This is a genomic window from Lysinibacillus cavernae, from assembly GCF_009724685.1.
GTDB classification, from domain to species: Bacteria; Bacillota; Bacilli; order Bacillales_A; family Planococcaceae; genus Lysinibacillus; species Lysinibacillus cavernae.
In genome coordinates, this window is the sequence record NZ_WMEF01000008.1 from 115,344 (window position 1) to 214,707 (window position 99,364).

96 protein-coding genes and 1 riboswitch (1 of these 97 running past the window's edge) are annotated in these 99,364 nt (G+C 38.9%); of the genes, 63 read left to right on the plus strand and 33 right to left on the minus strand.

Going from position 1 to position 99,364, the window contains the following annotated elements; all coding sequences use genetic code 11:
* The 4 genes from GJU32_RS15805 to menE form a co-directional block, all read left to right on the plus strand.
* On the plus strand, positions 1 to 2,732 hold the 3' portion of the coding sequence (locus GJU32_RS15805; RefSeq protein WP_155592920.1) for a dynamin family protein. It extends 880 nt beyond the left edge of the window; only the last 2,732 of its 3,612 coding nucleotides appear in the window; its start codon lies beyond the left edge, outside the window; its stop codon occupies positions 2,730 to 2,732.
* Positions 2,733 to 2,742: 10 nt separating this feature from the next.
* Positions 2,743 to 3,552, plus strand: a complete 810-nt coding sequence (locus tag GJU32_RS15810; RefSeq protein WP_155592921.1) for a sulfurtransferase — start codon at positions 2,743 to 2,745, stop codon at positions 3,550 to 3,552.
* Between the two features lie 1,350 nt (positions 3,553 to 4,902).
* Positions 4,903 to 6,474, plus strand: coding sequence for an acyl-CoA dehydrogenase family protein (locus GJU32_RS15815; RefSeq protein ID WP_155592922.1), 1,572 nt, complete (start codon positions 4,903 to 4,905; stop codon positions 6,472 to 6,474).
* A 34-nt stretch (positions 6,475 to 6,508) separates the two neighbouring features.
* The gene (gene menE / locus GJU32_RS15820; protein ID WP_155592923.1) at positions 6,509 to 8,008 is read left to right on the plus strand and encodes an o-succinylbenzoate--CoA ligase; all 1,500 of its coding nucleotides are present in this window, start codon (positions 6,509 to 6,511) and stop codon (positions 8,006 to 8,008) included.
* Positions 8,009 to 8,039: 31 nt separating this feature from the next.
* Here menE and GJU32_RS15825 read toward each other — a convergent pair whose 3' ends face one another.
* Positions 8,040 to 8,651, minus strand: coding sequence for a TetR/AcrR family transcriptional regulator (locus tag GJU32_RS15825; protein WP_155592924.1), 612 nt, complete (start codon positions 8,649 to 8,651; stop codon positions 8,040 to 8,042).
* Between the two features lie 189 nt (positions 8,652 to 8,840).
* Here GJU32_RS15825 and GJU32_RS15830 point away from each other — a divergent pair, with 189 nt between their 5' ends.
* The 3 genes from GJU32_RS15830 (at position 8,841) to GJU32_RS15840 (ending at position 13,275) form a co-directional block, all read left to right on the plus strand.
* The gene (locus GJU32_RS15830) at positions 8,841 to 9,671 is read left to right on the plus strand and encodes an MBL fold metallo-hydrolase (protein ID WP_155592925.1); all 831 of its coding nucleotides are present in this window, start codon (positions 8,841 to 8,843) and stop codon (positions 9,669 to 9,671) included.
* Positions 9,672 to 10,079: 408 nt separating this feature from the next.
* Positions 10,080 to 11,282: an NAD(P)-dependent malic enzyme gene (locus GJU32_RS15835; RefSeq protein WP_155592926.1), complete on the plus strand. Its 1,203-nt coding sequence runs from the start codon at positions 10,080 to 10,082 to the stop codon at positions 11,280 to 11,282.
* Positions 11,283 to 11,526: 244 nt separating this feature from the next.
* Positions 11,527 to 13,275, plus strand: coding sequence for a methyl-accepting chemotaxis protein (locus GJU32_RS15840; protein WP_155592927.1), 1,749 nt, complete (start codon positions 11,527 to 11,529; stop codon positions 13,273 to 13,275).
* A gap of 41 nt (positions 13,276 to 13,316) precedes the next feature.
* Here GJU32_RS15840 and GJU32_RS15845 read toward each other — a convergent pair whose 3' ends face one another.
* The 3 genes from GJU32_RS15845 to gdhA all read right to left on the minus strand — a co-directional run bounded on the left by GJU32_RS15845 (position 13,317) and on the right by gdhA (position 16,392).
* A complete protein-coding gene (locus GJU32_RS15845; RefSeq protein ID WP_155592928.1) occupies positions 13,317 to 13,970 on the minus strand; it encodes a Yip1 family protein in 654 nt (217 codons plus the stop codon).
* Positions 13,971 to 14,117: 147 nt separating this feature from the next.
* The gene (locus GJU32_RS15850; protein ID WP_155592929.1) at positions 14,118 to 14,804 is read right to left on the minus strand and encodes a phosphoribosylaminoimidazolesuccinocarboxamide synthase; all 687 of its coding nucleotides are present in this window, start codon (positions 14,802 to 14,804) and stop codon (positions 14,118 to 14,120) included.
* Positions 14,805 to 15,018: 214 nt separating this feature from the next.
* Positions 15,019 to 16,392: an NADP-specific glutamate dehydrogenase gene (gene gdhA, locus GJU32_RS15855; protein WP_155592930.1), complete on the minus strand. Its 1,374-nt coding sequence runs from the start codon at positions 16,390 to 16,392 to the stop codon at positions 15,019 to 15,021.
* A gap of 175 nt (positions 16,393 to 16,567) precedes the next feature.
* On the opposite strand from gdhA, the gene GJU32_RS15860 reads away from it, so the two are divergent.
* Positions 16,568 to 17,041, plus strand: a complete 474-nt coding sequence (locus tag GJU32_RS15860; RefSeq protein WP_155592931.1) for a YaiI/YqxD family protein — start codon at positions 16,568 to 16,570, stop codon at positions 17,039 to 17,041.
* The gene (locus GJU32_RS15865; RefSeq protein WP_155592932.1) at positions 17,031 to 18,368 is read left to right on the plus strand and encodes a D-serine ammonia-lyase; all 1,338 of its coding nucleotides are present in this window, start codon (positions 17,031 to 17,033) and stop codon (positions 18,366 to 18,368) included. The genes GJU32_RS15860 and GJU32_RS15865 overlap by 11 nt, the downstream gene beginning before the upstream one ends.
* Positions 18,369 to 18,491: 123 nt before the next feature.
* Here GJU32_RS15865 and GJU32_RS15870 read toward each other — a convergent pair whose 3' ends face one another.
* Positions 18,492 to 19,661 (minus strand): pyridoxal-phosphate-dependent aminotransferase family protein, encoded by a 1,170-nt coding sequence (locus tag GJU32_RS15870; RefSeq protein WP_155592933.1) that lies wholly within the window; start codon positions 19,659 to 19,661, stop codon positions 18,492 to 18,494.
* A gap of 143 nt (positions 19,662 to 19,804) precedes the next feature.
* On the opposite strand from GJU32_RS15870, the gene GJU32_RS15875 reads away from it, so the two are divergent.
* A complete protein-coding gene (locus GJU32_RS15875) occupies positions 19,805 to 20,866 on the plus strand; it encodes a DUF1835 domain-containing protein (protein WP_155592934.1) in 1,062 nt (353 codons plus the stop codon).
* Positions 20,867 to 20,894: 28 nt separating this feature from the next.
* Here GJU32_RS15875 and GJU32_RS15880 read toward each other — a convergent pair whose 3' ends face one another.
* Together GJU32_RS15880 and GJU32_RS15885 are read right to left on the minus strand one after the other, a co-directional pair.
* A complete protein-coding gene (locus tag GJU32_RS15880) occupies positions 20,895 to 21,389 on the minus strand; it encodes a hypothetical protein (protein WP_230875069.1) in 495 nt (164 codons plus the stop codon).
* A gap of 339 nt (positions 21,390 to 21,728) precedes the next feature.
* The gene (locus GJU32_RS15885; RefSeq protein WP_155592936.1) at positions 21,729 to 22,355 is read right to left on the minus strand and encodes a nitroreductase family protein; all 627 of its coding nucleotides are present in this window, start codon (positions 22,353 to 22,355) and stop codon (positions 21,729 to 21,731) included.
* 224 nt (positions 22,356 to 22,579) lie between these two features.
* On the opposite strand from GJU32_RS15885, the gene GJU32_RS15890 reads away from it, so the two are divergent.
* Positions 22,580 to 24,610 (plus strand): methyl-accepting chemotaxis protein, encoded by a 2,031-nt coding sequence (locus tag GJU32_RS15890; RefSeq protein WP_155592937.1) that lies wholly within the window; start codon positions 22,580 to 22,582, stop codon positions 24,608 to 24,610.
* 39 nt (positions 24,611 to 24,649) lie between these two features.
* On the opposite strand, the gene GJU32_RS15895 is transcribed toward GJU32_RS15890, so the two are convergent.
* On the minus strand, positions 24,650 to 25,879 hold the full coding sequence (locus tag GJU32_RS15895) for a ferredoxin reductase family protein (protein ID WP_155592938.1): 1,230 nt from the start codon (positions 25,877 to 25,879) through the stop codon (positions 24,650 to 24,652).
* A 165-nt stretch (positions 25,880 to 26,044) separates the two neighbouring features.
* Between GJU32_RS15895 and GJU32_RS15900 the strand changes: the two genes are divergently transcribed.
* Positions 26,045 to 26,533, plus strand: coding sequence for a metal-dependent hydrolase (locus GJU32_RS15900; RefSeq protein ID WP_155592939.1), 489 nt, complete (start codon positions 26,045 to 26,047; stop codon positions 26,531 to 26,533).
* Between the two features lie 41 nt (positions 26,534 to 26,574).
* Here the strand turns inward: GJU32_RS15900 and GJU32_RS15905 are convergent, their stop codons facing one another.
* On the minus strand, positions 26,575 to 27,396 hold the full coding sequence (locus GJU32_RS15905; protein WP_155592940.1) for a squalene/phytoene synthase family protein: 822 nt from the start codon (positions 27,394 to 27,396) through the stop codon (positions 26,575 to 26,577).
* Positions 27,397 to 27,611: 215 nt separating this feature from the next.
* On the opposite strand from GJU32_RS15905, the gene GJU32_RS15910 reads away from it, so the two are divergent.
* The 5 genes from GJU32_RS15910 (at position 27,612) to GJU32_RS15925 (ending at position 30,522) form a co-directional block, all read left to right on the plus strand.
* A complete protein-coding gene (locus tag GJU32_RS15910) occupies positions 27,612 to 28,346 on the plus strand; it encodes an SDR family NAD(P)-dependent oxidoreductase (protein WP_155592941.1) in 735 nt (244 codons plus the stop codon).
* A 416-nt stretch (positions 28,347 to 28,762) separates the two neighbouring features.
* Positions 28,763 to 29,599 carry a type II pantothenate kinase gene (gene coaW, locus GJU32_RS15915; RefSeq protein ID WP_155592942.1) on the plus strand — a complete coding sequence of 279 codons (837 nt, stop codon included), beginning with the start codon at positions 28,763 to 28,765 and terminating at the stop codon, positions 29,597 to 29,599.
* 129 nt (positions 29,600 to 29,728) lie between these two features.
* Positions 29,729 to 29,953 carry a hypothetical protein gene (locus GJU32_RS15920; RefSeq protein ID WP_155592943.1) on the plus strand — a complete coding sequence of 75 codons (225 nt, stop codon included), beginning with the start codon at positions 29,729 to 29,731 and terminating at the stop codon, positions 29,951 to 29,953.
* Positions 29,954 to 29,967: 14 nt separating this feature from the next.
* The gene (locus GJU32_RS23625; RefSeq protein ID WP_274381824.1) at positions 29,968 to 30,099 is read left to right on the plus strand and encodes a hypothetical protein; all 132 of its coding nucleotides are present in this window, start codon (positions 29,968 to 29,970) and stop codon (positions 30,097 to 30,099) included.
* Between the two features lie 96 nt (positions 30,100 to 30,195).
* A complete protein-coding gene (locus GJU32_RS15925; RefSeq protein ID WP_155592944.1) occupies positions 30,196 to 30,522 on the plus strand; it encodes a DUF3889 domain-containing protein in 327 nt (108 codons plus the stop codon).
* Between the two features lie 34 nt (positions 30,523 to 30,556).
* Here GJU32_RS15925 and GJU32_RS15930 read toward each other — a convergent pair whose 3' ends face one another.
* A complete protein-coding gene (locus GJU32_RS15930) occupies positions 30,557 to 31,111 on the minus strand; it encodes a DJ-1/PfpI family protein (RefSeq protein WP_155592945.1) in 555 nt (184 codons plus the stop codon).
* 166 nt (positions 31,112 to 31,277) lie between these two features.
* On the opposite strand from GJU32_RS15930, the gene GJU32_RS15935 reads away from it, so the two are divergent.
* Together GJU32_RS15935 and GJU32_RS15940 are read left to right on the plus strand one after the other, a co-directional pair.
* Complete coding sequence (locus GJU32_RS15935) at positions 31,278 to 31,676, plus strand: MarR family winged helix-turn-helix transcriptional regulator (protein WP_155592946.1); 399 nt, start codon at positions 31,278 to 31,280, stop codon at positions 31,674 to 31,676.
* Positions 31,677 to 31,681: 5 nt separating this feature from the next.
* The gene (locus GJU32_RS15940; RefSeq protein ID WP_155592947.1) at positions 31,682 to 32,872 is read left to right on the plus strand and encodes an MFS transporter; all 1,191 of its coding nucleotides are present in this window, start codon (positions 31,682 to 31,684) and stop codon (positions 32,870 to 32,872) included.
* A 94-nt stretch (positions 32,873 to 32,966) separates the two neighbouring features.
* Here the strand turns inward: GJU32_RS15940 and GJU32_RS15945 are convergent, their stop codons facing one another.
* A complete protein-coding gene (locus GJU32_RS15945) occupies positions 32,967 to 33,665 on the minus strand; it encodes a Crp/Fnr family transcriptional regulator (RefSeq protein ID WP_155592948.1) in 699 nt (232 codons plus the stop codon).
* An 88-nt stretch (positions 33,666 to 33,753) separates the two neighbouring features.
* On the opposite strand from GJU32_RS15945, the gene GJU32_RS15950 reads away from it, so the two are divergent.
* From GJU32_RS15950 to GJU32_RS15970, 5 genes are all read left to right on the plus strand, one after another.
* Positions 33,754 to 34,512 carry an HAD-IIB family hydrolase gene (locus GJU32_RS15950; RefSeq protein WP_155592949.1) on the plus strand — a complete coding sequence of 253 codons (759 nt, stop codon included), beginning with the start codon at positions 33,754 to 33,756 and terminating at the stop codon, positions 34,510 to 34,512.
* Between the two features lie 335 nt (positions 34,513 to 34,847).
* Positions 34,848 to 35,168, plus strand: a complete 321-nt coding sequence (locus GJU32_RS15955) for a PadR family transcriptional regulator (protein ID WP_155592950.1) — start codon at positions 34,848 to 34,850, stop codon at positions 35,166 to 35,168.
* 72 nt (positions 35,169 to 35,240) lie between these two features.
* Positions 35,241 to 35,582, plus strand: coding sequence for a DUF1048 domain-containing protein (locus tag GJU32_RS15960; RefSeq protein ID WP_155592951.1), 342 nt, complete (start codon positions 35,241 to 35,243; stop codon positions 35,580 to 35,582).
* Between the two features lie 165 nt (positions 35,583 to 35,747).
* Positions 35,748 to 36,509, plus strand: a complete 762-nt coding sequence (locus tag GJU32_RS15965; RefSeq protein WP_155592952.1) for an ABC transporter ATP-binding protein — start codon at positions 35,748 to 35,750, stop codon at positions 36,507 to 36,509.
* Positions 36,510 to 37,259: an ABC transporter permease gene (locus GJU32_RS15970; protein ID WP_155592953.1), complete on the plus strand. Its 750-nt coding sequence runs from the start codon at positions 36,510 to 36,512 to the stop codon at positions 37,257 to 37,259.
* A gap of 236 nt (positions 37,260 to 37,495) precedes the next feature.
* Here the strand turns inward: GJU32_RS15970 and GJU32_RS15975 are convergent, their stop codons facing one another.
* The 4 genes from GJU32_RS15975 to GJU32_RS15990 all read right to left on the minus strand — a co-directional run bounded on the left by GJU32_RS15975 (position 37,496) and on the right by GJU32_RS15990 (position 40,393).
* Positions 37,496 to 38,242, minus strand: coding sequence for an amino acid ABC transporter ATP-binding protein (locus GJU32_RS15975; RefSeq protein ID WP_155592954.1), 747 nt, complete (start codon positions 38,240 to 38,242; stop codon positions 37,496 to 37,498).
* 11 nt (positions 38,243 to 38,253) lie between these two features.
* The gene (locus GJU32_RS15980; RefSeq protein ID WP_155592955.1) at positions 38,254 to 38,910 is read right to left on the minus strand and encodes an amino acid ABC transporter permease; all 657 of its coding nucleotides are present in this window, start codon (positions 38,908 to 38,910) and stop codon (positions 38,254 to 38,256) included.
* A 67-nt stretch (positions 38,911 to 38,977) separates the two neighbouring features.
* Positions 38,978 to 39,775: an amino acid ABC transporter substrate-binding protein gene (locus GJU32_RS15985; RefSeq protein ID WP_155593014.1), complete on the minus strand. Its 798-nt coding sequence runs from the start codon at positions 39,773 to 39,775 to the stop codon at positions 38,978 to 38,980.
* Positions 39,776 to 40,000: 225 nt separating this feature from the next.
* Positions 40,001 to 40,393: a ribonuclease HI family protein gene (locus GJU32_RS15990; RefSeq protein WP_155592956.1), complete on the minus strand. Its 393-nt coding sequence runs from the start codon at positions 40,391 to 40,393 to the stop codon at positions 40,001 to 40,003.
* Positions 40,394 to 40,553: 160 nt separating this feature from the next.
* Between GJU32_RS15990 and GJU32_RS15995 the strand changes: the two genes are divergently transcribed.
* Positions 40,554 to 40,745, plus strand: a complete 192-nt coding sequence (locus GJU32_RS15995; protein ID WP_155592957.1) for a zinc-finger domain-containing protein — start codon at positions 40,554 to 40,556, stop codon at positions 40,743 to 40,745.
* 74 nt (positions 40,746 to 40,819) lie between these two features.
* Here GJU32_RS15995 and GJU32_RS16000 read toward each other — a convergent pair whose 3' ends face one another.
* Together GJU32_RS16000 and pepF are read right to left on the minus strand one after the other, a co-directional pair.
* Positions 40,820 to 41,803 carry an SEC-C domain-containing protein gene (locus GJU32_RS16000; protein ID WP_155592958.1) on the minus strand — a complete coding sequence of 328 codons (984 nt, stop codon included), beginning with the start codon at positions 41,801 to 41,803 and terminating at the stop codon, positions 40,820 to 40,822.
* Positions 41,804 to 42,030: 227 nt separating this feature from the next.
* Entirely contained in the window at positions 42,031 to 43,848 is a 1,818-nt protein-coding gene (pepF, locus tag GJU32_RS16005; protein ID WP_155592959.1) for an oligoendopeptidase F, read from the minus strand.
* A gap of 219 nt (positions 43,849 to 44,067) precedes the next feature.
* Here pepF and GJU32_RS16010 point away from each other — a divergent pair, with 219 nt between their 5' ends.
* The gene (locus tag GJU32_RS16010; protein WP_155592960.1) at positions 44,068 to 44,508 is read left to right on the plus strand and encodes a Dps family protein; all 441 of its coding nucleotides are present in this window, start codon (positions 44,068 to 44,070) and stop codon (positions 44,506 to 44,508) included.
* Positions 44,509 to 44,701: 193 nt separating this feature from the next.
* Positions 44,702 to 45,136, plus strand: coding sequence for a general stress protein (locus GJU32_RS16015; RefSeq protein WP_155592961.1), 435 nt, complete (start codon positions 44,702 to 44,704; stop codon positions 45,134 to 45,136).
* 121 nt (positions 45,137 to 45,257) lie between these two features.
* Here GJU32_RS16015 and GJU32_RS16020 read toward each other — a convergent pair whose 3' ends face one another.
* Both GJU32_RS16020 and GJU32_RS16025 read right to left on the minus strand, forming a co-directional pair.
* A complete protein-coding gene (locus GJU32_RS16020; protein ID WP_155592962.1) occupies positions 45,258 to 45,614 on the minus strand; it encodes a hypothetical protein in 357 nt (118 codons plus the stop codon).
* A 162-nt stretch (positions 45,615 to 45,776) separates the two neighbouring features.
* Positions 45,777 to 46,676 carry a DMT family transporter gene (locus tag GJU32_RS16025; protein WP_155592963.1) on the minus strand — a complete coding sequence of 300 codons (900 nt, stop codon included), beginning with the start codon at positions 46,674 to 46,676 and terminating at the stop codon, positions 45,777 to 45,779.
* 134 nt (positions 46,677 to 46,810) lie between these two features.
* On the opposite strand from GJU32_RS16025, the gene GJU32_RS16030 reads away from it, so the two are divergent.
* From GJU32_RS16030 to GJU32_RS16050, 5 genes are all read left to right on the plus strand, one after another.
* Positions 46,811 to 47,689 (plus strand): LysR family transcriptional regulator, encoded by an 879-nt coding sequence (locus GJU32_RS16030; RefSeq protein WP_155592964.1) that lies wholly within the window; start codon positions 46,811 to 46,813, stop codon positions 47,687 to 47,689.
* 74 nt (positions 47,690 to 47,763) lie between these two features.
* The gene (locus tag GJU32_RS16035) at positions 47,764 to 48,438 is read left to right on the plus strand and encodes a phosphopantothenoylcysteine decarboxylase domain-containing protein (protein WP_155592965.1); all 675 of its coding nucleotides are present in this window, start codon (positions 47,764 to 47,766) and stop codon (positions 48,436 to 48,438) included.
* Positions 48,439 to 48,542: 104 nt separating this feature from the next.
* Complete coding sequence (locus GJU32_RS16040) at positions 48,543 to 49,145, plus strand: TetR/AcrR family transcriptional regulator (protein ID WP_155592966.1); 603 nt, start codon at positions 48,543 to 48,545, stop codon at positions 49,143 to 49,145.
* On the plus strand, positions 49,129 to 50,223 hold the full coding sequence (locus GJU32_RS16045) for a DUF418 domain-containing protein (RefSeq protein ID WP_155592967.1): 1,095 nt from the start codon (positions 49,129 to 49,131) through the stop codon (positions 50,221 to 50,223). Before GJU32_RS16040 ends, GJU32_RS16045 begins: the two co-directional genes overlap by 17 nt.
* 168 nt (positions 50,224 to 50,391) lie before the next feature.
* Positions 50,392 to 50,488: riboswitch (SAM riboswitch) on the plus strand.
* Between the two features lie 67 nt (positions 50,489 to 50,555).
* The gene (locus GJU32_RS16050) at positions 50,556 to 50,711 is read left to right on the plus strand and encodes a YezD family protein (RefSeq protein WP_155592968.1); all 156 of its coding nucleotides are present in this window, start codon (positions 50,556 to 50,558) and stop codon (positions 50,709 to 50,711) included.
* Positions 50,712 to 50,799: 88 nt separating this feature from the next.
* Here GJU32_RS16050 and GJU32_RS16055 read toward each other — a convergent pair whose 3' ends face one another.
* Positions 50,800 to 51,285 carry a flavin reductase family protein gene (locus GJU32_RS16055; RefSeq protein WP_155592969.1) on the minus strand — a complete coding sequence of 162 codons (486 nt, stop codon included), beginning with the start codon at positions 51,283 to 51,285 and terminating at the stop codon, positions 50,800 to 50,802.
* A gap of 154 nt (positions 51,286 to 51,439) precedes the next feature.
* Between GJU32_RS16055 and GJU32_RS16060 the strand changes: the two genes are divergently transcribed.
* Positions 51,440 to 52,225, plus strand: a complete 786-nt coding sequence (locus GJU32_RS16060) for a VOC family protein (protein WP_155592970.1) — start codon at positions 51,440 to 51,442, stop codon at positions 52,223 to 52,225.
* A 44-nt stretch (positions 52,226 to 52,269) separates the two neighbouring features.
* On the opposite strand, the gene GJU32_RS16065 is transcribed toward GJU32_RS16060, so the two are convergent.
* Entirely contained in the window at positions 52,270 to 52,470 is a 201-nt protein-coding gene (locus tag GJU32_RS16065) for a cold-shock protein (RefSeq protein WP_004269397.1), read from the minus strand.
* A gap of 216 nt (positions 52,471 to 52,686) precedes the next feature.
* Here GJU32_RS16065 and GJU32_RS16070 point away from each other — a divergent pair, with 216 nt between their 5' ends.
* The 7 genes from GJU32_RS16070 to GJU32_RS16100 all read left to right on the plus strand — a co-directional run bounded on the left by GJU32_RS16070 (position 52,687) and on the right by GJU32_RS16100 (position 63,344).
* Entirely contained in the window at positions 52,687 to 54,366 is a 1,680-nt protein-coding gene (locus tag GJU32_RS16070) for a formate--tetrahydrofolate ligase (RefSeq protein ID WP_155592971.1), read from the plus strand.
* A 524-nt stretch (positions 54,367 to 54,890) separates the two neighbouring features.
* Entirely contained in the window at positions 54,891 to 56,927 is a 2,037-nt protein-coding gene (locus GJU32_RS16075) for a hydantoinase/oxoprolinase family protein (protein ID WP_155592972.1), read from the plus strand.
* Positions 56,928 to 56,930: 3 nt separating this feature from the next.
* A complete protein-coding gene (locus GJU32_RS16080; RefSeq protein ID WP_155592973.1) occupies positions 56,931 to 58,610 on the plus strand; it encodes a hydantoinase B/oxoprolinase family protein in 1,680 nt (559 codons plus the stop codon).
* Positions 58,611 to 58,621: 11 nt separating this feature from the next.
* Positions 58,622 to 59,374 carry an IclR family transcriptional regulator gene (locus GJU32_RS16085; RefSeq protein WP_155592974.1) on the plus strand — a complete coding sequence of 251 codons (753 nt, stop codon included), beginning with the start codon at positions 58,622 to 58,624 and terminating at the stop codon, positions 59,372 to 59,374.
* Between the two features lie 22 nt (positions 59,375 to 59,396).
* Positions 59,397 to 60,971 carry an OPT/YSL family transporter gene (locus GJU32_RS16090; protein WP_155592975.1) on the plus strand — a complete coding sequence of 525 codons (1,575 nt, stop codon included), beginning with the start codon at positions 59,397 to 59,399 and terminating at the stop codon, positions 60,969 to 60,971.
* A 16-nt stretch (positions 60,972 to 60,987) separates the two neighbouring features.
* Positions 60,988 to 62,031 (plus strand): S-methyl thiohydantoin desulfurase domain-containing protein, encoded by a 1,044-nt coding sequence (locus GJU32_RS16095; protein ID WP_155592976.1) that lies wholly within the window; start codon positions 60,988 to 60,990, stop codon positions 62,029 to 62,031.
* A gap of 698 nt (positions 62,032 to 62,729) precedes the next feature.
* Positions 62,730 to 63,344, plus strand: a complete 615-nt coding sequence (locus tag GJU32_RS16100; protein WP_155592977.1) for an HD domain-containing protein — start codon at positions 62,730 to 62,732, stop codon at positions 63,342 to 63,344.
* Between the two features lie 21 nt (positions 63,345 to 63,365).
* On the opposite strand, the gene GJU32_RS23630 is transcribed toward GJU32_RS16100, so the two are convergent.
* Positions 63,366 to 63,488, minus strand: a complete 123-nt coding sequence (locus GJU32_RS23630; protein ID WP_274381826.1) for a hypothetical protein — start codon at positions 63,486 to 63,488, stop codon at positions 63,366 to 63,368.
* The gene (locus GJU32_RS16105) at positions 63,485 to 64,873 is read right to left on the minus strand and encodes a pyridoxal phosphate-dependent decarboxylase family protein (protein ID WP_155592978.1); all 1,389 of its coding nucleotides are present in this window, start codon (positions 64,871 to 64,873) and stop codon (positions 63,485 to 63,487) included. The genes GJU32_RS23630 and GJU32_RS16105 overlap by 4 nt, the downstream gene beginning before the upstream one ends.
* Positions 64,874 to 64,981: 108 nt before the next feature.
* On the opposite strand from GJU32_RS16105, the gene pdxR reads away from it, so the two are divergent.
* From pdxR to GJU32_RS16170, 13 genes are all read left to right on the plus strand, one after another.
* Complete coding sequence (pdxR, locus tag GJU32_RS16110) at positions 64,982 to 66,442, plus strand: MocR-like pyridoxine biosynthesis transcription factor PdxR (protein WP_155592979.1); 1,461 nt, start codon at positions 64,982 to 64,984, stop codon at positions 66,440 to 66,442.
* Positions 66,443 to 66,580: 138 nt separating this feature from the next.
* A complete protein-coding gene (locus tag GJU32_RS16115) occupies positions 66,581 to 68,467 on the plus strand; it encodes an ABC-F family ATP-binding cassette domain-containing protein (RefSeq protein WP_155592980.1) in 1,887 nt (628 codons plus the stop codon).
* Between the two features lie 12 nt (positions 68,468 to 68,479).
* Positions 68,480 to 69,607 carry a conserved virulence factor C family protein gene (locus GJU32_RS16120; RefSeq protein ID WP_155592981.1) on the plus strand — a complete coding sequence of 376 codons (1,128 nt, stop codon included), beginning with the start codon at positions 68,480 to 68,482 and terminating at the stop codon, positions 69,605 to 69,607.
* Between the two features lie 394 nt (positions 69,608 to 70,001).
* A complete protein-coding gene (locus GJU32_RS16125) occupies positions 70,002 to 71,234 on the plus strand; it encodes a M20 family metallopeptidase (RefSeq protein ID WP_155592982.1) in 1,233 nt (410 codons plus the stop codon).
* Entirely contained in the window at positions 71,231 to 72,319 is a 1,089-nt protein-coding gene (locus tag GJU32_RS16130; RefSeq protein ID WP_155592983.1) for a tartrate dehydrogenase, read from the plus strand. The genes GJU32_RS16125 and GJU32_RS16130 overlap by 4 nt, the downstream gene beginning before the upstream one ends.
* Before the next feature lies 1 nt (position 72,320).
* Positions 72,321 to 73,067, plus strand: coding sequence for an SDR family NAD(P)-dependent oxidoreductase (locus GJU32_RS16135; RefSeq protein WP_155592984.1), 747 nt, complete (start codon positions 72,321 to 72,323; stop codon positions 73,065 to 73,067).
* Between the two features lie 10 nt (positions 73,068 to 73,077).
* Positions 73,078 to 74,532, plus strand: coding sequence for an aldehyde dehydrogenase family protein (locus tag GJU32_RS16140; protein ID WP_155592985.1), 1,455 nt, complete (start codon positions 73,078 to 73,080; stop codon positions 74,530 to 74,532).
* 15 nt (positions 74,533 to 74,547) lie between these two features.
* Positions 74,548 to 75,582 (plus strand): ABC transporter ATP-binding protein, encoded by a 1,035-nt coding sequence (locus GJU32_RS16145; RefSeq protein ID WP_155592986.1) that lies wholly within the window; start codon positions 74,548 to 74,550, stop codon positions 75,580 to 75,582.
* Positions 75,551 to 76,528, plus strand: a complete 978-nt coding sequence (locus tag GJU32_RS16150; protein ID WP_155592987.1) for an ABC transporter ATP-binding protein — start codon at positions 75,551 to 75,553, stop codon at positions 76,526 to 76,528. The genes GJU32_RS16145 and GJU32_RS16150 overlap by 32 nt, the downstream gene beginning before the upstream one ends.
* A gap of 38 nt (positions 76,529 to 76,566) precedes the next feature.
* A complete protein-coding gene (locus GJU32_RS16155) occupies positions 76,567 to 77,538 on the plus strand; it encodes a P1 family peptidase (RefSeq protein WP_155592988.1) in 972 nt (323 codons plus the stop codon).
* 17 nt (positions 77,539 to 77,555) lie between these two features.
* Positions 77,556 to 79,112: an ABC transporter substrate-binding protein gene (locus GJU32_RS16160; RefSeq protein WP_155592989.1), complete on the plus strand. Its 1,557-nt coding sequence runs from the start codon at positions 77,556 to 77,558 to the stop codon at positions 79,110 to 79,112.
* Positions 79,113 to 79,128: 16 nt separating this feature from the next.
* On the plus strand, positions 79,129 to 80,070 hold the full coding sequence (locus tag GJU32_RS16165) for an ABC transporter permease (protein WP_155592990.1): 942 nt from the start codon (positions 79,129 to 79,131) through the stop codon (positions 80,068 to 80,070).
* A 12-nt stretch (positions 80,071 to 80,082) separates the two neighbouring features.
* Positions 80,083 to 80,910, plus strand: coding sequence for an ABC transporter permease (locus GJU32_RS16170; RefSeq protein ID WP_155592991.1), 828 nt, complete (start codon positions 80,083 to 80,085; stop codon positions 80,908 to 80,910).
* Here GJU32_RS16170 and GJU32_RS16175 read toward each other — a convergent pair.
* On the minus strand, positions 80,899 to 82,536 hold the full coding sequence (locus GJU32_RS16175; protein WP_155592992.1) for a PucR family transcriptional regulator: 1,638 nt from the start codon (positions 82,534 to 82,536) through the stop codon (positions 80,899 to 80,901). The two genes, GJU32_RS16170 and GJU32_RS16175, sit on opposite strands and share 12 nt — an antisense overlap.
* Positions 82,537 to 82,679: 143 nt before the next feature.
* Between GJU32_RS16175 and GJU32_RS16180 the strand changes: the two genes are divergently transcribed.
* Positions 82,680 to 84,035, plus strand: coding sequence for an aspartate aminotransferase family protein (locus tag GJU32_RS16180; protein ID WP_155592993.1), 1,356 nt, complete (start codon positions 82,680 to 82,682; stop codon positions 84,033 to 84,035).
* 42 nt (positions 84,036 to 84,077) lie between these two features.
* Here the strand turns inward: GJU32_RS16180 and GJU32_RS16185 are convergent, their stop codons facing one another.
* Positions 84,078 to 84,530 (minus strand): MarR family winged helix-turn-helix transcriptional regulator, encoded by a 453-nt coding sequence (locus GJU32_RS16185; protein ID WP_155592994.1) that lies wholly within the window; start codon positions 84,528 to 84,530, stop codon positions 84,078 to 84,080.
* A 124-nt stretch (positions 84,531 to 84,654) separates the two neighbouring features.
* Between GJU32_RS16185 and GJU32_RS16190 the strand changes: the two genes are divergently transcribed.
* A complete protein-coding gene (locus GJU32_RS16190) occupies positions 84,655 to 85,086 on the plus strand; it encodes a GNAT family N-acetyltransferase (RefSeq protein ID WP_155592995.1) in 432 nt (143 codons plus the stop codon).
* Positions 85,087 to 85,534: 448 nt separating this feature from the next.
* On the opposite strand, the gene GJU32_RS16195 is transcribed toward GJU32_RS16190, so the two are convergent.
* The 6 genes from GJU32_RS16195 to GJU32_RS16220 form a co-directional block, all read right to left on the minus strand.
* The gene (locus GJU32_RS16195) at positions 85,535 to 85,924 is read right to left on the minus strand and encodes an RDD family protein (protein ID WP_155592996.1); all 390 of its coding nucleotides are present in this window, start codon (positions 85,922 to 85,924) and stop codon (positions 85,535 to 85,537) included.
* A gap of 68 nt (positions 85,925 to 85,992) precedes the next feature.
* On the minus strand, positions 85,993 to 86,949 hold the full coding sequence (locus tag GJU32_RS16200; protein WP_155592997.1) for a carbohydrate kinase family protein: 957 nt from the start codon (positions 86,947 to 86,949) through the stop codon (positions 85,993 to 85,995).
* Positions 86,946 to 87,833 carry a DMT family transporter gene (locus GJU32_RS16205; RefSeq protein WP_155592998.1) on the minus strand — a complete coding sequence of 296 codons (888 nt, stop codon included), beginning with the start codon at positions 87,831 to 87,833 and terminating at the stop codon, positions 86,946 to 86,948. The genes GJU32_RS16200 and GJU32_RS16205 overlap by 4 nt, the downstream gene beginning before the upstream one ends.
* 83 nt (positions 87,834 to 87,916) lie before the next feature.
* Positions 87,917 to 89,167 carry a glutamate-5-semialdehyde dehydrogenase gene (locus GJU32_RS16210; RefSeq protein WP_155592999.1) on the minus strand — a complete coding sequence of 417 codons (1,251 nt, stop codon included), beginning with the start codon at positions 89,165 to 89,167 and terminating at the stop codon, positions 87,917 to 87,919.
* Positions 89,168 to 89,180: 13 nt separating this feature from the next.
* Positions 89,181 to 90,275 (minus strand): glutamate 5-kinase, encoded by a 1,095-nt coding sequence (gene proB, locus GJU32_RS16215; RefSeq protein WP_155593000.1) that lies wholly within the window; start codon positions 90,273 to 90,275, stop codon positions 89,181 to 89,183.
* 418 nt (positions 90,276 to 90,693) lie between these two features.
* Positions 90,694 to 91,077: a sodium:proton antiporter gene (locus tag GJU32_RS16220; RefSeq protein WP_155593001.1), complete on the minus strand. Its 384-nt coding sequence runs from the start codon at positions 91,075 to 91,077 to the stop codon at positions 90,694 to 90,696.
* A 217-nt stretch (positions 91,078 to 91,294) separates the two neighbouring features.
* Between GJU32_RS16220 and GJU32_RS16225 the strand changes: the two genes are divergently transcribed.
* Together GJU32_RS16225 and GJU32_RS16230 are read left to right on the plus strand one after the other, a co-directional pair.
* Positions 91,295 to 91,918 (plus strand): LysE family translocator, encoded by a 624-nt coding sequence (locus tag GJU32_RS16225; RefSeq protein WP_155593002.1) that lies wholly within the window; start codon positions 91,295 to 91,297, stop codon positions 91,916 to 91,918.
* Positions 91,919 to 91,930: 12 nt separating this feature from the next.
* Positions 91,931 to 92,722: a DUF1835 domain-containing protein gene (locus GJU32_RS16230; RefSeq protein ID WP_155593003.1), complete on the plus strand. Its 792-nt coding sequence runs from the start codon at positions 91,931 to 91,933 to the stop codon at positions 92,720 to 92,722.
* Between the two features lie 741 nt (positions 92,723 to 93,463).
* Here the strand turns inward: GJU32_RS16230 and GJU32_RS16235 are convergent.
* Positions 93,464 to 94,345 carry a LysR family transcriptional regulator gene (locus GJU32_RS16235; RefSeq protein ID WP_155593004.1) on the minus strand — a complete coding sequence of 294 codons (882 nt, stop codon included), beginning with the start codon at positions 94,343 to 94,345 and terminating at the stop codon, positions 93,464 to 93,466.
* A gap of 284 nt (positions 94,346 to 94,629) precedes the next feature.
* Here GJU32_RS16235 and GJU32_RS16240 point away from each other — a divergent pair, with 284 nt between their 5' ends.
* On the plus strand, positions 94,630 to 95,382 hold the full coding sequence (locus GJU32_RS16240; RefSeq protein WP_155593005.1) for an alpha/beta hydrolase: 753 nt from the start codon (positions 94,630 to 94,632) through the stop codon (positions 95,380 to 95,382).
* Positions 95,383 to 95,567: 185 nt separating this feature from the next.
* Positions 95,568 to 96,908 (plus strand): branched-chain amino acid transport system II carrier protein, encoded by a 1,341-nt coding sequence (gene brnQ / locus GJU32_RS16245; protein ID WP_155593006.1) that lies wholly within the window; start codon positions 95,568 to 95,570, stop codon positions 96,906 to 96,908.
* A gap of 50 nt (positions 96,909 to 96,958) precedes the next feature.
* On the opposite strand, the gene GJU32_RS16250 is transcribed toward brnQ, so the two are convergent.
* Entirely contained in the window at positions 96,959 to 97,717 is a 759-nt protein-coding gene (locus GJU32_RS16250) for an SDR family oxidoreductase (protein WP_155593007.1), read from the minus strand.
* A 154-nt stretch (positions 97,718 to 97,871) separates the two neighbouring features.
* Here GJU32_RS16250 and GJU32_RS16255 point away from each other — a divergent pair, with 154 nt between their 5' ends.
* The 4 genes from GJU32_RS16255 to GJU32_RS16270 all read left to right on the plus strand — a co-directional run bounded on the left by GJU32_RS16255 (position 97,872) and on the right by GJU32_RS16270 (position 99,285).
* Positions 97,872 to 98,453 carry a TetR/AcrR family transcriptional regulator gene (locus tag GJU32_RS16255; RefSeq protein WP_155593008.1) on the plus strand — a complete coding sequence of 194 codons (582 nt, stop codon included), beginning with the start codon at positions 97,872 to 97,874 and terminating at the stop codon, positions 98,451 to 98,453.
* Between the two features lie 155 nt (positions 98,454 to 98,608).
* On the plus strand, positions 98,609 to 98,749 hold the full coding sequence (locus tag GJU32_RS16260) for a hypothetical protein (RefSeq protein ID WP_155593009.1): 141 nt from the start codon (positions 98,609 to 98,611) through the stop codon (positions 98,747 to 98,749).
* Positions 98,733 to 98,873, plus strand: a complete 141-nt coding sequence (locus tag GJU32_RS16265) for a hypothetical protein (RefSeq protein WP_155593009.1) — start codon at positions 98,733 to 98,735, stop codon at positions 98,871 to 98,873. The genes GJU32_RS16260 and GJU32_RS16265 overlap by 17 nt, the downstream gene beginning before the upstream one ends.
* A gap of 229 nt (positions 98,874 to 99,102) precedes the next feature.
* Entirely contained in the window at positions 99,103 to 99,285 is a 183-nt protein-coding gene (locus GJU32_RS16270; RefSeq protein WP_155593010.1) for a hypothetical protein, read from the plus strand.
* Positions 99,286 to 99,364 lie beyond the last annotated feature (79 nt).

The following is a 99,364-nucleotide window of genomic DNA, read 5'->3' on the forward strand; positions in this document are numbered from 1 at the left end:
GTTTAGATATCGATGAAGAGATTTTAAGTGCGGACGACTGGGCGCACCATCAAGATATTATAGAACAATACAACAAATTAAATCGTCAGGTTGAATTATTCTCAGTAGAGGCATGGAACGAAACATTTGAGGAGCAACGTAAGGAATTGCTTGCCAATGCAGCTATTATGCCGGCAGATTTACGTGATCGCTTACGCCTTTATTTAGAAAGTATGCAGGAAAGCTTTAAGGTAGGGGGACTCTTTACTGCGAAGAAAAAAACAGAGGAAGAGCGTAATCGTCGTAAAGAGGATGTTTTTAGTGCCTATCAAAACGTAGTGCACGCACAAATTACAGGGCATTTAAAAGGACTCATGAAAAAAGCATTGAAGGACGTTGGCGCATTAAATGATGAACGTGCCTCAGCCATTGATGCCTATGCATTTGATTTACCTTTTTCATTGATCGAGCAACAAGTTCAAACAGGTGCTCTGTTAACTGGTGATGCTGTATTAAACTTCGCTAACCGCGTGGCGGAGGCAACGAAGCGCTACTTTATTCAGGCAACAGATAGCTGGAAAAATGCGCAAGTGACAACGCTCGAAGCAGTAGCGACAGAAACAGCTGCTCCGTCAAAATTAAAAATGGCGGGTATGCAGGAGAAAGTAGATGCCATTAAGGCTGTGCTTGAAATCGAAGGCTATCAGCAATATAGTGCAAGCATTATGCATCAAGCGAGTAATGAAATCCGTAAAATCGCGAATCAACAGCTAACAAATTGGGAACATTCATTTAAGCAAGATTTAGCAGATATTCGATTGTTTGATGAATCCATGCTGAAGCCGAAAGAAGAAGTGATCCAACAGGAAGAAGCTCAGCAGGCTGTAAGTGCAGCGACCCTTCCAATTGATGGGGTCATCAATCGTGCATTGCATACAGCAAATGCTGTAAAAGAAGTTCAAGGATTTGCAGAAGTAGCCCAATACCTTGAAAATAAAGTGGAACGATTACAGAAAAAAGATTTTACAATCGCTTTGTTTGGGGCTTTTAGTGCGGGAAAATCATCATTCTCAAATGCATTAATGGGAGCAAAGGTGTTACCAGTATCACCAAACCCAACAACAGCAGCGATCAATAAAATTCGTCCTGTTACACCAGAGCATCCACATGAAACGGCAGATGTACAGCTTAAAACAGCTGAGCAAATGCTAGAGGATATTCAAGGCTCTTATGCAGCAATTGGCTTATCCGTTTCTTCATTAGATGAAGCGTTTAATCGTACTGACGAAGGGTTAGCAGTTCAGTTAACCGATGAGCGCTTAAATGTTCATAAGTCGTTTATTCGTGCTTATAAGGAAGGTTACTTGACGTTTAAATCAGAGCTTGGTTCAATCATTCGCGTAGACCGTGAAGAGTTTGAAAAATTTGTCGCACAAGAAAATAAATCATGTTTCGTTGACAATATCGACTTCTATTATGATAGTCCATTAACGCGTATGGGTGTGACACTGGTTGACACTCCAGGAGCGGACTCTATAAATGCACGTCATACAGGTGTAGCATTTGAATATATTCGTAATGCAGATGCCATCCTATTTATTACGTACTATAACCATGCCTTTGCTAAAGCAGACCGAGAGTTTTTAATTCAGCTTGGTCGTGTAAAGGATGCGTTTGAGCTTGATAAAATGTTCTTTATTGTGAATGCTATTGATTTAGCAACAACAGATGAAGAACAAGAAGATGTGAAAGGCTATGTTCGTTCAGAGTTACAACGATTTGGCATTCGTTTCCCTAGACTGCATGGGGTATCAAGCCTTCTAGCGTTAAAAGAAAAAGTAGAAGGTGCTGATTTAACATCTGGAATGCCACCGTTTGAAAACGATTTCCACACATTCTTAAATGATGAATTGAGTGCATTAGCGGTGCAGGCCCTTGCAGAAGAAGTTGATAAAACGGAACAACGTTTAGCGGATTTAATTGCACAAACAGAGGAAAACTTAAAACGTAAGGATGAGCGATTAGAGGAACTAACAACACTGGAACAGCATATTCAATCGAAGTTCAGTGTGCTCAATACAAGTATGCTTGAAAGCGAAACGAAACAAGAGCTTGATGAGTTACTGTATTATGTTCTACAGCGTGTTTATTATCGTTATCCAGAATTCTTTAAAGAAGGCTATAACCCTTCGACATTTGCAGCGATGCCAGCACAACAAGCATTGGAGCATGCATTGAAGGAAGTCATGCAAAGCTTGCGTTTCGATTTTACACAGGAAATGCGTGTAACAAACTTCCGTTTATCTCAGTTCATTAGCAAGAAGATGCAACAACGCTTTAAAGATGAAGTACGTGAACTGAAAGAGTTAAATCGAAGCTTCTCGTTTTTAGCATTTGAATCTTCTGAGCCAAATTTACTTGATTTTGAAGGTCCGTTTGCACATATCACGAAATATGCAAGTGTAAAATCTCACTTTCGCAACCAAAAAGCTTTCTTTGAAAAGAATGAAAAAATGAAGTTGAGTGAGGCACTAGAAGCTTTAACAAAACCAGATGCCCAAGATTATTTAGATGCACAGAAAATTTCTCTCATGACGTGGGCTATTACGTTTATTGCAGAGGAAGCAGAAAAATTACGTTTATATATTTATCATCAAGCGCTTGAACAAATTGAGACAGAAAGACTGGCATTGCAAGAAGAGAGTCGTTTAGCTTCTTGGAAAGCGATTTACGCACAATTACAATACGCATGAGGTGATTCATATGGGAAAAGTATTCAAATCAGTGGATGAAATTCAGTTTGATGGTGTCCGTTTTATCGATGCTCGTTTCGATCTTCAGAATAAAGAGGCGGGAAAAAAGGCATTTGAAGATGGCCATGCAACTGGCGCGATTCATATAGATTTAGAACAACAGCTATCAGATATGGACAGTAAAGATGGGCGTCACCCAATGCCAAGCAAAGAAAAATTGGCTTCCGTATTTCAAGAATTAGGCTTGCGTTATGAAGATCAAATTGTTGTGTATGACCAAGGAGCAGCTCCATTTGCACCACGTGCTTGGTGGATGCTGACGTACGCTGGTTTCCCGAATGTTGTGATTATAAATGGCGGCGCACCTGCACTAGAGGCGAAAATCCCGTTCACCAAGGATATTATTAAATATCCACCAACAATCATAGATTTTGTTTGGAAGGATGAGCTTTATGCCCCACGCCAAGCGGTAAAAGCAATTGTAGATGGAGAATTTCAGGCAACTTTACTTGATGCACGTGCAGCTGAACGTTACCGTGGTGAAATGGAGCCACTGGATAAGGTAGCAGGGCATATCCCAACTGCAAAAAACTTTGACTGGGAGCAATTAAAGGCAGATGGCCAATTAAAGGCGAACGATGCATTACGACAAAAAGTTGCGCGTGATGAACCGATAGTTGTCTACTGTGGTAGCGGTGTGACAGCATCCCCGTTGTATGCTGTTTTAGCAGACGAAGGCTACGAAAACATCCAATTATATGTAGGCAGCTTTAGTGATTGGATTACACAGTATGATGTGGAAAAAGGTACAAATGAATAGAGATTGAATGAAGAAACGCTCACTTTGGTGGGCGTTTTTTTAGTTTGGAAAGTGGTGATGGAACGTTTAACGTGGTGGTTAGAATTGAAAAATTGGTGCCATACACCGCTCGATGTGTGAGGTAGAATCATCGGGGTGGATAGACCGCCCGGAGTGACGGATAGAAACGAAAAAGTGGTGGATAGACCGCTGAGAGTGGCGGATAGAATAGAAAAAGTGAAGGATAGCGCCAATTGAGGTGGATAGAATGCTCAAAGTGATGGATAGAACAGAAAAAGAAGTGGATAGACCGCTCGAAGAGAAGGATAGCGAGCATCGAGGTGGATAGAATGCTCAAAGTGACGGATAGAATGAACAAAGTGATGGATAGAACAGAAAAAGAAGTGGATAGAACGATCGAAGAGAAGGGTAGCCCTCATCGAGGTGGATAGAATGCGCAAAGTGATGGATAGAACAGAAAAAGAAGTGGATAGACCGCTCGAAGAGAAGGATAGCGAGCATCGAGGTGGATAGAATGCTCAAAGTGACGGATAGAATGAACAAAGTGATGGATAGAACAGAAAAAGAAGTGGATAGAACGATCGAAGAGAAGGGTAGCCCTCATCGAGGTGGATAGAATGCGCAAAGTGATGGATAGAACAGAAAAAGAAGTGGATAGACCGCTCGAAGAGAAGGATAGCGAGCATCGAGGTGGATAGAATGCTCAAAGTGATGGATAGAACAGAAAAAGCAGTGGAAAGAACGCTCGAAGTGAAGGATAGCGAGCATTGAGGTGGATAGAATGCTCAAAGTGATGGATAGAACAGAAAAAGAAGTGGATAGACCGCTCGAAGAGAAGGATAGCGAGCATCGAGGTGGATAGAATGCTCAAAGTGACGGATAGAATGAACAAAGTGATGGATAGAACAGAAAAAGAAGTGGATAGAACGATCGAAGAGAAGGGTAGCCCTCATCGAGGTGGATAGAATGCGCAAAGTGATGGATAGAACAGAAAAAGAAGTGGATAGACCGCTCGAAGAGAAGGATAGCGAGCATCGAGGTGGATAGAATGCTCAAAGTGATGGATAGAACAGAAAAAGCAGTGGAAAGAACGCTCGAAGTGAAGGATAGCGAGCATTGAGGTGGATAGAATGCTCAAAGTGATGGATAGAACAGAAAAAGAAGTGGATAGACCGCTCAAAGCAGTGGATAGAAACGAAAAAGTGAACGATAGATAGTGTGCTCGAAGTATCAGATAGCCTGATTAAAGTACGAAAACGAACTAAGATAATTAATAAATAAACACTGTTTACTTTTTCTAATTACGATGCTAAAATATTCTTAAAATTTAGAAAAGGAGTGTGTGCATGGATGCATGTTGGAGAAAAAACGTATAGTTTTCGAGAATTTATTGATAAAAGAGATGCCATGAATGATTTGGATAATCCTTTTTTATTACAAGTCCTACAACAGTTTAGTTGTGAAACATGGGGTGAAATGCTGCCGAGATTAGAGCCTTTTGTGGAAAAATTATCAACAGAGTGGCGTTCTGTGGCTGCTGAAAGTGCACGACCTGAAAATCAGCCTAAAATAAGACATTATAATGCATATAATGAGCGCATTGATCGCATTATTCGTTCGAATGAAATGCAACAAATGGAGAAAGACATATTCGGATATGGGCTATTTTCTAAGGACCAGCTGAAAAATGAAGGAATCGTCAAGCGCTTTTTTTTACATGGTAATGGAGAAGCGGGAATTACTTGTCCATTAGCATGTACAGATGGACTGATTGCCTTAATAGAGCTTTTCAAGGAGGAGGCTCCTGATGAAGTAAAGCGCATCTATGAGCATGTGACAGAAGGCTATGAGGGCCATTTTGGGATCGGTGCACAGTATATGTCAGAGATTCAGGGAGGATCAAACATTCCAGCGAATGTACTGATGGCTAAGCCGGAGGGCGAGCATTATCGGTTATTTGGCAATAAATTTTTCTGCTCAGCGGTGCATGCTGATTATGCTGTAGTGACTGCACGTGTCGAGCATACTGATGATATTGCGGTGTTCATTGTACCTACCTGGCAAGGGGATAAGGAAAAAGAGAAAAGAAATCATCACGTGATCAATCGTTTGAAATGGAAAATCGGTACCGCAGAGTTACCATCCGCAGAAATCGATTATCAAGGAGCAATTGCTTATCGCATAGGTCCACAAAATCGAGGAGTTGCCCTTGCTGTTAGTATGGTCTTAACACGTTCACGATTGGATATTGGGTTTGCTAGTGGCGCTTTTTTAATGAGAGCTGCACGAGAAGCGAAGCTATATGCAAACTTTAGATCAGTATTTGATCGACACATTGATGAGTTTCCAATGGCGGCAGCACAGCTTGAGGATTTGGAATATGCCGCCAAACGTATTGTTGGTACAGCCTTTCATATTTATCAAGCATTTATTCAAACGCAACAAGAACCTAACACGTTAGAGGCGTTCGTTGTGCGTGAATTAATTTTATTACAAAAAATTTATGCCTCAAAAGAAGCTGTAGATAAGCTTCGTTTGGCTATTTCTATTTTTGGTGGCCATGGGGCGATTGAAGATTTTTCAGCAATCCCAAGATTATTTAGAGATAGCTTAGTGAATGAATTATGGGAGGGGCCAAGAAACGTATTATTATCTCAGATATATAGAGATCTTGTGAAGATGAGACAGCAAATTTCTATTTATGATTTAATTGCTAGCATTCTCGTAGATAGTTCAGAGAAGGAAGTAAAGCTGTTTGCAGAACAAATCGAACAATTAATGCAAGTGAATTTAATCGCGTTTCCAAACCATGAGAATCGTCAAGCAGCAAGGAAATGGGAACAAATCTGGGAAGAGATTTTCACCTTATTTCAGGAGCAAACCATAAAGGATAAAAAAGATTTACCAATTGCACTAGATTAGTATGTTGACAAAAAATTGTGTAGGGGTGGCCATTATGAACATCAATATTGGTAAGTTGTTACAACATCGCGCGGTTTTAATGGGGGAGAAGGAGGCTTTTATCCACAAAGACAAGCGGTGGACATTTCAACAAATGAATGCGAGGGCCAATGGCTTTGCTCATTTTTTAAAGAAACAAGGTTTTGCTAAAGGGGATCGTCTAGCGATTTTATGCAAGAATAATGAAGATTTTATTGCTGTGTTAATGGGGGCATCGAAGATTGGTGTCGTCACTGTTGTTTTAAATTGGCGTCTGCAAGTACCGGAGCTTCAATATATTGTGGGGCACAGTAAAGTAAAGCTCGTTATTTATGATGTTGATTTTGAGTCAACAATTCAAGCATTACAAGAACAAGGTGTGATTACTGACGTTCTATCCCATACAACTGTCCCTTCTCTGCAGGAAGTTTTTGATGAGAACGTACAAGAACCTGTTTACGATGCTAGTAGTGATGATGTAGCGCTTATTATGTATACGTCAGGTACAACAGGTAAGCCAAAGGGAGCGATGATTTCTCACAATAATTTATATGCTGCGGGAATAGGTTTATCGCAAACCATAGACTGGTGGGAGGATGACCGTTTCTTAATGGTGGCACCATTTTTCCACATAGGTGGCATCGCTCCGCTCATTACGAATATTATGTGTGGCTGTACGATGGTACTCATGGAAACGTTTGAGCCTATGGCAGCTTGGAAAATTGTAGAGCAAGAAAAGATTACGACCATGATGACAGTACCAACAATGCTAGCATACTTATTAAAAACTTATGAGGTTGCACATGCTAACGCATCTTCTATTCGAAACATTACCTGTGGTGCTTCGTCTGTGCCTGTTCCACTTATTTTAGGATTTCGCCAACTAGGTATTCCCATTCAACAAGTGTATGGAATTACGGAATACACAGGTGCAGTGACAATGTGGAAGGAGCAGATGGATAAAGATAAGTATGATTCTATGGGCAAATCGATGATGCATGGTGAAATAGCAATTGTTGATGTGAAGTCAGATGAAGTGCTATCTCCAGGTGAGGTAGGGGAAATCAGTTTACGTGGCCCACAAGTGTTTGTCGGTTATTTCGAAAATATGGAAGCGACAAAGCAAGTGTTAAGGAACGGCTGGTACCTTACTGGAGATGTTGGCTATATGGATCGTGATGGCTATTTATTTGTAGTTGACCGCATAAAAGATATGATTATTAGTGGTGGAGAAAATATATATTCTGCAGAATTAGAACTAGTGCTTGCCACTCATCCAGCTGTTACAGATGTAGCGGTGATTGGCGTTCCAGATGAAAAGTGGGGCGAGATTCCAAAAGCTTATATAGTAGTAAAACCAGAAGTATCGATAACAGAAGCGGAAATAATGGCGTTTTGTAAAGAGAATTTAGCTTCCTACAAAGCTGTGAAAGAAGTAGAGTTTGTTGAACAGCTTCCTCGAAATGCTGTTGGAAAATTACTCAAGCATCAGTTAAAGCAGGGAGTCAAACAATAATAAAAGATGAGGACAAAATAAAAGGCAGGTTTTATTTTTCCTGCCTTTTTATTGTGACGATCAATAGATCTGTTAGTTGTTTCATATGTTGCCAGGTTGCGTCTTTTGAACGACCAGGTAAATTTTTATAGGTAATTAATAGGCCATTTAACGATGCAAAATAAAGTTGTACGGCATTTTTAAGATTTTCCTCAGGGAGATGTAGACTTAAAGCTTCTTTGAAAAGTGAAAATAGTTGATCGATAATGTCGCGTAACTCTTGTGAGACATTGCCATGTTGTTCGTTTTCTAGCATGAAATAGGTCATCATTTGATATAGATTATCGTGCGTATACATATATTCTATATATTTTGTTGTCAGCAATTCGAGTTGATGTTCTTGTCCCTCAATTGTTTGTTGTAATACGATTAATAGGTTTGCGCTTTCAATTTTAAATGCCGTCATAAATAGATGTTGTTGATCATCAAAATATTGATAGATTAGACCTGGAGAAACGTTTGCATGCTTAGCAATAGTTCGCATACTCACCTCAGCAAATGGCTTGGAACTAAATAATTCGATCGCGGCATTAATAATATTTTCTCTATTGATAGTTTTTTTCTGTTCTCGCTTGGACACTTGCTGAACTTCTTTTGTCTCCATAAGTAATGCTCCTTCACACTTTATATAATTAAGATTTTATAAAAAACATCAGACATTGACAATCAAATAACGTGATACATAGTGTGAAAAAAATGCATTCATTGTAGATGGCGATTGCTATAATCGCTGGAATGTGAAAATGACTCACTATTCATTTTATGCTACACTTTTGTAAAAGGGGGAAAGTGAATGTTTAAACGTGAAACAAGCATAGAAATTCAACATCATCATGATGTACAATGTGCACTTGGAAAAGTAGCAATTCAGGGGTTTGGCATGAGTGTTTACAGCTTTTTCGTTGATGGATTATTGATTGATACGGGTTCCTATTCGTTGGCAAAAGAGTTTCAATCTTTTTTCAATGATTTGCCCATTGAGCAAATCGCATTGACACATTCTCATGAGGATCATGCGGGTAATGCTGCTTGGCTTCAACAGCAAAGAGATGTTCCTATTTACCTTCACCTCGACTCTATTCAGCTTTGTGCTAAAGATGGGGATTATCCACTGTATCGCCAAGCACTATGGGGCGAACGACCAGCATTTATGGCTCAACCGATTAGTACTACATTACAATCAAATACGGCCGTATGGGACGTCATTGAAACACCGGGCCATACAACAGATCATCTAGCCTTTTATAATCGTCAAACAGGAGCTATGTTTACAGGGGATTTATATATTCAAACCAAAACAAAGGTTGTACTCGACGAAGAAAATATTGTACATACCTTAGCATCCTTAAAAAAATTAGTAAACTATGATTTTAAAGAAGTATATTGCTGCCATGCAGGTTATCTGGCAGATGGACGAGAACAAATTTTAAATAAAATTGCATATATTGAAGAAATGGAAGAGAATGTGCATCAACTTTTTAAGCAAGGTTATTCCGTAGAGGAAATGACGAAAAGTATATTCCCTCGTGATTACCCGATCACCAAAGTGTCTGGTGAGCAATGGTCTTCCAAGCATATTATCACTGCTTTTATCAATCATTTTAAGCAAGGGTCCTTAACATAAGGGCTCTTTTTTTGTTGACTTGATAGAAGTTCCAAATACTTTGGTAAGCATAATAAAAATCTTTGTGAAAAAATGTGAATAAATTGTGACGGAACCAGGTGGAACAATGGATGCGCTTACATTAGTTTGTGAAAAAATTCTCATTTACACAAGAAAAATACTATGTGAAAAGTTGAACAGGTTAAAAGGCTATAGTTGTACACTTTTCAATAATAAGGACATTGTAATAATTATTTTAAAATAATTGATTGTGAAATGATTAATTTGACAGAAAAATGTATAATAAGTCGTAAAATGCTGTGCTATTAGAGAATTAAATAAATTAACTGAATATTTGTTGACTATATTTTCACAAAGTATTATGATTCTGAAATATAATAAAAAACTAAGGGAAAAGGATGGGATGGAATGGACGTAATGAAAAAAGCATTAGAAATGCATGCACATTATAGCGGGAAATTGGAGGTAATTTCAAAGGTGCCGGTTCAAGATTCTTATGATCTTAGCTTGGCTTATTCACCTGGTGTGGCTGCGCCATGTGTAGAAATTGAAAAAAATCCATCACTTGTGTATGACTATACAATGAAAGGGAATATGGTAGCGGTTGTAACGGATGGTACGGCGGTTTTAGGGTTAGGGGACATAGGACCTCAAGCGGCATTACCAGTAATGGAAGGGAAGGCGATTTTATTAAAGCGTTTTGCCAATGTTGATGCTTTTCCAATATGTTTGGATACGAAGAATACGGATGAAATCGTCAGCATTGTGAAGGCGCTTGCTCCGACGTTTGGTGCTGTAAACTTAGAGGATATTTCGGCGCCAAGATGCTTTGAAATTGAAGATCGTTTGCGTCAGGAATGTGATATTCCTGTTTTCCATGATGATCAGCATGGAACGGCTATCGTGGTAGGTGCAGCTATGATTAATGCCAATCGTATTGTGAAAAAGGATATCGCGACGATGAAGGTTGTTATTAACGGTGCTGGTGCTGCAGGAATTGCAATCTTACGTATTCTTGTGCAAATGGGCTATAAAAATATTTATATGTGCGATACAAAAGGTATTATTTATGAGGGACGTGCAGAAGGGATGAATCCCATTAAAGAAGCAGTCGCTCATTTAACAAATCCAGAAAAACTTCATGGTACACTCGATGATGCCCTTAGAGGTGCGGATGTCTTTATTGGGGTCTCTGTTGCGAATCTTTTAACAGAGGCGCACATTTCGTCCATGAATGAAAATCCAGTTGTGTTTGCCTTAGCTAATCCAAATCCTGAAATTACGTATGAAAATGCCAAAGCTTGGGGTGTCCGTGTTATGGGTACTGGCCGTTCTGATTATCCAAATCAAATTAATAATGTCCTTGCATTCCCTGGCATTTTCCGCGGAGCATTAGATGTGCGAGCAACAGATATAAATGAGACGATGAAGCTAGCGGCAGTAGAAGCTATTGCCTCTCTTGTAAGTGATGAAGAATTAACTGAAGAATATATTGTACCGAAATCTCTAGATGAACGTGTTGTGGCAATTGTATCAAGAGCTGTAAGTGGTGCAGCAGTTGAATCAGGTGTATCGGAACTATTCCAACAAAGTACGGCGTTATCTGTTTAACAAATAACGTCTCATTAAAAATAATGCGGATGGAGAAAAGTTGAATGCTTTTCTCTATTTTTTTTGATTTTTCTAGCGAAAATGCTCGAAAAATGTTGTTGTTTGATTTTTTATGTAATAAAATGAATGAGAATAATGTAACGATTTACATATTTCATTTAAGAAGAATAAATACTTAATAATAATAGTTTTGTTTTTAAATTTAGGTCTAAAGTCTATGTAAAATGAAAGAGGCGTTTAAACTATGAAATCATTATTTCAATTTAGATCCATTAAAGCGAAGCTAATAGCTTTCTCATTACTACTTTTAATGGTTCCCCTTATTATTCTAGGTTTTTCAAGCTATCAACAAAGTAAAGCAAATTTAGAGATGGTAGGAAAAGAGAATTTAAGAAATAGTGTGGAAATGACCATCGCTATGATTGAACAATTCAATCAACAGGTTGAGGCAGGTAATCTATCACTAGAAGAAGCGCAAGAAAAAGTAAAGATTGCTATTTTAGGAGAGAAGGATAGCGAAGGGAAGCGGCCAATTAATAAAAATATTAAACTAGGTGATAACGGTTATATATTTGTCGTTGACCAAAAGGGGAACTCCATCGCACATCCAAACATAGAGGGAACTAATGTTTGGGATGAACAGGATGATAATGGAGTTAAGTACATGCAAGAAATGATTGCGAAAGGAAACGAAGGAGGTGGTTTTGTTAGCTATGCATGGGAACTACCAAATTCAAATCAACTGGCCGATAAAGGCGTTTATGCAGAAACAGATCCTTATTGGGGTTGGGTCATCGGTGCAAGCACGTATTTAAATGATTTTAATAAACCAGCAGAGGATATTTTAAAATTAACAATTATAGTGATTGGTATTGCCATTATTGTAGGGATATTTGTTATTTGGCAATATGCAAGCAGTATGGCAAAACCAATTAACCGAGTGGCTCAAGCAATGGAACGATTTGCAGATGGAGATTTATCTCAAGAAAGTATGACCATTCGATCAAAAGATGAAATAGGAAAGCTAGCCATCGCTATGAATCAAATGCAGCTGAAATTGAAGGACATGATTCATAATATCGCAAAGGCTTCTGACTTGATTAATACTTCAAGTAAAGAACTAACACAATCAGCTAATGAAGTGAATATGGGGGCGGAGCAAGTTGCGATTACGATGCATGAATTGGCATCGGGTGCAGAAGGACAAGCACATCATTCCAATGAATTAACTTCATTAATGGAACGTTTCACAGCAGATTTACAAGAAACAAATCAGCATGGTGCCCATATTCATCAATCTTCTGCGGAAGTATTAGAGTTAACGAACGAAGGCAGTCAGTTAATGACATCCTCAAATTCTCAAATGGTGAAGATTGATAGCATTGTACAAAATGCTGTTGAAAAAGTAAAAAAATTAGATGCACAAGCACAAGAAATTTCTAAGCTGGTCGTTGTAATTAAAGATATAGCAGACCAAACCAACCTTTTGGCTTTAAATGCTGCCATTGAAGCAGCTAGAGCTGGTGAACATGGCAAAGGATTTGCGGTGGTTGCGGATGAAGTACGAAAACTTGCAGAACAAGTAGCATTTTCAGTGAATGATATTACAACAATCGTCACAAATATTCAGCAAGATTTTGATGTTGTTACAAATTCGTTAGAAGATGGTTATCAAGAAGTAAAAGAAGGAACCAATCAAATAAAAGCTACTAGTGAAACGTTTAATACGATTAGTTATTCCATCAATGATGTTGTTGAAAGCGTGAAATTAATTTCAACCAATTTATCCAAAGTAACAGAAGATGGACGTAAGATGAACAACTCCATTCAAGAGATTGCGGCGGTGGCTGAGGAATCTGCTGCAGGTGTCGAGCAAACAACGGCTACAACAGAGCAGACAAGTAGCTCAATGGAGGACATGGCAGGAAAGTCCGCTCAGTTATCAGAATTAGCTTTACAATTGAAGACATTAATTGCTCAATTCAAACTATAGAAAAAATCTCCCACTCTCTTAAATGAGAGTGGGAGTCTTTTTTACATCATGCTAACACCCATAATTCCAATGAGGATGATAAAGAAAAGGACGAAGAACACGATGAATAAAATAATGCTTGGAATGAAGATGGTGAAGAAAGCCATCCAGTTAGAAATTTGGTGTGCTTCTGCTACTACACCTACTGAAATAACAAAAGACCAGATACTAACAACAATGGTTACTAAAATAGTTGGCCAAAAAATCCACGGCAATGCGCCCATAAAGTTCGGGTCCAATAAAGAATCTGGTGAAGTCATTATCCAAATGATGTAAAGAGGAATCAGTACGATAGATGGAACAGCTGTTAAGCTCAATCCTTTAAATAAGTCCGAATACGTACCTGTACCCTTAAATAATTTACCAAATAGCCATGTGATGAGTGCAGAAAAGGCTGTTCCGATAATACCAGCGATAGGAGCGAAAATTACACATAATAATGCTAAAAGCCAAGGAGAAAAATTAGGAAATAATTCCGAATCAATTAGTCCAGACATCATAGAGCCAACATAACCAATAGACAAAATCAAAATGGCAAAACCGATAGATTTTTCGTTAATCATATAACGGGCCGTTTGCTTAGGATGCAGCCAAACAGATAAAAATGGATTTAGTTTAGGCCTCTCCTCTGTCGTTGTCTCATTATAGTTTTCCATTAAACTACCTCCAAAATAATAGAATAATTGCGTATTACAGTAGTTAATATACGAGTGGAGCAAGGAAAAGTTTCGTTGAAAATAAAATAAGTTTTCTACATAAAAAAAGAGCCGCAACTGTCGACTCTTTTTCGGGGATTTTTTCTCTTATTCAGCTAACATTATCTTCTCAAGCTCTAATGGTTCGATATATTGCTCACCTTTGTAAGCACGCATATTGCCACCAGAAATTTCATCGATTAATAAAATTTCATTTGTTTTGGCGTCACGGCCAAACTCTAATTTAATGTCATATAGCGTTAAGCCTTTTTTTGCAAGTTCTGCTGCAACAAATTTAGAAATTTCAATTGTACGTTGTTTTAAAATGGCATATTCTTCATGAGTTAACAGGTTTAACATCGCTAAAGCATCTTCAGAAATAGGGGGATCTAAACGATCATCATCTTTAATTGTTACTTCTACAAAGGAGTCTAAATCTTGTCCTTCTTTTACATATGCACCGTAGCGGCGTAGGAATGAACCGACAGCTTTGAAGCGGCAAATTACTTCTAAACCGCTCCCGAATACTGTAGCAGGTTTTACAGTCATTGTTGCATCTTCAAAGTTTGCATCTACATAGTGAGTAGGAACACCTTGTTCGTTTAATTTAGAATAGAAATGCGAAGTTAAACGTAAGCCAGCTAAACCAGCACCATCGATTGTTAAACCAACAGTATTAGCACCTGGGTCAAACACCCCGTTTTCTCCTGTAACATCGTCTTTAAATTTTAGTAAATAATGACCGTCTTCTAATTTGAACACATTTTTTGTTTTACCTGTATACAATAATTCCACAAAAAACCCTCCAATATTTCATAGTACTCTAAAATTATAACACGAATGTTTTGAATGTTTAATAACTAAAATGTTCGTTTAAATAGATTGTTTGAATGTTTTATAACGAATTAGCAAATTAAAAACAAGAAGATAACGAATGTTCGCTATCTCCTTGTTTGAAATTAAGAATATTCCGATTTCTAACCTAGGGAACATTGAAAAAAGAACGGTATTAATAGACGCCTTCAGTAAGCATGCCATCTGCTACTTTGATAAAGCCAGCGATGTTTGCGCCTACTACTAAATTACCTGGGAAACCATATTTTTCAGCAGCAGCTTTACTGTTAGTATAAATATTTTTCATAATTTGATGAAGTTTCGCATCTACTTCTTCAAATGACCAAAATATGCGGCTTGAATCTTGCGCCATTTCAAGAGCAGATACAGCAACGCCACCAGCATTCGCAGCTTTTGCAGGACCGAATAATACACCTGCATTTAGGAATTCATTAATCGCTTCTAGATCTGATGGCATATTTGCACCTTCACCGATTGCTTTTACACCATTTGAAATTAATGTACGAGCTGACTCACCATTAATTTCGTTTTGTGTAGCACATGGTAGGGCAATATCACATGGAATCGTCCAAATACCTGTACAACCTTCTGTAAAAGTAGCATTTGGTCGGTTATTAACGTAAGTTGAAATACGCTCACCTTTTACTTCTTTAATTTCTTTAATAGCATCTAAATCTAAGCCTTCTGGGTCATACACATAGCCTGAAGAGTCAGAGCATGCCACCACTTTTGCACCATACTGTTGTGCTTTTTCAATTGCGTACGTAGAAACGTTACCTGAACCAGAAACAACCACTGTTTTTCCTTCGAATGAATCGTTAGCATCTTTTAGCATTTCATTGACAAAATAAACGGTACCGTAACCAGTTGCCTCTTTACGAGCTAAAGAGCCACCATAACCAGGAGTTTTACCCGTTAATACACCTGACTCGTTTGCTTTTGTTAAACGTTTATATTGGCCCCATAAATAGCCAACTTCACGAGCACCTACACCAATATCACCAGCAGGAACATCGACATCTGGACCGATATGACGGTATAATTCAGTCATGAATGCTTGGCAGAAACGCATGATTTCTGAGTCAGACTTACCTTTTGGATCGAAGTTTGAACCACCTTTACCACCACCAATTGGTTGCCCAGTTAAAGCATTTTTAAAAATTTGTTCAAAACCTAGGAACTTAATGATGGATTCGTTTACGGAAGGGTGGAATCGGAGGCCGCCTTTGTATGGTCCCATGACATTGCTGTATTGAACACGATAACCACGATTCACTTGCACTTGATTGTTATCATCTTGCCAAGCTACACGGAAGGAAATGATGCGATCTGGCTCGACGATACGAGATAAAATATTAGCCTTAATATATTCAGGATGCTGTGCGAATACAGGTACTAATGAGATGAAAATTTCCTCAGCTGCTTGTAAAAATTCCGCTTGATGACTATTCTGTTGTTTTAGTTGCTCAAATACGCCATCTACGTATTCTTTTGCTAATTGTTCGTTGCTAACAGTTGTAATTGTCATAGTTAAAACCCCCATTTAGTTGATAGGTGTATCGTATATCTATTTTTCAAACTATTCAATAAAATACTTTTTGAGTTTGTGAAAATTTGAGCAAGAGGGGTCCGATAAAAAATATATTAAAATAATTATTGTGTGGTTGATTCATCTAATTATGAGAAAGGAATGATGCCTTATTGTGAAGGTTCTAATAGACGCTGATGCCTGTCCAGTCGTGGATTTGGCGCTATCTATATCATCTGAGTTTGAGATTGAAACTATCTTGTTTTGCGATACATCGCACCGTGTGGAACGTGATAATGTAATAACAATTATTGTTCCAAAAGGTCCAGATTCGGTTGATTTTACGCTAGTGAACGCGCTTTCAAAACACGATATTGTCATTACACAGGATTACGGTTTAGCCGCAATGGTTTTAGCAAGAGGGGGGTATCCAATTGATCAAAATGGACGAGAAATGTCTAATGAAAACATAGAACGTTTGCTCGATATGCGCCATGTTGGTCAAAAAATACGGCGTGCAGGAGGAAGAACAAAGGGACCTAAAAAAAGAACACAAGAAAACAATATATCGTTTGAAATGAAATTTCGACAAATTTGTGAACGAGCAATTTTAGCTCGTAAAATGGAGGAATCTACAGGTGAAAAATGACCGTAAACACGAACTATTACAGCAATTTCCGCAACTAAAAGAACTAGCAAATAAAGATACTGTATTATGGGAAAATACAAATTGGATGAGGACTCCACAAACAAACCTCTTTACGATGCTAGAAGTGGAGGAAGCGGAAGAAACATTGCATCGTTTTTCTTCTTATTTAAAAGTAGCATTTCCTGAGCTTGTAGAAAGTGATGGTTTGATTGAATCAATCATCAAGGAGATCCCAGCAATGAAAAGTGCGCTTGAGCAAAAGTACGGTGTGTCGATACCAGGTCAACTCCTATTAAAATGTGATCATGCTCTCCCAATCTCTGGTTCAATCAAAGCACGTGGAGGGATTTATGAGGTATTAATACATGCAGAAAGGTTAGCTTTGGCAAGTGGAAAGCTCACACAAGAAGATGATTATGCGCTCCTAGCAACAGAGGAATTCCAGTCGTTCTTCCAACAATACACGATTGCGGTAGGCTCCACAGGGAATTTAGGTTTAAGTATCGGCATTATAGGCAAGAAGCTCGGCTTTAATGTCGTTGTACATATGTCGAGTGACGCCAAAGAATGGAAAAAAGCTTTACTGCGAGAAAAAGGAGCCACAGTTATTGAATACGAAGCTGATTACAGTGTGGCTGTTGAGCAGGGGAGACATGAAGCTGAACAAGATCCAATGTGTCACTTTATTGATGATGAAAATTCAAAGGATCTATTTGCAGGCTATGCAGTAGCAGCAAAGCGTTTAAAAGACCAATTGGAAAAGACGAATATTACTGTCAACAAAGCGCATCCATTGTTCGTTTATTTACCATGTGGTGTCGGTGGAGGTCCAGGTGGTGTTGCCTATGGATTACGAGAGGTATTCGGCGAGCATGTGCATATTTTCTTTGCGGAGCCCGTCGCTTCTCCTTGTATGACAATTGGGCTGATGACAGGTTTACATGACGCTATTAGTGTAGAAGATATTGATCTTGACAATAACACGGAAGCAGATGGTCTTGCTGTGGGGCGTGCTTCAAAATTTGTAGGCAAAGTGATGGAAACGTATGTTAGTGGTTGTTACACAGTGACAGATAAAGAATTATTTACATCATTAGGGTTAGCAGTGGATAGTGAAGGATTATTTTTAGAACCTTCCGCACATGCAGGCATGTATGGTGCCATTCGCTTACTGCAAAAAGGTCAATCTTACTTAGAGCAGCATGCATTAGTAAGCAACATGTCACAAGCTACACATCTTGTGTGGGCAACAGGGGGCAGTATGGTTCCTACAACTATGCGTGCAGCATATTTAGAGAAGAGCAGAGAAATTGATAGTATTGAGTGATCCAAAAGAGTGTCACACCGCTCCTTCGGTATAACAGTGCACACAACTGCTCAACTTCAAAGGGACCCTCGAGTCTGATTAAACAAAAACAGGTGGAGAAATTTTCTCCACCTGTTTGCCGTATTAACGTAGCAATGCTTTGTGTTGTGCAGCTAGAAATACTTTGTGTGCGGCACTTACGCCTGCTCCTGGTTCAAAGTCGTAGGAGAAATCTTGAAGGGCGGCTTCCATTAAAGAGACGGCTTGTAAAATATCACTTGGGAAACAATAGCCCATATGGCCGAATCTGAAAATTTTTCCTTGCAGATGACCAAGACCGCCTGCGAAGTCTATATGATAGTGCTGCTTGAGATGTGCTAAGAGCTCAGCAAGGTCAATACCTTGTGGAGCCTTGATGGCTGTAATGGTTGGTGAGGCATATTGATCCTCTGTTAATAGCTCAATGTGTAATGCTTTCATTGCGCTACGCACCATGTTTTTCATGAGTTCATGGCGTGCAACCGTTTGAGCAAAGCCACCTTCTTGTTCAATTAATTTACAAACCTCATGCAGTCCGTAAATCAGTGTAATTGCAGGCGTATTTGGAGTCATGCCCTTTTCCGCCCAGCTACGATAGCTTAATAGATTTAAATAATATGCTGGTGTTTGATTTTTTTCAATGACTTTCCAAGCTCTTTCGCTCACGCTGACAAGAGAAAGCCCTGGAGGGAGCATCATTGCTTTTTGAGAGCCTGTTACCAGAATATCGATGCCCCAAGCATCCATTTCGGCAGGAACGCCACCGATACAGCTTACGCCATCTACAATAACGAGGGCATTTGTTTCGTCACGGATTACCTGTGCTAATTCAGCAATTGGGTTTAAAATGCCGGTAGATGTTTCATTGTACGTGACAAAAACGGCTTTAATATTCTCCAATGGTTGTAATAATGCTCGTAGTTCCTCGGGTGTGCAAGCTTGTCCCCATTCTTTTTCAAGCTTATGTACATGGAAGCCATATTGTTCACAAATCGATACGAAATAGTCACCGAATGCCCCAATGGTGATGACTACAACTTCTTCACCAGCAGCAACTGTGTTGACAGCTGCAGCTTCTAGTGCAGCTGTGCCACCTGATGGCAAAAGTAAGATATCCTGCGTCGTACCGAAAACGGGCTTTACTAATTCAATGGTTTCTCGGTATAACTCTACAAATTCTTGACTTCGATGACTAAAAATATTCCGATTCATCGCAAATTGAACTTTTTTTGGAATCGGCGTTGGCCCCGGATGTCTTAAAATATTTTCATACACATTCATCAGTCTCCTTTGATATAAATTCGAAATTTTCTAACTATAATAATACCATATCTACTATGCTAGCTAACTGCTTTTTTGAAAAAAAGATGGAAAATATTGTTTTTGTGATACAATTTTTTTTAAAGGAGGCTGTGTACATGGAAACAACGATACATTATCCATTTATTTATTTTTTGTACGAACCAAATCAGGTGTTCGTTTACAAAATTCAAGCTTTAGCGTATATCACGATAGCAGATGTTACAGAAAAGGGGGAATGGGCGGGGTATGAACTAAAACCATCTGAACCATTTACAGCTTTTCATCATGAACGTAGTAGCCCTAAGCAGGGGTGGTCCTTGTTGTTCGAGCAAAATCAGCTCAATCATTTTGTAGACATCATTAATGACTACATTCAACAAAGAAAGGTCGAGACCTCAACTACTGCACAAATGGTACATATCGTTTGCTCGGAATCTGCAGCAGGCTCATTACGGGTAGCACTTGCTCCGCCGAAATATGTCATAGGGTTTCCAGACGATTTATCTATCGGCCCATTATGGAAACTCGATGAAAAAAGAGGACAGGCATTCCGCCATGAGTGGTTAATGGAAAATATTAATGATGGCATGGATGATTTTGTAAATCAGAACAAGTTTATGAATACTATTAGAGAGATACAGAATATTCCACGTCACCAACCAATCTATATTTGGTATGGGCACAATGCAGAAGAACAGTGTGGACTCCGATTTATCCTCTATCTACTGCGTGATAGAACAAATGAAATTGTTCTCATCAACACGGGGGAACAGAATGTTATCAATCGTCAATGGAATATCGAGCAGTATGACAAAAAGCAACTACCTGCTGAGGAGCATCTGCTATTTCAACAGCAATGGGAAAGTTTAGCGCAAACAAAAGAGGTTTTTCGTCTATGGTTGCATCAGCAAATTCGAGCAGTTCCAGAGAATTACTATGATAATTTGATTATGTCAACGCTAGGACAAGTTCATCAGGAACAAGGAAGTGCAGATTTTATTCAAACAGGGCCATTCATTTATGAGCTAGTTACAAGAATGGATGACCCTCCAAATATCTTCTTTTTAGAATATCGAATTCGATATTTAGCATACAGTGGGGTGTTTGAATTAAAAGGGATTCCTAAATCAATGCGACATTACCAAGTGAGATTACGCCAAAAAACCTCTTTAGCCTAAGGGCATAAAGAGGTTTTAACACGGTGCATTATGCAACAAATGGTTTGTTCATGCGCATTAAACCGTAGATAGCAAAGAACAATCCACCTGTGATAATCATTAAAATCGTATATAGCACAGCTTTCCCTGTTTCGCCACACCAGCGATAGAATAGGCGATACGAGAAATACAATGTAAAGCCTACCGCACCTAGAGAAGCAAGTATGCCGATAAATGGAATAAACGAAACGATTAACAAGCCCGCATAAATAAGCGTATTTTTTAAAGCTGTTGCACGTACTGTTTCTCGATTGTCCCCACCAGCTGTCAGTAGGAAGAGACTGTAAGCATTAATAATTGGAATCCAAGCGATATAGGCTACATCTCCAAAACCATTTGTTTTAGACGTCATAAAATAAATGAGTGCACTAATAATGTAGGCGATTAAACCAATAACAAGAGCTGCTAAAATAAATAGTAAAAACAAGCCACCCATAGCTGCATCCAAATCATTATAATAATAAGAATCATCATAATTATACATCAGTAAAACCTCCCTTCATTTGAAAATACCTCCTAATAATAACAAGTCTAGCGTGTTTAAGCTACAACGAATTTTATGTAATATTTAGTAGAAATCGCACGAATGTACTAGAATATAAATTATTTTTAAGTCTTTGATGATGATTTTTTGAGTAATAAATACAAAAAAAGCAAATAATATCCTTTGGAAAATGATTGTGCTAGTTTTGGAGAATCATTTTTGACGTTTTTTACTTTATACCAAACATTACTATCCTATGATGGTAGGAGCTCATAACATACCATCCAAATCAAAAAAATAGCCACCTTACCACATAGTAAGGTGACCATTTTGCAAGAATTAAATGAATTTAGCAATGTGCGCTAATTCAATACGAGAAGAATTATAGGCAGGAGCTGCTGCTTTACCAATTGCGATTAAAATAACTGGCACGATATGATCAGCTAATTCAAACCGTTGAGCGAAGGCTTCTTTATTAAATCCACCCATTGGGACTGTATCATAGCCCATATCTTTTGCTAATAGCATAATTTGCATAGAAATTAGACCAGCATCAAATGTCACGATATTTTTTAATACTTCTTGTGGAAGCTGAGAATATAAGTTTATCGAATTGTTGATCATTAAATCTTTTGCTGCTTCATTGATATAGCCAAGATCAAAGTTTTTCGTATAGACAGCTTCCGCATTTTCGTACATTTTTGTATCCCCTAGAACGGCAATAATTGCTGAGGAAGTTTCCACTTGTTCTTGATTGTTTGCAATGGCACGTAACTCTTTTTTAGTCGCTTCATCTTGAATCACTAAAAAGCGCCAAGGCTGTAGATTACTAGATGATGGAGCAGACGTTGCTTCAACAAGTAATTCTTCTAATTGTTCTTGTGGAATTTTATAGGTTTCGTCGTATTTACGTACAGATTTACGTTCATGCATAACTTTATTTAAATAACTTTGTGTCACGGTCATTATTTTAGTCTCCTTCATTGTATGATGCGTTTTTTACTATACGATATATGAATCCATATTCCAAGTAAATTGCTCGAATTAAAGATTCTTGAATGGAGGATTTATTATCTTTGTATCATGTTGTAGTATTTTGAAAAGTTACAAAAAAAATATATTTTTATAGACGTAATCCATTTATACTAGAAGGTAAATAGAGCAAAAATAACAGCATGGAGTGAAGGTAGATGAAAAAACTATTGGGAAATTTAAAACTTATGGAAAAAATAGGGATACTTATTCCTATTATCATTGTTTTTCTAGGTGGTATGTCCTTCCTTAACTATTTGGGCGCATCAAATGAACTTGAAAGCTCTATTGAAAATGAAATGTCTATACTGGCGGATGATGTAACAGGCTCTGTTGAGAGCAAATTGCATTCACATACTCAGCTTATACATAGTGCAAAAACAACGATTGAGTCGGCAGACAATATAATGACAAGAGAACAATTTACTCGCTATGTACAACAGCTATTGCCACTCAATAAGGAAACATATGGTATGGGCCTATGGCTAGAGGAAGATGCAGCAAAGGGTGAAATATTTGGGCCGTACGCCTATAAAGAAGGGGAGAAAATTATCGCAACGGATACTTATGAAGATCCAGCCTATCGTTTTCATGAGCAAGACTGGTATCGCAACAGTATCCAATCTGATCAAGTAGTACATACAGCGCCTTATTTTGATGAGGCTTTAGGAGAAATGTTTATTTCATTTGGTACACAAATTGTGAAAGATTCTACCCCCATTGGCGTCATTACAGGGGACTATGTTTTAGATTCAATCCAATCCATTGTCTCGGATGTGAAAATTCGCGACAGTGGCTATGCATTTTTAATTGATGATAGTGGACAATTTTTAACGCATCCGGATGTAGAGAAAGTGAATAAAGAGTCGATTCAGCAATTTTTAAATATTCCTGTTGAACAATTGTCAGAGCAGCAAAAGCTAATGCAAACAACGATTGATGGCAATGACTTTACACTACAATATAAGCAAATACAAGATATGCCATGGAAGTTGGTTTTACTTGTTCCAACAAGCGAGCTATATAGCGAGGTACAGGCAATGCTTCAACAACAAATAGTAATCAGTGTGATTCTCATTGTACTCATTGCGATTATTATCTACTTACTTGCTCGCTATATCCGTACTGAAATGAAAACGATGAATACGTATTTAGGCTATCTTGCTACTGGCGATTTAACGCAACAAATGACTGTCCATACAAAGGATGAATTTGGTGAAATGGCTCAGTATTATAACGATTCTGTGGAAGCATTAGGTTCGATGATGCAGCGGATCGTAGCCGAAACGGAAACGGTTGCTTCAACTGCCGAGGAATTAACAGCAAGTGTACAAGAGGTCAATAAAACCGTCACAGAAGTAGCCATTTCCATGCAAGATGTAGCTGAAAATACAAGTTCACAACAACAGGTCAGTGGGCAATTAAAAGGTGTCACAACACAATTAGGCAATGATATGAAAACGGCAATGGACGATTTACATGACGCGGTCCAACAGTCTGTAACAACGTCTAATATGGCTACAGGGGGCTCGAAAAAAATACAAGCTTTTGTGGATGATATCGTTCAGCTTCATGCACAGGTAGACAGCAGTGCTAATCTAGTGAGTAGCTTAAAAGAGCAATCCGCACAAATAGAGCAAATGAGTCAGTTAATTTCAGCCATTACCGACCAAACCAATTTACTATCCCTCAACGCTGCTATTGAAGCGGCACGAGCAGGTGAAGCAGGAAAAGGTTTTGCTGTTGTTGCTGGAGAGGTGAAAGCACTTGCTGAACAGACAAGTCGTGCTTCTTTAGACATTGCGAAAGTCGTCCTAACGATTCAAGAGCAAATGAATGAAGCCGTGATCTTAATGGAGCAAAGTCGAAGAATTGCCCATCAGGGTATTGATTCTGTCCAACAAGCAGGCACTACCTTTGATACGATTGCCAATGCCATCGAAGGGCTTCAAAATACGATGCAAAAGACGAGCAAAACAACAGCAGATGCCTTTAAAAATCTAAATGAAGTGACAGCAAACGTGCAGGTGATTAGCCAACAGGCAATGACAACGAATGATCATACATTAAATGTATCGGCAATCACTGAAGAACAGGCCTCTACGATGAATGAGATGGCTGTGGCCTCGGAGCAGTTAGCGCAACTTGCTCAAAATCTCCGAGAAGAAACAGGTAAATTTAACGTTTAATAAAGGGCGTACATCTATGTTTAGGTGTACGCTTTTTCATTACCTAAATGTAAATGCTTCCCATTCTATATGGCTACTAGGAATGGACGATTTGAATTGCTTAATCATTTTTTCTGGCCCACATATAAAAATACTAGTATTAGCTGGTATTGTCATAACATCAAAAATGAGCCTGTCTTCCTGAGTTGTATCGATAAATGTCACTGTGAAATGATCATTTGTTTGAGCATAGTCCTGCAAAAAATCTTTGTAGATGACAGTATCTGGCCCATGAAAGGAATAATATAGGTCAATTTTCTTATTAGGGTTCAGTTGTAAATAAGCTAGAAATGGCGTGATGCCAATGCCACCAGCAATCCATATTTGCTGATTGGAACCATTGTCAAAGTCGAAATGACCATATGGACCATCTAGGGCTACGGGTGATTTTACTTGAATACGGTTATAAACCTGCTGTGTAAAATCTCCAACTGCTTTCATCGTTACCACAACTTTTTCTCCATTACCACCAGAAATAGAAAAGGGATGTGGTGCCTTTTCGATGCCATCTTGAAAGATTTTTAAAAAGATAAATTGTCCTGGACGATAGTCGAGCTTTTTCGAGAGTGTTAGCTCTAATTCAATAACATGGGTGTTCAGTCTTTGAAGAGCTGAAATATGACCGGTGTACGGGAAGAACATATCTTGATACATCGTGAGCATATACAGAGCAGACATAAATCCGATAATTGTTGTCAGTGCTGTGAAAATACCTAAAGGTGTAGGTTGTAATAAATCATATTGGCTAGAAAAATAAGCATGATAAATACCGGATGTATAGGGAACAAGTAATAAACGATGGAGCCAGCGCCAATGCTCATACTTTAGAAATTTTGCAATGAAGGCAAGGACAATAAGGATGATAAAGCCATATTGTGCAAACTCACCTAGCTCTTTAGCAAATTCATTTAGTGAGGTTTGTTGCATTAGTTCCTTATCAGGAACCATTTTTTGCAATTGCCCGTGTAAAATGAGCAATCCAAGTGAAAGGATTGCCAGCACTTTATGATAAAAATAGACTCGCTCAAGCCCATTAAACCAACGTTCTAAAATTTTGATTCTTGTAGCTAAAAAGAATACAAGAAATAAACCAGTAATCGCTAATCCTCCAATGAGATGGCTCAGTTTATTCAGTAGGTGGATGGGCTCCATAGGTGTAGAGAAATACCAAAATAAAGCACTACTACCCATAGAGAATAGTATAAAAAGTATTCCTTTATAAGCTTTCATAAAATAACCTCCACCACTATTTTTATCCATATTGTAAATAGCTATACAAATAGTAGGATTAAAATATTTTCGAGCGTACGTTCGGAATGTATGTTCCCTTTTGTGCAGATTTGTGATACATTAAGAAGGAAAAAATATTAGAGAGAGAAGGAGTGGAAGTAATTTATGCAAGGGAATACCCATATCGTTGGGGGCATCACAGCAAGTCTTGCCTTTGCACAGTTTTCAAATGATAACCCACTTGTCTTAGTAGGTGCAGGTGTTATCGGTGCATTACTTCCAGATATATGTCACAGAGGTAGTAAAATCGGTCGAACATTTCCCATCATAGCGAAGTTAGTTAACATGGTGTTTGGGCATCGTTCCTTTACACATAGTTTGCTTTTTCTATTGTTAGTTATGTTGGTGTTACATAGTTTGATTCCTTACAAAGCGATTTCTATTGGGATTATTATTGGGATGGCTAGTCATATCGTGCTTGATATGTGCACAAAGAAAGGTGTTAAGTTATTTTTCCCAGCGTCTGTCTCCATTCGTTTTCCGCTTACAACGAAAACGGGCAGTAAGGTAGAAGGGTTTGTGCTCATGTTGCTGTCGATGCTATCCATCTATTTGAGCTACGAGTTGATTGTAAGATTCATTTATTCGATATAAATAAGAAGTGCCCCAGTATTCATCTACTGGGGCTTTTGATGTTAGTCGACCTGTATCTCGTCAACAGTTTGTTCTACTTCGGCACGAGTCATTTTTTCTCGTCCTTCTTGCATAGCCTTCAATGTTTTATGGGCTAAGGCAAGTGGTAAGCGACAGAACAGTAGAATGGTACGTTTATTGATATCTTTCATATACAGATCTGCTTTAGCTAAATTTTCTTCAGCATAGGCAAATAAATCATCACGTGTCCATCCTTCAGGAACAAAGCTTACACCACGCTCATCTAGATCCTCATGCTGATTACGTAAGATGTTGACAGCCTGGAGTCCTCGACCATAGCCTATTGCTAGTTCACGATTGGTTTGAACATTGGCACCCCACGCCCAAAGCTCAGACAACATCGTCCCTACAAGCCCTGCCACGTAGTATGTATAATCATCTAAATCCTCTCTTGTATGCACTTGCCAATTGGCCTTTGCCCATTTTGCCATACCAAATGCCATTTCACTTGTGGAAGCTTGCACAATCTTGCGTGATTCCTCAGGGCAAAATGTCAGCCAATCTGCTAATCGAAGGGATACTTCAGGTAGTTGATCTGCATAAGGTGCTAGCAATGCGTGGTACGCTTCTTCATCAAATGTGTCCTTTAATAATTCACTTGTTGCAGATAGTAAATCAAATTTAACATCATTGGAAAGGTTTTCATGGTCTTCGATTTCATCAATGGCACGCATAGCTAAATAGGCAGCAGCCACCGATACCTTTAAATCATTTTTTAAAAAAGTAATCGGTATATAAAACGTGCGACTTGTATCTTTTAATACCTGCATCGCTTCTTTATAAAGTCTTTTTTGATCTTTCACTCGTATTCCTCCGTTCAAATGGTTCCACATCTATAGTATATCGTATCGTAAAAATAGGGAAAGATAAAACAGATTGTTCATATTTACAGAGATATTCTTTGAAAACGGTTACTAAAAATGATATAGTTTAATAGTAAACTATTTAACCATATACTTTTATGGTAATAAGGAAGTATAGGTTAATCTATATTTCAAGAGAGAGGAAGTTGAAAGAAATGGGACGTTTAGATAATAAAATTGCGATGATTACAGGTGGGGCATCTGGAATGGGGGCAGCGATGGCAGAATTATTCGCTCAAGAGGGTGCCACAGTCATTGCAGCTGATATTAATGAGGAAAATCTGGCAAAAATCTCTGAGCTAGACAATGTAGAGGGCATGAAATTAGATGTTTCTTCTGACGAAAACTGGGCAGAAGTGACAAAAGCGATTGTCGAAAAATATGGACGAATTGATATTTTAATTAATAATGCTGGTATATCATCAGAAAAAGGGCCAGATCAAATTACTCAGGCGGACTGGACAGTCATGCATAATATCAATGCTTTTGGTCCATTCCTTGGCATTAAACATGCTGCTAATTATATGAAAGAAGCAGGGAAGGGTTCCATTGTCAATACATCGTCTTATACAGCAATAATTGGTGCAGGCTTTAATGCGTATACAGCCTCTAAAGGATCTTTACGTGCGATTGCTCGTGCAGCTGCATCAGAGCTTGGCGCTTACAATGTGCGTGTGAATACAGTATTCCCTGGTGTTATTGAAACACCAATGACAGCTAAATTATCAGAAGCAAAAGAGGCAATGGATATGTTAGTAAGAGCTACGCCAATGGGTCGTCTTGGTCAACCTGAAGAAGTTGCAAAGGCTATCTTATTTTTAGCATCAGACGAGGCTTCTTACATTACAGGTGCTGAACTTGTGATTGATGGTGGCTACTCAGCGCGCTAGTTGAAAATAATAATAGAAAAGTGGAAATGCCTGTTCAAGCAGTGCATTTTCACTTTTTTTGTTTTTTTAGTAGAATGATGATAAAGCATTAGAATTTCGTCAAAAATCAGCTGTCGATTAGAAAAATTTTGATATTTTTCGTGATTTTTTCATGAAAGTTTACGAAGTTATTGCACAATCATTTCAACAGCGTTAAAGTTTAGAAAGGGCGAAAATGTCATTACACGATTTGGGGGACTGTACTGAGCGTTTAGCTTTTGTACGAATGAAAGAATTGGTCAGGATTTTGGCACATATAACTCCTTGCAAAATCCTTGACACCAAAGAGGGCATGAATTTTATGAATTGCCTGAATCTTAGCGTAAACCGTAATCATTGTATGAGGAAGTTACGTAATAATAACAAAGGAGAATTGTATGCCAAAGGCTATAGGTATTGATGCAGGTGGCACATTGACAAAGGTTGCTTATTTAGATAAAAACAACGAACTTGTTCTAACAACCTTCCAGTCTAATGATTTGCAATCTGTGACAAAATGGATTATTGATCATCCAGATATTGAGGATATTGGTGTTACGGGGGGACGTACAGAGCAATTACTTGATGTCATTAAAACAATGAAATCGATTCATTATATAGTGGAATTTGAAGCTACTTTAAAGGGTGTCCGATTTTTGCTAAATAAAGAAGGATATTATTTTGAGCGTAGTATGATTACTAATATTGGGACAGGTACTTCCATTCATTATATGGAAGATAATACACATATTCGCGTTGGCGGGACAGGCGTTGGTGGCGGAACATTAATAGGTTTGTCAGCGCTTACAACAGGTATTACAGATTACAATGAAATACGCGAAATGGCTGCCAATGGTCATCGTGAAAGTATTGATTTATTGGTCAAGGACATTTATCAGGGGATGGATACACCAATTGACGGTCATTTAACTGCCAGTAATTTTGGTAAAGTAGGGATCACTCAATCGATGAAGCACCCAGCTGAGGATATTATTGCGACAGTTCAGGGACTTGTAGGCGAAGTTATTACAACACTGAGCATTCAATATGCAGAAGAAAAAAATGCTCAACATATCGTTTACATTGGATCGACTCTAAGTAATAATGATCATCTTACCCGAGTGATTGCAAATTATACACGCACAAAGAAACATACACCTGTCTTTATTAACGATCATGGCTTTTCAGGAGCCGTCGGAGCATTGTTAAATATTACAGAGTATACAACTGTCTAGAGACAGAAAAGGATGAACATGACTAATGTAGTTTAGTCATGTTCATTTTTTTTTGCAAATATGTTGAAAAAAATACCCTACATAAAATACATCTAGCTGAACAAATTATATGGTAGGAGGTGAATTTACGTGGGCAAACGTAATAATCGAAACAACAGTAAAACAATGAACATGAGAACACATAATCCTTATGGAACCTACAAAAGCAAAGACCTAGATCGAAGCAATAGTAATAATAACAACCCAAATGACAATTTGAACGAAGAGTTCGCTGCAGAATTTGATGCGAAGGCTAAAAATAAAGACAATAAAACGAATCATGATAAAAACCAACAGTCTAATAAAACAAAATAGTGGAGGTAATGGTCATGGCGAAAAAAGGAAAAACGAGCTTCAAAAAGAAAAAGAAGGAAGATACACATAAAAAGAACGATCGTGAAGAATACTCAGCAGAATTTAACCAAGTCATTCATAATAATCCTCAACAACCAAAGCAATAGTAAAAAATTGCTCCTAAAGTAAGGTTATCAACCCTTTGAAGCTCTTATCTTTTGCTTTATTTACTGCTTTATACAGTCAAAAAGGGAGTGATTCAAGTGAAAAAATTCTATTTACTTGGGCTTCTTTTTGTTTATCTTACTGTATCCGTGCAAATCCCAATGGTTGCACATGCTCAACAAGAAACACCTGCCTATGCAAAGTGGGGACAACTGGCCATAAAGGAGGTAAAGGCGAAATATCCCACAGCCAAGATTATTGATTATTTGCACGAGGGCAAAGAAGTTCATGGGTCGTCAACCATTGAAAAGTTTAAGCTTTGGCTCAAGCAACCTGACAAGGAATTTGGTGTCTATGTAAGAATAAGCTATCTAACCACAACGCAAGAAGTGGAGAAAATTGAATTACAAGAAAGTACTTCATAAAAAGAGGATGCCCAATTTTAGGCATCCTCTCTCTTTAACTTTCTAGTTTTTGAATAAATTCACGCATCAAGTCTGGTAAGTCTGGCCATGCATGACCACTTACTAAATTGCCATCTGTATGAAGATTTGCATCAATGTAAGTTGCCCCTGCCACTTGCACCTCTGGCTTGCAGGCAATATAGGCTGTTAGCTCACGCCCTTTTAGTACATTAGGAATGGTTGCAAAAATTTGAGCTGCGTGACAAACAGCAGCAATTGGTTTATTGGTTTCAAAGAAATGACTCACTAGTGCTGGGACATGCTCATTCAACCGAATGTATTCTGGCGCACGCCCACCAGGGATTATTAGCCCATCAAATTGTGTTGGATCAACATCTGCAAATGAGGCATGTGCCTCTAAACCATAGGCGGGACGCTCGATGTATGTATCGACGCCATCTACAAAATCGTGTAATACGGTTTGTAATTTCTTTGCTGACGGTGCTGCGATTATGACATCATAGCCTGCTTCAAGACAACGATAATAAGGATAAAAAACCTCTAAAGCCTCCACTGCATCTCCCGCTAGTATTAAAACCTTTTTCCCCATGATTCCATCTCCTTTACATTGTGAATCTACTAGCTTTATTCGACACTTGCAAAAAGTTTCCTGCTAACGGTAGCGCAACCTTTCCAATTTACTGGCTTTACAAAGAAAAAAATGAAGCGTATAGTAATTATTTAGCTAGGTAAATAAATTTCAGGAGGTAGACATGATGAATCCAATATTCCATGCTTTATTTCAAAAAAGTCGGTATTTAACGAACTGCTTAAATGAAGTATTGAAGCAACATCAACTATATAGCTCACAGTGGACCATTTTATATTGCTTACATAAAAACGGGCCAATGACTTTAACGCAAATTTGGAAATATTTGAATGTGGAAGCGCCAAGTATCACAAGAGCTATTACACGACTTGAAACATTGGGCTGGGTGCAACGATTAGATGGGGAGGATAAGCGTGAAAAAATTGTGACCTTATCGGCACAAGCAGAGGAGCGCTTGCCAGCCATCACAGCAACCATTATAGCATTTGAAGAAGAAATGGTCGGATCATTAACTGTTGAGGAGCAGCATCAATTTATTAAGTTACTGGAAAAAATGAAAGGTTGATTGTCATGCAGCAAGAAGAGAATACACAAATATGGACGAAGCGTTTCATTAGTCTCTTTTTAACAAATATCTCAGTATTTTTTGTTTTTTATGGACTAGTAACGACTTTGCCACTCTATGCCATAGGCGAACTACATCAGACAGATAAGGAAGCGGGACTATTATTGTCAGGTTTTTTATTATCAGCCATTATTGTACGACCGTTTTCAGGAAAATTATTAGATGTATTTGGTAAGAAAAAACTGTTAGTCCTATCTATAGTAGGTTATTTTGTTTGTACAGTCTTCTATTTATTTATTCATCCATTCGGACTTTTACTTGGCCTTCGCTTTATTCAAGGGATTTTCTTTAGTATTATTACAACAGCCGCAGGGTCTTTAGCTGCAGATATCGTTCCTGCAAAACGAAAAGGGGCAGGGCTAGGTTATTTCACGATGTCTACGAATCTAGCTGTCGTAATTGGACCGTTCATCGGCTTATTATTAATTCAATATAGTACCTTTAACGTATTATTCATTGTTATGAGTATTTGTATACTAGCAGGAGGGATTTTAGCACTAACGGTAAATACCGATGATTTACCGCAACCTGCACATGGAGGAAAATTAACCTTTAAATTTGATGATTTATTTGAACGTAAAGCACTACCCGTTGCAGCGATTGCAAGCTTAGTCGCATTTTCTTATGCTTCTGTGTTATCCTTTTTATCGGTCTATGCACAGCAAAAGGATTTAATGGCGGTGGCAAGTCTCTTTTATGCAGTGTTTGCCGCAGCCATGTTAATTACACGTCCTTATACTGGTAAACTTTACGATACAAAGGGACCGCAATTTGTTATTATTCCTGGCATTATTTCCTTCGCAATTGGTCTGGTTATGCTAGCATTTGTGGAAGGGCCAGTACGGTTTTTATGCGCGGCTATTTTTGTAGGCTTTGGCTACGGAGCTGTTACGACAAGCTTGCAAGCATTAGCCGTTCAATCCACGGCCATCCAGCGAAGTGGCTACGCAACAGCTACCTATTTTACGATGTTTGACCTTGGTATTGCACTAGGTTCCTATATTTTAGGAATGGTAGCCGTACAGGCAGGCTATGCTTCTGTCTACTTATCAGGTGCAAGCTTACTTGGAGTTGTCTTTATTATTTATGTAGTACGTCTAGCAAAGATCAAACCGAAAAAAGTAGTGAATATATAAACAGTTGGGGCTGCCCCAACTGTTTTTCTATAAATTGATTAAGTTGTGAGAAAAAAGAAGTTTTATGGAAATGGAGATTAGTATGTTATCGATCTTACTTATACCGAATGCCATTAGACACTTTTTCTAATTCATTCCAATTTAAAATTTGAATTGAATTTTTATTTCTTTCAATAATTTTCTTTTCAGTCAGAGCGGAAATAACTCGATTAAGATGGCGATATGTTGTACCAAGTAAATCTGCAATTTCTTGTATATTCGAAGTTTTTAGCTCCATTCCAAAGCTGTCATCGGGTTCGGTAGAAATGGTGGACATAAGGTAACTCGCAAACTTGTTTTCTACAGATGCTAATAAGTTTACACGTGAAGCTGTTGTACATGTTTGTAGCTTATAGCTTACGTGTTCCAAAAGTATATGCAAAAACTTCGGATTATCCATTTCATATTGTTTTATATAAGCAAATGGTAGTCCAATCAATAAACATGCACTAACTGCTTGAACTTGCGATTGGACAGGAACGTTTCGAATCAATTCAATATCGCCAATAATGGAAAAAGGTTGGACAAATCTTAGTAAAAGTGATTTCCCGGTTGCAACACTTGATGTTATTTTCACTTTTCCTTCCACTAAAAACAATAGTGATTCCAGTTGACTACCTTCATGTAAAATAATTTCATGTTGTCGATATTGCTGTAGTGTAAAGGGGTGTTGCTTTTCTTTGCCAAATATTTCTTCAAGATGATATTCTCTTAATTTATTTTCAAGTAGTTTTGAGTCTTGAATAAAATTCATATAAAAGCTCCTTTTAGGACACATGTCCTTTTTATTATAAAATAAGCTGTTATGCTATGTATATGAATAGAATTCTAGGGGTGAAAAAATGAAATTTGTGTTCGATTTAGATGGGACAATTTGCTTTAAAGGCCAGCCTGTTTCTGAAAAGATACTGGGATCATTAGAAAATTTAGTAATCAAAGGGCATGAAGTCATATTCGCTTCAGCTAGACCAATACGTGATTTACTCCCCGTCTTACATGAACGTTTTCACCAATACCCAATGATTGGTGGGAATGGATCCATGGTTGCCATAAAAGGGAAAATAATATCCATGATTTGTTTTGATAAAGATAAGATTTCATCAATAAGCCAAATACTAAGCGCATACAATGCTTCGTATTTAATAGATAGTGATTGGGATTATGCCTATACGGGGCCAGTTACACATCCTATTTTGACTAATCTCGATCCACAAGGGCGTGCGAAAAAAGTTAATTTTGATCAATTGCAGTCCATTGTGAAAATTTTAGTTCTTACTTCTAATAATATGGAAGAAGTTGAGCAACGACTTAATCAAATCAATGTGGTAGTTCACACACATGCAAACGAGGGAATTTTAGATATAAGTCCAAGCGGAGTAGACAAATGGAGTGGATTGCAACAATTGGCTATTGATGAAGAGGAATACATAGCATTCGGTAATGATTCAAATGATATTACAATGTTTAAACATGCTAAGTATTCAGTTATGATCGGAGGAAATTTACAATTAGCCCCATTTTCATCTGAACAATTACCATTAAATGAAGATATAGAAAATCTTTTAGTGAAAAGACTTAGTGAATTGGGCGATTTTTATTGAATGTATAAGGAGAGGGATTTACAAGTACTATCAAAATGGTTTAAATGAAAAACACATTAAGCGTTCTCAAACTCATTTTGTTTGTCGGGGAGGCTTACTGTGTTTGTACATTAACAAGTCTTTAGGTAGAGTATTTATTGTTGAAATATCGTTAAAAGGGGTATCGAAATAATTTTCAGAAAAATGGTTGACACCAAATCTACTCGGTGTTACTATATAGTTGTAGTAAGTAATACTTAATAGCTTGATTTCCTAAAAGCTGTTGAGAAAAAAATTTTACCCCGGTACTAAGTGTTACTGAATATAAGTCAGACAAAATAGAGGTGGTTGTAAATATGGAAAATTTAACCGAAATGCTGAAGGGTTCGCTGGAAGGCTGCGTGCTGGAAATCATCAGCCGTCATGAAACCTATGGCTACGAGATCACCCGACGCTTGAACGATCTTGGGTTTACCGAAGTTGTGGAAGGGACGGTCTACACCATCCTCGTACGTTTAGAGAAGAAAAAACTGGTGAGTATAGAGAAGAAACCATCAGATATGGGGCCACCCCGCAAATTTTACTCACTTAATGAAGCTGGTCGCCATGAACTTAAATTATTTTGGGAGAAATGGGATTTTATATCATCAAAAATTAATGTTCTGAAGTCAAACTAGCTTCATATGATATTCCATCCAATATTTTTGGAGTGTCTTTTTCAGCTTTATAAAAAAGGAGGAAAAAATAACATGATAGAAATGTTCAAAAAATTGATTGGTGATAAAAAAGAGTACAAGATGATGATGGCACGGGTTGAAGCCCTTCCAGAGGAATACCAGTTTGTATTTAAAAAAATTCAAAACTACATGTGGAATTTCTCGACTGGTAACGGGATGGATATGCTACACATGCAGTATGAATTAATCGATTTGTTCGAAGCCGGTGCGGCGGAAGGCAGACAGGTGCTAGAAATCACTGGGGACGACGTGGCGTCCTTTGCCGATGAACTAGTGGCAAACGCTAAAACGTATATCGCCAAGTATCGTGAAGATTTGAACGAGAGTATTATGAAGCAATTAGGAAAAAAGTAAATTCAACAGATAATACCGACTGAATAGTTGATTACAATGTGAATGAACACCACCTTAGCTATTCAGTTATTTTTTTACCTTAGTACTAAGTTATACAGATTATCAGTCTGACTAAGTAGAGGCAACCTAGCTTTACAAGATGCTTATTAAAAGGAGGAAAAAAGTATGAACAATGGTGCGATTTCTGTAAAAGGGTTAAAGAAATCCTTTAAAGACAAGGAAGTTTTAAAGGGGGTGGATTTTGAGGTGCGCCGTGGTGAAATTTTCGCGCTGCTGGGCTCAAATGGAGCGGGCAAGACGACGACGGTCAACATCCTCTCAACACTGATGAAATCCGATGGCGGTGAAGTAGGTGTTTGTGGCTTTGACGTCCATAGTCAGCCAGATCATGTACGCCAGAGCATCAGCCTGACAGGGCAGTTTGCTGCTTTAGATGGCATGCTCACTGGGCGAGAAAACCTGATGATGATTGCCAAGTTGCGGGGAGCTACAAATCCCGCTCAAGTCGCTGACAATTTGCTTGCAAAATTCAGCCTAAGCGATGCGGCCAACCGCCGAGCGGACCAGTATTCTGGCGGGATGAAGCGCCGGCTTGACATCGCCATGAGCCTGATTGGGACGCCAGCAGTTATTTTTCTCGACGAACCGACGACAGGGCTTGACCCCGAAGCACGAATTGAAGTCTGGGATACCGTCAAAGAGCTTGCAGGCGGAGGCACGACCATTTTGCTGACGACCCAGTACCTGGAGGAAGCTGAACAACTCGCGGACCGTATCGCCATCCTACATGGCGGAAAAATTATTACGACCGGTACCCTTACCGAACTCAAAGCGATGTTCCCACCAGCGAAAGTGGAGTACATCGAGAAGCAACCGACATTGGAGGAAATTTTCCTAGCAATCATCGGTACAAAGGAGGAGATGTAAATGAAAAGCAACACAGGAGTATTACTAGGACGTTTAATGCGCAACATCATGCGCAGCCCGGATACGATTATCACGGTGGCGATTACGCCGATTATGATGATGCTGTTATTTGTCTACGTTTTTGGCGGAGCCATTGAGACAGGAACAGATAACTACGTCAATTATTTATTGCCAGGAATCTTGCTGATGGCAATTGCATCTGGCGTCGCTTACACATCACTACGCCTGTTTACGGATGTAAAGAGTGGGCTGATGGCGCGTTTCATTACCATGCCCATCAAGCGCTCGTCGGTATTGTGGGCTCACGTGTTGACTTCGCTTGTTTCTAATGCACTTACTGTCGTTGTGGTAATCCTTATCGCCCTATTGATGGGCTTCCGTTCCAGCGCTGGTATCCTGGATTGGCTCTCGGTAGCTGGGATACTCGGGCTGTTTACACTGGCACTGACATGGCTAGCAATCATTCCCGGATTAACAGCGAAGTCTATGGAAGGGGCGACAGCTTACTCGTACCCACTGATTTTCCTGCCGTTTATTAGTTCGGCCTTTGTACCCACTGAAACCATGCCTAAAATTGTCCGTGCGTTTGCTGAGAACCAGCCTGTGACTTCAATCGTGAATACGATTCGTGCCCTCTTGTATGAAGGGTCTGTTGGCAACGGTATTTGGATCGCGGTTGCCTGGTGTGTCGGTATCATGGTCATCGCCTACTTTTTCGCCAGTAAACAATTTAAACGCCAGCTAGGGTAAGAACATCATTATAGATTTTTCCATAGTAAAAAGTCGATTTCTTGTCGTATAGGAATTCGACTTTTTTAGATTGGACATTGCTTAGCGTGTAATTTCTTCGTTTTGTCAGCAGCACCCCTATAAGAGTGGGGAAGGGGTTGCTATATTTATATTTAGGATAGATGAAAATAAAGCATAGCTAAAATAGTACGAGTACGTTAAAAAGGAGAGCAGTACAAGTCTGCTCTCCTTTCAAATTAGTTAAGATTCTTCTGTAAAAACGCCTTTGTTCGGTCGTTTTGTGGGTTTGTAAAAAAGTTGTCAGGATGGTCGGATTCGATGATTTGGCCACCATCCATAAAGACGACTTTGTTCGCTACTTCTCGTGCAAAGCCCATTTCATGTGTTACGACAATCATGGTCATCTGGTCTTCGGCTAAGCTTTTCATTACCTTTAGTACTTCTCCTGTTAGCTCAGGATCTAGGGCAGATGTTGGCTCATCAAATAATAAAATTTGAGGATTCATCATCAAGGCACGGGCAATGGCTACACGTTGCTTTTGGCCACCTGATAGATTAGCTGGATAAGCCTTTGCTTTATCAGCAAGTCCAATTTTTTTAAGTAGATCCAGACAACGGCTCGTAATGGCTTCAGCTGATTCTGTTTTTAATAAGCTCGGTGCCATTTCAAGGTTTTGCTGGACTGTTAAGTGGGGGAACAGGTTAAAGTGCTGAAAGACCATACCCATTTTAGCTGTTATGTCTTTGATCTCCTGTGGTTTAGCATAATGACCATCTTGCACAAGATAATCGCCATCTACTACAATACTGCCACCCTCAATTTCTTCTAAATGAATTAAGCTTCGAAGCATTGTACTTTTACCTGATCCAGAAGGACCAATGACAGCGATGACATCGTTTTTCTCAACCGTAAATGTAATTTGTTTAAGAACTTCCACCTGATCGAAAGATTTCTTCAAGCTTGTTACTTCCATCAATGCCATATGTGTCACCTCTATTCAAATTTAAAGCGTTTTTCTAGCCATTTAAAGAACACTGTTAGGACAAGGGTCATGACTAAATAAATAGCACCAGCAATAAAGAACGGCACAATCGTAAAGTCACGATTCACGGCTGTTTGCGCAAAATGCAGTAACTCTGGGACAGCTACCGCATAGAGCAGGGCAGTATCCTTAATTAGCGTAACGGACTCATTTGATAATGCTGGTAATGCTACGCGGAACATTTGTGGCAAAATCACACGTGTTGTCGTTTGCCACTTTGATAAACCGAGTACCTGAGCTGCCTCATATTGTCCTTTATCAATGGCAAGAAGACCACCTCGGAATATTTCTGCAAAATAGGCAGCATAATTTAAAATAAAGCCAAGGCAAGCGGCCACAAAACGATCAAGTACTAAATATTCACCGATTACTGGCAGCATAGGTAAACCGAAGCAAATTAATAATAATTGTAGTAATAGTGGTGTACCACGCATGATATATATATACGTATGTGCAAGCCAAGAAAGTGGTTTAATGCGACTTTTCACTGCGAGTGTTAGCAAAAAGCCGAATGGAATCGATACTAGAATGGCGATGAAAAACAGTAAAACTGTCATTTTCGCTCCTTCTAGCATCGGCAATATCATAGTTTGCCAGTAATCCGCCATAAAGATGTCCCTCCAAAAAGAGTAAGAGTTTCACAAAGGAAACTCTTACAGATGATGTATCCTGTCATTACTTTAATACTTTATCTTCACCGAACCATTTTGTAGAAATTTCAGCAGCCGTACCATCCGCATTCATTTTGTCTAATGCAGCTTGTAATTTTTCCAACAATGCTTCATTGCCTGGCTTCACACCAATACCATACTGTTCAGGTGCAAGTGATTCCTCTAATAATTTGAATGTATCAGGTTGTTGTGTCATGTAATATTCTGCAACAACAGCATCAATGACAACGGCATCAATACGTCCTGTTTTTAAGTCTGATAAAGCTAAAACATTATCCGCAAATTCAGTAATTTTTTTCACTTCTTTGTGAATCGGGTTACCGTTTAATGCATCTGCAGCAGAAGAAAGGGATTGAATACCTACTTCTTGTCCAGCTAAATCACTTAGTTTTGAAATCTTTGAATCTACTTTTGTTAGCACAACTTGAGCGTTTTCAAGATAAGGCTTTGTAAATAATACTTTTTCTTTACGTTCATCTGTAATGGTATAACCATTCCAAATTAAATCAATACGACCACTGAGTAATTCTGCTTCTTTTGTTTTCCAATCAATTGGTTGGAATTCTGCTTCGACGCCCATATGCTCAGCCGCCGCACGTGCTAAGTCAATATCGAAACCAACGATGTCGTTTTTGTCATCGCGGAAGCCCATTGGTGCAAATTTATCGTCAATCCCAATAATAATTTTTTCTTGGTCAGCAGCTGTATTGTCTTTCTCTGCTGTATTGTCTTTCGATGTACCACATGCTGCTAAAACAATCGCTGCTGTTAGCAGCATGAATAAAGTCACTACACGTTTCATCATTTATTTCCCCCTATAATCCTTCACTTTCGTTTGCTAAACTACTAATGTGTTAAAGGATATCACCGCTTATTATTTATGTCAATATCGTTTTGGATTAATCAGAAAATTACCTACACTTTCTAGCATTTTTTCATAAAATATTTAAATTGGGGGATAGTAAATAACTGAATAAAGGGGAAAAGAAAAAGAGACTGTTTACAAAAGACAGTCTCATGGATTGTGTTAGCCATTTTTGCTTTGGATCGCTTTTCGTGCCAAGGCATCAGCTGCTTTGTTTTGTGAATCCGGCACCCATTTGATAAAAAATAAATCAAAACTAGTGGCGAGCGATAAAGCTTTTTCCAAATAAGGTTTAAATTCCTCATTTTTCACATATTCTTTTTCCATAGAAGCGACAACGATTTTGGAATCGGAGCGTACGGATACAAGGGTGGGGCCTAGCTTTTGTGCTTCTTCGAGTCCGCGAACTAATGCAGTGAATTCAGCAATGTGGTTGTTTGTTTCACCAATATACTCACTGATTTGGATATGATGACCTTCCCCTTTAATAAATAGTCCGATACCACTTGGACCAGGATTTCCTGCACTGGCAGCATCTATATAAACTTCTAACATAGCATCCCTACTTTGCAATGAGACTTCCATATAATTGTACTACAAGGATAGTAAATAGTGCCTGTTAAAAATTAAACAAACAAAATAGTTGATTGTTCAATTTGAACGCTTCATAATAGTAGGAAGTGAATTTTGGACGTGAAAGGAGCGAGAGTTCAACATGGATAAAGTGACAGTTATGAAGGATATTGACGAACTGCATGATACGTATTGTGCGGATTGCTTAGTGATCAAGCATTTACGTAAAGACCGTGGTAAACCAGGAGCTCATCGTTTCTGTATTGAGTCCTGTTCAGTTGGAGAAAAGCTACAGTTTTTAGGAGAAGAGCTTTTGAAAGTTTATAGTAAATAAGTATCCAAGCACATAAGAAAAAGCTACATTTATTAGCAATACGCTAACAAATGTAGCTTCTTTAATTATAACGATTATTTTGTTTCAGCATAGTTACTTAAGTCTTGGTAATACTTTGTTAGAGAAGAAGCAGAAATATCGAATGTCGCAGCGATTTCTTTCACTGTCATAGAAAGGGATTCAAATAGCTCTTTCTCCTGACCATAACGAATCGCACCAGCAGCAATGGCCGCTTCTTTCCGAGCAGTAGGTTGTCCTTCAATTAAATAATCTTCTAGTAGCTCGAGCATCGGAGCTGTATCACGATCATTTTGCTCTAAGAAGTCTTTTACTTGCGTAAGGACAGTGCTCTCAAAGTTGGTAAATTCCTCACCTTTATAGCCATTTGATACAAGTAACTCCCAGAAGGCTAGGTGCTCTTCTTTTAAGAATGCGCTAACCTTTTTCTCGGATGTTTCAAATTTTTTCTTAAATTCTTCAAATACTTTTGCATGATTTTCAGGGAAGAAAATCAGTGTAGACACAGCTAAATAATGTGTCGATTCCTTCGTTCCATCTGGTAAGATAAAGGCAAATACGTGCATACCTTCAGGAATTGGTTTGTCATTTTCACGACGAATATAAAGCTCTTCATTTGTAAGTAAATGACTAGCTTTGAAATATTTTTCCTCAACAACAGACACCGTACCAATAAATAAAGTCGGTTGAGACCAGTCTTCAAGTACTTTGACAGTAGAAGGTCTTACTGCCTTTTTCTTCGTTTTCTTTAAGTAGCTTTTCCAAATAGATGGCTCTTGATGGAAGAAAAAGTCGTCTAAAGCAATGGCTTCAATTAGCTCACGCTGTAGAACACTCTCTAATTTAGGCTGCCATGTGCCCACATGCTCGATATACGCACGAACATCTTTACGTTCGGGATATTCTAAGAAAAATGTTTGTAGCACACGCTCTAATTCCTCGATTTGTACTGTTTCCACTGTTACTTGCTGTTTGCCTTCACAACATTTTTTATATTTTTTGCCGCTACCGCATGGGCATGGATCATTACGTTTTACCATAATTAGAACACTTCCTTCGAAAATTGTTAATCGTATATTGCTAAATAATTTGCGTACTCTTAATAATAACGGTACTTGTGTATGAAGAAAAATAATTGTCTATTTTGAAATATCTAAAAAATATGGAGGGACGCCCTGATTCTAGTATATGTACGTATTCGTTCACTTAGAACTAAAAAAAGAAAACGATCTACACTTTTAAAGTGCAGTACCGTTTTCTATACAATCTATTGTTGTTGAACAGCCTCTATTTCCAGTGTCAGACGTTCTAGCTCATCAATTAAATGGCCGATATAGGCAATCGTATCACGAAGCGGTTGGTCTGTTGTAATGTCAACACCTGCCATTTGAGCTAACTCTACTGGTGATTTTGTTCCGCCAGCCTGTAACACAGCTAACCATTCTGCAACAGCTGCATCTCCCTCTTTTAAAATACGTTGAGACACTTGTGTAGAAATCGTTAAACCAGCACTATATGTGTATGGATAAAGACCCATATAATAGTGAGGTTGACGCATCCATGTAAGTTCAGCACCTTCAGAAATGTCGACTGTATCACCCCAGAAATCTTCCAGCACAGAACGTTTTAATTGATTTAAGATGGTTGCATTGACAGCTTCACCAGCATCAATTAATTCATACACTTTACGTTGATAGGCAGCTTCTAGTAAATGAGTAACAAAGTTATGGTAATACGTTTTCGAAACAATATTAGAAATAACCCAACGTTTAAAGCGAAGATCATCATTATGTGTTAGTAAATAATTGGCTAACAGCATTTCATTCATTGTAGAGGGTGCTTCAATAAAGTACAGAGAAGGTCGACTATTTAAATAAGATTGATGTTCATGTGTGTTTGCAAAATGACCTGCATGACCAAGTTCATGAATAAGGGTAAAGACTTCATTCATGCGTTCATTCCATGACATCAATATATAAGGGTGACTTCCATACGGGCTTGAACAGAATGCACCAGTAGATTTTCCTTTGTTAGGTGCATAGTCAATCCAACGTTCATTGAAGGCTCTGTCCATTAAGTGATTGTAGTCTTCGCCCATAACGGCTAATGCCTTTTCTACATACTCTTTCGCCTCAGCCATTGATAGTTTTGGATCATAATCAGGATCAAGGGCAATTTTTAAATCCGCAAATGTCATGTGGTCAATGTCATTGGCTTTTTGTATTAATGTTGCATAACGTCGCATATGCGGTGCAAGTTCTTTAGTAATCAAATCAATTTGACGATTATAGAGCGAACGATCGACATCTTGGTCAAATAGTAAATAGTCAATAACAGAGTTAAAACCTCGTAGGTCCGCCATTGTTTTTTCTTGTTGAATATGCGTGTTATAAACTTGTGCCGTTGTATGCTGATAATCACGCAACTTGCTTGAAAAGGCCTTAAAGGCAGCGTGGCGTACTTCTGTATTCGCTTCAAACTCCCAGTCATTTTCGTAAAGGACGAAGCTAAGTGGATGTTTTTCACCATTTGCTTCAAAATCGCCAAAGTTCATATCCACTAATTTTGTCGTATTGTACGTTTCATATGGAGCATCGAAAGTAGCACTAAATGCTGCAAGTGCTTTTTCAACTTCAGGATGTAGCTGGTGAGGTTTTTGCTTTAACAGTTCCTCTAGATAATGTTTGTAAAGAGGGCTTAAGGTTGCCGCTTCTTGTAAAACAGCTTCTTCTAACGCCAGTAATTCACTGCGCACGAAAGATAGAGCACTGCTAACTTTTCCGATGGCTGTACCAAATTTTGCAGCACGCATTTGTGCTACATCATTTGTGCGATCTGTTTCGAGGTTTAAGCTTGCATACGTGCCAATCGGAACAAATCTTTTTTGCAATTCTTCAAAAGCCGTTAACACTTCAATTACTTTTTGTGCATCTGTAATTGTTCCTTGGTATTGCTGCTCGAAGCTAAGTGCATCGTCAACAAGCTGTGATAATGTAGGTTCAAAATCAGCATCATTGTTTAGTAAATCTGTTAAATCCCAAGTTTCTTCTACTGCTACATCTTTTCGTAATGGTAAAACTTCCATTAATAGACACCCCTTTACATGTAAGTGATCTTATTATAACGAAACTATTTCGGAATGTGAAATAATTTAATAGAATAATTGCAATATTCTTAATGAACATCTATTTGCATGATGCATGTTTGAAATATTGTCGGTCGGGAACTATATGTGTATAGCCAACATCTTTTGTAACGCATACTAATGGCTAGAATAATCGAGACATTGGAGGAGACAGGAATTATGACACAAAACTTAAACAAACAATTAAATAAGTTAGTTGCTACATGGTCTGTACTTTATACAAAGTTGCACAATTATCATTGGTATGTCACAGGGAGCGCATTTTTTACACTACATGCCAAATTTGAAGAACTGTATAATGAGACAACGCTTAATTTAGATGAAATTGCTGAGCGCATTCTTTCAAAGGATGGTAAACCAGTGGCGACATTAAAAGAGCATCTAGAGCTGTCCTATGTGGAGGAAGCAACAGGGAATGAGACGACAGAGGAAATGGTAGCAACGACGATTTCGGATTTCCAAAAACTCATGAAAGCATTAAATTCCACAATGGAGCTTGCAGCAGAGGAGGGGGATGATCGTACAGAGGATTTACTTAATGCGATGTATCAATCCCTTGAAAAGCATGCTTGGATGTTAAAAGCATTCCTTGAAAAATAATAATACTACATCATTGCATGTTGGAGAATTTCGATTTTCCAGCATGCTTTTTTTTCTGCTATGAGCGCACTATGACAAATTAGCAACATGTTTTAAAGCGTCATAACAATTATTACAGTTTGGTAAAAAGCGTTTGTTTGTATACAGCAAGGGTAATTACTAAGTAAGCCATACAAAATAGGAGGAATTGAACATGATGAATGAACAAAACCCACAAATTGAGGTGGCCCATACGCGGGATGAAATGCTTCATATTTTAGAAAGTATGCGGTTAGAGGGCTATCTTCAAGAGGATATCCATATCATTGCGAAAGATCCCGAACAGCTTAAGGACGTGAAATGGGATGCCGATGTCCAAACACATGAGGTTGGTAATTGGGTGGACCAATTCAAATCTTGGTTTACAGGCGACTCAGCTGTGACGGAGGGCTTAAAACGATTTAATCTGTCAGAGGGACAAATTGCTTATTATGCACATCTTGTAGAGCAAGGGAGTATCGTTCTATATGCGGAACGTGAAGATGAAATGGATACGCAAGCCCCATCAGAGACAGTTGCCGAGCAAGAGGCACGCTTAAAACAGCAAGAGCGTATGATAGAGGCAGAGCAATATAGAAGATTTTTATAATGATCAAACCAGCGTGATATAGCTCTGGCTCGCTGGTTTGAAAATAGACAAAGTCGTTGTTTCGACTTTGTCTATTTTTTTATCTAGCAAAGCTTTCCTTTCTAGAAAAAAGCACTACTTATTAAATGCCATCTTTATATTTACCAATGTTTTTCTTTGCATTTAAAATCGAAAGAATCGGATCACTTGCTGGCTTTTCATATGGTTGCTTAAACAGGTTGAGTAAATGACTAGATTCTTTATGGTCATGGCTTTGTTTAGTTTCCATCAGGAGTACTCTTTGTCCAGTGGGTTTGACAAGGTATTGACGCACATAGCCATTTTCGTGTCTAATCTCAATTTTTGATTTGTTCTTTTTTGCGTCTTCCTCTTCACTTCCATCCACATGTCTAAATAAATCCAATAGGCTTTCTGTTCTAATAGGTTGATTGAGTTTTGTTGGTAAATAATAGGATGCGTTTCGGGGTTGGATTTGCATATATAAATCTCCTTTATATAGTTCCTGTAAAAATTATACTGTATAGTAAACTATTTTACATGTAGTTGTGCTATAAATTCAATACATAGTAGAAAAGGAAGCTTGAGAGAGAACTCTCAGCTTCCTTTTTCATTCGTAAATAAAGTGACACGACACACTATTTTATTGTATAACTTTTTCCTGTGCTTCCTTCTTAATAAAACGTAAGGCATGGAAGTGTTCTAATTGAGCCACTAAATTACCAATAAGAATAAAGCTACCGCCAATCACTAATTTCACAGTTAAACTTTCGCCGATAAACATCATCGCAAACATAGCTGCAAAAATTGGTTCTAAGGAAAAGATTAGGCCTGTATGTGTAGCAGAAGTGTACTGTTGTGCAACAGTTTGACCAACAAAGCAAAACGCACTACAAATGATACCGAGACCTAAAATAGCAATCCAGGATGTCGTTGAATTTGGCAATGTCGGTGTTTCAAATAGCAATGTTAGGACAAGCGCATAAATACCAGCGAAGCCGAGCTGATAAATACCGTAAGAAATCGATTCTACATTACGAGTAAATGAGCTGTTTAAAAGTAAATAAATTGAATAACATAACGCTGCAATCGCTACTAATAAATCACCTGTATGGAAGGCAAATGAGCCATTCGCCGTTAAGACTGTAATACCAATCATGGTGCAAATAATCGCAAAGCTAACCGCTCTTGACGGTAATTTTCTATCAATGAAACTGCTGAAAATCGGCACTAACACTACAGTTAGGCTTAAAATAAAGCCAGCGTTTGATGCAGAAGTGGATTGTAAACCAAATAAACTTAGCGCGAACACAATGAATAATAAAAATCCTTGGATAGCCGCATATTTTAATGTTTTACCATTTACTTTGATCATCCGTTTATAAAAAATAAGTCCTGCTATGAAAAATGCGATGATGCAACGCAATGCCACCACATTATAAACAGCCAATGTTTCAAGCCCCATGACCATAAAGGTATAAGATAGTCCCCAAAACATTGTAACAATAACCATCAATACATTTGCTTTTCCTTGGATATTCATTATGTTCACCTACCATCTGTGTACTAAAACAGTTTTTATACTAAAAATTACTATATATCTTGTATTGTGATTAGTAAAACGAATGTTTATAATGAATAGAATTAAAAAAATTCATGTATATAGAGGGATTGCGGATGAGCTTAGTTAAATATGAGATTTTAACAAAGGTGGCAGAGGTAGCAAGCTTTACAAAAGCAGCGGATGCATTAGGATTAACACAGTCTGCTGTGAGTCATGCTGTATCAAGTTTAGAAAAAGAATTTGGTTTTGCCCTTATTCATCGAAGTCGTGTAGGTGTTACGCTCACGAGTGAAGGACAGACTATGCTAAGAGCGATGCGTCAGGTCTTGGACGCACAGGAATTATTGCAGCAGGAGGCTGCTCATATTCTTGGTGTTACCCGAGGAAAGGTTCGTATTGGCGTTATTTCAAGTATCTCGTCCAATTGGATGCCAGAAATTGTAAGGATAATGGATAATCAATTTCCTGGGATACAAGTGGAGTTACGAGAGGGAGATTACTATGAAATTGAACAATGGCTACTAAGTGGTGAAGTGGAAGTAGGGTTCTTGAATGGTCAAAAGTCAGAGCAGTATCAATTTACGGAATTACAACAGGACCCGTTATTATGTATAGTCTCTGATAAAAGTCCATTATTTGATAAGACAGAAATTGATATCGTTGACCTAGAGGATGTGCCTTTTATCATGACTTCCTATAAAGGAACAAATGATGTAAAGGTACTATTAGAGCAGTATCATGTGAAGCCAAACATACGCTTTGAGCTGTCAGAGGAGGTAGGTATTATTTCAATGATTTCCCACCACCTTGGGATTAGTATTTTACCTCAATTGGTCATTCAGAATTTGCCTTCAACATTAAAAGCAATTCCACTAAAGCAAGGTGGCTACCGTACAATTGGTATTGCGATGAAACACCACGCTTCACCAGTAACGAAGCAATTTGCCGAAATTTTAAGTGCTTGGTTAAAAGAACAAAGCAGCTCCCTATGATAGTAGCTATTGAAGCATATCCTTGCATTAAGTTAAAATAGTATTTGTATATAATGTAGAAAATAGGTGAATGTATGGGGACATTACAGGGCAAAACCGTACTCATTACAAGTGGGGGAACACTTGAAAAATGGGATCGTGTACGTGGGCATACGAATTTATCAAAGGGGACAATGGGCTGTTATTTAGCAGAGGCAGCACTGGCCGCTGGTGCTAATGTATTATATATGCATGGTTACTTTGCACAGCTCCCAGAAGATCACGACAACATGACATTGATTAAATTCGAAGGTATTGAGGATTTAGGAGAAAAGGTTCGTCATGCTGTACAACAAGAACAAGTCGATATCGTCATTATGGCCGCTGCTGGCTCGGATTGGGTCATTGACAAAGTGTATGATCAATCAGGTAACTTGATGGAGGAGGCAGGGAAAATGCCTTCTGACGAGCCACCTATCATTCATTTTAAAAAAGCACCAAAAGTATTAGGGCAAATCAAGGGCTGGCAACCGAATGTGACGTTAGTAGGCTTTAAGCTGGAAGCTACGAGTGATGAGGAATTTTTACTAGCTCGTGCACGACTGCGTATGGAAACAGCGGATGCACAATTTATGGTAGCAAATAGCTCACAATCTTTATATGGCAAGGATGAGCCTCATTGGATCGTGCCTGCTAAGGGACAAGTAATCAAGGTGATGGGCAAGCAACATACAGCACAAGCTTTAATAGCTTGTTTACAAGGGCAATAATAAGTGAACTGTGGAGAGGGTTATACTTCTGCACAGTTTTTTCTTGTGTAAAATATTGGTTTAATTTATTATTTACTTAACGTTCGGTAAAAAAGGAGGACATTATGGGAAATAAAGAACAAACCTTTCAAAGGATTATAGAAGTAGCCTATGTGATGTTTGCAGAAAAAGGATTTGAAAAAACAAGCTTAGCGATGATTGCAGCCGAGGTAGGTATTTCAAAACCAGCCATTTATTATTATTTTCCATCAAAGGATCAACTGATTGCTTACTTGTTTGAAGAACTTTATAAAGAAATTCAACGTGATATAGTTGTTGATTTCAATGAGCTTTCTCCAACAAATTTTAAAGACATACTGCTGGAGCTTGGTTACAAGTCCATTGACGAGCAGAGTAAGGATCCTTACTTTAATAAAATATTTAATCAATATTTGCTGTTAGCTGCTCGGGATGAAAGCTATATGAATCAATTATTAGCGCTACAAACAAATTTTTTAGCAAGTTTTTATGATGTCCTACAATATGCCGTACAGCTAGGCGTAATAGCTGATCATGGCAACATTGAAGCCAAGGCCCATATGCTAGCCTTGCTGTATGATAATATTGGGAATTTTATGTTAACGAACAGTCCATTGAACTATAAAGCTATTTGGAAGGAGGCAGTAAATTGCGTCCTTCAAGGGGGGAAAGATGACGAAGGTGAATGATCATCGTCGTATTGAAGGGCTAGATTTCGCAAGGGCGCTAGCAATGCTAGGTATGTTCATTGTAAACTTTGGCGTTATTACAGGATCTACTGCCAATGGTTCAAAATGGCTCATTCATTTGCAAAGTCTTTTTGAAGGGCGTGCTTCTGCTGTATTTGTCATGTTGGCGGGTATTGGTATAGCCTTTATGACCCGTCAATCCAGAGAAACGAAAGACCCGCTTCTTATCCAACAAAATAAGCTGACTTTATGGAAGAGATCACTTTTTTTGTTTGTGTTAGGGATGGTGCTATATGCTGTGGGTTGGACAGGTGATATTTTACATTATTATGGTGTTTATATGTTTCTTGCAGCTTTTTTAATAGGAAAGTCAAAGAAAACAATGTTGTTTGTTATTAGTGTGATTTTGATCCTTTCACAATGGCTCCAAATACAATTTAATTATCTAACAGGTTGGCATCCGAAAAATATTTTATTAGAATATCTTGATTTCTGGTCTGCGCAAGGTTTTATGAGAAATTTAGTTTTTAATGGCTACCATCCTGTATTCCCATGGATTTGTTTCTTTCTCATTGGTATGATGATAGGCGATTTAGATATAAGAAACCGTGTAGTGAGAAAGAAATTAATAGCGACGGGTTTCTTGCTATTAACTGTTACTGAAATTTTTTCAAAGGTGATCATTAAAGGTATGACGCAGCATTACTTAGATGTCGAGAGTGCATTGTACTTGTTTGATACGGGACCAATTCCGCCAAATATGATGTATGTTTTATCTAATACGGCTTCAGCTATCATCGTTATTGTGTGCTCCATGTATCTTGTAGAGACATGCCAAAATAAAGGGATAGAAGCTATGATAAAAACGGGTCAAATGTCTTTAACTCACTATGTTGGTCATGTTTTTATTGGGATTGGCATTTTATTCGCTGTCAATAAGATGGAAAATCAACCACTCGTCTTTTCAATGCTTTACGCATTTGGTTATTTTATTGGATGTGTCCTGTTTTCTGTATGGTGGAGAGCAAACCATAAACGGGGGCCACTAGAAATCGTTTTGAGAAAATGGGGCAAATAAAAAATGAAGGTTAGCTAACTATTTACTATTGCTTAGGCATAAAATACATTAGTATAGGCACTTTCATGATGATAATTCTATATTACAAAGTATTCAACTAGGTTTTCTAATATTTTATATTGACATTCGTATAACAGAATTATAGAATTATTTTCAAGAAACGCAGTACTCTTATCAAGAGAGGTGGAGGGATTTGGCCCAATGAAGCCTCGGCAACCAAAAAGATAGGTGCCAAATCCAACAGATGGTATCTGATAGATAGGAGGGGCTATCAATCAGTTTGATGCCTTGGCTCCTTTTGAAAAAAGGATGAGAAAGAAGGGGTGTGTCGTATGGCTCAGTCGGCAAAGGTAGATGATAAGAAATTAGAGGCAATTGCTAAGGCAATTCAAAATCTTGAATTTGGTGAAGTGCATATTACGATTCAAGATGGTGTGATTGTGCAAATTAATAGGCTTGAAAAGCAGAGATTTCCGCAGAAAAAATAAGATGATTTCAGTTGAACGATGTCAAAAGGCCACAAATAAGCATGAAGGATATCCTTTGCTTACAAGTGGCCCTTTTTTTGCGTAAACGTTAGCTATAAAAGCTAGTTGGTATCTGGCCGATATGACGGCGATGATAAAGTAAAGGCTCTTTTTGAGCATTCGTAATGTCTACTACTTGCCCAATAAAAATGGTATGGTCACCAGCATCAATTTGCTGAACCGATTTACATTGTAAAATAGCTGCTGTATCATGTAAAATCGGTAGACCAAAAGATGAAGTCGACCACTGGGCTTGTGCAAAGCGGTCTGGGATTTTACTGGCAAAAAGTGTACATAAATGTTCTTGATCGCTTGCTAAAATATTGACCGCGAATTTTGGCGAAGCCGTAAAATAAGGATGGAGCTGAGATTTTTTATCGAGTGACCATAAAATAAGGAGTGGGTCGATAGAAACAGATGCAAAGGAATTGACGGTTAAGCCAATAGGATTTGTTTCATGACATGTAGTGACAACTGTTACACCTGTTGGGTAATTACCTAATGCTAATTTAAAAGCAGCTACTTGATCTGTCATTCAAATCACCTCTTCATTTTTATAAATTAGTTAATGGAGCTAGTAGGTAAAATGAACTTTTTTTCATATCCTAATAGTAACTCCTTTTCTTAAGTAAATTTTAAACTAAACAAACATACAGGTAAAGGTAATGGGGAAAGAAAGGGGAATGGCCATGACTTTATATTTTGATCATCTGGTTCATCAAGTGGAATCACCAGAAAATATAAAGGTTTTCTTTAATAAACGAAATGTCCATACAGTGAATGGTGGGCAGCACACGATGTGGGGGACTTATAATACGTTAAGCTACTTTGGCTTAAGCTATATTGAACAAATTGCTATCTATGATCGTGATTTATTTGAGCAAGCGGCTCAATACCCTTTTTCCCTACATTATACGTTTAAACGTGATCAAGAGCGCCATGGATTTTCACGAATTGCCTTGCGCACTAAAAAAATTGAGGAAGAGGGTCACCGTTTGCGCGCAATGGGCTTTGAGGTATATGGACCTGATGCTTGCAGTCGAACAAGACCAGATGGCACTGTTGTAGAATGGAAATTACTGCATTTTGGCAAGCCAGATCTTCCAATTGATTTTCCATTTTTGATTGAATGGGCGGAGGAAGATGAAGTGCGCTTGACACAATTAAAGGATAGCGGTGCTATCAATGCAAAGCAGGCTATTAAAATGGAATCTATTCAGTTTTATGTCAGGGATGCGCAAGCAACGGTTCAGCTGTGGCAAGAGGTATTGCAGCTGCCAGAGCCTGAGCAATATGAACAGTATATGTCCCTACAGCTACCGAATATGCGCTTAGACTTTTATGAGGAAGAGATTGCTGCAGCCATGACGCTTGGGCATGTAAAAGAAGGGCCGTTTGGCGTTACACTAAATGATCCTCATCGAACAAGGGAAACACTAGTTTGTCCGGGCGCTTTTTATTGGATCAATCGATAAACAGAAAAAAGGAGTTGTTCATTTACTGAACAGCTCCTTTATGCTTATAATTTCACAACATTTGATGCTTGGGGTCCACGATTGCCTTCCACAACATCAAATGAAACCTTTTGACCTTCTTCAAGTGTACGGAAGCCTTCCTCCTGGATGCCCGTAAAATGTACAAATACATCTTCTCCATCATCACATTCAATAAAGCCATACCCTTTTTCATTATTGAACCACTTTACGATCCCCTGTTGCATAAGCATTCGCCTCCAATGCGCTTGAATGTAAAATAAAGTTAAATAAGTGTTGCTAGTAATGAGAAAAAAATGTGAAAAAATTGCATTTTCTCTTAGAACATACATGAATTGAACAAAGATGTCAATTGATTGTCGAAATGCTTGTGTATCTGGCTTTCTTTTTTTTCACAATTAAGACTATAATGGAAATGAACAACATAGAAAGTAGGATGCCAAATGACAACGAAAAATCAACCATTAACAGATTTAGAAATCGCTAGTCAAGCAGTGATCAAACCTATTACGGAAATTGCCAATGCTGCGGGTATTCCAGAGGATGCTCTTGAGCAGTATGGACGTTACAAAGCAAAGATTGACCCATTAAAAATTACAGCGCAGGGCGAGGATGCAAAGGTCGTGTTAGTTTCCGCAATTAGTCCAACTCCAGCAGGAGAAGGGAAGTCGACGGTTACTGTAGGACTTGCTGATGCCCTTCACCAATTAAATAAGAAAGTGATGGTCGCTTTACGTGAACCATCGTTAGGTCCAGTTATGGGCGTAAAAGGTGGCGCTACTGGCGGAGGCTACGCACAAGTTGTACCGATGGAGGATATTAATTTACATTTCACTGGTGATCTTCATGCGATTACAACAGCCAACAACGCTTTATCAGCTTTTATTGATAATCATATCCATCAGGGAAATGTGTTAAACATTGATCCACGACGTATTATTTGGAAGCGTGTGTTGGACATTAACGACCGTGCGCTTCGTAAAGTAGTCGTGGGTTTAGGTGGTCCTGTACAAGGCATGCCACGTGAGGACGGCTTTGATATTACAGTTGCCTCCGAAATTATGGCAGTGTTCTGTTTAGCAACAAGTATAGAGGATTTACGCGAACGTATTGCTAGCATCGTCATTGGCTATACATTTGAGCGTGAGCCTGTTTTTGTGCGTGATTTACAAGTAGAGGGTGCTTTAACATTATTATTGAAGGATGCCTTTAAGCCAAACTTAGTACAAACATTAGAAGGAACACCTGCCATTATACATGGTGGTCCATTTGCCAATATTGCACACGGCTGTAATTCGATTATGGCGACACAAACAGCTCGTAAGCTAGCGGACATCGTGGTAACAGAAGCGGGCTTCGGCTCTGATTTAGGTGCTGAAAAATTCATGAATATTAAAGCACGTAAAGCAGGCTTTAAACCAAGTGCTGTCGTGATCGTAGCAACGATTCGTGCCTTAAAAATGCATGGTGGTGTACCAAAAACAGCACTTGTCGGCGAAAATGTGGAAGCACTTCTACAAGGAATTGCAAACTTAGCTAAACATGTCGATACAGTTCGTACATTTGGCGTTGAACCGATTATTGCGTTAAATCGTTTTATTACAGACACAGAGGCAGAGTTAGAAGCAGTGCTGAACTGGTGTCAAGAAAATCATGTTCGTATTGCCCGCACAAATGTCTGGGAAGAGGGCGGTAAAGGTGGTCTAGCCTTAGCTGAACAAGTACTAGCCGTGTTAGAAGAAGAAAACAACTTCTCTCCTTTATACGATGTAACAGAGTCCATTGAAGAAAAAGTGCGTACAATCGTGCAAAAGGTATATGGCGGGAAAGATGTACAATTTACAGACCAAGCAAAAAAACAAATTGCCCAGATCGAAAAATTTGGCTGGGATACTCTGCCAATTTGTATGGCAAAAACGCAATATTCTTTATCCGATCAACCAAGTTTACTAGGTCGTCCAGAAGGATTCACGGTAACAATTCGTGAAGTGATTCCAAAGCTAGGCGCTGGTTTCTTAGTTTGTCTAACAGGCGATATCATGACAATGCCAGGACTGCCAAAAACGCCAGCTGCCTTACGCATGAATGTTGATAATGACGGACATGCGGTAGGATTGTTCTAAAATCATGTTTGAAAAGCTGCCCAATGAAGTTGGGGCAGCTTTTTTTAATTCATTATAGGATTTCACGATTTCATAGATGCTGATTAAAAGCTTCTTCTGATTGCTTCAACTCCTGAATAATTTGATCTTCATGCAATGGCGTAAGACAAAATCAAAATCTCCTGTTATAAAGCATTAAACCGTTGAATCCATGTTAAATTTTAGTTAATTCCATCTACAAACAGATGAGTAAATATTCATAAAAATTATTTTTTTCAAAAATTTAAGGTTCTAGTGATAAAACTAGGATCTTTTTTGTGTTGTAAAAAAATCACGAGAAGTTTCCTTATATAAATGTGTATGGTATTTTTTATAAATTATTATCTGATATTGGAAAGAAAAAGCGGATAATTACAACGGAAACCAATTGTCAAATGAATTTTTATTTAAAAAATACATTGAATTTTCTTTTTCTTTTAAATATAATTTACTTAATTCTAATTCGGAACACTGTACCGATAATAGGAACACGGAGGGATGAAGTCTTGAAAATCGCAACAGATATTGGCGGTACTTTTACCGACCTAGTTTTCACAGATGAAAAAGGAAATCTTCATTTTGATAAAGGACATACAACACCAGGTCATTTTGAGGACGGCATATTAAACGTATTAGGACGACATGTAACGGAAGAGTCTTTCATTGAATCATTTATTCATGGTTCAACTGTAATTATCAATACATTAACGGAAAGAAAAGGGGGCGTAGTTGGGTTAATTACAACAAAAGGTTTCCGTGACGTTTTAGAAATTGCTCGTGGTAATCGACCAGACTTATATAATTTTAAATATAAAAAACCAGAACCGTTTGTAGAGCGTTACTTAAGACAGGAAATCGATGAGCGAATCGATTTTAAAGGAAATATTATGAAAGCGCTTAATACCGAGGAAGTCAATGATATCGTTCGTAAATTTAAGGAATTGGGTGTTGAGGCAATTGCCATTTCATTGATTCACGGCTATAAAAATCCAATTCATGAACAACAGCTAAAAGAAGAAATTTTAAAAATTTGGCCTGAGGTGTATATCACACTTTCAAGCGAAACGATTAAAGAATATCGTGAGTACGAAAGAACGAATACAACTGTTCTTAATTCCTATGTAAAGCCGATTGCTCACGCGTATTTGAAAAGCTTAAAAGAAAAATTAAGCACAATTGGTATTACAGATCATTTAAAAATTATGCAATCGAATGGTGGCACAACAAGCTTTGATAAAGCAATGGAGCTACCAATCAATCTTGTGGAATCTGGTCCTGTAGCGGGGATGTTTGGGGCAGCAAAATTAGGACAGCTTCTTCATGAATCCAACATTATTGCTTTCGATGTTGGTGGAACAACGGCAAAATGTTCTCTTATTACAGATGGCAAGGTAAATGTCACAACAGATTACTATATTGAAAGAAATGAAAAATTTGCTGGTTATCCAATTAAAACACCCGTTGTTGATATTGTAGAAATCGGCAATGGTGGTGGCTCCATCGCACGTGTCGATCAATTTGGCTCGTTAAAGGTAGGTCCAGATTCTGCTGGTGCAAAGCCAGGACCTGTCGCATATGGCTTAGGTAATACACAGCCGACAATTACGGATGCGAATGTGTATTTAGGAAGACTATCATTAGAAAACTTTGATAACCCAGTATCTATTGACAAAGTGGAGGAGGCCCTTGTTGAAGCGATTGCAAAACCGTTTAATGTATCGGCAGAGGAAGCGGCACAAGGTATTCTAGATATTGCGAACTCAAATATGTTAAATGCATTGAAGCTCATTTCGATTCGTAAAGGCTATGATCCAGAAGATTTTACAATGGTAGCCTTTGGGGGCGGTGGCCCGCTACATGCCATTAACTTAGCTGAAGAATTAGGTATGAAAAAAGTCATTATTCCATATGGTTCGTCCGTCTTTTCTGCATTAGGAATGATGATGACAGAATACCGACAAGATTATATTCAAACGAGTTTAATGGACTTTGACAAGAATCATCTTGCAGCGATTCAAGCAAATATTGATGAAGCGATTGCGAATGCCTATGCGGATGCACCTTTGTCGCAGGATCATTATTATTTTGAGATTAATTATGATTTGCGTTACAAAGGCCAAGAGCACGCAGTTAAATTGAATGCGTCGACTAGTACACTTCATGAGGAAGGGTTACTTGAATTAGCTGGGGCTTTCCATATTAAACATAAACAAGAGTTTTCATTTGATTTACCAGCTACGCCAATTGAATTAGTAAACTTACATCTTACAATCTATGGGAAAGATGAAGCCGTTCAATTTAAAGAACTAGACTTCTCTCATATCGACGATTCGACTTGTATCAAAACAAAACGCAATTTATACGTAAAAGGAACAGGTTGGGTAGAGGTCAATGTCTATGATCAACAAAAACTAGTACCTGGATATGTTATTGCAGGTCCTGCCATTGTGGAAAATCCAACATCTACGGTCGTGATCAATAATAAGCAATCTATAGAAATAGATAAATATGGAAATTTGATTGTAGAGATGGAGGGGAAATAAAACATGAAAAAAGATGTTTTTGCAGTAGAGATTATTCAAGATTCATTGTTAGCTATAGGGGACGAAATGTTTGTTGCCCTAGCCCGTTCATCTATGAGTCCAGTTATCTATGAGGTATTAGACTATGCTTGTGGTTTAACAGATGCAAACGGTAATTTAATTAGCCAAGGAAATGGTGTGACAAGCTTTATTGGGATGTTGAGCCCAATGGTACAGCGTGTTATTGAAAAGTTCGATAATGGGAAAAAATTACACGAAGGTGATGTCATTATTATTAATGATCCATATGTGGGCGGCGGATCGCATCTATCAGATGTGGGCTTAGTCCTACCTATTTTCTATAATGGTGAAATTATTGCTTACTCTGCCAATAAAGCTCACTGGACAGAAGTAGGGGGCATGGACCCAGGTTCATTCACAAGTAATTCCAATGAAATCTATCAGGAAGGTTTACAGCTACCGGGTGTCAAACTTTATCATAAAGGCGAGTTAAACGAAGCTATCTATGAAATTATCTCGACGAATGTTCGTTTACCAGAGCTATCGATCGGCGATATGTTTGCACAAGTAGCAGCCTTAAAAACAGGTGAAAAACGAATCACTGAACTTTGTCAGAAGTTCGGTGCTGAATCGGTGAAACTGTCCATTCAAAAATTATTGGACAAAGGTGAAAAAATTGTAGAGCTTGAGCTTCAACAGTTACCAAAAGGTGAATTTTATGCGGAGGACTTTATTGAAGGCGATCCATTAAAAGGTGGACCTTATCCGATTAAAGTGAAAGTTACGATTAGTGATGAAGAATTTAAATGTGACTTTAGAGGCTCGCATCCAGCTGTGAATGTGCCAATGAACTGTTCACAATTTGGTTTAATGGCAAGTGTGCGCGTAATGTTCTTAGCCCTTCTTGGCGATATTGATGTGATCAACGAAGGTGTCTTTAAACGTTTAACGATTATCACGGATGAAAACTCTATTGTTTCAGCTAAACGTCCACATCCTGTGTCTATGAACTTTGAGGCACGTATTGGGGCAGCGGATTTAATTTGGAAAGCTCTTGCACCACATTTACCAGAACGATTATCGGCAGGGCATTTGCAGTCTGTTTGTACGTTTATCCTGACAGGTAAAAATCCTGAAAATGATGAGTCGTTCCTAATTGTTGAACCATCTGTTGGTGGTTGGGGAGCAGCGAATGATGAGGATGGTCAAAGTGGGCAATACTGTATGGGAGACGGTGAAACGTATAACCTTCCTGTTGAGATTGCAGAAACAAAATATGGTATCCAAATTGACGAATATAGCTTAAACTGTGACGGTGCTGGTGCAGGTCAATATAGAGGTGGCATAGGTGTACGTCGCGTCTATACAGTCAATAACGATGGTCAAAAGGTTTCTGTTAACTTAGGTAGACATCAATTTGCTCCATTCGGTTTAAATGGAGGAGGAGCAGGCTCTCATAACTATTTAATCATTCATAAAAATGATGGAACAAAGATTGGGCCAGTTGGAGTATTAGCCAATTATGAATTACAAAAAGGTGACCGCATTGAGCTTGTCACAGCAACGGGCGGCGGTTATGGTAATCCACTTGAAAGAGGCACAGAGGCAATTGAGCATGACCTGTTAAATGAATATATTTCTGTAGAAGTAGCGAAAAAGCAATACGGGTATCAAAACGCATAAGGGAGAAATAAATGACTGTCAAGACATTAAAAAACTCATTGGATATACTAGAATGTTTTGCAACGACAGAAAATGCATTAGGTGTCCGTGAAATTTCACGCATGATGAAACTGCCGACAAGCGTCGTGCAAAGAGCCATTAATACATTTACAGAAGCGGGTTATTTAATACAAGATGAAAGTACAAAAAAATATAAATTAGGTTATAAAATGTACCTTTTTTATGATGTACTATCAAATTCAAAGGACCCACACTCGACCATTTATGAATTGATGCAAAATCTTGCCAGTGAAATCAATGAATCAGTATTTCTTACTTATATGGACAATGAATACGGTGTCACAACGAAAATAGCCGAAAGCAATAAAAATGTAAAGTATGCGGTGTCTTTAGGAACGAAGACACCCCTTTACATCGGTGCTTCCTGTAAAGTGATGTTTGCCTACTTAGAGAAGGACACGCAGCTTGAATTATTAGCCTTTTTTCATGACAAACAATCGAAAGAAGAGCATATTACACTGCTTTCGTCATTAAAGGAAGAGCTGCAACAAATCCGCCAAAACAAATGGTGTGTAACGGTTGGAGAGTATAATGAACATGCTTTTGGCATCAGTGTACCGCTATTTAACTATAAGAAAGAGATTATCGCATCTCTTACAATTTCTGGATTAGTATACGATATCGATGAGCAAAGGGAGAAATACATGCTTGAACAGTTAGTGAAAGTAGCTCATCAGATACAATCACACATTTCAAAACTATAACAGCAATAGGGGAGCTGACATTATGAATAATAAAGTATTACATCCACGGGCTTTAGAGCCTGTAACTCTACTAATGATCGTCTTAACATCTGTCGTAGGGGCAATTATTGGGATACAGCTGATTACGACTTTAGGGATTTCTGCGAATACATCAATCGTTGGGGCGATTTTTGCGATGATTCTAGGACGAATTCCTATCGGCAAACTCATTGCGTTCAAATCAGTGCATAGACAAAATATTATCCAAACGGCCATTTCATCGGCCACATTTAGTGCAGCAAGTAGCTTAATGTTGCCAATTGGTATTCCATATGTTTTAGGCTATGAAAATTTAGTATTACCGTTATTTATCGGTGTTATTTTAGCGATGTTTGTTGATGCTTTATTATTATATAAATTTTTTGATACAAAGATTTTCCCAGCAGCAGGTACTTGGCCTCCAGGGATTGCGACAGCTGAAGCTATTAAAGCTGGCGATAAAGGTGGCAAGAATGCCAAAGTATTAATTGGTGGTGTGTTAATCGGTATCGTGGGAGCTGTTCTTAAAATTCCAATGTCAGCTTTTGGGGTAGCATTTATTGGTAATATTTGGGCTCTTTCTATGTTTGGAGTTGGTCTTTTATTAAGAGGCTATTCTGTTCAATTATTTAATGTCGATTTAAATGCCTATTATATTCCACATGGTGTCATGATTGGTGCTGGAATTGTGGCTCTATTCCAAGTGGCGTTTACATTATTGAACAAACGCTCAGCGAAAAAGTCAGAAGAGTTGAGCTATTCAAAAGATGCTAAAGAAATTCGTCAAGGTTTTGGTGTAGGGTTTATTGCTTATTTAGTCATTGCTTTATTAATCGCAATTTTAGGCGGTATTATCACACATATGTCTTTCGGTATGTTAATAGGATTCATTATCTTCGCAACAATTGCAGCATTTGTCCATGAGCTGATTGTTGGTATTGCCGCGATGCATGCAGGTTGGTTTCCAGCATTTGCAGTGGCGTTTATTACACTGATTGTTGGTATCTTAATCGGTTTCCCAGCACCAGCTCTTGCCTTACTGGCAGGTTATAGTGCAGCTACAGGGGTAGCATTTGCGGATATGGGCTATGATTTGAAAACAGGTTTTATTTTACGAGGAAATGGTAGTGATCCAGCTTTAGAGAAAGAAGGACGCAAACAGCAAATGATTGCTGGTATGTTAGCCTTCTCGATTTCAGCAATTGTTGTTTTACTTTCCTACAAATCTTATTTTGCACAAGATTTAGTAGCACCTGTTAACCATGTGTATGCAGCGACGATCCAATCGGGTGTTACGGGCGACGTAGCGAAACAATTAATGATTTGGGCAATTCCTGGGGCATTAATCCAATTAATCGGTGGTTCAAAACGACAAATGGGTATTCTTTTTGCTACAGGTTTACTTCTTATCAACCCTATCGCTGGTTGGGCAGTATTAGCAGGTATCTTACTTCGTGTTATTTTTACGTATGTGACGAAAGGTAAGAGAGAATCTGAAATGACAGTCTTTGCAGCAGGTGTCATTGCTGGGGACGCTTTATATAGCTTCTTCTCTTCTATTCTTAAAATAGGGAAATAGAAAGGAGTAATGGATGATGGCAAAAGTATTATCATATGAGGATGGGGTTGCTGCCGTTTATGGGGGAGCTATCCTTGGTGGCGGTGGTGGTGGTCTTCTAGAGGAAGGTTTTAAGCTGGTAGAGGAAATTTTTGCTGCTGGAGCACCACAATTAGTAGATATAATGGAATTAGATCAGGAAGATTTAGTGGCATGTGTGGCAATGGTAGGAGCGCCATCAGCAGTCGATCAATATATTTCTAGTGAACAACTTTGTTGGAGCTATCGTAGTATGAATATGTATTGCGATCAACGTCTAAAAGGCATCATTACCAATGAAAATGGTGCCATTACGACGATCAATGGCTGGTTACAGTCGGTATTATTAAATGTACCAGTCGTTGACGCTCCTTGTAATGGGCGAGCACATCCAACGGGTATTATGGGTTCCTTAAATCTACACGAACAACAAGCTTATCAATCTGTTCAATTTTATGCAGGAGGAAAGGATGATTTTGCGGTTCAAGGATTTGTGGAAGGTAATTTACAAAACACCGCAAAAACAGCACGCCAAGCATCCATTTTAGCAGGTGGGCTAGTAGGGGTAACTCGTAATCCTGTGACGATTGACTATTTACAGCAACATGGTGCACCAAATGCAATATCAATGGCCATTGAGCTTGGCTATCGTTTCTTAAATGGACAAACCTTTGAAGAAAAATTGGCTAACGTTTTGGAACAATTGAATGGAGTACACATCGTTTCAGGGGAAGTAAAAGATTATTCATTAACAAAGGAAAATGGCTTTGATGTTGGGAAATTATCAGTTGGTGATTACCATTTAACTTTCTGGAATGAGTATATGACGTTATCGAAAGAAGGGAAAATGCAATCGAAATTCCCAGACCTGATCATGACATTCGATAGAGAGAAAATGCTTCCTATACCTAGTGCAAGCATTAAAGAGGGTATGCATGTGGCGGTCATTCATGTAGACCAAAGTGATTTAATATTAAGTTCAACGATGCACAATCAGGCTCTTTTGCAGAAAATTGATGAAGTAATTAAAGATGTTCGATAACGATTGAAAACAATAAAAGCTGCCATCATCTACTTGAATGTAAGATGGGCAGCTTTTATTTGTCCTTCAGCGGGAAGGTAATACATTTTATCACAATTGTTCCTACTTCCTTTATAGCATCATTCATATGGCTTAAATGACTTTTCATTCTGTTTTGCACGACTCATTAAAATTGGTGTTCACAATTGTTAGCAATCGTAGTGCACGATTTTCATTAAAGGGAGGAGCTACGTTCATACATATCAAGTATCGACAAGAAGAAGGTAACAGCCATTAATGAAAAAAACAATGACACTTATGCTACATTTGATGAGATCCTATTGGTCATGCAACAAGCTAACTTGTTGTTCACATCTTTCGGCATGTACATTTGGCTATGCGGGTTAAACAAAGAATTTCTAAGGGAAAGTGTTCACTTTTATTTGTTTAGATGATTGGTTTTCAATACGCACGTCATCTTTTAAACATGTTATTCAATTGTAAGCCCGCTGAAGTTGAAGTAAAATCTGTCAAACACACAGCTGTTGTACACTACTGAAAAATATGAGTTACAGAACAAATGGATTGTTCTGTACGTTTATCATACAATATTCTGAAAAGTTAGTCAATTGAAATGGTGTCGGTTTTTTATTTTTCTAGTTTACCTTTTACATAAAAAAATACAGTATAATCTTGTAGGAAGGGAATGAGTTTAGAAAATGAATGATTTAATGAATAAAGTACGTGAAGTGTATGCGCAATTTGATGCTAGTCATGATTTTCAACATATTGAACGCGTCTATCAAAATGCTTTAGCTATTTTACATACTGAGCCTTCTGCAGATGTCGAGGTAGTAAAAATGGCGGTACTTTTGCATGATGTCAGCGACAAAAAGTATACCGATAGCAAAGAAAAGGAAGAGCAGTTAATCTCCGAGTTATCTGTTAGCGAGGAAAAAAAGCAGCATATTCGAGAATGTATTGCACAAGTATCGTTTAATGGTGGAAACGAGCTAGAAGCAACATCACTGGAAGCAAAAATCGTTCGAGATGCAGATCGTTTAGATGCAATTGGGGCTATTGGCATTGCTAGAACATTTGCTTATGGCGGAGCGAAAGGTCGCAAGCTTTATGATAAGGACGAAGAAGCACGCACAGATATGTCAGAGAAGGAATATCGTCAGAAAAATACCTCGTCTGTCACTCATTTTTATGAAAAGCTATTACTGCTAAAAGATTTAATGGTGACGGAGAAGGGTAAGGAAATGGCACTTGAACGACATCAATTTATGGAAAGCTTTTTAAAGCAATTACAGCACGAAATCGGTCAATAGAACAAAGTAACGAACCGTCTTTCAATGGAAGGACGGTTCGTGTGTTTCATTTGGATATTTCTTTCGAAGCATCAATATGGTTACTAGTACGTTTAGTACAACAACATAAAAGATAGCAATCGCAAGTAGAATTTTCGTTGTCACAGTGGCATTGCTGCTGTTAATGCTTCCCAAATAATAGCTAGATCGTCTGGTGTTGTACGCCAATTGCTGAAAGCCGCACGAATGGCAGGCACTCCTTGATAAACAGTTGGTGTCATGAATACTTTTCCTTGTTGATTTAAGGACGTTAAAAATTGTTTGTTCGTTTCATCTGTCAGTACTGCATGATTTATTGCAAAGCATACGACATTTAATCTAACTGGCGCTAACAGGGTAAAGAAGGAACTATCATCTATTTTTTGTCCAAGCTGTTGAGCTAGCATTACATTTTGCTCGATTAACTGTTGATAGCCATTTTGGCCGTACGCTTGTAATGAAAACCAAGCAGGTAGCGCACGGAATCGGCGAGAATTCTCGGGTGTAAGATCACAAAAATCTGGATTATCAAGCGATCCACCGAGGTAGGCAGCATTATTTTTAAACACGGATACTTGCAAGGATTGATCTCTAGTAAACTGCATAGCTGCATCATAAGGGACATTCAACCATTTATGCGCATCAATCGTAATAGAGTCAGCATGGTTAATGCCTTCAACTAAATGAAGGTACTTTGGTGAACATGCCGCAAATCCACCAAATGCCGCATCTATATGTAACCAGAAGTTATAGCGCTTCTTTAGCTCACCAATAGCTAATAAATCATCAAAGTCTACTGTATTCACTGTTCCAGCGTTTGCTACGACAATACAGGGTTCCTGTTGATTGTCTTCAAGAAATTGTTGTAATTTTGCGATATCAATGGCTTCACGCTCTTCCTGACATGGGATGAGGTGGATGGACTTTCTACCAATTCCCAACATAGAAGTTGCTTTAAATATACTTGAGTGAGGAGTACCACTGACAATTTTAATAGGAGGAATATCAAATAACCCATCCAAAGCAGTGCTTTTACCATAGTATTGAGCAACCCACTCCCTCGCCTGAGCAAGACCTACGAAGTTGGCCATTGTTGCCCCACTGACAAACGTACCACGGTAATCATCACTTATTAATAATAATTCCTTTAACATATCGATTGTCGCCAATTCCATAGCACCTGCGATTGAATCTTTTGAATGGGATAAGTTTTGATCATAAATACTTACTAACCAATCTCCTACGATCGAGGCAGGTGTAGACCCACCTGTAACAAACCCTAAATATCTTGACCCGGCGCTGCCGCTTAAGCCTGCTGCGTAATACTGTGTAAAATGGTGTAGTGTTGCCTGAGCACCGCTTCCTAGCTCAGGAAGCTTATCAGCAGGTGCATTGTAAGCATAGTTAGTTACAGCTCTATCCTCTAGACCATTAAAAAAATTGGCTGCATGTTCGACAACGTCCTTTAAAATAGTTTCTATCTTCTCTTGATCGTTCTTCATGTTATTCATGTGGCATCATTCTCCTTTATTCTTAAATTGTGCTTAGCCTTTTCTGTTTCTACACTATATAGTGATATATATAACAGTCAAACAATGACTATAACAGTTGGAGGTCCAATGAAAATTAAGCTAAATCGTCAATCAGATCAATCTTTAATTCACCAGATATCAAACATTATTGCTGAAAAGATCCGTTCTGGTTTTTTACAGGAAGGGAGTCAATTACCTTCCATTAGAAGCTTTTCAAAAGAAAATCAAGTAAGCCTTGTGACAGTTAGTAAAGCGTATTCATTGTTAGAAAAAAACGGTTATATCCAACTGCTACATGGGAAGGGGGCATTTGTTAGAAAAAAAGAAAAGGGAATTTTGAATGTTCATCAGAGTGACTATAATTGGCAGTTAGCCATCCCAGATTACATTCAACGTTCGCAATCTATGTTAAATAAAGGAGTAGAGTTTGCGATTAAGTTTTCAAGTGCGACGATCCATCCTGGGTTATTGCCCTCTGTCTATTTGACGAATCAAATTGTTGATATTTTACAGGCAGATCCGCAGATTGTTGCACGTTATGGTTCTGTGCAAGGAGATGAAGAAGTACGAAAAGCCATTCAAACCTATGTCAAACAATATGGTCAAATAGAAACAACGCCTCAAGAAATCATTGTGACAAATGGTGTTCAACAAGGTATTGATTTAGTGGCAAGAACCTTTATTGGGCCAGGTGACATTGTCATAACAGAAGCTCCAACGTACACAGCAGCCATTGATGTGTTTAGAAATCGAGGAGCTCATATTATTCCGATTCCAGTGGATGAAGAAGGAATGCGGACAACTATTTTAGCAACGTTATGTTTAAGCAAACAACCAAAGTTAATCTATACAAACCCTACATTTCAGAATCCAACAGGAACTGTTTTAAGTGAAGCGAGAAGAAGAGATTTACTAGAACTTGCCCAACAATATGGTTTTCTTATTATAGAGGATGACTCGTGGAATGAGATTTATTTTGACGATAATCCACCACCTCCAACGCTCAAAGCTTTAGATACAAGTGGTCATGTTATTTACTTAAAAGGATTTAGTAAAGCTTTAGCACCTAGTTGTAGAATTGGCGCCATCCTTTCGAAGGGGACTGTCCATCAACGGCTCTTAGCGGCCAAATCCTTTGCCGATTCGGGTAACCCACTGTTAACACAAAAGGCGCTCATTCCTTTTTTACAATCCGAACGAATGCATGCCCATTTAGAAAAACTCCGCATTGCACTTGAAATAAGAAGAGATCAAACGATTGCCTTGCTGAAAAAGTATGCACCTGAAGGCATTACGTGGATGGAACCGAAAGGAGGGCTGAATATTTGGGTGTCTTTGCCTAGTGATGGCAATACAGATGAACTGCTGTTGAAAGCCCAGCAAGCCCATATTACCTTTTTACCAAGCTCAGCTTGTTACCCAGGTGAGCCTCAATACCACCATATGAGAATTAGTTATTCGTATCCTGAACCGCAGGATCTTGAACAAGGGATCATCCAGCTTTGTCAGATTATGCACACGTATTTACAGGAGAATCGACCATTGTAAGTACAAGCCGTTGATAGTTTGTTGTTCTTTGTTTACCTGTCAATTGATGTTATGATGATTAATGGATATCAATAATCGTCTACATAAAAGTAGTGTGGGCATGATCAATACCTAACATGAAAGAGATGGAATAGTGGAATGAGTCATTTAATCGTACAAAATTTAACGAAAACTGTGGGCGATAAAACGCTTTTTCAAAATATTGAATTTACTATTTATGAGGGAGAGCGAGCTGGCTTAATCGGCATTAATGGAACAGGGAAATCGACCTTGCTATCCATTTTAGCAGAAGACATAGAAGCAGATACAATGTCGGTTGATCGACCAAACAAATACCGTGTTGCCTATTTACCACAGGAGCCGTCATTTAATGTTGGAGAAACAGTTTTACAAGCTGTGTTTGCAGGAGACTCACCGATTTTACAACTGAATCGTCAATATGAGGAAACCGTTGCAGCATTAGCAATAAACCCAACATCCGAAAGCCTACAAAAGACTTTATTTAGCTTGCAACAGCGCATGGATGAAGAGCAAGCATGGGATGTCAATGCGTTAGCAAAGACAGCATTAACAAAACTAGGCATTGAAACATTTGAAAGAGAAGTGCTAACACTATCAGGTGGACAGCAAAAACGGGTAGCTTTAGCCAAGGTGTTAATTGAACCAGCGGATCTTTACTTATTGGACGAGCCTACCAACCATTTAGATGTGCAGTCAACAGAGTGGCTCCAAGAAATGGTGTTACGACTAAAGGGTGCGGTTATTTTTATTACCCATGATCGTTATTTCTTAGATGAATTGTCAACACATATTTACGAGCTAGCAGATCAAACATTATATCGACACACAGGGAATTATGGTGATTATTTAGAGGCCCGTGCTATTCGTGAGGAAATGAAAGCTGCCTCTGCTCAAAAGGATCGCAACCGATATCGTTCAGAGCTTAAATGGATTCGTCGTGGCGCGAAAGCTCGTTCGACCAAGCAAAAGGCTCGTATTCAACGCTTTGAAAAGCTAGAGGATAACTTAGAGCGCAAATCAGAGGACGTTTCATTGGAAATGGGGCTCGCGACAACGCGACTTGGACGTAAAGTGCTAGAGGCTGAGAATATTTCGAAAGCCTTCGGACAGCAAAAAATTCTTGAAAACTTTTCATTTTTACTACAGCAAGGTGACCGTATTGGTATTATCGGTGCGAATGGAGTAGGGAAATCCACTTTATTGAATATGCTAGCAGGAGAGCTGGCACCAGATCAAGGTGAGATTCTTGTTGGATCAACAGTGAAGCTAGCACATTTCAAACAAACATTGCCGAAAATGAATGAAAATGAACGTATGATTGAATATATACGTGAGGCTTCAAATGATATTACAGATGCTGAGGGCGTTCGTTATTCAGCCGCTCAAATGCTAGAGCGCTTTTTATTCCCACTGCATGCACATGGAACACCAATTGGGAAATTATCGGGTGGAGAGCGCAAGCGACTTCATTTATTACGTTTATTAATGGAACAACCAAACGTTTTGTTACTCGATGAGCCAACCAATGATTTAGATATTGAAACATTAGGTGTGTTAGAGGATTTCATTGAACATTTCCCTGGTGTTGTCATTACCATTTCCCACGATCGCTTCTTCCTAGACCGGATTGCGAAAAAGCTATGGATATTGGATGGACAGGGACAAGTTGAGGAAACACTGGATCTTTACAGTGAATACTTGGAGAAGCGCGAGCAGGACACGGTTGTTAAAGTAGAGGCGCCAAAAGTTGAAAAGGCGAAGTCCGAAAAGCCAAAATCAGACAAGAAAAAGCTATCGTTTAAAGAGCAAAAAGAATGGGAAACGATCGCAGATGATATTGAAAAAACAGAAACAGCTATTATGGAGACCGAAGATGGAATCGCTAATGCTGGTTCAGATTTTACTAAACTACAGGAATTAACAGCAAAGCTTGATGAGCTGAATGCACAATATGAGCATCTGATTGAAAGATGGTCTTATTTAGATGAAATTGTCAACGGATAAGGAGCGATAGACATGAAGATTATTACAATTGAACCGACGCCAAGTCCCAATTCTATGAAGATTGTTGTTGATACAGAGCTACCTTTCGGGAAAAGCTATAATTTTACAAAGGATAATAAAGACGAAGCAACTGGCGAGGCTGCAGCGATATTATCTATTGAAGGAGTAAAGGGCGTTTACCATGTAGCCGATTTCTTTGCTGTTGAGCGTAATGCCAAGTATGCATGGGAAGGCATTCTAGCAAGTATTCGTCAAGTGTTAGGGGAAGATGTAAAAACACAAGATGAAACACTCATTGCTAATGAATTTTATGGTGAGGTTTATGTGCATGTGCAGTTTTACAAGCAGGTGCCTTTGCAAGTAAAAGTTTTTGATAATCAACGTGAACACCGTATAAGCTGTGGAGATCGTTTTGTAGATGCTTTTAATCAAATTATTGAGTCAGCAGTAGATGAAAACTATATTTTCCAGCGTAAATGGATTGATTATGGTGTACGCTACGGTGAGCTTGAGGAAATTGCAGAAACCGTTAAACAAGAGATTGATGTCACTTATTCTGCACAACGATTAGCGGAAATTGTCGCTGCCATCAATAATGACGATGAAAAAGCTGTTATTAAAACCGACAAGCTAAAACTGACAGTTGAGCAATTCAAGCAACCAGAATGGGAAAAACGTTTCCAGTTGTTAGATCAAATGGCTGATCCAGAGCTAGATGATTTACCACTACTTGATTTAGCATTACAGGATGAACAAATGTCCATTCGTCGACTTGCAACGGTGTACTTAGGTATGGTTGAGGATGTGGCTGTTGTTCCTTACTTAGAAAGAGCCCTACAGGATAAAAGTGCAGCAGTCCGTCGAACAGCTGGTGACTGTATGAGCGACATTGGTTTTGTAGAATTTGAAGGAGCTATGCAGCAAGCCTTACAGGATAAAAACAAATTAGTTCGCTGGCGTGCAGCGATGTATTTATATGAAGTAGGAACAGAACAGTCCTTACCTTCATTAAAGGCTGCGGAAGAAGATAAAGAATTCGAAGTAAAATTACAAGTAAAAATGGCTGTTGCCCGAATTGAACAGGGTGAAGAAGCAAAAGGCTCGGTCTGGAAGCAAATGACCGAATCCCGCCAACAATAAGTTGAAAAAACCAGCATCTGCTGGTTTTTTTCGTTTTAGGAGGGGCTTCGCTCGAAAGTTGGGAGGAATCGCTCAAAGGTAGTGAGGAAGTTTTCATGACCCCATTCAAGATGGAGAAACCCGCTCAAAGAAAGTGTCAATCCACCTAAAAATCAGCGTAAACCGTTTAAATCGACCCATCGAAAAATACTTCAATATAAAATCCAATGCAATCGAGAAAACTATCAAAAAACAGCGTAAAACAGAAAAAAAAGTTGTTTTCTAGCGTTTTGTTGCTGAACAAAAAGTTAAGGTCAATCTATGAATCATTAACATATTGTCTAGTTTCATAGAGATTGGACAATGTTAAAATAACATAAATTCAGAATATTCCCTAAAATAGGAGGTTCTTTGTATGACAGTAACCAGTTTGAAAACAACAAAATCTTATGTGCGTGATCGTGAGGCAGTCATTACATTAACACAGAAACTTGTGCGAATTGAAAGCGTTTACCGTGAGAATGATCCGAAGGGTAATGAGCAAGAAGTGGCACATTTTGTTGCTGCTTATTTACGAGATATTGGCATTGAAACGCATGTAGAGGAGGTTGTGCCCGGGCGACCGAATGTTATTGGCATTATTGATTCGGGCAAACCAGGGAAGACATTGCTTTTCGAAGGACATACAGATGTAGTGACAGAGGGCAATCGAGATGCTTGGGCATATGATCCATTTGGGGCAGAAATTGTGGAAGGACGTATGTATGGTAGAGGGACGAACGATACAAAGGGAAATCTTGCTTGTATGATTACAGCTTGTCAATCATTGCTACTAGATCAAGAAGAGTTTACGGGCAAGATTATTTTATGTATTCCTTGTGATGAAGAGGGGCTCATGTTGGGCATTAAACATTTTATTAAAAATGGTTGGGCTGACGGAGTAGATGGTGCGATTATCTGTGAGCCACAGGAAAACAATGTGTGTATTGCACAGCGTGGAGCTATCCGTTTGAAGGTAGATATTTTTGGTAAAATGGCCCACGGAGCCATTTCTTGGAGTGGCATTAATCCTAACTGGCGTATGGCACGTTTCATCGTAGAGCTTGAAAAACTAGAAAAAGAGGAACAGGCTCGATTAGGGCGTGATCCTATGTTGAATTGGCCATCGATTACGCCAACGATTTTACGTGCTCCAGTAAAAGGAGATGCTCAAATCAATGTCATCCCAGATCATTGTATGACGACGCTGGATATTCGCACTGTGCCTGCTCAAGATCATGATGAACTACTGGGCAGAATCGAAGCGATTATTAAATTATTACAAGCGGACGATCCTGATTTTAAAGTCGAGCTTACTGTCCTTGATAACCGACCAGCTACAGCAACGGCTAAGGAAGACCCTGTTGTACAGGCCATTTATGAGGCGGTGGCAGAGGTGACGGAGAAGGAACCAAAATATAATGGTGTTCCTGGTGCGACAGATGGAACGTTTCTTCATGTCCATGGTATTCCGATTGTGACGGTTGGTGCTGGAGATCGAGAAATCCCTCATCAAATCAATGAATATGTAGATATTGAAGAATTGGCAGAAACAACGGCGATTTATCGTTTGGCGGCATTGAAGTTTTTGGCGGGTGATGAACAATGAAGTCGATAAAAATTGCGGTTATACCTGGGGATGGCATAGGGAAGGAAGTTATGGAGGAAGCGTTAAAGATTTTGGCATGTTTGCAAAAACGTGATAGCTCCCTACAAGTCGAGACGACCATCTTCCCTTGGAGTTCTGATTATTATGTACAGAATGGCTGTATGATGCCTGAGGATGCACTTGAAACACTACAAAAATTTGATGCGATATTGTTTGGGGCTATTGGCGATGCTCGTGTGCCAGATGATGTCACGGTTTGGGAATTAATTATGCCAATTCGGAAGCATTTCCAGCAATATGTGAATTTCCGTCCAATTAAATCACTGCCAGGGATCACGTCACCTCTGGCAAATGGTGGGGAGATTGATTTTGTCATCTTCCGTGAAAATGCGGAGGGAGAATATTCGGACAGTGGTGGTCGACTGTATCAGCAGCAGCCACAGGAAATGACCATTCAAAATACAATTATGACACGGATTGGGATTGAAAAAATTGTACGAGCAGCTTGTGATTATGCGGAGCAACATGGAAAAACCAAAATAACAAGTGCAACTAAATCGAATGCTATTATTCATTCGATGAAATTTTGGGATGAGCATACAAAGAAGACTGTGGCTCAAAGCTCAGCAGCACTACAACTCCAATCAGTTTACATTGATGCTTTAGTCGCTTACTTTGTAGAGCGACCACAGGATTTTGAGGTAGTCGTAGCTTCTAATTTATTTGGCGATATTTTATCTGATTTAGGCTCTGCCATTGTAGGCGGATTGGGTCTGTCTCCATCGGCCAACCTGAATCCAGAGAAGGATTTTCCATCGATGTTTGAGCCTGTGCATGGTTCGGCACCAGATATTGCAGGGAAGGGTATTGCCAATCCAATCGCACAAATTTGGTCGCTTGCCTTACTTCTTGGCCATCAAGGTAGAACCGATTTAGAACAGCTCATTATCAAAGCCATCACCAAAGTACTACAAGAAGGGGTCGTGAAAACAGCAGATATTGGTGGACAAGCGTCAACAGCTCAAATGGGCAATGCGATTTGTCAGGAAATCATTCATATGACATTAACAGCAGGGGGTGTTTAGTATGACAGGCGAACAAAAGGTAATCGTTGTAACAGGTGCGGGAGGCGGTATGGGTAAAGCCATTATTCAAGAGCAGCTAAAGCAAGGCAATATGGTCGTAGGGCTCGATCTATCAACAGAAGCATTATCAGATTTGGCACAGGATTCCTTGCAATGTGTTGAAGTCAATGTTTTGCAGGAGGAGCGTGTCAACGACATATGCCAGCAGATTTTTGATAAGTATGGCAGGATAGATGGGCTTGTTAACGCACTTGGCATTGCACAGTCGGCTACACCTATAGAACAGGTGACAATGGATGAGTGGAATCGTTTAATGGATGTCAATGTGAAAAGCTTGTTTATCACAGCAAAAGCGATTGTACCTTTTATGAAAAAGCAGCAACGAGGTTCCATTATTACAATTGCCTCTATTTCAGCAGTTCGTCCTAGACCAGGTTTGCAGGCCTACATTGCATCAAAGGGTGCGGCAGAAAGCTTTACTCGTGGGCTTGCGATTGAGCTTGCACCAAGTCAAATTCGCGTCAATACGATTCATCCAGGGCCAGCTGACACACAAATGCTTGGTCAATTTGCCGCACAAGGGGCGGATGTCGAGCAAACAAAGCAAAGTGTATTTGTACAGTCTGTTCCATTAGGGCGTTTGGTCAAGCCATCTGATATCGCTGGGGCAGTTAGTTATTTACTATCTGATGCTGCAAGTATGGTCACTGGAACGACATTACATGTAGATGGTGGTCGTGGATTATAGGAGGGGTATGATGAAAAAAATTCCTATGTTAATTAATGGAGAGTGGATTCATGGTGATACAGAGGCATTACTAGATGTTAGGAATCCATCAACGGGGGAAGTGCTTGCACAAATCAGCAATGCAAGTAAAGCGCATGTAGAAGAAGCGGTACGTGCAGCCCGCGTAGCATTTGAACGGGACAATTGGCGTCAATGGAAGGCTTATGAACGGGGACAGTTATTGATAGAATTCGCACATTATATTCGTAAGCATGCAGAGGAATGGAGTTTACTAGAATGTCGTGACGTCGGAAAGCCCTTAACACAGGCAAGAGCAGATATCGAAGCAGCGGCTCGCTATTTTGAATTTTACGGCGGCGCGGCTGATAAAGTGATGGGGGATACCATTCCGATTGAGGATGGAATACTAAATGCGGTAGTGCTAGAGCCTGTTGGCATTACGGTACATATTGTGCCATGGAATTATCCGATACAAATTACAGCGAGAAGTGTAGCTGCAGCCATCGCGACTGGCAATGCAGTTATTGTCAAGAGTGCGGAGGATACACCGCTTACAACGCATGCTATCACGGAGTGGTTTGCTGATAGATTGCCGAAAGGAATTTTTCAACACATTACTGGCCTTGGTCGAGATGTTGGCTCTTATTTAACATCACATCCGGATATCAATCATATTACATTTACAGGCTCTGTTCCTACTGGTATCGCTGTCATGAAGGCGGCTGCAGAAAATGTTGTTCCTGTGACATTAGAGCTTGGAGGGAAATCACCCAATATTGTTTTTGCTGATGCTAATACGGAGCAAGCACTGGATGGAGTTGTGCGTGCCATTATCCAAAATGCTGGACAAACTTGTTCTGCAGGTGCGCGTTTACTCATTGAAGAAAGCATAAAAGATTCGTTTACATCACAATTAGTGCAAAAATTCGAGTCGATTCAAGTGGGTCCTGGTGAGGCAGACATGGATATGGGGCCACTGTTAAATGAACGTCAATATACGAAAATCCTCGGATTAATACAACAAGCAAAGAAAGATGGCTTTGTCATCACTGGTGGAGAGCCATTAACAATAGCAGGGTATGACAATGGTTATTATATACAACCAACTATTTTGGATGGCGTTGAACCGAATAATCCATTAGCGCAGGAAGAAATTTTTGGGCCAGTATTAACAGTCTTACCTTTTTCAAGCGTAGAAGAAGCCATTGCATTAGCCAATAGCACAGACTATGGCTTAGTGGCTGGCGTTTGGTCACAGAATATCGATACAGCTCATTATGTGGCAAGTCGCGTGCAGGCTGGGCAAGTATTTGTCAATAATTATGGGGCTGCTGGTGGCATTCAAATGCCGTTTGGTGGCTATAAAAAAAGTGGTATTGGTCGAGAGAAGGGCTTTGTTGCACTGCGAAACTATACGCAAATGAAAAATATCGCTATACGCTATGCACCACCTAATCAACACTGAGATGGAGGGCCGCATATGGAACAGCCAAAAGAAAAAGAAGTCCTATTAGAGGTCAATCAATTATCGATCAAATTCCATTTAAAAAATGGCAAAGAGGCAAAAGTTGTTGAAGATGTGAACTTTACCATTCATAAAGGAGAAACCGTTGCATTGGTAGGAGAATCAGGTAGCGGCAAAAGTATTACATCCTTAGCGATTATGCGTTTACTGCCAATACCACCAGGAGAAATTACAGCAGGTTCAATCGCTTTAAACGGCAAAAATCTACTCACCTATCAAAATAAAGAGATGAGCCGTATTCGTGGCAATGAAATTAGTATGATTTTTCAAGAGCCCATGACCTCTTTAGATCCTGTATTTACCATTGGTAATCAAATGATAGAAGGCATCCGCAGACATCAAAAGGTATCGAAAAAAGAGGCATGGAGTCAAGCCTTGCAGCTATTAAAGGAAGTAGGAATTGCGAATGCGGAGAAGGTGATCGCTGAATATCCTCACCAGCTATCTGGAGGGATGCGGCAACGGGTTATGATTGCCATTGCGATGTCCAATAATCCTCAGTTATTAATTGCGGATGAGCCGACAACAGCGCTTGATGTAACGGTACAAGCACAAATATTAAAGCTAATGATGAAAATGAAGGAAGAGCATCAATCAGCGATTTTATTCATTACACATGATATGAGTGTCGTCGCAGAAACAGCTGATCGTGTCATGGTGATGTATGCTGGGCAGATTGTTGAGGAAGCCCCAGTAAGAGAGCTATTTTTAAACCCACAGCATCCCTATACGACCGCTCTCTTAAAAACGATGCCAAGTCTTGAAACCGATGTTAAAAGGCTGCCGTCGATTCCAGGCACCGTACCACCGGCATATGCGTTACCTGAAGGATGTCGTTTTGCCCCGCGCTGTCCACATGCAATGGGACACTGTCATCAGGAGCAACCGGCAGTACACCATATCCAGGAGTCACATAAAGTACGCTGTCATTTATTCACAGAGAAAGGGGAGCGGGCTCATGACGGAGAAAGAAGTTTTGCTGGAAATTAATCATTTAAAGGCCTACTTTCCTGTGAAGCGGAAGTCAATGAAAGAAGAAAAAAAGGTGATCAAAGCTGTAGACGATATTTCGATTGAAATTTATAGAGGAGAAACCCTTGGAATCGTAGGAGAATCAGGCTCAGGAAAATCAACATTTGGGCGAACGATTTTAAAGCTTGTTGAGCCAACAGCAGGGGAAGTGCTGTATAAAGGACAACCAATCCAACATTTAAAAGGCAACAAGCTGCAAAGTTATCGCAATCAAATGCAAATGATTTTTCAAGATCCCTTTGCGTCACTAAATCCTCGGATGCGGATTGGTACTATTATCGAAGAGCCAATGAAACTGCAATTAACATTGACGAAGGAACAGCGAAAAGAGCGTGTAAAGGAGCTATTACAAAAGGTAGGGCTACCTGAGGATGCCATGCAAAAGTTTCCACATGAATTTTCTGGCGGTCAGCGACAACGTATTGGGATTGCAAGGGCATTAGCAATTAATCCAGAATTCATTATTGCCGATGAGCCCGTATCGGCACTGGATGTGTCGGTCCAGTCGCAGGTCCTTAATTTAATGATGGATTTACAGGATGAATTTCAATTAACCTACTTATTTATCTCGCATGACTTAAGTGTTGTGAAGCATATTAGTGACCGCGTGGCTGTGCTGTATTTAGGAAGAGTTGTGGAAGTTGGTACCAAGAAGGAGTTATACGCAAATCCATTACATCCCTATACACAAGCATTGCTATCTGCTATTCCTGTCGTCAATTTTGATGAGCCGAAACAAGAAATACTCTTACAAGGTGAACTACCAAGCCCAATGAACCCTCCTGTTGGCTGCGTCTTTCATACACGTTGTCCGTTTGTAATGGAAAGATGTCATCAGGAAAGGCCAATGCTTCAGGAGGAAAATGCTAATCAACGGGTAGCTTGTTTTTTATACGAAAAATAATCAGAATATTCGTTTTTTAAAAAATCGAGGTGTTGATCATGTTTGGTAATATTACGGATGTTCCTGGTGTCAAGGTAGGACATCTTGAAAATAGGGAAGGTATAACAGGCTGTACAGCATTATTAGTAGAGAATGGAGCAGTTTGTGGGGTGGATGTTCGCGGCTCTGCACCAGGTACTCGTGAAACAGATGCGTTAGACCCAATCAATGAAATTGACCGTATTCACGGTATTTGTCTCTCAGGAGGAAGTGCCTATGGATTAGATGCTGCATCAGGAGTCATGCAATTTCTAGAGGAGCAAGGGTTTGGAGTCGATGCGGGTATTGTGAAAATACCTATAGTTCCAAGTGCAGTTCTGTTTGATTTATTTATCGGAGATCCTAAAGCTCGGCCTACTGCTCAAATGGGCTATGAAGCGGCGAAAGCAGCGCGAGTTGGGCCATTTCCTAATGGTAATGTAGGCGCTGGCTACGGAGCGACAGTTGGCAAATTAGCTGGTCCTCATTTTGCTATGAAGGGTGGGCTAGGTAGTGCCTCACTTGCAGGTAAAGGTGGACTAGTAGCTGGTGCTCTTGTGGCTGTTAATGCAGTGGGAGATGTAAAGGATCCGCATACAAGGGAAATTTTAGCAGGCGCAAGAGATAGCGATTCAGATCAATGGGTGGATTGCTGTGCTTATCTAGAGAAGCATGAACAATCGGAGGCATTAGCTGGCACCAATACAACCATTGGAGTAGTTGCAGTGAATGCTAAGCTAACGAAGGCCGAGGCTAAAAAAATTGCACAGCTTACCCAAAATGCCTTGGCTAGAACAATTTATCCTGTTCATACCATGCTAGATGGCGACACGATTTTTGTGCTTGGTACAGGTAATCAAACGTATGCACTTGATTATTTAGGGCATTTAGCTACAAAGGTGATGGAGGAAGCAATTCTCGCTGGCGTGAAAGCAGCAGAAAAATTAGCAGATGTAGAAAGCTATACAAGCATTCAAAATAGAAGCACTTAGGAAAAGGGGGAACGGCAATGAAGTTGAAAATCAGTGGATTGATGCTATTAACATTCATCATGGCATTGGTAATGGGTGCGTGTTCTAGTGATGGAGAGAAAAATACAACAAACTCCAATAGCTCGAATGGACAAACGACTGCAGATGTACCACAGGACATCGTTGTACGTGTGAATGATGATCCAGATTTTTTAGATCCACATAAAGCAACGGCATCTATTTCATATCAAATGATTATGAATATGTTTGAGGGGCTGATGGCGCCCGAAACGGATGGCTCTTTAAAAGAGGGGCTTGCTGAGAGCTATGAAATTTCTGAGGATGGTTTAACGTATACGTTTAAAATTCGCCAAGGTGTGAAGTTTCATAATGGTGATGATTTAACGATGGACGATATTCAATATTCCTTCGACCGTTTAATGGGGAAAAATGGCGGAGAAAAAATGTCCAATAACTTTGATAACGTGGCATCTACAGAGGCACCTGATGCCAGTACATTTGTCATCAAGTTAAAAGAGCCAAATTCTAATTTCCTGTATTCATTAACAGCGAGACAATCAGCCATTATTCCTAAAAGTAATGATGGTAAGCATAATGAAAATCCAATCGGTACAGGCCCATTTGCCTTTGTGAAATATGCGCCTGGTACAAATTTAGAGCTGAAGAAAAATGAGCATTATTGGCAGGAAGGTTTACCTTATTTGAATAAAGTAACATTTGCTTTCCAATCTGATGATCAAGCAGCCATTATGAGTTTGATGGCCAATGAGGTCGATTTAACGAGCGTTCCATGGCATCGTGTTAGTGAGGTAGAGGGTAGCTATAATTTATCACATCAAAATAATAACTCATCCTTAATCGTTACCTTTAATGAAACAAAAGCACCATTTGATAATGTAAAAGTTCGTCAAGCGATCAACTATGCAATTAGTAAATCAGATATTATTGATTCTGTGTTTGCTGGTTATGCTGTTCCACTTGGCTCCAATATGAGTCCAGCAATGGGAGACTATCAAAAGAAGGGCTTAGAAAGCATGTATGAGCGTGATGTAGAAAAAGCAAAAGCATTATTAGCAGAAGCTGGTTATGCTGATGGCTTTAAAACAAAAATTACTGTGTCTTCACACAATGATATTTACTCAAATATTGCACAAATTGTAGTTGCTAATTTACAAGAAATTGGTATTGATGTGGAAATCGAAGTTGTGGAATGGGGAATTTGGCTAGATCGTGTTTACTTTGGCCGTGACTATGCAATGACAACGATTGATTTAACAGGACGTGCATCTGCTTTTGAAATTTTGAATGACTACATCTCAACAAACGATAGTGAAAACTTCTTCTTATTTAAAAATGAAGAATACGACAAAATAATGACCGATGTGTTAAAGGAAACAGATCAAGCAAAACAAAAGGACTACTACCATCGTGCACAGGAAATATTAGCAGAGCAAGCCGCAGCAGTTTATATTGCGGATTACCAAATTGTTTGGGGTTCGGACAAACAAGTGACGGGGCTCAAGAGCTATCCATTCTGGTTCCATGATATGTCAGAGGTTAAATTTTCAAACTAGAAAGGGATGAGTGCTCATGATGTATATCCTACGTCGAATCATCCTGTTAATAACAACCATCCTTCTAGTATCCATTATTACATTTGGTGTTTTTCAAATATTACCTGGTGATCCGGTTCGCACAATGTTAGGGACAGAAGCGGATCCCACACAAATTGAAAATTTACGATCTGAGCTCGGCTTGGATCGTCCTCTTTATGAACAATATGTGGATTGGATGAAGGGCTTATTGACAGGACAGTTAGGGAATTCTATTCGATTTTCAATGCCAGTAAAAGAACTATTATTTGATCGACTCCCTGTAACCATGTCATTAGCAGGGCTCACCCTAATTATTGTTTTATTCATTTCCTTACCTTTAGGAATGTTTGCTGCAAGAAGACAAAATAAATTAAGTGATGTGTCATTATCCACTGTGACGCAGATCGGTATGGCAGTTCCATCCTTTTGGCTAGGGATGATGCTCATTCTTTACATTGGCTTACAGTTTAGCTTCTTTAAAATCAGCGGCTATATTCCATGGACACAAAGTGTAGCTGGGGCGCTCAGTACGCTTATTCTTCCAGCTTTAACAATTGCGATTCCACAAATTGCTATTAATTTTCGTTATGTCCGTACAGCCATTTTGGAGCAAGTCCAGCTCGACTATGTGCGAACAATTCGCAGTAAGGGAATGTCTGAACAAAATGTTATGTATAAACATGTATTGAAAAATTCAATGATTCCGATATTAACGGTTTTTGGCTTGATTATGGCGGAGGTAGTAGCGGGGACGATTATCGTAGAACAGGTATTTTCATTGCCAGGCGTTGGCCAATTACTTATTACAGCTATAAGCAATCGCGATTTCCCACTTGTGCAGGGGATTGTTATGTATATTACAGTAGCGGTAGTCATGATTAATTTTATCGTCGATGTTTTATATTCTGTGTTGGACCCTAGAATTCGATTACGTTAAGAGGTGACGACAATGAAAAAACTACAACGCTATACTAATAAAATAAATTTATTCATGGGTCTCCTTGTCATTGTTGGCTTTCTCCTTGTCATGATGATTAGCTTTTTTTATACACCACATGATGTTAACGCGATGAATATACCAGAAAAATTGCGTGGGCCAGGTGGTCATTATTTTTTTGGAACAGATGAATTCGGGCGTGATATTTTTAGCCGCATTATGAAGGGGACACAAACAGCCTTTGCTGTTGGACTGTTAACCGTAGTGATTGGCACGGTTTTTGGTATTATCATTGGTGGGATTGCAGGCTATGTTGGTGGTTGGATTGATGAAATATTTATGCGTACCATGGATGCTTTAATGGCCTTTCCTGGAATCATTTTAGCGTTAATGCTGGTAGCAGTGTTTGGACCAGGGATTGTCAACACGGCCATTGCACTGGGCATTATCGCAATACCAGCTATCGCCAGAATTGCACGGAGTGGCTTTGTTCAACAACGTGACTCGGAATATGTGTTGGCAGCGAAATTAATTGGTGTCAAGCCTCATAGTGTTATGTTCCGCCACATTTTACCGAACATTTCGTCGCAAATAATTGTCGCGGCAACTGTGACTTTTGCGACTGCAATGCTGGCTGAGGCAGCGCTGAGCTACTTAGGGCTTGGGGTACAGCCACCAAACCCTAGCTGGGGCAGAATGTTGAAAGATTCACAGGCCTATTTAATAGGTGCTCCTTGGTATACGTATGCCCCAGGTGGAGCCATTACGATTCTTGTTCTCGGCTTATATATGCTCAGTAATGCTTTACGAGATTTTATGGACCCACGTTCAAAATCGTAACATGTCAGGTGCTGTTTTTTGCAAGAGTTCATATGCCTTTACGGCCATTTCGATGTTTAGGCGATGCGGAGCTTGTAAAAAATCAGCACCTAATATACTTTCTAGCCGTTCAATTCGTTTATAAAGTGTTTGACGAACGATAAACAGTTGTTCTGCCGTATCATTTTTCGCCCCATTACAGGTTAAATACACCGCTAATGTTAGAAATAAATCATGGGTATTTTTTTGATCCAACAATAAAATTTCTTGTAAATAATCTTTCACAAATTGTAATAGAGCAGTCTGATCCTGTTGTAATAACAATCGATATACTCCTAGATCCTTATAGTAGATGGAGTTAGCCAATTGATGGTGCTGCATTTGGATGGCCGATTTAGCTTCCTTATAGCCAAGATGGACACTTTCAATCGTTTGATAGACATTGCTAATGCCACAGCTTAGGGTGAGATGCTCAAAAAACTGAGCTGCTTTTCTAGCAACAATCTGTGAAATTGCTTGATCGAAGGAATCACGATTATCTTTCATATAGTCTGCAGCAATGTAAAAAGCTAAAATAATAATCTCATGCTGACGTACAGAAACGGTAGGGAAAAATCCTAGCTTTTTAAATATCGAGCGAACATACATGGCGTTTTGTAATTGTATTTCCTGCCATTCTTCTTCAGGTACAGCGTTGGCCGCATCATGTAGATTAAACACGACTACTCGGTAAAATAAATTACGACTTTCGATTGGTAAATAGCTTTGATAGTATTGGATATCCACTGGCTGACCTTGAATTAAGGCAAGAATAAATTCATCCTCACGGCTTTGCTGGCGCTCCTGAAGCATGCGGTTGCGCATCAAAATATGGGCAATCGACATCGTTGCACGTTCAAGGTTTAACAAGGTATAATCACTTGGCTTTGTCAGTCCAGAATGCATACATAAATAGCCCCAAACCTGTCCAAGCCCATTAACAGGAATGATGACAAAATGATCCTTGTCAATGGCTAAATGGTGCAAGGGCTCCTGTAGTTCTAATTGCTGACAATGCTCTTCCATGACACGTAAATATTTTTTAGCCTCCACAGGATAATAAAAGCTTTTTGTATCTTCTGAGACAAATAAAAATGGTGCATCTGTATCTTGATGAAGGACTTGTAAAATTTTTAAAATACCGTTCGGCATTAACGATAATTCCATAAAGGTTTTTGATAGTGTATCTAGCTGAGTAAGTGCCTGCTGGTGTTGATTAATTATGTACGTATGTAAATCTTGTGTGATATCGATAAATCGTACAATTTCTTCAAAGATGATAATAGGGAAATGATGGGCATTCGCCATTGCAATTAATTCAACGGGGACGTGGTCAAAATAGTCTCCAATTTCAATACAAAGACCAGCAGCGTCGTTGCGAATAAGGTTTTGTAAGTAGGCGATTTGTGTTTCACGTTCTAACTGTAAGCCGACACCAGTGGTTAAAATAAGCTCACCACCATTGATTAATGTGTCAAAATCTTTGATTTCTAAAATATGTGTCCATAGAACTTGACGTTCAAGACCATGCTGTCCTGCAATGAGCTTCGCCGATTCAAAATGCTTTCGCTTAAGGACATCACGTACGAGTAAAGGATGTTTCGACATAAATTGGCACCTGCCCTTCGAATGTACAATGTCTATTTCATTATGTTGGAGAAATCAGAAAATTTCAATATTAACTAACGAAATAGTGGGAAATTACAATAGACAAAAAAGGACACCTATGATAATCGATTGGAGGTTATGATATGGAGAAAAATGATCAGTTCACTCATACCTTACAGCAAAAAGATCATGAAAATGTTTGGCATCACATGTCCATGCATAACGACAAAGCGCCACCTATTATTGAACAGGGGGAGGGGGCATGGATTACAGATAGTTTAGGCAATCGCTTTTTAGATGGGATGTCAGGCTTATGGGCAGTCAATGTAGGCTATGGCCGCGAGCGTCTTGCCAAGGTTGCCTATGAACAATTAAAAAAATTATGTTATGCTCCTTTAACACAAAGCCATGAACCTGCCATCAGACTCGCAGAAAAAATTAACAGCCTACTAGAAGACGACTATATGATGTTTTATTCGAATAGTGGTTCCGATGCTAATGAAGTGGCTTTTAAGTTAATACGTCAATACCATCAACAAAATGGGGAAGGGACTCGTTATAAAATCATTGCTCGTTATCGCGGCTATCATGGTAGTTCGCTTGGGGCATTGGCTGCTACTGGGCAGGCGTTGCGTAAGTATAAATATGAGCCGTTAACACCTGGCTTCCTGCATGTTGCTCCACCTGATCAGTATCGTCGCCCAAAAGGGCAATCGATTGAAGCGTATAATTTAGCGCGAGCCCGAGAAATCGAAGAAAAGATGATTTGGGAGCAAAAAGAGACGATTGCGGCTGTCATTATGGAACCGCTGATTACTGGTGGCGGTGTGCTTATACCCCATCCTACTTATGTTAAGGAAGTCGAGCGTATTTGTAGAAAACATGGCGTATTACTCATAATTGATGAAGTCATATGTGGCTTTGGGCGAACGGGTAAGTTATTTGGTCATCAGCATTTTGGGATTCGACCTGATATCATTACAATGGCGAAAGGTTTAACAAGTGCCTACTTACCGTTATCGATAACGGCTGTACGAAAAGATATTTATGAAAAATTTAAAGAGACAGATGGCTACAGCCATTTCCGACATATCAATACGTTTGGAGGCAATCCAGCAGCCTGTGCAGTGGCATTAGAAAATATCAAAATCATTGAAGAAGAGAGACTTGTGCAACGGGCAAAAGATTTAGGTATACAATTATTACATGACCTGCAAGACTTATTGGAGCTCCCTTTTGTTGGTGATATTCGTGGACTTGGACTGCTAATTGGCATAGAGCTTGTCGAAGATAAACAATCACAATCACCTGCAAAACCAGAGAGAGTTGCTCAAATCATAGCGGATTGTAAAGCAAATGGGTTAATTGTTGGTAGAAATGGCGATACAGTGGAGGGCTTCAATAATATCATTACGTTAAGCCCACCGCTTTGCTGTACGGATGAAGATCTTGACTTTATGGTAGCTGTTTTAAAAAGAGTATTTGCAGCTAATATATAGCAAAAGGCGATTCCAAATGTGTGGAAACACCAGGAATCGCCTTTAATACTGTCGTTTATGACCCTTTTTCACATAGTCCCAGTCAATTTCTATGTTATGCAAAACACGCTTTAGTAGACTCTGAATGTTGTCCATCTCTTCTTCAGAAAATCCATCTAGTGCACGTTCATTAGAATACTCACCCTCTCGCTTTAAAAAAGGGTAGATGTCCAAGCTTTTGGCTGTTGGAAAGAGTAATTTATTTTTCTTATTCCCCTGCTCAAGACGTTTTTCAATAAAGCCTTTTGTCTCCAACTTTTGAATGGCCCGTGAGGCAGTTGTACGATCCACTTTTAATAACTCTGCCACTTTTTCTTGAATGATACCAGGATTTTCACAAATACGGATGACATACAAATATTGCCCCTTCGTCAAATCCAATTCCTTAAATTCAATATTACTAATCGAGTCTAATGCCCGTGCAATGGCACCAATTTCACGTAAGATTTCTTTCATTTTAAATCCTCCTGAGATTTTTATTGTATTTGCAATAAAAATCGTTCTATACTAATAGTATCATCTTCATAGTGAAATTGCACCTGGGAAGATGGCTATTTAGGAGAAACTAGGAGGAACATTCATGAGCATTAAAAAAATAACAACTGTAGCTGAATTAAAAACAGCGTTTGATTTCCGACGAAACGTTTTTATTGAAGAGCAACAAGTACCTGAGGAAGAAGAATATGATGAATTTGATTCACTAGACGCACCATGTGATCATATTCTTGTGTACTATAATGAGCAACCAGTTGGAACAGGTAGACTACGTATTGTAGACGGCTATGGCAAATTAGAGCGTATTTGTATATTGGAGGAATTCCGTAAATTTGGGCTAGGAAAAGAAATTATAGTAGGCTTAGAGCAAATCGCGCGAGACCATGGTCTAATAAAAGCAAAATTAAATGCCCAATCGTATGCTGAGGGCTTTTATGAAAAATTAGGCTATAAGCGTGAAGGTGATGAATTTATGGATTGTGGGATTCCACATATTTTAATGAAAAAATACTGGTAGCGGATACCTCTCAAACGAGTGAGTTGCTTTGTAACCTTCTAGTAAGTATTCAGTCTGCTGCTAAGAAATGGGAGTTGTTACGAGCGATTTTATCGAATGCCATTCAGCAATTTATTCTATTAACGCGCTCCTCTTGAAGTAGACAGGAAAGACTGTTGAATTAGGAGGAGTTTTTTTATCATTGCCTCTTTGTTACTGATGTTAAAATAAACCGATAGGGTGGGACAATCATCCACGAAAAGGGTTTTCTAATAGGATAGAACAAAGGATGCTTCCATTTGTGCTGCTTGAACAACCAATGTAAATTATGAGAATTGGTATCGTGCGCATTCCTCGTCATGTGCCTTCTTTAAATTTAGGCTTGCTAGTAAAACAATCACAACCAATTCCCGTTTCAATAGTAACCTCCTTATGAAAAAAGCTACCCAAATAGTTGGGCAGCCTTCATTTATTTTTCCTTCACAATCGTACCTGCAAAGCTGTCATGAGGAAGACGTTGCCCATGCTGTTGCTCGAAGGCTTGTCGATTTTTTAAATAGTCAAAAGTACTTACTGTATCTCGATAAGCCATTCGTTTGATAATTTGGCAGTCTGATAATGCATGGCCATCTTCGTTTTCGAGTGCTAGTCCCATTGCCTTGTAGCCAATGGTTTGACCTTTCTTACGGAGCTGCGCATATTCTAATGTCCACATCACGACTGTTGGTGTAACGAGTGCATGAACAGCCTCATTTTTCACTTTTTTTCGTAGGAAATATTCAACACCCAATGTAACGGCAGTTGAAATAGCTGTATCAATTAAAAATGCTGCTGTTCGCTTTTTTGTGATCGATTCCATGTAAGTCCCCCTTTAATTTACTTGTCTCAAGTACATACGAATAGGGAGGGCAAAAAGTTTCGGTTCAATTATATTTTATCTAACGGCAGTGCAGGATAGGAGGGGATGGCCCCGTGCTTCGTTGTCGAAATGCCTGCATAGCGGTTCGCAAAAGACAGTAAGGACTTCGCATGCTGTTCACAAAAGGCGACCAGTTGATCTACAGTAAGTTGATGTTGCAGGAATTGACTTAAAATAGCACCAATAAAAGCATCTCCAGCCCCTGTAGTGTCGACGGTTTGCACCATGTCAGCAGCCACCTTGATATGAGAATTTTTGGCATATAAAGTCGCCCCACCAGCTCCATGTGTAATGATGATGATGGCTACATGTTCCTTGAATAATGTTTGGACGGCTAGGTGCTCATCCTCTAGCGCAGTTAAAAACAGCAGCTCCTCCTCCGAAAGTTTGACAATATGCGCTTTTGGTAAAAAGGCTAAGATGGTTTCACGGCACGCTATCTCATCTTGCCATAAAGGTAAGCGCACATTAGGATCAAAAGAAACTAAGCAGCCTGCTTGATGTGCTTGTTCAATAAAAGCTATATGTGCTTGCTTCATGGGACTTTCAATCAGATTAACGGAACAAAAATGGATGATATCCTTTTCTGTTAATAGCTGTGAGGGGAGATATTCTTGTTTGTACAATAAATCCGCAGCCTGTCGACGATAAAATTGAAAATCCCGTTCGCCAGTTTCGGATAGGGCTACAAAAGCAAGACTGGTTTCTCCCTCAGTTGTTTGGCGAATATAGTGTGTATCTACTCCTACTTGCTGTAAAGTTTTGATCAGAAAATCGCCAAAAGCATCCTGACCGACCTGTGTCAGGAGAGCAGACTGTTGACCAAGCTTTGCGCATACTGCTGCTACATTTGCAGGGGCTCCACCAGCATGCTTTGTAAAGTGCTCGATATTGGCAAGAGAGCCATGCTGCTGTGTCGGTGTAAAATCGATTAATAATTCACCAATTGTGAAGAGTTTGCTCATAATGGTACCTCCTGTTTAAGCCGTTTTTTCTTTGGAATGTAAATCGTATAGAAAATACCCGCAAAAATTAAAAGTATACCCATCGTTTGCATAAAGCTTGGCATAAAATCAAGCAGCAGCATATCCAGTAAAATCGCGACAACAGGATCCACGAAAACTAATACGGATACCAGAATGGTAGAAAGACTGCGAATACTATCAAAAAATAAATAGTATACAAATCCTGTATGAATAAAGCCAGTCCCTAAAATATAAAACCAATTGGATGTCGTTAAACTCTCAAAGAGTGAGAAATCAATGAAAGGCAAAAGAATCACGATACCAACCGTTGTTTGAATATAGGTTAATGCATAGGAGCTAAGTTTTGTAATGGTCTTGCTAGTTAGCATGGTAAGGGCATAAAATACCGCTGACAGTAAGGCCCACACAAAGCCAGATTGCATAAACTCTGAGAACGATACAAAGTTGTTAAGACCAATGATAAAAATACTACCAATAAAACAAGTGATTGTTGCCACAAGTGCCTGGATGGTCATTTTTTCCTTTAAAAAGATCGCACCTAAAATCAAGACAAAAATAGGGGCTAAATTATAAATAGATATCGCAATAGAAATCGACATTTCTTCAAAGGCTTTAAATAAAAATACCCAGTTTAAAACAATAAAGACACCACAAATAATCGTTTGGAAAATTTCTTTTTTATCCCAAATCTCTGTTTTATGCCCACCCGTGATGAGCCACATTCCTCCTAGAAAGAGGGTTGCGCAAATGCATCTAACAAAGACGAGCTCTGTAGCAGGAACACCGGTATGAACAGTAAAAAAACCGATGGAGCCAAATAGTGCCATGGAGACTGTTAATTTAATGATTGCTGACATGTTCATACGAAACCTTCTTTCTATTTTTTATCAAACTTCAATTAAAAAAAGCAGAAGAGGGCTTAGAATTAATACCCTCTAGCTTTCAACTATTCACGAATTTGGCCATTCCCATGAATGAAATATTTAGTTGACGTTAGCGCAGGTAAGCCCATTGGTCCACGAGCATGTAGCTTTTGTGTACTAATACCAATTTCTGCACCATAGCCAAATTCAAAGCCGTCAGTGAAGCGAGTTGAAGCATTATGGTAGACAGCTGCTGCATCAACGTTGTTTAAAAACGTCTCAGCAATCAACGGATCTTCGGTAATAATCGCTTCCGAATGATTAGTGCCAAATTGATGAATGTGTTCTATTGCCTCATAGACGTTGTCCACTAATTTAACACTTATTTTTAAATCCAAGTACTCTGCTGCATAGTCATTCTCCGTAGCTGGAAGGGCAGACGCAAATACCTGACATACATGTTCATCACCGATGATCGTAACGCCTGCTTGGTGAAGTGACGTTAAAAGCTGAACACCGTATGCTGTAAACCAAGTAGGGTGAATGAGTAAACTTTCTGCTGCATTACAAACAGATGGACGCTGCGTTTTAGCATTCAGACAAATTTTTTCAGTTTTTATGTAATCCGCCATTTGATCCACATAAATGTGACAGTTGCCCGCACCTGTTTCGAGTACAGGAACAGTCGCTTCATTGACAACTAAATCAATAAGTGCTTTGCCGCCACGAGGAATTAGCACATCTAAGTACGCTTTTAAATGAAATAATTCTTTAGCCGTTTTGCGACTCGTATCCTCAATTAATTGAACAGCATCGGTAGGGATGGACGTTTGGGTAAGTGCACGATGGATACTTGCCACTAGGGCGATATTTGAATATTTAGCGGATGAGCTTCCGCGCAAAATGATTGCATTGCCTGTTTTCAGAGCGAGTGTCGCTGCATCTACTGTGACGTTTGGTCGTGCCTCATAAATCATACCAATGACACCAAGTGGTACAACACGCTTTTCGATGCGTAAGCCATTATCTTTGTTGATTCGTTCGACGATTGTACCTACTGGATCATTTAAGGAGACAAGTAAATGGATGGCATCGGCCATTGCAGCGATACGTTCTTCATTGAGCATAATTCGGTCCAGTGTAGAAACAGGCATGCCTTGATGTTCACCCTCGGCTAAGTCTTTGGCATTTTCAGCCATGATTGTATGTTGATCGATTAATAGCTGTTCTGCAATTTTTGATAGAGCTTCATTTTTTTCGCAGGTAGTTTTACTATTTAACATGTAACTAGCAGACTTTGCACGTTGTCCTTTGTCTTGAATTTCACTTGCCATTTTTCATTCCTCCTTAATTCGTTTGAATTTTCAGCCATTTATCTCGGTGAATCACCTCGATAGGGTACTTCGACGATGTATCTGTCCGTTTTCCCATTGCAACGGCTAACTCTTGGGATGAGTACAGCACTTCACCACGTCCTAATAAACCATTTTCACTATAGACTTCTAAAACGTCGCCACTGTCAAATTCACCTTCTATACGATAGATCCCAGCAGGTAATAAGCTTTTTCCATTGTTCATTAATGCCTGTTCAGCACCACTATCTATAAAGATTTTACCAGATATTTCCGCAAGTGCAATCCACTGTTTATGATTCGTTAACACTGCAAGCTCTTCATGCTCGACATAGGTACCATCACCATGTCCTGCTATAATCTCCACAAGTTTATGAGCGCCATTACCGGTTCCAATAAACACTTTAACACCAGCAAGTAAAGCTGTTCGAGATGCCAATAGCTTGGAAGCCATGCCGCCAGTGCCAACTTTCGACCCTGTACCATCCGCAAAGCTTAACATATCATCGGTGATGGCTGTTAACCGATCAATGCGTTCTGCCTGCGGATTTTTAGTGGGGTTGGCATTATAAAAACCATTAATATCTGTTAAAATGATGAGCTGATCTGCATGGACAAGACCACTTACGAGTGCTGACAGCATATCATTATCACCGAAGGTTAATTCACTGATAGACACTGTATCGTTTTCATTAATAATCGGTAGCATCGATCGCTCTAATAATTCCTCAAAAGTAGCATAGGCATTTTTATAGCATTCTTTTTTAGAAAAATCAGTGCGTGTCAGTAAAATTTGGGCAGGTATAATATCATAAATACTAAATAATGCGCTGTATGTCTGAATAAGCAAACTCTGCCCCACAGCTGCTGCCGCTTGTTTACCTTTCACTGTAACTGGACGAGCAGGGTAGCCCAACAGTTTAAAACCAGCCGCTACGGCACCTGAAGAAACAAGTAATACTTCATGCCCTTGTTTTTTTAACTCTGCAATTGCCTGTACATGATCCATTAAGCGAACTTTATCGATCTCGCCTTTTGCGTTCGTTAAAGAACTACTGCCAATTTTAACAACAATTCTTTTTCTCTCCATCACACTACCTCCAATTGTTAACGTTTGTCATTGCTTTTTTAAAGAAAAAAAAGCCTTTTCATCCTAAAATTTAGGACGAAAAGACATGCCTTCCGTGGTACCACCTACATTGAATATCATACGATATTCCACTTATCTCATAACGCTAGAGACTGCGCCTAGTTTGGCTAGGACGTTTCACGAAGTAGGTTCATCAGTCTTACTTGTACAATGCCTTGCAGCCGATGGGCATCGCTCTCTTGTCAAACAGTTACTAACTACTAGTCTTCATTCGTTTTTTCATCATACAGTTTTCAACTATTGAATAAAGAATGCACTACTTCCAAAAGCCTGTCAAGCGGAACAGAGGAATTACTTGAAAGTTTTGATAAATCAAGAAATGATGCGAAAAAATGAAGGAGAGAGGGAATATTATTGCTTATTTAAACCACCAAATGGCGACGAAAAGTGGAAGCATAGCCAAAATGATCACAAAAAAGCTCCATAGCACCTGTTTTACAGAAGACATATTTTTAGGTTTAATGCTCATTTGTTCATATAGCTGGTTAATGGCATATTGCTCTTTCGAATAAAGCATTGCTTGAAATTCTTCGTAATCTTGAATATAACTAGAGGGGGCACGTGGACTAAAGCGTAAATTTCGAATGGAGTCCGTAATCTCTTTGTCACCCATCCAATAGGTGATCACAGGCGCTAAGCCTGTATTTTGTGATGCCTTTACCTCAATGTCATATGACTTCATTTTATAGTAAACTTGCCCTTGCTCATCCTCATATTGTGTAACAATATCACTTACGGCCATTAACAATCACCTCTTATGGAAGTTATCTATTATATTATGAGTTTCTACTATTATAATGTATTAGGAGAGAAAAGTATTGCAGAAACGAGTATATTTTGTGAAACGAAAGTTCATGAAAAATTTTCGATAAAGTCATAAACTTACATCTAGTGAGAACAACGTCATGTAGTATAATGTAAATAGTTTTTTATATAGAAGTTGAAGGAAGGGAAACTTTTTGGAAATCTCAACGTTATTCGCGTTTTTAGGTGCAGCGATTATTTTAACCATTATGCCAGGACCAGATAATTTGTTTGTGCTTGCTCAAAGTATTACACAAGATAAAAAGGCAGGTATTGCCACATCGCTTGGATTATGCACGGGTCTACTTGTCCATATTAGTGCAGCGGTACTCGGTATTTCTGCAATTATTTATCAATCGACAATCATTTTCTCAATCGTTAAATTTGCAGGAGCAGCGTATTTATTATATCTAGCTTGGCAATCATTTCGTGCCAAGGGTGATCCATTTACCTTGCAACAGCAAAACGCGCAAGCTTATGTCAAATTATATAAAAAAGGAATTTTAATGAATATTTTAAATCCAAAAGTATCTTTATTTTTCCTAGCGCTATTACCACAGTTTGTCAATCCATCACAGGGTCATGTTGCGTTTCAAATGTTTATTTTGGGTATAGTATTTTTAGTACAAGCATTAGTATTATTTTCATTATTTAGTATATTTGCAGGGAAAGTAAGAAAAGTCATTATCGGCCAACCTGCGATCGCTAAGCGATTAAATATGATTCAAGGTATCCTATTCACATTTATTGGGATACAAATTGCCATCAGCAAACAATAGGGAGGAATGGTCATGGCTATATTACATATTACGTTTAACTTAGCAACTCAGGGTTCCATGAAACTTGCCATCCGTCAACATCATTTGCAGCGTGATGAATCCGTTCTAAGTGTTCACGACGATTTCTCGATTGGACCTCTTAGAAGCATTGAAGAACGGAAAAGTTGGTTAACCACTCATATATTTAAGGACAATGATGATCAGCAATTGTACGATGATATGTTTGGAAACTGGAAGAAAAAAATTGCCAATTTACCATGTGATATGGATGTTTGGATTTGGTATAGTCAAAATGCTCATGAACAAATTGCGCTACGTTATGTAATGAGTGAGTTTATTCAAAAATGTAGTATGGTGTATGGAATTGATGCAACAGAAGGTCTGAAGCGTATTCAACCCAATATGGACATTCGTCATACAGGTGAGCTTTCCTCAGAGATGCTAATGAAGCTGCGCCCCGATGCAAAACGATTTTCTGTGCAAGAGTGTCAACAGCTTGCTAAGGAGTGGGAGGACATCAAAGAACAGCCAAGTACACTACGACTGTGGGAAAATGGTCTTCAGCATGTAGAAGAAGATGCACTGGATGCGCTCATTATCGACAGTGCAAAAGGTTTGCATGTTCAGCACAATGAAGATTGGCTTATGTCCACACATATTATTGCGAAGATATTTGAAACAGTGGATGATTATGTAGGTGATGATTTTGTAGAATATCGTCTGCTAAAACTCGTGAAACAAGGACTGTTTGAGATGAAAGGTGATTCAACAGAGAGCCATTCTTATCAAGTAAAATTACGTTAATTAAAGATCAGGGCTACTCTGTAAGATTAAGTGCAAGTAATTGTACATTATGTCTTATTCAATAGTGTTTCTTTTATAATGTTACACATTAAATAAAAATGCACATTACTAAATGATTTAATTTAGTGGTGTGCTTTTTTGCTTTGGCAATCTTTCTCATTTAGAACAGTTGGTTTCTTTTTGTAAAAAATCAGCGTTTACAACTTACTTTAAATCGAACTTTATTAAATAGCTACATCTATATAAACATAAAAGCAGAATGAGTCCTTCAACTAATTCTGCAAAAAGCTATTATAATGTGTAACATTCTATTTGTCATGTTGTTAAATCTTTAATAGTAGAAAGTAAACTTGACTTTTAATAAAACAACTTGCCCTGATCTTTTACTTTTATTATGAATCCAGTCATCCTGTAAAGGAAATTTTCATGTTAGAAAAAATACCTAAAAATGGCTGATAAAATGAAAAACGTTACTACTCCTAGAAGAAAAATAAGTATGTTTTTTGTTACGTTGCTTATATTTCCCATCATTTCTTTCACTAATAATTTACAATTAACCTAAGACTAACAATGGATATACAATCATTTCAACTATCTATTCACGCCATTTTTTGCGACATTTTAGCGATCTTAAGATAGTGGATGGGAAGAAGCCTTGCAATGTGAAAAAATAGGGGGTTTTACTGAAAATAGAAAGCGAGTAAACATAACACCGAAGTGTTATGGTTACTCGCTTTCCGTTTATTTATTTTCATAAAAATCGAAGACAAATTGCTTAAATTGACGCGCTGATGGGGGCAAATAGCGATTCTCTATCCAAGCCATGCCAATAATTCGTTCACATACCATGTCTTCAACATGAATCTTGACGATTTTTTTCGGATTCAAATCCTCATCATCTGGTAGTAAGGAAACACCAAGCCCTGCTCCAACAAAACCAGCAATGGTAGATACCTCGTCACCTTCATATGAGATTATGGGCTTTATGCCTGCAGCATTTAACAAGCGATCAGCAGAACGACGTAATGCATAGCCCTTTTTCATCAACACAAAATTTTCATGCTCCAATTCTTTCATTTTAATGCTCTTGCGGTGGGCAAGTGGGTGGTCTATGGGTACCATAATAAAGAGCTCATCTCGCCACAGTTCCTTCCAACAAACGGGTGGCTCTGTATCAATTGCAGCCAGTAAACAGAGGTCTAACTCACCAGCCAGCAACTGTTTTAACTGTGAATGGGAGTAGTTTTGCGTGAAATGAAAACGGATATGGGGGTGCTTTTGACGAAAAGCACGAATCAAGTCTGGTACGATACTCGTTCCAAGTGTATGTAAAAAACCAAGTGAGACATCTCCAAGCTCCGGATTATTAAGTTCCTGTAATTCTAAAACAGCCTTTTCATATTCTTTACGCATTCGTTGCACACGATATAAGAACAATTCGCCATATCGGTTTAGCATAATCGAGCGCCCTTGTCTGTCAAAAAGCGGTACACCTAATTCTTCTTCCAGCTTAGAAATAGAACGACTTAGTGCTGGCTGTGAAATCGCTAATGCTTCAGCAGCTCTTGTCATATGCTCTAACTTTGCAACCGTTACAAAATACTCCAATTGTTGCCACTCCATTTTTTCACCTCTCTTCTCATTATTTTTAAGTTATCTGCATTATAACGGGAAACAGACTGGAAGTATAGGTATCAAAAGTTTTTTAAAAGGACGTGGTATTTAAATAGAAGAATGGAAAAGTGAAGTAGCAGAAAGAGTGATAGTACAGCCATTAACCTGACATCATTGATGCACAAAACACATCAATTTGATAAAAACTATAAATTATACATTATGAATAAAGGGTGATAAGATAGACACATAAAGTACACAATTATAAATTTCCGTGAAGGGGATATCATAAAATGAAGTTAACAAAGCCACAACCTCTAACAATCGAGGGAGGCAAAAAAGCCGTACTATTACTGCATGGATTCACAGGTAGCACAAAAGATGTGAAAAAACTAGGAGAATTTTTATCTCAACGAGGTTATACCGTTCATGCACCAATTTATAGTGGGCACGGCGTTGAACCAGAAGCATTATTAGAAACAAGACCAGAGGACTGGTGGAACGATGTAGTAGAAGGTTATAACTTCCTACATAAGAAAGGCCATGAAGAAATCGCTGTTGTGGGGATTTCACTTGGTGGCGTCTTCTCATTAAAAGTTGCAGAGACGTTCCCAGTGAAAGCATGTGTAGCAATGTGTGCACCGATTACACGTGATAATTCGAAAGGTTTATTCACACGTCTGTACCACTATGCTCGTTTATATAAACATTTTGAAAATAAATCAAAAGATCAAATTATTTCAGAATTACATGAGTTACGTATTTCACCAAAAGATTCATTAGATGGCGTCACACGTTTAACAACTGAAACACGTGAGGAATTATCTACAATCAAAGCACCAACACTAGTATTACAAGGTTCACTAGATGATGAGCTATATCAAGAAAGTGCGCCTTTCATTTTAAATACTGTAGAAACTGATGATAAAGAAATCATTTGGTATGAAAATTCAGGTCATATTATTACGTTAGACAAAGAACGTGATAAAGTATATGAAGATGTTTATAAATTTTTGGATCATATTGAATGGTCAGTGGCAAACTAAGGAGGAGCTGTCAGCGGGCAGCTCTTTTTTTGTTTAATAAACTTCTCTTTAAAGCATTCATCTAAATAAACGAAAAAACTATTGTAATTATAATAAATGCTTGATAACATGATTGAATTGTAGTGAAAAATCATTCGATTAAAATAATTTGCTATAGTCTAAAACATCTAAGGAGCACATCAATTATGCAACAAAAAATACCTTTCTCAACTTACGCAGTCATCGGTACGATGTTATTTGGACTGTATTTCGGAGCAGGGAACCTTATCTTTCCAATTCAAATGGGTCAATTAGCTGGGACCAATTTTTGGTTTGGGTTAATCGGATTTTTAGTCACTGCTATCGGGCTACCATTCCTCGGAATTTTAGCGATTGGATTATCAGGTAGTAATGGTCTACGTGATTTAGCGAATCGTGTTCACCCTGTATTTGGTATTGTTTTTTCATTGGCACTTTACTTAACAATCGGACCGTTTTTTGCGATTCCACGTACAGCAACTGTACCTTTTGTAGTAGGCTTTGAACCCTATATTCAAGCTCAACATGCAACGCTACTACTAGCAGTATTTAGCTTTATATTTTTCGCCATTGTTTACTATTTCTCTTTAAATCCAGCAAAGATAATGGATTACATCGGTAAATATTTAACACCTGCTTTTTTAGTTGTGCTATTTATTCTAATTATTACGAGCATCGTTAAGCCAATGGGCGATTTCCAGCAACCAATGGGGGCTTATATGGATGCTGCCTTTATGACAGGCTTTAAAGAAGGCTATAATACGATGGACGCCTTAGCATCACTTGCATTCGGGATTGTAGTCATCAATGCGATTAAAAGTGCTGGTATTACAGATCGAAAGGAAATAGCCAAGGCTACATGGAAATCGGGCATTTTTGCAATGGCCTTAATGACGATCATTTACGGTCTGATTACGTATATGGGGGCTTCAAGTATTCATGCTGTAGGTAATTTTGATAATGGAGGCTTAATTTTTGCCGCTGTGGCGGATCACTACTTTGGCTCTTTTGGGGCAATTTTATTGGCGCTTATTATTGTCCTTGCTTGTTTAAAGACAAGTATCGGTTTAATTACGTCTTGTAGTGAATTTTTCCACGAAGTGTTTCCAAAAATTAGCTATAAATGGTTTGTGTTCATACTTTGTGTTGTGTCCTTTACGATTGCAAACTTTGGCTTAAACAATATCATCCAATTTGCCATCCCTGTTTTAATGTTCTTATATCCACTAGCAATCGTATTAATATTGCTTGCGCTTAGCTCATCATTCTTTCATAATAAGCAAACGGTTTATGCTATTGCGATGATTTTTACTTTTTTCATTAGTTTGATTGATGGCTATAAAGCATTGGTTGAAAGTGTACCAGGTGCAAAAATAAGCGTTTTGGACGCTGTTGAGAAGCTTTATTCAACGATACTTCCTTTTTATGACATAGGATTGGGTTGGATACTGCCAGCGCTTATTGGAGTAGTTATTGGAAGTCTTTTTCCATCCAGGAAAGTGTTATAATGAAAAATGGCACGCACAGGGAATGATTACTGTGCGTGCTTTTTGTTGGATTAGTAAGCTGTCCAGCCACCATCTACTGCAATAACTTGTCCGTTCACAAAGCTTGCTTCGTCCGAGCCAAGGAAAATAGCTAATTGAGCGATTTCTTCTGGTTGACCAGCACGTGGGTTAATAGAAAGACCAAGTGCTTGGCGAGCGGCACCAGTTTGGCTCATATTTGTCATAGAAGAGGCGATATTGGTGATAACTGCCCCTGGCGCAATACCATTACAGCGGATATTTTTATCAGCATACATAAAAGCAGTATTTTTTGTTAAACCAACAACCGCATGTTTAGAAGCCGTATAAGCAGCCCCTGCACGTGCCCCATATAGGCCACCAGCAGAAATATTATTAACAAAGACACCGTGTCCTTGTGCAAGGAAAATTTCTGTTGCCATACGCATTGAGCGCATGACTGCCGTCGTATTGACTGCAAACACTTTATCCCAACGTTCATCAGAAATTTCACCAACTGGCTCCATTCCATCCATGATGCCAGCATTGTTGACTAAAATATCTAATTGACCATAGTTGTTTTTCGTTTCATCAAATAAACGTTGTAAGTCTTCTGTTGATGCGACATTTGTTTGAATGGCAAATGCTGAACCTCCAGCCGCTTGAATGCCTTCCACAACCGCTTGGGCACCCTCTAAATTTAAGTCTGAAACGACAACCTTAGCGCCTTCTTTTGCATACCCTTCTGCAATGGCTTTCCCCATACCTGAAGCTGCTCCTGTCACAATGGCTACTTTACCTTCTAATCTCATCTCAAAGACCTCCTCATTGTATTTCGTTAAATATTGAACATCTGTTCATTAAAATCATATAATAGATTTGAAAGCGATTTCAATACGCAAAAAATCTCGATGTGTTGAGTAATCAACACTTTTTAGAAAACTGTATAGTAAGGAGCTGAAAAAATTGCGTACAACGGATTTACGAATCATTAAAACGAAACAAGCCCTGCACAACGCCTTATTGACCTTGCTCATTCAAAAGCCATTGGAACAAATATCTATTGCTGAAATATGCAGAGAGGCTAAAGTCAATAGGGGGACTTTTTATTTACATTACGAGCAAAAAGAGGGACTCTTTGAAGAATACTTTCAGGAGATTATGGAAGATTTATATCAATCTTATGAAGAACCCTATCGTGCCGTGACAACTTTGGATACCAATCAATTAGATCCGAACACCATTCGTATTTTTCATCATATTGAACGCTATAAAATGTTTTATCGTATTGTGTTTTCTAAAAATGTTCCTTTGACATACTATTACATGTTATTTGATGGCATTTATTCACTGTTAGAACGAGATATTACCTCTCATCACGAGCATCAAATGGCTGATAACATTTCGATCGGGTATTATAGCGCCTATCAAGCAAACGCCATCATCGGGCTTATTATCCAATGGTATCGCGGAGATTTTAGCGATAGTGTGACCGTTTTAAATCAGCAGCTAGCTGCCATTTTAAAGAATGTTCGAAGCGGTGGATAGAACGGAGGAGTGGTGGATGGAGCGCTCGAAGTGGAGGATAGAACGCTCAGATTGATGGATAGAAGAGAAACAGGTGGATAGAACGCTCGAAATGATGGATAGAACAGGGAAAGTGGAGGATAGAACGCTCAGATTGATTGATAGAGGAGAAACAGGTGGAAAGAACGCCTGAAGTGATGGATAGAGCAGGGAAAGTGGTGGAAAGAACGCTCAGATTGATGGATAGAACAGGGAAAGTGGAGGATAGAACGCTCAGATTGATTGATAGAGGAGAAACAGGTGGAAAGAACGCCTGAAGTGATGGATAGAGCAGGGAAAGTGGTGGAAAGAACGCTCAGATTGATGGATAGAACAGGGAAAGTGGAGGATAGAACGCTCAGATTGATTGATAGAGGAGAAACAGGTGGAAAGAACGCCTGAAGTGATGGATAGAGCAGGGAAAGTGGTGGAAAGAACGCTCAGATTGATGGATAGAAGAGACACAGGTGGATAGAACGCTCGAAGTGATAGATAGAGCAAAGAAAGTGAAGGATAGAATGCCAGAAGTGATAGATAGAAGAGAAACAGGAGGATAGAACGCCAGAAGTGATGGATAGAGCAAAGAAAGTGGTGGATAGAATGCTCAGATTGATGGATAGAAGAGAAACAGGTGGATAGAACGCCAGAAGTGATGGATAGAACAGAGAAAGCGGTGGATAGAACGCCAGAAGTGATGGATAGAACAGAGAAAGTGGAGGATAGAACGCCAGAAGTGATAGATAGAGCAAAGAAAGTGGAGGATAGAACGCTCAGATTGATGGATAGAGGAGAAACAGGTGGAAAGAACGCCTGAAGTGATGGATAGAGCAGTGAAAGCGGTGGATAGAACGCCAGAAGTGATGGATAGAACAGAGAAAGTGGTGGATAGAACG

Excerpts from the sequence above, each read along its gene's own strand:
- GJU32_RS15810 (WP_155592921.1), top strand. The coding sequence starts at position 2,743 with ATGGGAAAAGTATTCAAATCAGTGGATGAAATTCAGTTTGATGGTGTC.
- GJU32_RS15815 (WP_155592922.1), top strand. The coding sequence starts at position 4,903 with ATGCATGTTGGAGAAAAAACGTATAGTTTTCGAGAATTTATTGATAAA.
- menE (WP_155592923.1), top strand. The coding sequence starts at position 6,509 with ATGAACATCAATATTGGTAAGTTGTTACAACATCGCGCGGTTTTAATG.
- GJU32_RS15825 (WP_155592924.1), bottom strand. The coding sequence starts at position 8,651 with ATGGAGACAAAAGAAGTTCAGCAAGTGTCCAAGCGAGAACAGAAAAAA.
- GJU32_RS15830 (WP_155592925.1), top strand. The coding sequence starts at position 8,841 with ATGTTTAAACGTGAAACAAGCATAGAAATTCAACATCATCATGATGTA.
- GJU32_RS15835 (WP_155592926.1), top strand. The coding sequence starts at position 10,080 with ATGGACGTAATGAAAAAAGCATTAGAAATGCATGCACATTATAGCGGG.
- GJU32_RS15840 (WP_155592927.1), top strand. The coding sequence starts at position 11,527 with ATGAAATCATTATTTCAATTTAGATCCATTAAAGCGAAGCTAATAGCT.
- GJU32_RS15845 (WP_155592928.1), bottom strand. The coding sequence starts at position 13,970 with ATGGAAAACTATAATGAGACAACGACAGAGGAGAGGCCTAAACTAAAT.
- gdhA (WP_155592930.1), bottom strand. The coding sequence starts at position 16,392 with ATGACAATTACAACTGTTAGCAACGAACAATTAGCAAAAGAATACGTA.
- GJU32_RS15875 (WP_155592934.1), top strand. The coding sequence starts at position 19,805 with ATGGAAACAACGATACATTATCCATTTATTTATTTTTTGTACGAACCA.
- GJU32_RS15880 (WP_230875069.1), bottom strand. The coding sequence starts at position 21,389 with ATGTATAATTATGATGATTCTTATTATTATAATGATTTGGATGCAGCT.
- GJU32_RS15885 (WP_155592936.1), bottom strand. The coding sequence starts at position 22,355 with ATGACCGTGACACAAAGTTATTTAAATAAAGTTATGCATGAACGTAAA.
- GJU32_RS15890 (WP_155592937.1), top strand. The coding sequence starts at position 22,580 with ATGAAAAAACTATTGGGAAATTTAAAACTTATGGAAAAAATAGGGATA.
- GJU32_RS15895 (WP_155592938.1), bottom strand. The coding sequence starts at position 25,879 with ATGAAAGCTTATAAAGGAATACTTTTTATACTATTCTCTATGGGTAGT.
- GJU32_RS15900 (WP_155592939.1), top strand. The coding sequence starts at position 26,045 with ATGCAAGGGAATACCCATATCGTTGGGGGCATCACAGCAAGTCTTGCC.
- GJU32_RS15910 (WP_155592941.1), top strand. The coding sequence starts at position 27,612 with ATGGGACGTTTAGATAATAAAATTGCGATGATTACAGGTGGGGCATCT.
- coaW (WP_155592942.1), top strand. The coding sequence starts at position 28,763 with ATGCCAAAGGCTATAGGTATTGATGCAGGTGGCACATTGACAAAGGTT.
- GJU32_RS23625 (WP_274381824.1), top strand. The coding sequence starts at position 29,968 with ATGGCGAAAAAAGGAAAAACGAGCTTCAAAAAGAAAAAGAAGGAAGAT.
- GJU32_RS15930 (WP_155592945.1), bottom strand. The coding sequence starts at position 31,111 with ATGGGGAAAAAGGTTTTAATACTAGCGGGAGATGCAGTGGAGGCTTTA.
- GJU32_RS15935 (WP_155592946.1), top strand. The coding sequence starts at position 31,278 with ATGAATCCAATATTCCATGCTTTATTTCAAAAAAGTCGGTATTTAACG.
- GJU32_RS15940 (WP_155592947.1), top strand. The coding sequence starts at position 31,682 with ATGCAGCAAGAAGAGAATACACAAATATGGACGAAGCGTTTCATTAGT.
- GJU32_RS15945 (WP_155592948.1), bottom strand. The coding sequence starts at position 33,665 with ATGAATTTTATTCAAGACTCAAAACTACTTGAAAATAAATTAAGAGAA.
- GJU32_RS15950 (WP_155592949.1), top strand. The coding sequence starts at position 33,754 with ATGAAATTTGTGTTCGATTTAGATGGGACAATTTGCTTTAAAGGCCAG.
- GJU32_RS15955 (WP_155592950.1), top strand. The coding sequence starts at position 34,848 with ATGGAAAATTTAACCGAAATGCTGAAGGGTTCGCTGGAAGGCTGCGTG.
- GJU32_RS15960 (WP_155592951.1), top strand. The coding sequence starts at position 35,241 with ATGATAGAAATGTTCAAAAAATTGATTGGTGATAAAAAAGAGTACAAG.
- GJU32_RS15965 (WP_155592952.1), top strand. The coding sequence starts at position 35,748 with ATGAACAATGGTGCGATTTCTGTAAAAGGGTTAAAGAAATCCTTTAAA.
- GJU32_RS15970 (WP_155592953.1), top strand. The coding sequence starts at position 36,510 with ATGAAAAGCAACACAGGAGTATTACTAGGACGTTTAATGCGCAACATC.
- GJU32_RS15975 (WP_155592954.1), bottom strand. The coding sequence starts at position 38,242 with ATGGCATTGATGGAAGTAACAAGCTTGAAGAAATCTTTCGATCAGGTG.
- GJU32_RS15980 (WP_155592955.1), bottom strand. The coding sequence starts at position 38,910 with ATGGCGGATTACTGGCAAACTATGATATTGCCGATGCTAGAAGGAGCG.
- GJU32_RS15985 (WP_155593014.1), bottom strand. The coding sequence starts at position 39,775 with ATGAAACGTGTAGTGACTTTATTCATGCTGCTAACAGCAGCGATTGTT.
- GJU32_RS15990 (WP_155592956.1), bottom strand. The coding sequence starts at position 40,393 with ATGTTAGAAGTTTATATAGATGCTGCCAGTGCAGGAAATCCTGGTCCA.
- GJU32_RS15995 (WP_155592957.1), top strand. The coding sequence starts at position 40,554 with ATGGATAAAGTGACAGTTATGAAGGATATTGACGAACTGCATGATACG.
- GJU32_RS16000 (WP_155592958.1), bottom strand. The coding sequence starts at position 41,803 with ATGGTAAAACGTAATGATCCATGCCCATGCGGTAGCGGCAAAAAATAT.
- pepF (WP_155592959.1), bottom strand. The coding sequence starts at position 43,848 with ATGGAAGTTTTACCATTACGAAAAGATGTAGCAGTAGAAGAAACTTGG.
- GJU32_RS16010 (WP_155592960.1), top strand. The coding sequence starts at position 44,068 with ATGACACAAAACTTAAACAAACAATTAAATAAGTTAGTTGCTACATGG.
- GJU32_RS16015 (WP_155592961.1), top strand. The coding sequence starts at position 44,702 with ATGATGAATGAACAAAACCCACAAATTGAGGTGGCCCATACGCGGGAT.
- GJU32_RS16020 (WP_155592962.1), bottom strand. The coding sequence starts at position 45,614 with ATGCAAATCCAACCCCGAAACGCATCCTATTATTTACCAACAAAACTC.
- GJU32_RS16025 (WP_155592963.1), bottom strand. The coding sequence starts at position 46,676 with ATGAATATCCAAGGAAAAGCAAATGTATTGATGGTTATTGTTACAATG.
- GJU32_RS16030 (WP_155592964.1), top strand. The coding sequence starts at position 46,811 with ATGAGCTTAGTTAAATATGAGATTTTAACAAAGGTGGCAGAGGTAGCA.
- GJU32_RS16035 (WP_155592965.1), top strand. The coding sequence starts at position 47,764 with ATGGGGACATTACAGGGCAAAACCGTACTCATTACAAGTGGGGGAACA.
- GJU32_RS16040 (WP_155592966.1), top strand. The coding sequence starts at position 48,543 with ATGGGAAATAAAGAACAAACCTTTCAAAGGATTATAGAAGTAGCCTAT.
- GJU32_RS16045 (WP_155592967.1), top strand. The coding sequence starts at position 49,129 with ATGACGAAGGTGAATGATCATCGTCGTATTGAAGGGCTAGATTTCGCA.
- GJU32_RS16050 (WP_155592968.1), top strand. The coding sequence starts at position 50,556 with ATGGCTCAGTCGGCAAAGGTAGATGATAAGAAATTAGAGGCAATTGCT.
- GJU32_RS16055 (WP_155592969.1), bottom strand. The coding sequence starts at position 51,285 with ATGACAGATCAAGTAGCTGCTTTTAAATTAGCATTAGGTAATTACCCA.
- GJU32_RS16060 (WP_155592970.1), top strand. The coding sequence starts at position 51,440 with ATGACTTTATATTTTGATCATCTGGTTCATCAAGTGGAATCACCAGAA.
- GJU32_RS16065 (WP_004269397.1), bottom strand. The coding sequence starts at position 52,470 with ATGCAACAGGGGATCGTAAAGTGGTTCAATAATGAAAAAGGGTATGGC.
- GJU32_RS16070 (WP_155592971.1), top strand. The coding sequence starts at position 52,687 with ATGACAACGAAAAATCAACCATTAACAGATTTAGAAATCGCTAGTCAA.
- GJU32_RS16080 (WP_155592973.1), top strand. The coding sequence starts at position 56,931 with ATGAAAAAAGATGTTTTTGCAGTAGAGATTATTCAAGATTCATTGTTA.
- GJU32_RS16085 (WP_155592974.1), top strand. The coding sequence starts at position 58,622 with ATGACTGTCAAGACATTAAAAAACTCATTGGATATACTAGAATGTTTT.
- GJU32_RS16090 (WP_155592975.1), top strand. The coding sequence starts at position 59,397 with ATGAATAATAAAGTATTACATCCACGGGCTTTAGAGCCTGTAACTCTA.
- GJU32_RS16095 (WP_155592976.1), top strand. The coding sequence starts at position 60,988 with ATGGCAAAAGTATTATCATATGAGGATGGGGTTGCTGCCGTTTATGGG.
- GJU32_RS16100 (WP_155592977.1), top strand. The coding sequence starts at position 62,730 with ATGAATGATTTAATGAATAAAGTACGTGAAGTGTATGCGCAATTTGAT.
- GJU32_RS16105 (WP_155592978.1), bottom strand. The coding sequence starts at position 64,873 with ATGAATAACATGAAGAACGATCAAGAGAAGATAGAAACTATTTTAAAG.
- pdxR (WP_155592979.1), top strand. The coding sequence starts at position 64,982 with ATGAAAATTAAGCTAAATCGTCAATCAGATCAATCTTTAATTCACCAG.
- GJU32_RS16115 (WP_155592980.1), top strand. The coding sequence starts at position 66,581 with ATGAGTCATTTAATCGTACAAAATTTAACGAAAACTGTGGGCGATAAA.
- GJU32_RS16120 (WP_155592981.1), top strand. The coding sequence starts at position 68,480 with ATGAAGATTATTACAATTGAACCGACGCCAAGTCCCAATTCTATGAAG.
- GJU32_RS16125 (WP_155592982.1), top strand. The coding sequence starts at position 70,002 with ATGACAGTAACCAGTTTGAAAACAACAAAATCTTATGTGCGTGATCGT.
- GJU32_RS16130 (WP_155592983.1), top strand. The coding sequence starts at position 71,231 with ATGAAGTCGATAAAAATTGCGGTTATACCTGGGGATGGCATAGGGAAG.
- GJU32_RS16135 (WP_155592984.1), top strand. The coding sequence starts at position 72,321 with ATGACAGGCGAACAAAAGGTAATCGTTGTAACAGGTGCGGGAGGCGGT.
- GJU32_RS16140 (WP_155592985.1), top strand. The coding sequence starts at position 73,078 with ATGAAAAAAATTCCTATGTTAATTAATGGAGAGTGGATTCATGGTGAT.
- GJU32_RS16145 (WP_155592986.1), top strand. The coding sequence starts at position 74,548 with ATGGAACAGCCAAAAGAAAAAGAAGTCCTATTAGAGGTCAATCAATTA.
- GJU32_RS16150 (WP_155592987.1), top strand. The coding sequence starts at position 75,551 with ATGACGGAGAAAGAAGTTTTGCTGGAAATTAATCATTTAAAGGCCTAC.
- GJU32_RS16155 (WP_155592988.1), top strand. The coding sequence starts at position 76,567 with ATGTTTGGTAATATTACGGATGTTCCTGGTGTCAAGGTAGGACATCTT.
- GJU32_RS16160 (WP_155592989.1), top strand. The coding sequence starts at position 77,556 with ATGAAGTTGAAAATCAGTGGATTGATGCTATTAACATTCATCATGGCA.
- GJU32_RS16165 (WP_155592990.1), top strand. The coding sequence starts at position 79,129 with ATGATGTATATCCTACGTCGAATCATCCTGTTAATAACAACCATCCTT.
- GJU32_RS16170 (WP_155592991.1), top strand. The coding sequence starts at position 80,083 with ATGAAAAAACTACAACGCTATACTAATAAAATAAATTTATTCATGGGT.
- GJU32_RS16175 (WP_155592992.1), bottom strand. The coding sequence starts at position 82,536 with ATGTCGAAACATCCTTTACTCGTACGTGATGTCCTTAAGCGAAAGCAT.
- GJU32_RS16180 (WP_155592993.1), top strand. The coding sequence starts at position 82,680 with ATGGAGAAAAATGATCAGTTCACTCATACCTTACAGCAAAAAGATCAT.
- GJU32_RS16185 (WP_155592994.1), bottom strand. The coding sequence starts at position 84,530 with ATGAAAGAAATCTTACGTGAAATTGGTGCCATTGCACGGGCATTAGAC.
- GJU32_RS16190 (WP_155592995.1), top strand. The coding sequence starts at position 84,655 with ATGAGCATTAAAAAAATAACAACTGTAGCTGAATTAAAAACAGCGTTT.
- GJU32_RS16195 (WP_155592996.1), bottom strand. The coding sequence starts at position 85,924 with ATGGAATCGATCACAAAAAAGCGAACAGCAGCATTTTTAATTGATACA.
- GJU32_RS16200 (WP_155592997.1), bottom strand. The coding sequence starts at position 86,949 with ATGAGCAAACTCTTCACAATTGGTGAATTATTAATCGATTTTACACCG.
- GJU32_RS16205 (WP_155592998.1), bottom strand. The coding sequence starts at position 87,833 with ATGAACATGTCAGCAATCATTAAATTAACAGTCTCCATGGCACTATTT.
- GJU32_RS16210 (WP_155592999.1), bottom strand. The coding sequence starts at position 89,167 with ATGGCAAGTGAAATTCAAGACAAAGGACAACGTGCAAAGTCTGCTAGT.
- proB (WP_155593000.1), bottom strand. The coding sequence starts at position 90,275 with ATGGAGAGAAAAAGAATTGTTGTTAAAATTGGCAGTAGTTCTTTAACG.
- GJU32_RS16220 (WP_155593001.1), bottom strand. The coding sequence starts at position 91,077 with ATGGCCGTAAGTGATATTGTTACACAATATGAGGATGAGCAAGGGCAA.
- GJU32_RS16230 (WP_155593003.1), top strand. The coding sequence starts at position 91,931 with ATGGCTATATTACATATTACGTTTAACTTAGCAACTCAGGGTTCCATG.
- GJU32_RS16235 (WP_155593004.1), bottom strand. The coding sequence starts at position 94,345 with ATGGAGTGGCAACAATTGGAGTATTTTGTAACGGTTGCAAAGTTAGAG.
- GJU32_RS16240 (WP_155593005.1), top strand. The coding sequence starts at position 94,630 with ATGAAGTTAACAAAGCCACAACCTCTAACAATCGAGGGAGGCAAAAAA.
- brnQ (WP_155593006.1), top strand. The coding sequence starts at position 95,568 with ATGCAACAAAAAATACCTTTCTCAACTTACGCAGTCATCGGTACGATG.
- GJU32_RS16250 (WP_155593007.1), bottom strand. The coding sequence starts at position 97,717 with ATGAGATTAGAAGGTAAAGTAGCCATTGTGACAGGAGCAGCTTCAGGT.